Origin of the sequence: Alkalimarinus coralli (assembly GCF_023650515.1) — a bacterium.
In the GTDB taxonomy this organism is placed as follows: Bacteria; Pseudomonadota; Gammaproteobacteria; order Pseudomonadales; family Oleiphilaceae; genus Alkalimarinus; species Alkalimarinus coralli.
In genome coordinates this window covers 857,400-972,742 of sequence record NZ_CP096016.1, presented here as the reverse complement: position 1 = coordinate 972,742, position 115,343 = coordinate 857,400, and the positions used below count along the sequence as shown (strand labels likewise).

The window sequence follows — 115,343 nt, the reverse complement described above, 5'->3', positions numbered from 1 at the left end:
CTTGCTGCGACAAAGCGGATGTCTAGTCCTAATCGAAGGGATTGAAACAGAGAAGCAGGCAGAAATTGCATTAGATGCGGAAGCAGATATGTTTCAAGGTTTTTATTTTGCCAAGCCATCCACAACTTTGGCAAGTAATACACATATGAAGCCGCTCATTGAAGAAATATTGCGGCGTTACCGTCAATCTCAATGCTTAAAAGAGGAACAGAGTCATCAATTGCTAAAAGCGCTGCGCCTCGAAATTTTGACCGCATGCGATGGTCTCGCAAGAGGTTTGTCTCTGGATGAGGCTTGCACAGCACTACTTGATCTTGCGCCGGTAAAACGCTGCTTTATTTTGGACAAAACCGGAACACAAAAAGGAAAAACAGCCGATATTCAAGCTGTTATCGATGACCAAACTTTACGAAATTGCGACTTTAACCCTCTAATAGATGCTGAAGGAGCCAACTGGGCTCATCGGGAATATTTTCAATGCGCCTTAAACGATCCTAACCATATAAGCATCTCCAAGCCTTATATCGCTCTTCCTGACGCGGCGAGCACTATTACGTTTTCAATCCATACCTATACACAACATGGTCATGTTGTATTTTGTATCGATACATCCCCTGAGGAGCTAAACCAAGATCTTACAAACCTGCCTCAGGCCATTGGGTTAAGCTAATCCACATAGTCTGGGTGCTGAGCATCTTTAGCTTTAGTGCACGCTAATTCGGAAGATCCCGGAAGCGCACAGAGGATATCCAGATCGATATCAGCTAGCTGCGCCGCAACAACCTGGGAGTCATCCAGAGCAAACACACGAGACTCAACGTTCAGTCGGTCAGCGACGGCCTTTACTCGAAGCTCATTTCTACCAGCCAGAACAGGCGTTAAGCCCTTACGCTTCTTCTGAAATCAACTGGGCGCTGTAACCATAGGCCCCGTAAATCAACCATGTCTGGCTCATTGTCCCTCCTTCTTATTTTTGTAACTTCGAACGATCCAACATACCAATAGAATTTATCACCTTGCCTGCTAGCCAAGCAGATAACCGCCATCCACATTCAAACAAGAACCCGTTGTATAGCTTGCCGCATCAGACACCAGATACAAAACGGCACCTGCCATTTCTTCCGGGTTAGCGACACGGTTCATCGGTACATGTTCCATTGCTTTTTTAAGTATTTCCGGATTGTTCACAATAGTAGAGGCAAATTTTGTATCTGTTGCACCTGGCAGCAACGCATTAACTCTAATATTTAACCCCGCACACTCTTTAGCAAAGGTTTTGGTCATTGATATGACGGCGGCTTTAGTAATTGAGTAGATCCCCTGAAACACACCAGGAATAACGCCGTTTACTGAAGCGACATTGACAATCGCTCCGCCGCCATTTTTCTTCATTAGCTTGGCGCCATAAGTCGACATAAAAAAGTAACCGCGAATATTAACATCCACCGTTTTTTGGAATGCACTGAGGTCGGTATCCAGAACATGACCAAAATAGGGGTTTGCCGCTGCATTGTTCACCAGTATATCGAGCTTTCCGTGGCGCTCTTCAATCTGCTTAAAAATCGCTTCGACCTGCTCCATATCGCCAATATGACATGCAATCGCTTCAGCACTGCCCCCCGCCGAGACAATCTCATCAGCCACTGTTTGGCAACCTTCGATCTTACGGCTCGAGATAATCACGTGAGCACCATTAGCCGCTAATAACTTGGCGATTTCCTCACCAATACCCCGGCTTGCCCCCGTTACCAACGCAATTTTTCCTGACAGATCAAATGTATTACTCATGCCTATTTTCCTTTTTATCATTTTAAATTTGTTGCTACCGCATGACGATCAGCGATAGGTCACCCAGTCGTGCCCTGCTAATTCAAGGTGGCTATAGTTATTTAGATACCCAATGCTTAGCCTGTCCCCCGAGTACAACAGCTTAGAGACACTGGTGTTCGCCAGCACCTCATTAACCGCCAATGCTTCGCGGTCACCCAAATTGAGTATCTGCTGGGCAATCACAGAGATTGGGCCGCCAGACGTGAAAATCACTATATTCTTTGCGTCAGCTGATTGAGCAATAACGGCTCGCAAAGCGCTAATGCAACGCGACTGAAACTGAGGCCATGTTTCTTGATACTCACTATCATGATTGCCCGATATCCAGCGTATGACTGCATCAGAAAACGCCCGTTGAAAGGCTTTTCTTGGCACAGCTTCTTTCGCTATATCGGCCGCCATCACGCTGTAGTCCTTCCACTCTGGTCGATACCTGACAAGGATTTCTACATGATTAAACTCGTTAAATCCTGAGTGGGTAACGGTTGCCAAATCACTTCCACCAAAGCCCGACACAAAGTGACTTGCAGTCTGTTCATGACGAAGAAGACTGCCTGAATAAAACTGACTTGGAACCACTAGCTGTTTGAAATATTTGCCCAGTATTTCAGACTGCCGGCACCCTTTTGCAGACAGCTTGTCGTAATCGGCCTTGCCGAATGACGCCTGCCCGTGTCTTACCAAATAGATAGCACCCATACACGCCTCTAACCTATCCCCTTACCGCTGTTATTTTTAACGTTATCTCTCGATTACCCCAAACAGCAGCTCGCAAACAAACGCGCCGCTATAGCGTGCTTTTCTCAATCAACTTTAAGCAGCGCTGCTCCAGATAACGCCCCGCATGAACAAACCCTGCAAATCGCTTATCTTTTGTTTGGCCGTTAAAGTAGCGGTAATATAGTTGTTGAATGATCGCCGCCAAGCGGAATAGCCCGTAAATTTCATAAAAGTCGAACGAGGTTTGAGGCAGCCCTGACTTTCCCAGGTAATAATCAATCACTGCCTCTCTAGTAAGCATACCCTTCAAGTGGGTGGGTTGGCGCCTCATAAACTGAAACTGCGGATCATCGTCTGCCTGCACCCAGTATGCCAAGCTGTTGCCCAAATCCATTAACGGGTCGCCCAGTGTGGCCATCTCCCAGTCCAGCACGCCAATAATATCGAACGGATTTTCGGGGTTTAATACGACATTATCAAAGCGGTAATCATTGTGAATAATGCAAGTGCCGACATCATCGGGCATTTTGTCTTTTAGCCAGGCCATAACCGTTTCAAAGGAGATCGCATCATCTGTCATCGCCTTAACGTAACGGTCACTCCACCCTTCAATTTGCCGCTTGACATAACCTTCGCCTTTCCCGATTCCTTCCAGCCCGGCTTTCTTATAATCAACCTGATGCAGTTCAAGAAGCTTATCAATGACGTTGAGACATAACTGCCGGGTTTCAGCCTCACTTAGTGTTACTTCTTTCGGCATCTCCTGGCGGGGAATAATGCCAACCAAACGCTCCATAACGTAAAAATCACAGCCCATCACATCATGGTCTTCACACTGGGCCAACACTGTGGGTACAAAGGGATAAACCGGGCGCAATGCCTGCATGATGTTTGATTCGCGAATCATATCGTGGGCTGACTTTGCAACTCGGCCAAACGGAGGTCGGCGTAATATCAAGTCACGATTCAAGTATTGCAACAGGTAAGTCAGGTTGGATGCGCCTCCAGGAAACTGCTTTACAGTCAAAGGCCCTTCCAAATCGGGCAAAACCTGTTTCAGATATTGATCGACTTTATTCAAATCCAGTGATTCGCCTTCCCTTACCTCGACGGCTTCATCCAATACTGACATTACTCCCCCTATACCGTTTGATGGCTTATTAATTGTTAGATTACGAAAACAGCTTCTTGGCCTGTCGCTGCATCAGCACGCTGAAAGCTTTTGGTGTAAATCGCTTTACATACCACATCCGGCGCTCAAACGGGTGTGTCACAACCCAGAACTCTTTCTTCACAAAGGCCTGATAAATACGATCGGCTACGTCATCAGCGGTAATCTTGGAGCGACTCATCAGTTTATTGACTTTCGAGTGCAAGCCCCCTATGTGTGACCGCATATTTTCCGTCAGATTGGTTTGGAAAAACGCCGGGCAAACCACACTCGTTGAAATGTTATGAGTACATAGTTCTGCCAATAACGTTTCCGACAGGGATACGACACCTGCCTTGGTTACGTTGTAGTTGCTCATCATAGGAGCACTCATCAAACCTGCCGCAGACGCGATATTGACAAAATGCCCGCTCCCCTGCTGTTTGAACAACGGCGTAAATGTTTTACAGCCCCTGACAACTCCCATCAGATTTACATCCAGAACCCATTGCCAGTCTGCCAGACTCACATCTTCAATTGGGCCGGCCGTTCCTCCCACCCCAGCATTGTTAACCACCACATCAACACCGCCCCAGCGCGCCTCTAATTCAGCGCGGGCACTCTCAAGGTGTTTCACTTTGGTCACATCACAAAACAGGTAGAATGTATCTGGAGCCAAGGCCTTCAACTCGGCCTCTGCCTCCATGCCCCGCTCATCATTAACATCACCAATGCAGACGTTATAACCTTCTCGGGCAAAGCGCATTGCAATGGCTTTTCCAAGCCCACTGGCTCCGCCTGTAATAAATATTCGTTTGTTATTCATTATCTATTTGCTCTTCAGCTGCGTTTTCATGAAATGCTTAGGCTTTTTTCATCAAGTGCTTATGCTTTGCCAACTCAAATTTTGAAATCAATAAGCGGTGGACTTCATCCGGGCCATCTGCCAAACGCAAACAGCGGGCATAGGCATACATCTGAGTCAGCGGAAAGTCTTCACTCATGCCTGCGCCACCATGAATCTGCATTGCCTGATCAACAATCGTCTGCAATACATTCGGGGCGACGACTTTGATCTGGGAAACATCACTCATTGCCCCCATGATTCCTTTTGTGTCCAGTGTCCACGCCGCTTTCATTGTCAGTAATCTAGCCTGTTCAATTGACATTCTGGCGTTGGCGATAATATCTCGATTGCCACCCAACTTGGCTAAGGGTTGCCCAAAGGCTTCGCGGCTCACCGCTCGCTTGATCAGTAGTTCCAATGCACGCTCAGATGCACCAATAGCACGCATACAGTGATGGATCCTGCCTGGCCCCAACCGACCCTGAGCAATTTCAAATCCGCGCCCAGGCCCTGCAATAATCGCACTCTTAGGTAACCTGACATCAGTAAAGCTCACTTCGCCATGACCATATGGTTCATCCAAATCACCAAAAACCGGAAGCATACGCTCCACTTTAACCCCTGGCGTATTTTTAGGCACCAGCACCATCGAGTGCCGCTGGTGGCGATGAGCATCAGGGTTGGTTAACCCCATAAAAACCAGTATTTCGCAGTCTGGGTGACCTATCCCTGTGCTCCACCATTTACGGCCATTTAGAACGACTTCGTCACCTTCAACAATCGCGGTTGCTTCCATATTCGTTGCATCGGAAGACGCAACGCCTGGCTCCGTCATACAGAATGCAGAGCGAATCTTTCCTTCCAGCAGCGGTGTTAGCCATTGCTCTTTTTGCTGCTCAGACCCGTAGTGAACCAATACTTCCATGTTGCCGGTATCAGGCGCATTACAGTTAAATATTTCAGGGGCGATAAAGCTTCGCCCGGTTTGCTCAGCAATGGGGGCATATTCGGCATTGCTGAGCGCAGGGCCATAGCCTTCCACAGGTAAGAACAGGTTCCAAAGGCCTTGCGCTTTAGCTTTCTCTTTCAACGTTTTAATAACTGGAAGAACGACCCATGGGTTATCCAGCGACTTCAGCTCCTTAAAATAGGCATCTTCGACCGGGAGAATGTCTTCCTCCATAAACGACTTAACACGACCTAAATAATCTTGTGCACGTTCTGATAAATTAAAATCCATGACGGCCTCCAAAGCCTATACCCAGAGTTCATTATTCTTTCGACTTAAGCCAATGCTATTCCCACCAATAAAATTAGACAAATGAATAGTTGTAATACATATCTATAAATTATAATAATAGATACTACACTTAACCTTATCCCTCCCCTTTATCAGGCAACCCTATGAGAATAGACTTAAATCTCTTTATTGTTTTTGATGCGATTTTTACCGAGGGGAATCTGACTCGCGCAGCAAATGTACTAAACCTCACCCAGCCTGCTGTGAGCCACTCTCTCGCGAGGCTGAGGGATCACTTCGACGACCCTCTGTTTGTGCGGCAAGGGAATAAAATGCTGCCAACCTCGGTGGCGAAAAATGTAATTACAGACGTTCGGGAAGCGCTACATCAACTTCAGGTTGTGCTTCATCAATCCCGACAGTTTGATCCATCGTCCGCCCAAAAGCGTTACTCAATCAGCCTTCATGACTCGCTGGAAGCCTCATATCTGCCCTATCTGATGAAGCATTTGAACTCTGAAGCCCCTATGGTCGACCTCACCAGCACACGCGTTAGGCGAAGCGAGCTTGAGAACAAGCTGTCATCGGGGGATATCGATTTTGCCATCGATATTCTCTTACCAGTAGGTGAGAACATCTGCCACACACAATTAGAGAATGATCAGTTGGTTGTCGTTGCAGCAAGCAAGCATCCTGATATCGATAAAGAATTAGGGCTCGCAAGCTACCTTGAACAAAAACATGTGTTGGTTTCATCCCGTGTTTCCGGGCCAGGGCTTGAAGACTTTGAACTGGGCCGACTGGGGTTGCAGCGCCGAGTTGGTTTGCGCTGCCAACACTTTTTTTCTGCCTGTCGAGTGGTTGAAAGCAGCGATATGCTATTAACGATGCCTGAAACTGCGGCAAATATGTTTAGCCAGGTACTCGATATAACCACCTATCCTCTACCGGTAGAGCTACCGGGCATTGATGTTCATTTGTACTGGCATATCAATGTTGATAAAGACCCTGGAAACCGATGGCTGCGAAATAAGATCTTGATGGCTTCTTCTGACCAATAACCCGTTTGTATATGAAACCGAAGCAGAAACTGTAAAACAATGTGAAACATCCCGTTACATTTCTAAAAATTTGACCTCCTTCGTTTTTTGATCAAACGAAGGTGTTAATATCCTTCCAATACTAAAAACAACAATAATAAGAACACAACAATAAGAACACCGTAATAGAAACACAGTTTGCTCATTCCACACATGGCATTAAGGAACACAATGCCCATCAAAGTATAACGGAAAGATAATAAATGATGCTGCTCCACAACCGATGAGAAAGCGGCACATACAATGGCGTGAGCAAGGTCATGAAGACATATATCGATGCAAGGTTTCTCCCTAAAGCAACGAAACAACTCTATCAGGATTTAGCATCCCGTTCGTTTCCAGGCGTAGTATTCTATGTCGCGGTTTGGGCTGCGTTAATACTTCCCAAATACGACTATTTTTTTGACTCGTCCAGGATCCAATACACATTGATGCTAACAGCGATTATCGCATTCGCATCAGTCTCCCGACTCTTGTGCATCATCGTTTATAAAGTACGGTGCAGTAAAAATCAGAGCTGCCATGGCGGTATTTTGCTGCTGGGAGTCACTCTGTCGAGCACAGCATGGGGAATGTGTTCGGGTTATATGGTGATGAGCCCCTTATTTCAGGAGTCCATTGCCCCGAATATGATTGCCGGTGCCGGCCTGTGTGCAGGAGGGCTTGCATCGTTGGCCCCCTCGAGACGCTTTCTTACCTTTTTTCTTGTGCCAATGCTGGTTCCTTCAAGTATTGCACTAATAATGATTGGCCACCCTTTTTCTGCGTCACAAGTTGCACTAAGCGCGTTGCTTTTTGTCGGTCTGTATGGCATCTCAGGCATTCAGCGCAAGGAATACTTTAACGCGCTTAACAGCCAGTATCAGCTGGAGGAGAAATCAAACCAACTTGCCGAACTGAATACGCTTGACCCGATGACAGGACTCAAAAACAAACGCTATTTTGATGAAAAAATGAACGATGAGTTTCATAGAGCAATACGTGACAAAATGCCTATTTCGCTGATCTTAATCGATCTCGACCACTTCAAACAGGTCAACGACATCTACGGGCATTTGATTGGTGACGAGTGCTTAAAAGAGATGTCTAGAACGCTTAAGAGTAAGTTCAACAGAACCATGGACACCCTCGCCAGAGTCGGAGGGGAAGAGTTTGCAGCACTATTACCAACATTGCCCCATGACCAGGCGATGGTGCTGGCTGATAAACTGAGACGGCAAATTGAGCAGATATCCATTCGATATGGCGACAGCTCAATCTCTATCACGGCCAGTCTTGGCGTATCAACCCTCTATCCATCGGCAGATAGCTGTGCTCATGACCTGTTCCACCGGGCAGATGTTGCCTTATATGAAGCAAAACGGTTGGGCAGAAACAGAGTCGCCTGTTCTCCCGTGCTTGATATTGCAGTTCAACGGGCAGAAAAAAAAAGCGCCTAGCCTGAGCACGAGTGCATCAGACTAGGCCCTCATTCCGGTACCGCAGGCCGTTCAACTTCCAGCTGCTGGACAGCAATAACTGCCTGAGTGCGGTTGCGCACGCCCAGTTTTCTAAATACTGCGGTGATATGCGCTTTAATCGTTGCCTCTGAAACATCAAGCTCGTAAGCGATCTGTTTGTTCAGCAATCCTTCCATCAACATACCCAGTACTCTGAACTGCTGGGGTGTCAGGGTTGCCAGCTTTTCAGAAAAATCACAGGTTTCAGCCTCAAGGCGATCTATGCGGCCCTGCACATCGGCAGGTAACCACACATCGCCATTCAACACGGCCCTAATGGCCTCGGCTATCAGCTGCAGCGATGTCGACTTGGGAATAAAGCCCGATGCGCCATAGTCAATCGCCTTTCGAATGACCTGAATATCTTCAGTGCCCGATATCATCACAACAGGCAGCCCCGGATATTGGCCTCGCATAAACACGAGCCCCGAAAAGCCGTGAGCGCCTGGCATATTGAGGTCCAGCAACACCAGATCTGCTTCTGCGTTCTCCTCGACCGATCGCTGTAATTCAGCGATCGTGTCAGCCTCAATAACCTCTACATCATCCACGGCCTGCCCAACAGCCTGCTTTAACGCGGCACGAAACAGTGGATGATCGTCTGCAATGATAATCTTATAGGTCATATCAAGCGTTTTCCCTGTATTCAATCAAGTCGTCTACGACCGATGGGTCTGCCAAGGTCGACGTGTCTCCCAGACTTTCATGCTCATTGGCTGCAATTTTACGTAAAATTCTTCGCATAATTTTACCAGAACGTGTCTTGGGCAAGCCTGGAGCCCACTGAATCAGGTCAGGAGAAGCCACCGGACCAATCTCTTTACGTACCCACTGAATCAGTTCTTTTTTCAACTCATCAGAAGGGTCAGTATCATGGTTCAGGGTCACATAAACATAAATGCCCTGCCCTTTTATATCATGAGGATAGCCTACAACGGCCGCTTCTGCGACATGGGGGTGAGCAACCAGCGCACTTTCAATTTCTGCGGTCCCCATGCGGTGACCTGAAACGTTAAGCACATCATCAACACGACCTGTTATCCAGTAATAACCGTCTTCATCTCTACGAGCACCGTCACCTGTAAAATACGTACCAGGGTAAGTACTGAAGTACGTCAGGATAAACCGCTCATGATCGCCATAGACCGTTCTCATTTGGCCAGGCCAGCTATCGGTAATAACCAGATTACCTTCCGTTGCACCCTCAAGCACGTTTCCATCACCATCAACCAGTGCAGGCTGTACACCGAAGAACGGTAAGGTTGCAGAGCCTGGCTTCAGATCGATTGCGCCAGGAAGAGGTGAAATCAGAATACCTCCGGTTTCAGTCTGCCACCAGGTATCTACGATGGGGCAACGCTCATCACCCACAACATCGTAATACCACTCCCAAGCCTCTGGATTTATCGGCTCTCCCACCGTACCAAGCAAACGCAAGCTCTCTCGTGAGCTCTGCTTCATATATTGATCACCTTCCGCCATAAGCGCACGAATGGCCGTCGGTGCAGTGTAGAGTACGTTAACATTGTGTTTGTCGACGACTTTACCAATACGGGAGCTATCGGGGTAGTTAGGAACACCTTCAAACAGTACGGTAACTGCACCATTGGCAAGCGGCCCATAAAGAATGTAGGAGTGGCCGGTAATCCAGCCAAAATCAGCAGTACACCAATAGATATCGCCTTGCTGGTAGTCAAACACGTACTCATGAGTCATTGAGGCATAGACCATATACCCCCCTGTGGTGTGCAGCACACCTTTAGGCGTTCCTGTTGAACCAGAGGTATAAAGCATAAACAACGGATCTTCAGCGTTCATCTCGGTGGGAGGGCAGTCACCATCTGCCTCGGCCATTAACTCATGGAACCAGACGTCTCGACCTTCCTGCCAATCAATATCGCCACCTGTGCGTTTAACAACAAACACTTTCTCTACAGTCGTTACATCCGGGTTATTTAGCGCTGCGTCTACATTTCGTTTAAGCGGAACCGGACGGCCACCACGTATACCCTGATCTGCCGTAACAACCCATTTTGCGCCGCCATCCTTAACTCGTGCAGCCAGAGCCTCTGGGGAAAAGCCACCAAATACCACAGAGTGCATCGCGCCAATTCGAGCGCATGCCAGCATGGCAACCGCCGTTTCTACAATCATTGGCATATAAATCGTGACGACATCACCTTTTTGCACACCTTGCGACTTAAGCACATTGGCAAATTTACAGGTCTCTTCATACAGCTCACGATATGTCACGTGGCGGGAATCTGAAGGGTCATCCCCCTCAAAAATAATCGCTGTTTGATCGCCTCGCTCGGCAAGGTGCCGGTCCAGGCAGTTAGCGCTCGCATTTAGCGTTCCATCTTCAAACCATTTAATAGATAAATTGTTACGATCATAAGAGGTATTTTTTACGGTTTTATAGGGCTTTATCCAGTCCAGTCTTTTACCGTGCTCTCCCCAAAAAGCATCAGGATTCTCAATGGAGTCCTTATACATTGCCATGTATTGCTCTTTATCTACCAGTGCCCGGCTTTTTGCAGATTCTTTAACTGGATACACCTTACCTTCACTCATCTTCTTATCCTCTTCGTTGATCCATTAACTATGACTATCAACAGTTGATTTATTGTTTGTATAAAAATGATCGTTCTATTTCTACTCTTCAACCTGTTGGTTTTAAATTAGACCAAGGTATAGAGCCACCTCGCACACTGCGGTACAAACAAACGCTTATCAATGTTGGGATGTTATTGTTTGAGTAGTCATTTTTCCCGAACTACTATCCTGTAACTACTATCCTGTAACTACTATCCTGTAACTACTATCCTGTAACTACTATCCTGTAACTACGACCATGTAACTACGACCCTGTAACTGCAAGCTATCCTCATGAAGTATAATCATATTTCATAAAATAGACATGCTTGAAAAGTGAATTGCGCTACGTCTAAAATGTTGAAGAGAAAAAGGCCACATTCAAATATAAAAAAAAGCCCCGAAAAACGGGGCAGTCTGACCTGATACTAAGCAATATCTTTGCAAGCTTGATGCAGTGAAGCGGAAAGCAATTTCATAATCTGACCTCGTCTTTACTTTATTTCCATCGTTCCTCCCTATTTCAGGGTCACAAAGGTCGGTTTTCCACTCAAGCAGCTTTGCTTTTTTGCGCCTTATCAACCCTCTTTCGCTGAAGAGCCGTTCGTTCTTTCAACGCGTAGCGATTTAAGCCAGGGATATGGATCGTCCGTATATATTCACCCCAGTCGATGAGTCGTGCATCAACGGGGAATAATGGCCGCTCTGCCTCCCGCACTCTATGACTTAAAGCCACGAGTTTATCATTATAAAATCGATACTTTGGCTCAGAGTAAAAAGAGAAAATCGTCGCAAGATTCATCGCTGTGTCAATATGTCCTAATGACTTGGCTTGCGCATCATGACCCAGTCGTTTACTCAGCTTATTAATGGCTATTAAGGGTAACCTCATCGCATTCATCATCGCTGAGAACACCCGTTTGCTGACCATCACGAATGGGCGTTTCGGTTGTCGATAGAATAGCTTTGGGTGTTGCTGGTAGTTGTCATCAGCCTCTTGTTGCACAAGTTGTATCATTTCGCGAATGCTTAAAGGGTTTACTCCACCACTACAACACTGATAAACCCGATGACTGCGGCTATGAGCCTGCTCTGAGGCCCCCCTGGTGGCATCATGAACCAACTCCGCAACACCAAGAATAATGCTGTTTGCGACTAAGTCAGCAGGAATAATGTCAATAATGCCATTCGGGTCTCCAGGGAAAAAGGTTACCTTTTCGCGGGCATATGCCATTAAAATCGCATCGGCCACTTTCACCCCCTCTATCCAGCCAGGCACTGGGCTAGCCAAGGTACTTTCTACAATAGCAGGGCGCAGAATAGTTAACGGCGAACCAACTAGGGCCTTTCGTAATAACTGCTCCCCCAACCATTTAGTGAACGTATAGGTATCGTTCCAACCATAGCGATTGGACTCTGCAATCCCCAAATCAATCAACTTTTTCTTAAGCACATCTGGGTTTGGGTTATCCTCAGCTGCGTCACTGCCACCTATACCTGTTCGGTTTTCTCCAGAGGCTAAATGGCAAGCCTTTATGTCTGCAATTTTTCTTTGCAACACCTCAATCAATGGTTCTACATCGTAATAGCCATTCTGATTAAGCGAAATAAAACCGCTGGCGGGGGCTACATTCTCTTCAGCTAGCGCTCCCTGATTAAAGCCATTGACATAACAGGTAGAGACCTGAAGTACCGGAATCCCCCCGGCCAGTTTGGCAAACTCGGCTATGTTATAAAGTGACAGCGTATTGATTGAAAGGGCCTGGTCGAGTTCCTCCCTAAAATTAACGCTGGCAGCAGAGTTAATAACCACATCCACCTGCTTAACAAGGCGGTTGTACTCCGATGTGTTAAGACCAAAATTTGTCTCTGTCACCTCCCCCGTAATGCAATGTATTTTTTCTTCACAAAAAGCGTCAAAGCGCTGGGGGTCGTCCTTCTGCATCTGTTCAAAGATCGATGAATTCGCTATCTGGTTGATAAACCGTGAGTGAGCATCAGGGTACTGCTTATTACCCCGAATCAATAAGTAGATTTGCCCGATTTCCGAAACATCTCTCAGTAGTTTCTCAAGAACGACTTTACCGACAAAACCGGTTGTTCCGGTTATCAAGACCTTTTTGCCCGACAGCACATCGAGAACAGAGAACTGTTCAAGCGTCGAGTGCTCAGTTGCACCGAAAGCGCTTTGGTTATCTGAAACGCCGTGTAAGTCAGAGGTACTAGATATCTCAGAAATACTAGGTGCCTCAGAAATACGAGATGCCTCAGAAATACTAGGATTCTCATTAGCGTCACATGTAGCAGGTGTTAATTTTTGTTCGCCCATAACTCACCTATGCCTGATTTATTGTAAGCATTTCCTTATGCACCCCATGTTTAAGTAAGTGATTTCAAAACACTTAAACAACATAAATGCCCATTGCCTGAACACCCATCACACCGTCTGACGCTTTATTATGTTTATGTAGTTTGTATCAAATAAGCCCTTTGCTTGCTTTCATTAAAAGCAATAGTCTGTTCCTATTTTTTGCAAACTGCCAGCGCCTTCTAAGATGCGATTGTTATATACAGACTTACAGATCGTTACAGTTGGAATAGTGAACCAAATCTCATTTTTCATGACTCTGAAAACGGCAGCCTGACACCGTGACTACGCGCACAACCGGCTTAGGACGGGGTTATCAGAACAATTATAGATTGTAGAACAACCGAATTATGTATTCTCGGATTGTTTTCTCATCTAACCCGACTGTACTCACACAATACCCTCGTGCCCAAAAATGCCGCCCAGTAAAATTTCTCTTCACCTGCATGTAATCTCTAAAGATCCATATCGCTGGCTTCCCTTTCAGAAACCCTACCGTATTCGCTACACTATATTTTGGCGGAATCATTGGCAACATATGGATATAATCCTTCATCGCATACCCTTCAACCAGCTCTACGTCCTGCTGACGACACAGTTCACGTAAAATCCCACCAATGTCTCTTCGTAGCGTCCCATAAATAGCTTTCTTTCGATATTTCGGCACAAATACAACGTGATATTTGGAATAATGTTTAACATGAGCTTGGCTTTGCCAGTCTCTCATAGTGGCCTCCTTAAAGAGCTTGCCGGTTCAAAGGAGGCCATTTTCCACTCTGCACGCCGTAATGAGTGCCTATTCCTGTCTCACCGTCAGAAGCGGTGGTTTACCAAGTTTTAATTAATCAGAGTTTCCCTAAGTAATGTGTAGCCTTTGAAGCGGATTGATATCGTTACGTGACTTTCCTCGTGCTGTATTTTCTCGTGATAACAGCCCGAATAGGAGGGGCTATACGCTTTGTTCAATAAGCCTATACGTACAAGTAATAAGAAGGGAAATACAATTTATTGCAAATGATTATGATATCTGTTCTCATTGGCGCCAATATTGTTTGTACCATCTATTTGGAGCTTTTTCATGAAACCCAGTTACCCACTTAAGCCGTTAACGGCGGGAGTGTTAGTCGCGCTATCTGCGATGGCCGCTCAGGCGCAGGACGCTGTTGTAGAAGACAGTATAACCATCGAAGGTAATGCTTTTACCGGCTATGCAGCACATTTGCCAACTTCGGGGACAAAGACTGATTTGCCCTGGCTTGATGTTCCGCAATCAGTGTCTGTGGTGACGAGTACTGAAATGCACGACCGCGGGGCTGTGCGCGTCGTGGAAGCGCTGCAAGGTGTTGCTGGTGTGAATAACACCCTGGGTGAAGGTAGTCGTGACCAGTTTGTTATCCGTGGTTTTGATAGTCTGAATGATCTTTACCGTGATGGTTTACGAGATGACGGCACTCTGCAGTCTTATCGTAGCCTGGCGAATATTGAGCGGGTTGAAGTAGTTAAAGGAGCTGCGGGAGCACTGTACGGACGAGGCTCCGCCGGTGGTCTGATTAACCTGGTCACCAAGCGGGCGAACGGGGATGATTTTTCTCGTGTCACAACCCAGTTGGGTAGTGACGGCCTGTTGGTTGGACGCCTGGATTCTTCCGACTCCGTGAACGATCAGGTAAATGCGCGTATGAATCTGGAATTCCGTCAGAGTGACTCTTTTGTTGACCATGTGGACTCGGAAGATTTCTTCATCGCACCAACGATCCGTATCAAGCTGGACGAGCAGCAGACACTGGATCTGGATCTGGAGTATGCGCATCAGGAATTGGTGCCTTACCGTGGTGTACCTTCGAAGGATGGCAAGCCGGTAGATGTTCCCGTTAATACCTTCTTCGGTGGTATTAACGATTATCAGGAATCCGACAGCCTGCGTCTGGCGCTGAGCCATGAGATGCAGATCAATCCGCAACTAAATTGGGTGAACCGCGCATCCTGGAATCAGGTCGAGCTGGAACAAAAAGGCACTCGTCAGGGCAGTGTAACTGGAAATAACGTGGCACAAACCGTCAATAACTTTGCCTACGATCCGCGCACCTCCATAACCTTACAGTCTGAACTGACCTGGGAAGCCGAAGATAACCAGTTATTACTTGGCGTGGATTACAACAATATCGATATCGAACTGTTATATGCCAAAGATACTTCCCTGAGTCCGCAGCCTATTTTCGATCCGGTCGCCCGGGTCACGCCTAATCCGGGTTTTGCTCCCTGGCGCGATAACACCACTGAAACAATCGGTGTTTACGCACAAAATGTACACAGCTTTGGTGATCTTTCACTCATTGCCAATCTGCGATACGACCAGATGGAGCTGGAACAACAGAAGGTGGGGCTGGGCAAAGAGTATCTTGATGACAACAAGCTAAGTTACCGTGGCGGAGTAGTTTATCGTCTCGATGAAGATGTGTCAGTGTATGCAACTGGTGCGCGTTCCTGGCAGTTGCCGTATGCCGGCATTTATATTAACCCAACGCTGGCTGAGTTCTTCCATGCTGACCTCTACGAAGTGGGTGTTAAAGGCTACCTGATGAACGATGCCCTGATGGTCAATGCGGCACTGTTCCGTATCGATCAGGAGCAACCGAAAACCAATACTGATGGGGATGTGGTTGACAAACAAGAGGTGCGTCATCAGGGGGGTGAACTGGAGATTCGTGGTGAGCTGAATGAGCGCTGGAATGTAGCGGCGGGCTACAGTTACCTGCAAGCTGAAGATAAGGAAACCGACCTGAAACCCAACGACGTTTCTGATCACCTGTTTTCGCTCTGGTCTACTTATCAGCTTGACCAGCAGTGGAAATTGGGTGGTGGTGTGAAGTACGTGGGTGCGCGCTTTGCGGGTAACAATGAGCGTGTTGAGCTGGACTCATATACGCTTGTGGATCTGATGGCCCAGTACAACTGGCGCCAGCATTCGGTACAGGTAAATGCCAAAAATCTATTGGATGAAACCTACTTTCTGGGTGCAACTGGTGGTGGTTCCGGTCTGAACCAGATTGGTTACGGTGCGCCGGCGCAGTTCCAGGTGAGTTACAGCTATCAGTTCTAAGTGTTTCTGATGAGGCCTGGGAATTGCAGCAACTGCCGGTGCGGAGCCTGAAAGCTCCGTGTTGGCGGTTTTTGATCTGAAATGTTGCGTATGCGGCCAACAAAACGATGTTCAGGATTGTTGGTCCTGATAACCTTCGCGCCAGCGATTCAGGTGCAAGTGAATGAGCGATTGTAAGCGCACCACATTACGCTCGAGCAGCGCGCTGACCATGTCAAAGTGATCCTGACAGCTGACTTCAATTGTCGAACGTTTGGCCCAGCCCTGACTGGCACTGCCAACGCCACGTTCACGCATCTCGTCAATCATGCTGGAGAGGTAATGGTTATTGCAGTAGTTGTAAAAGGTGCGATGAAAAGCAAAGTTATGCTTCATCATCTGCCCCCGATCTTCTTCTTCCATTGCCGTGCGAAACCCTTCGGCAAGCGCTTGCAACTGCTGCATACCGGTATCGTCAATATTGGCCATGACCTTAAGCGCCACCGCACTTTCCAGCAATTCACGTGCCTCCGTAATCGCGATACGTTCCTGCACGGAATGCTCGATAACACGGTAGCCTTTATAAGGAACGTGCTGCAGAAAGCCGCTGCTGCTCAGTTCCGTAAAAGCGGAGCGCACTGTAAAGCGGTTGACGTTAAATGTTGTTTCAATGTCAATCTGTTTCAGCCATTCGCCAGGACGGTATGCGCCGGTTCCAATTTTCTGCTTAAGCTGATTAATCAACTCTTGGGTGGCTTGGTCAGTAAGCAGTTTGCTTTTTGTGCTCATCTTTCGTCCTTGCTAACTCGAATGCGGGCTCTACAACAAGTGATGCTGGCCATGTTACACGTTTAAGCCGTTGAAATCGAAAAAATGGTTTTTTATTGGCGCCAATTATGCGATGATGCGCCGCATTAAAGCGAAATGATTATGATTATTAATAACACTTGGATAAGACCTATGCGCAGGGCGGGTTTGTTAACTATTGGGCTTTTGAGTTGCTGGTTAATGGCGGCCGTTCAGGCTGCCACTATCACTGATGATCGTGGAGTTGTGGTGACGCTGCCAGAGGGCGCAAACCGGGTAGTGGCGATTTCCACTTTTGGCTCTGATCTGATGTTAGCGCTGGGCTTAAAGCCATCGGCAGTCACCAGCTTTGGCCCTTTTAGCCGACCGGACTTTCTCGGACCGGAACTGACGGAAGTACCAGTGATTGGTTCCCGTGCCCAGGTCAATATGGAACTCTTATCTGAAATTGCGCCGGATCTGATTCTGGCGATTCGTCGCTACACTGAAAAAAATGCCAGCCAGTTTGAGAGTATTGCCCCATACATGGCGCTTGATCTGGTGACATTGTCGGATAGCTTGCGTGGTGTGCAACTCAGCGGTGATATTCTAGGTAAGTCAGCAGAAGCGAAAGAACTGAACAAGCAGTTTGAGCAGCAGCTGACCGAGTTTAAGCAACGGGCTCCGGGTGGCGTATCAGCTGCATTGTTGGTGACCAGCTCAGAAACGCCTTTTATTTATCACGATCATTTTATCAGTGCAGATCTGCTGGGTTATCTCAACGCTGAGAATGTAGGTGGTGCTTCGGCCACCCCTGAACAGGCTATGCCACTAGGTTATCGCATGGGTCTGGAAGAACTGCTTGAGCAAGACCCGGACGTAATTTTTCTGTTTGCGTCTAATAAAGAACGTGCTTTTACACTCAATCCAATCTGGCCTTATCTGAGTGCGGTGCGAAATGGGCGGGTTTATGAGGTTGGTCATCACTGGAAAGAGGCGGCGGGTCCGCAGGCACGTTCTCTGATCCTGCAAGAGATGGCACACCGCCTTTACCCCGACCATTTTACTCTACCGGCTTTGCCGGCACATATTCAAAGCCGCCCTTATCACTGAGCATACATTGATGCTGTTATCGTTACGTTATTGTCTGTTGATGGTTGTGCTGCTATTGCTGCTGTTTGTGGTCGCATTACTGGTTGGGCATCAAACGCTGACAGTGCCTGATTTATGGCTTCTGGTGCAGGGGCAGGCAACACCGTTGCAGAAAATTGTGGTCTGGGAACTTCGTATTCCGCGTAACGTGTTGGCGTTGCTGGTTGGGGCCGCACTGGCTACGGCAGGTGCGATCATGCAGGGTGTGACCCGCAATCCACTTGCTTCGCCTGGCCTGACCGGGGTTGTTGCCGGAGCTTCGTTTGTGATTGTGCTGCTGGTAAGCGTCGGATCTGTTGATGCGCACTGGTTGCCTGTTGCTGGCTTTGTCGGGGGTATTGGTGCCGGGTGCCTAACCTTTTACTTGGCGTGGCAGGGGCGTCTGTTACCCCTGAGAATCGTTCTGGCTGGCGTTGCTGTCACCGCTTTATGTGCAGCGATAAGCACCGCTCTGTTACTGTTTTCCGGAGCGGAAGCGGGTGATCTTTTCTACTGGCTGGCAGGAGGCTTAAGTGGACGTGGCTGGTTGCAGGTCGGGCAAAGCTGGTACTGGATAGTGTTTCCAATGTTACTCAGTTTTGTTCTGGTACAACGTTTTAATCTGTTACTGCTGGACGATGACATTGCCCGTAGCCTTGGCATGGCGGTCGGGCGTTGGCGCTTGCTGTTTTTACTGCTGGCGGTCCTGATGACTGCTGCTGTTGTTAGTGTAGCGGGGCCTGTGGGCTTTGTCGGTTTGGTGATTCCTCACATCAGTAAACGTTTGCTCGGCCAGCAACATCCCTTCTGGTTACCCTTTACCGCATTGCTGGGGGCGTTGATATTACTCTGCGCGGATCTGCTGGCCCGCTTATCAGCCTTTCCCCAGGAAATTCCATTGGGCGTGATTACCGCACTACTCGGTGGCCCCTGGCTATTACTTCTGATACGACGGGGGTTAGCCTGATGCCCGGATCTGGAAGAGCACTTAATGATGCTTCTTGGTATCAGTCTTTAAGCTGCCTGATAGGACCAGTTTTACTGTTTCTGCTATTATTGCTGGGCTGTTTACTGCTGAGTATAACCCTGGGAGCATCTGAACTGAGCTGGCAGCAGATTATGAACCTTTTCACTACACAGGAAAGTGATCATGTGGAACGGGTTGTCTGGCAGTTGCGCCTGCCGCGTGCGTTATTGGCGGCAATGATCGGAATACACTTTGCCTTGTCCGGTTTTATCCTGCAAACCTTAACCCGCAATCCCCTGGCTGATGCAGGTATTCTCGGTATTTCGGCGGGGGCCAGTTTCAGTGCCGTGCTGGCTATTTTAGGTGCCAGTTTGTTTGTTCGCGGATTGGAGCCTCATCGCCAGAGTCAGATGATTCTGGGCTATCTGCCGCTATTAGCTACGGCCGGTGGTGTAGCCGCAGCAGGGCTGATTTACAGGCTCAGTGGTGCCGCACGCTTAACACCGTTACGTCTGATCCTAACCGGTGTCGTGCTCGCGACGATACTCAATGCGCTTGTCACGGGGGCGTTGGCACTGTGGGGCCATTCCCAGACTGAAATGATCGTGGAATGGTTAGCGGGCAGTTTGCATGGGCGTGACTGGCAGCATCTTGCTGTACTGTGGCCCTGGACGCTGATCGGACTTACAGCCTGTATTTTATTGCTGCGGCCCTTAAACCTGTTGCGTCTTGAAGATGAGCAAGTCCTGAGCATTGGTTTGAATCTGCGCGTATGGCGTCTGATTGCTTTGATTACCGCAACCTTACTCGCCGCTAGTGCGGTGGGTGTTGCTGGTCCGATCGGTTTTATGGGGTTGGTAGTACCGTATATATGTCGGCGTTTAAGTCCACATGATGTGCAGCAGCAAATGCTGTTATGTGTGGCCGTTGGCGCTTTACTAATGATGTTAGCTGATCTGCTGGGACGCATAATAATCGTGCCTTACGAATTACCGGTAGGCGTAGTGTGCGCGCTGATCGGGGTGCCTTTTTTCCTGTACCTGTTACGGCGTCAGCCTTAGCCCAAAAATCATCCAAAAGAGTTTAGGTATGAGCTTAATAACGCAACATATTCAGCTGGGATACGCAGGTAATATCGTCATCGATGATCTCAGCGTGCAAATCCCGCAACAGCAGATTACAGCGCTGATTGGTCCCAATGGTTGCGGTAAAAGTACATTACTACGTGGCCTGGCCGGCTTGCTCGAACCACAGAAGGGGCAGGTTGCCCTTCAGGATAAAGCAATGTCCGACTGGTCGCGCCAGGCACTGGCGTTGCAGATTGCGATGCTTCCCCAGAAGCCGGTAGCACCTGATGGTGTTCTGGTTCGGCAATTAGTCAGTTATGGGCGTTTTCCCTACCAGGGGCTGTTACGCAGTGCCAGCCGTGAAGATCAGGAGGTAGTGGAATGGGCCATGGACAAAACCGGTATCTCCCATTATGCCGATAAACCGGTGCAAGCCTTATCCGGGGGGGAGCAACAGCGCGTCTGGATTGCAATGGCGATCGCACAGCAGGCAACGATTCTTTTATTGGACGAGCCCACGACCTATCTGGATTGGGGCCATCAACTGGAAATTCTTGAGCTACTGTGCCAGCTCAATCGGGAACAGGGCCTGACCGTCGTTATGTCCCTGCATGATCTGAATCAGGCTGCGCAGTACTCCGATAATGTGATTGCCATGGAACAGGGTCAGTTGATTGCACAAGGCACGCCCGTTCAGGTCATTACACCACGATTGCTGAATCGGGTATTTAAGGTGCGCGCGCAGGTTGTTCCGCAGGACAATGGCAAACCCTATTGCATCGCGCAGGGTACAGTATCTACAGCAGATCTGGCCGTTGCCAGCTAAAAGGAAGTCGTGTGAGAGAGATTCAGTTACGTTATCAACTTGGACGTAAACCGTTCACCGCTTGTCAGGCCGATCAGAGGTTTTCTTATTGTCTCTATGTGCCGCAGATTCAACGCTTACAACCTGAAAAAGAATTGCCTCTGGTGGCAGTGATCCATGGCTCAAGTCGTACGGCGGAAAGTTATCGTGACCGCTTTGTCGAGTTTGCTGAACAGAACGGCTGTATTGTATTGGTACCCTTGTTTCCGGTTGGAATTCCTACCGCAGGTGATGCCGACAGTTACAAAATGCAGCGTCTCTGTAGTGTTCGCTATGACCTGTTATTGCTTGCCATGATCGATGAAGTCTGTGCCAGTTATGCCGTATTACCGAAATTGTTTCTACACGGGTTTTCGGGCGGGGCACAGTTTGCACACCGTTTCTTTTATTTGCATCCTCAGCGCTTACGTGCGCTGTCACTTGCTGCACCGGGCCAAGTGACTTTACTCGATGATCAGTCTATTTGGGGGCGGGGTATCGCAGATATAGAACAGATTTTTGGTTGCGTCCTCTGTTATAGCAGCATGCGTAAGGTGTCGGTTCAGATGGTGGTTGGGGGCGATGACGATGAGTTAATCCTGGATGATTATGTTTCGCCTGATCGTCAACAACGCAGTCGCCAGCAACGTCTGCATGCTCTTCACCAGAGCTTTAGCAATCAGGGAATAGCGGCTCAGTTCGTCACAGTGCCAGGTGCAGGGCATGATGGTTATGCATTGTTAGGAGAGAGTCAGCGCTTGCTGGCTGAATCGATAGTCCAATACCGGCGAGAGAGTACGTGTTGCTAAGCAGGTAATTATTGTGGGGTTGCTCAGGTCATGTCTGATAGTTAGCCCCTACTCATGGGCGGATCATTAATACTGATAGTGGTATATCAAAACCAACGTGATTGTCCAGTTAACCATTACGGAGGGGAGTAAATGGAAGCATTTCTGGCGGTGTCTTTTGTGGCTGTAATGACTTGTTTTAAGTGTGTTTCACTCACTTATCTGAAAAACAGAACTAAAAATTAATAGGATAGATAATCTGCAAACAGGAATGGCTATCCGGTCGACTCGTTTAATGGTATAGATAATGACACTCTCGATGGCTCCCGGCGGAGGGTACGCACTATAACCGGACTTTAAATAGGGGTCATCAAAAAACGCTTTACTAACGTCAGTAATTGCATGACACAGGTGCTCTGACTGCCATTTCATATAATGGCTGCTTGATATTACTCCCAGTCACCCGCTGCTTAACATCACCCACACCGGATAGCGCCTTAAAAAACTACGTCCAGTGGATTGATAACATTCCTGACTGTCGCATCTAACGTCACCAGCGCCTTAATTCGAAATTTTTGGGCGGCTGCTTCAAGCACCGCTGTACCTCCAGACGAAAAACCAAACGCGTCAATACGACTACTGTTGATATCATCATGAGAGCATAAGGCCTCGATAGCCGCCTTAATATCAGGCACCCACTCAGCCATTTTAACATGGTACTTTTCTCCCCCGCTTTCACCATGGCCATGCATATCAATCGCCAATGCCGCATACACGCTTTTCGCCAGAAATCTGGCAAAGTCAAAAAAGTACTCTTTATAGTCTATCGCAGCATGGCAAAGAATCACTGCGGGAAACCCCGTCGAGCTTACGCTAGAAGAAGATGAAACTGACGATGCAGCTGCATTATCTGCGGACTGATCCGAACGCACTGTATCGGGTAAAAAATAAAACACCCTTGATGATATCGCCTAACGACTCGAATTGGAGTTTCTCCGTTCTCATTGCTTCCCTCTTCAATACGTGCAACCAGTATTTTCATCAAGTGTGGTTGATAGGGTTTATGAGTCAACTAATGAAGCATACTTAATTGACTCAAGTAAGTTATCCAATGATACCTTACCTGAAGAGGCTTTGATCTTCTCAACTAACTTATCCTGGCAACCAAACCCCTTTTCATCATATCGGTGTTTTGGCTGAGCTATATTAACAGACTGATCGGGGTCTCTCGGGTTTGGAGCTTGATGAGGGTTATTTGACTGACCGAACTGGATCGAGGCTCCCCGCTGAACATGCTGCTGCTCGTTGTTATCACCTTCTACCCCCCTTAATCGTTCAAGGTTTTGCACGATTAAACTTCGTTGCTCTTCAGAAAGTGCTTTAGGATCGATTACTTGCAATAAACCATGCAGCAGGTCATTGGCAGCCTCTCCGAGTTGGTCACCGTAGGTAAAAATACAACTCGACAGCAGTGTTATGACCTGCTCGGGTGTCGTGTCATCGTTTTTCAAAAACCGGTTTAATCTGACCCTCAGATCAATCCACTGGTCTTCTGATGACGAGCCTATTGGCTCTAAATGCTTATCCTCAGTTTGATGCCCGCTTTCCTGCAAACCTACTTCTTTCAGGCAGGTACTATTATCTGCTGTCTTACCAACTGGCGCAGTTATTTCTGCCGTAGAATGTGTCCGTCGCTTTCTCGATCTCTCTACAACTTTTTTCCAATAGGTAGTAAACGATAAATTTGGAACACGGCCCCGGCTATATGCGCTGTCCAAACTATCTGCCAAGCGGTAGAAGCTCTTACAAGATGGGTCGGTCTCAGGTAGTAGCGAAACTGGCCGTTGCAGGGTCACCGAAGCACGAATGCTTTCATCCATCCATACCGACCCCAGGTATTCGGTTTCAAGGCCGATATATTTCTTAACCGCCGCTTCAAAACGGCGATATATTTTCTCAGCCTTCGATGCACTTTGAGCCATATTGACCACAACCTGAGGTGCCCGCTTATAGCCTCGTCTACGTAACACTTTCAATAATGAGAAGGCATCGGTCAAAGAAGTGGGCTCTGGCGTAATCACGATAGCAGCCATTTGTGCAGCAGCAACAAAGTGCAGGACGGTGGAAGAAATGCCTGCTGATGTATCTATTACCAGATAATCATATCTGGACTCAAGATATTCAATTGCCTCAACGAGCCTTTGCTGTTGCTCTGAGTCCAGATCAACACACTTCGCAAACCCAGAGGCACCGGGCACAATGTCGAGACCGCCCGGCCCGGTTAATAACAGATCCTGAATTGATTTTTCGTCAGTAAAGAGGTGTTCAAGCGTCCAGGCTGGCGTAATACCCAACATAATATTAACGTTGGCCATCCCCATATCTGCATCAAACAGGCATACCTTAGAATCAGAGCGGGCTAACGCAATAGCCAGGTTCACAGAAAGGCTGGTTTTACCCACACCACCTTTCCCGCTGGTAAATGCTATAACACGAGTTCTCTGAACCTCCATTCCCGTATTTATTGTTGCAGAAAACGTTATTTGAGCGTTGTTGTCATTTGTAGCCATCAATCGGTACTGTCGGGATTTTCTTGTCATTATTCTTTATCGCCGCGATGTAGAGAGGCAACATAACCACTCCCCCCCCTTATCCTTAGGCTATAAACTGAACACATTCTATAACGGTTTTTAATGATAAAAAATAACAATTAATGACTCCTACCTCATTTTTATTCTGATTTTGCATAGTAGTTCCTATAATCGGCCTAAATAAACCGTAACAAACCTTTAATTTGCAAAGAATATTCATTACTATCTGCTATCGGAGTTGCTTAATATATGATCGAATTTTGAGAAAAATAAAGCCGTAACCAACGTAAATGTTTGTTATCTAAAGCTAGAAACGTGACTCAGCGCCTATTTGTTTTTCTCATTACATGGTCAAAACATCACTGCAGCCACACAGTAACGGGCATTCAGGTTAGCACTTGTTGCACGCTTACAGCTTTGTAGCACAAATATAATAAAGACCCATCTCCCTCGGACTGATGGAACTAAATAATAGAGACCTTTGCACGACGCTACGAGCGCAGCACAGGCAAGGCAAAAAATGACGAGAAAGCGCAGTTTATACGTAATAAGTCCCGGTCGACCCAGGAGAGCGCACCATTTTGAGACATTTTTTAACGCCGTATTTGCAAGCGCAGTAGTCGTGAAAAGGTCTCTAATAGATATTAAAGAAGCAACAGCTAATGACAAATAAACCGGACACCATTGTAGAGGAGCTAAAGATTAATAAGCTTCCTTCGCTTCCCCATATTCTGGTGGAAATGCTGCTGGCTTGCCAAAGCAGTACCGCCAACTTTCAGCAGGTGTCCGATATTATTAGCCGGGATGCCGCCATAACGGCTCGAGTCATATCCCTTGCAAATTCGTCTTTTTATTCCCGTGGCAACAAAATCAACTCACTTGAACAAGCCCTTTTAGTTCTGGGTACCGAAACAATAAAAACAATCGTAATTACAGCGTCCGTTCAGCAGTTTTTTTCAGGCTTTAACAATACCCACACTCAATACCTTAAACAATTCTGGAAACGTTCACTTTCATGCGCCCTGCTGGCAAAATCACTCGCAACACTCACAAGCTACCGGCAACCTGAGCAGGCTTATCTGACAGGCCTGCTTCACAATATCGGGGAATTGGTTCTGGAAACCAACCACCCTGATGAATATAGCCAGCTACTTGAAAGCAAGGTTGATGAATACAGTAAGCTAGAGCTTGAGAACAAATTGTTTAATACCAATCACACTGATATCGGGGCGCAACTCGTTGGCGGATGGAATCTGGGTGACTTTACCTCAGAGGCCGTACGCTTTCATCACGCCCCGCTCAATGCAGTACTGGACGCCCACCATCTCGTCAAGCTGGTATTTTTATCAAGCCAGCTCAGTAAAGACGATGCGCTAGACGAAGCCGCCAGCTTTGAGTTCGCTGAAGGGATGTTTGGCCTTTCAGCAGCACTAACCCGAGAGATTGTCGTTCAGATACAGAATGAAGTTGTCGATATTGCCCAGTCACTGAACATTGATATCGACAGTGCGGGAAATGATGACTATAACCATACAACCGATATCGACAAACAGAAGCAAATTGAACTCGCTGAGCAGATAAGAAATACAGGACTGCTTCAATCAGCTAACACGCATTTGTCTCAATCCACTTCTCTTGCGCACCTGTTTCAGGGTATTCAAGAAGCGATAGAACTGCTCTTTGGCTACAAAAATACCAAAGTTCTCTTAATAGACCCTACAGACGGCAACCTAAAATACCGCCGTTTTTCAGAGGATAATGAAAATACATCTGACATTGAACTTTCAATCCCCTTGCAGTCAGAGCGAAGTGTTATAGCCAGCTCGATCATCAATAAGCGAATCATATCCACGACCAATCAGTCGCTATTCCCCGAGACACTTCCGGTTGTTGATCAACACTTTGCAAAACTGACGAATAGTCCCCAAGTGATATGTGTACCAATGCTAGTGAACGACATCGTTAATGGCGCGCTGGTAATGGGTACCTCATCAGCGAGTACCATTACCCCTAACAGCCTCCACCTGCTTGATTACTTCTCATCGGAGGCGGCTAACGCAATTGAGCGTCTGAAAGCATCAAATACAAGTACACCTACCAGCGCAGAAGAGCAAGAGCTGCACCTTAAAATAAATGAGGTGGTGCACGAAGCTAACAACCCTTTAAGCATTGTTAGAAATTACCTAGAGGCACTTGCCACCAAGCTGGGCAATGAACATGAGGCTCAGTCTGAAATAAAGATATTAAAAGAAGAAATTGACCGCACAGGGCAAATTATTCTTCGGCTGCGTGACCTCCAACAAGACAAGGAAGACCAAACGCCAGGTGTTGATATTAATCGGGAAATTCTTGATCTTAAAAAACTATTTGAAGGCTCCCTATTTTTGAGTCATGCTGTGACCTGCAAACTGTCTTTGGATACCAAACTGCTTCGTCAGGAAGGCAACCGCAACCATATCAGACAGGTTTTAACCAATTTAATAAAAAATGCGACTGAAGCGATGGAGTCGGGCGGTGAAATTCACATAAAAACCTCCCGGAATATCAATGTAAATGGGCGGGACTTTGTGGAAATTATCGTTTGTGACAGAGGGCCGGGCATACCAGAAGCGGTATTAAGCAAGCTGTTCCAGCCAGTAGAGTCCACCAAGGGGCAAGGCCATTCGGGGCTGGGGCTCAGCATCACCAAAAATCTGGTAACCGAAATGGGCGGTAACATCAGTTGCAGGAGCAGTGAAAAAGGAACCGAGATACAAGTGCTGATTCCCGTGCGGGCTTTGGCTTTAGACGCTTAAGTCAGCACTTAAAACAATGAGAGAAAAACAAATAGGCGGTCTCTCACATAATAATGGCGGTTAGATTTACTCAACAGCAAATTAAGTCTAATCAGGCAAAATAGCCACAGGAAGTTATTCGTGTTAAGGAGGACAACTCATGAAAATAATGAAACTTGAATAGTTCATAAGAGCAGTATGAAAGCTGATAATAAAAACATCGACCTGTCTATAAACCTAAACAGAGCACGCCTTCTTATCGTAGATGATGAAGAGCGACTTTTAACCAGTTTAAAAGAACTATTGATTGCCAACCACTACCAGGTTGATACTGCTCTGGGTGGTAAAAACTCTTGCATTCAGCTGATGAAGCAACAGTATGATCTGGTTCTTCTGGATTTGCGCATGGGCGATTTCAGCGGTCACCAAGTGATGGACTTCATGTCAGAACATCAGATTAACGCAGCAACCATTGTAGTCAGCGGTGAGTCCACATTCTCCGCCGTAAGCAAGGCGCTACGTCGCGGTGCTTACGATTATCTCAAAAAACCCTACGTCCCCGAGGAGCTGCTTGCTACCGTTGAAAATGCGCTGCAAAAGAAGCTGCTCGAGAAAGCCCACAATGCGATGCAAATTCGACTTAAAAAGTCTGAAGAGCTGCATAGATATATCGTCAATAGCTCCCCTGACATCGTTTTTATGCTCGACAAAGAGGGTCGCTTTACCTTCATCAATAATAAAGTTGAGTCGGTTCTTGGTTACCATAAAAGAGAGCTTCTAGGTCAACATTACGAAGTAATTATTAACGATAAAGATGCTGAGAGGGCCGGTTATATCTTCAAAGACAGTGAACAAAGCGGCCGTACTACTCGAACCCTGGAGCTACATCTTAAATCTCGGGGAGACAGCCGGGCACAGCGCTATTTTGAAGTAACCGTGTTCCCTATTGAAAGTAGTTCCGTTACAGGAAAGCAGTCAGCCAACAATCGCAGTTTAAGACAACTTATAGGCACATACGGTACCGCGCGGGATATCACGGAAAGAAAGGAAGCCGAAGATTTTATTAATTTTCAAGCGTACCATGACCTGTTGACCCGACTGCCAAACCGTGCGCTATTCAAAGACCGCCTTAGCCTCGCGATTACTCACGCCAAAAGAAACACCCATGGTTTGGCCGTGATGTTTCTCGATCTTGACCGTTTCAAGATCGTCAACGACACCTTGGGGCACGCAATGGGAGACCGTCTGCTTCAGTCAGTATCGATGCGCCTGGAGAACTGTCTTCGTGAAGGGGATACCCTTTCTCGCTTTGGCGGCGATGAGTTTACACTGCTGCTTCCCGATATATCCTCAAAAGAATGTGCTCGAAAAATTGCTCGTAAAGTGATCAATGTCCTTAAAGAACCTTTTATGCTCGGTGAACATGAAGTCTTCGTCGGGGTAAGCGTTGGCATAGCCATGTACGAGGAAGCTGGCAAAAGCGTAGAACAGCTTATCCAAAATGCCGATATAGCCATGTATCATGTTAAACGTCGCGGTAAAGATGGGTATCAGTTCTACTCTGACACCATGAATGTCACCTGCTCCAACCGTCTTAAAATTGAACGGGACATGCGCAACGCGCTAGATAATAAAGAGTTCAGGGTCTATTATCAGCCACAGATCAATGCAGCAACGGACGGAATTATCGGGGTAGAAGCACTTATCAGATGGCACCACCCGGAACGAGGCATAATCTATCCTTCTGAATTCATACCGCTCGCCGAAGAAACCAAGCTGATTGTGGACATCAGCGAATGGGTATTGAAAACAGCCTGCGCAGAAGTAAAAAGCTGGATAACCGCTGGCCACGAAAATATTCGACTCGCCGTTAACTTCTCTCCATCTCAGGTTGAGCATCCAAGATTCGTCAGCATGTTATTCAAGCAGCTAGAAGAGTATGACTTTCCTCCCGAAAATCTGGAGATTGAGCTTACCGAAAACGTAATTATGAATGATTTGGAGCACATGATTCAAAAGCTCAGCAAATTGGCTGACCATGGAATCACCATCGCCATTGATGATTTTGGAACCGGCTATTCATCATTAAACTATCTGCATAAGCTCCCAATTCATACACTCAAGGTCGATCAGTCATTTGTACATGATATTCAAAGCTCAGAAAATGAAGCCTGTATTGTAAATGCTATTGTGGCAATGGCTCACGGTTTAAAGCTCAATATAGTGGCAGAAGGAGTCGAAACAGCCAGCCAGTTAGAGTATTTAAAAAGCCTTGGGTGTCACGAGATTCAAGGGTTCTTCTTTGGTAAAGCTCGACCCGCAGACGAGACAATTCAGCTTATAAACCGGAACGTCCAATCGAAAGCGAGCTAGCTTTGCTGCTAAACCTCCACGTCTACCAACGCGATCATAAAACCCTCGTGTATTTTTGGCGTCGTTTTATCGGGATGGCTACAGGTAAACGAGCCTAAACACACCTTTCCCGAGTACTTTTTAGCACTCAAACACCCCTTAAAACTGAGCTCAGGCATTCATTAGCAGCTCACATAAATACCCTGATATTCAGATAAAAATCTCTTTAACTAATTGGTTCTAAAGATTTTTTAGATTGTCCTACAATCCAAAAAATCTTGTCTGACACTCCTATAAATCGACTCGATATTTTTGCAAAATTTTACGTTTTGTTATTTTTTGCAAACAAAAATGAGTGTTACCTCACAGCTTTTGCGCAGGTGCTTCATTACCATGAATTCATCTGAAGCGATTCCCCCTTTGGTATTGAATCCGAAAATAATGACACCGAATCCTAAACAATGGACTTGCAGTAAAACAAAAAGAGATCAGCATGAAAGACAGATATAAGTTTATAGGCCCTGCATATGACTTCCTCAGCAGTATTTACGGAGGAGAGTCCATTCATAATTGTAAAAGGGCGATGCTTGATACAGAACATGTAAAGCCCGGCGATAAAATTTTGATTGCAGGTGTCGGCCACGGAAAAGATGCCATTAAGGCTGCCGAGCTAGGTGCAGACGTAACCGTTGTAGATTTGTCAGAAACCATGCTACGTAAATTTAAAGAAGCAGTAGATAAGCACCCACAAGATCTCGATATTAGACAGATTCACAGTGATATTTTGAAGTTTGAAGAGTTTGAGCAGTACGACATGGTTATTGCCAACTTCTTTTTGAACGTATTCAGTGAAGACCTTATGCTCGAGATTCTCCGCCATCTGATGAAGTGTGCAAAACCTAAAGCAAAAGTGGTCATTGGTGATTTCGAATACCCTTCAGGCAACATTATCAACCGGGTGTTGCAAAAAGCATACTGGTATGGCGCTGTGTCTATCTTTTGGGTTGTTGCCAACAACGCAATGCACAACATCTACAACTACCCGAAAATAATGGAAGAGCTTGGCCTCACTATAAAAGATAAAAAACAGTTCAGATTTTTAGGATTAAACTGCTATTGGTCCATCATGGGACAAAAGCAAGCCTGATTGGAAACCAGGAAAAGCAAGACGAACAACAAAAAAATAAAAAATCCCGTTAGGAGACACTGGAATGAATAATCAAGCATTAGTCCATCATGGACTCAATATTGCCAGCGACAGTACCTTTTCGTTCTCAGAAAGAGTTGAGTATCTTAAAAAGTACGGCACTCATTCCCAGTCGTTCTCCACGCTTCAACCTGGCATGCAGTACTTTGATATCCCGAATGTGGGTTATATCGGCTATATGAAACAGTGGGGGGCCACCTTCGTACTGTCTGACCCTGTTGCCGACAAAAAGGACTTTGAGCTAATCGTCACAGCATTTCATAACAAGTTCCCCAACGCCAGCTACGTGCAGATCACAAAGCCTGTCGTGGATATTCTACATGAGAAGTTCGGACTGTACGGAACGCAGTTCGGCTCAGAATCAACCATTGATCTCAAAAACTGGTCACTCAAAGGTAAAAAGAAACAAATATTGCGTACAGCCATAAATCAGGCAAAAAAGAATGGCATCACAGTCAAAGAGCGTTTTAGTGACGATCATACTCGCGAAATATCAGAAGCCTGGATAAAAACGCGAAAGTGCAAAAGCAACGAAATAAGCTTTTTGATTCGCCCCATGAAGATGGACTATAAGGAGAATGAGCGCCATTTCTATGCGTATGAAGGTGATAAGGCTGTAGGCTTTGTCTACTTTGACCCAATCTACCATAACAATAAAATAATCAGCTATGTACCCAATATATCGCGCGCTAATGCAGACTTTAAGCAAGGTATTTTTTACACCTTAATGACGCACGCAATGGAAGTATTCAAAGAGGAAGGGGTTCCTTATCTGGATTTAGGGTTAATACCACTGATGCTGGCAGACGAAGTAGAGCCTCAGGAATCAAAAATGTTGCGTAGAGTTAGCAGCCTAATCTATGAAAAAGGCAACTCACTATATAATTTTAAAGGGCTGGTTTTTACTAAAAGCCGCTTTCGAGGAGAGATTGCCAAAACATACTGTGCTCACAAAGGCGTACTCCCTATCAGGGCATTGGTATCCATTTTTAAACTGACAAAAGTTATTTAAACCGCACTAAAGCATGCTTTTATTGGGCATGAACGGCAAAACCTAAATAAACTCACCTTAACAAACTAAATACGGCGGCTGACTACCGCCGATTTTCTTTCTGGATCATGTATTTTTTTACTCAGCAGATAAGACAACCGAAACGGGTATCCACTTGCTGACTGTTTGCTTCAAAAAACCATTTTCACTCCACTCTCCCAACGCCTCATTTAGTTCTTGCTGAAGAGCTGCATTCTCTTTGTTAACTGCCCAAGCCAAGTGCTCTTCGGTTAGCGGAGCATAGAGGCCAAACAACCTTTCATCAGTTGGGTAGGAGCTCGTTAGTTGCCACACAGTCGGCGCATCGTGGATAAAATAATCGACTTTGTTATTTAGCAACGCATCGATACCATCTTGTTGAGTAGCAAAGCCAATCTGCGGTGCGCTTTTCAACTGCTCGGTCACAAACTTTTGCCCCGTAGTGTTGAGAGAGTACCCAACCCGATAGTTTCCTGACATTAGCTGCGCTTTTGCAGCCAAGCGCCCAGCATCGGCTGATCTAATGATGGCCATCTGACCAACGTCCATATAAGGGTTGCTAAACAGCACCTTTTCCTTGCGTGCATCGGTAACCGACACGCCAGACATAACGACATCAATTTCGCCTGTATCAAGCGCTTCAAACAGTGCTTGCCATGAGTATGTTTTTATATTGATAGTCGCATTAAGGGATTCTCCCAAAGCATGGGCGAAATCAACTTCCATCCCTTTTAGTTCACCCTCTTTTTGAAATGCCAAGGGTGGATAGTTCGTCGCCATCCCCACATTGACAACCCGACTAGGCCCCGTCAAGCCCGCACACCCTGCAGCAATAAGTGTCGCAAGACTTAAAATTACTATCAACAGCCATTTATTCATTCTTATTCCCATGACATTTCCTTAATTATTGTTGTAAACCATAACCAGCTAACGTAAGTGTTACTGGTAATCATCCGAAGCGCTATAGGCGATTTCCCTTAAAGCACACAAAATGGCCAAACTCACACGTCCACTACAGAAAAACTAAATAATAACCCCTTCAATCTTAACGTTATCAAAACCCAGCAGAGCAAGCTGGCAATGGAATTGTTTATTTGCAATCGCTTCGCCGGTAAACCTGATCCGGTGCAGTACTTTGTGTGAGGCATCCAAGCTTAAGCCTGCCTCCTTAAACAACGAACACACCCGGTTTGCGATAGCATTTCCGGAGTCAACCCATTCAACATGGCGCGGAGCACAAGACTCAAGCTGTTGTTTTAAAAGTGGAAAGTGGGTACAGCCAAGTACTATTTTATCAACCTTGCGCGCTAACCCTTCACGAAAGAAATCGGCCAGAATGGCTTTCAGCTCACCCTCATTCACAGGATGACCTCGCAGATAGTGTTCGGCAATTTCGACCAAACGGCTACTACCAACCCTAATAACATCGCAGTGACCTGCAAAATCTGCGACGAGTTGGTCTGTATAATCTCGTTGTACCGTCGCAGAGGTTGCCAATAAGCCTATCGCCCCTGTTTGAGTCGTTTCTGCCGCAGGTTTAATCGCTGGCACCACGCCAACAACAGGAAGACACAGCAGCTGCCTTAAATCTGCCAGAACTAACGTACTTGCTGTATTGCACGCAATAACAAGCATATCTGGCTGGTGCTGTTCACATAGACCTGATAAAACGTTGACAATACGGGAACGAAGGTAACTCTCTGACCGGGTACCATAGGGGAACGATGCATTATCCGCGACATAGATAATACGCACCCCAGGACACATCGAAAGGATTGACTGACAGACACTTAAACCGCCAACACCAGAGTCAAAAACCAATACGGTTGGAGGGCTCTGAGGCCCTCCATTTATCGCACCGGACATACGACTAAGCGACACGCCGTCTAATAAACTTCATTAGAACCAGCAGCAATGTCAGTAGTAGAGGAACGAGAAAGATATTAATCATTTTCAACTCAGTACCCAGGGACTCAATATCCCTGTCCAACTGGTGCTGAACATCTCTTAACTCTTTTCTGATTTTGATTTTTTCATCTTGAAAACGAGTCAGTTCCAACTCCTGCTCTTCAGACAGTATTGCACTGTCTGCATCACCGCGCATCTGCTCCAATTCAAGAAGCTTGGCTTCCGTTTCTTCCAGCTGCTCCTGTAAAACTTGTTGCTGAGCCAAAAACTGCTCTTCCGCACTTCTACGTAACGCTTCTACCTTAGTAAATGGTCTGGAAAAACGACCACGACTACGAATATTAATCAAGTCAGCATTGCCAGCGAGGTTGTCCAGTGCATTCACCAAAAATCCAGCATTATCAGCCCAGGGGGAAACCACCCTCTGGCCAAAAAACTGCTGAACTTGAACCCACAAACGATCCGTTAAGATATCAGTATCGGCTACAACAATAACGTTAATATTGCTGCTTTCAACCACCTCGGGAACCAGCAAACGTTTAACCGTCACTGGCTCAGCGCTTTCTGCTTCAGGCTCCTCCGCCACCTCTTGTGTCTCTTCAATTTCCACCCCTTCCGGGAAGGCTGAACTGGCTTTACCCATGATTCGAGCAGCCAATACATACTCTTCTCCTGTCGGCGCAAACGACTCCATTAATGCCTCTGGATTTTGAAGGGAGTTTAAACGTTCAGCCACTATCGGCTGCGCCTCGGCACTCGACCGTATAAGCGGAGTAACTTTAGTGGTTGCGCCATCTACGGTCTCTAGTATGCCCACTGAAGACAGATTAATACTTTCAAGCCCTGCCATTACCACATCATCGACGTTGAACCCAGATGCATCGAGCCCCAATAAACCAATGTGCCGAACAGGGTTTCGCCCTCCTCCCATATTGACCACCAGAGAGTTCTCAAAGTCGCCTACGATATGCTCTTCCTGAAGTTTAACACCCCATTTATTCAGCAATAAGGATAAATCCGAACGACGATTTGAGGCCGAAGCCATTGGCGAAGGAGGTTGATCGGCTTCCGCGAATGGGTCAACAAACACCAGAGTTCGCCCCCCCTTCAACACAAACTGGTCAATAGCAAAAAGAGTCTGCTGAGAAAATTCTTTAGGATGAACCAGCAACAGAATATCAACTTCAGGGTCTATTTCGTCTACATCCTCAGCCAGAGGTCTAACATCAAACAGGTCTTCCATCTGTTGCATCACCACCCAGGCTGGCTGACGCTGCTGAGTCATATAATTAAAGCCACCATTAATATTGATACCACTAAGAATCCCTACAACCGGCAGCTCCGGGTTGGACAGGTTATAGATCAGCTTGGTCAGTTCATATTCCACAAACTGCTCTTTGTCAGGCTGAAAAAAGCTAATGACCTCCTCACTATCAGTGTCGTTTGTACCGACCAGTCCAAAGTATATTTCGTCCCCTCGAATACCAACAGGAACGCCCTGGAGACCGGCAGCCGAGGCTTCATCTTCTTCCTCTGAGAATGGAATAGGGTCAACATAGGAAATATTTAGCTTATCACCCGCCAGTGACTGATATTCTTCAAGCAGCTCCTTGATTCTATGAGCATAGGTTCGTAACCCCGGCAACTCTGCGGTTGCCTTCTCGGAGAAGTACAGCTTTAGCGTGAGCGGTGTTTCAAGCTCTTGTAATATTTTTTGTGTCTCATCTGTTAACGTATAAAGCTTCCCTTCGGTCAGGTCAAAGCGAACACCGTTAAATAGACGGGCATTTAACAACGAAAAAACAATAAAGATAGCAAAAATAACTACCAGGCCTGTTTTCGAATACATTATATTTTTCATCAGTCTGCTACCCTGCCCTAATCCGCTTTTTTAATGTTGATAACTACAGTGGTTGCGACCAACCAGCAAACCGTCATTATTAGAAAATAAAGCAGATCACGAAGATCAATAACACCTCTGGCCACCGCATCAAAGTGGGTTAGAAAGCTCAGTGAGGATATACCATCAATGACCCACAGAGGCGCCCACTCGGTAAATGCATCCTGAACCATTGGAAACCCTGCCGCGACAAATATAAAACAGATAACCAACGTCATAATAAAAGCAACAACCTGGCTTTTCGTCGCCGCTGACACACAAGAACCAACAGCTAAAAAGCCACCAGCCATTAACCAGCTTCCCAGATAACTGGCCAGTATTACCCCGTTGTCTGGCTCACCCAGGTAGTTAACGGTAACCCAAACCGGAAATGTCAAAAGCAACGCAACACCAATAAACAACCAAGCGGCCAGAAATTTGCCCAGCACTGCCTGAACAACAGTGACCGGGAGTGTCATGAGTAACTCAATCGTGCCACTCTTGCGCTCCTCAGACCACAGCCTCATCGCAATAGCGGGGACCAGTATCAAATAAAGCCAGGGTATAAAGTTGAAAAATGAAATTAAGTCTGCCTGACCACGCTCAAAAAAACGCCCTAAGTAAAAGGTAAAAACGCCAGACATCATCAAAAATATAACGATAAAAATATACGCCAAGGGTGTCGTAAAATAGCTGGCTAACTCCCTTCGCATAATAATGCTTGTTCCCATTACGCAACCTCCCCTACCGTCACCTGACGGAATACATCGTCAAGCCTGCCTTTTTCAACATGAAACTCCTCTACCTCCCAATCCTGTGAATGAATAAGTTCATTCACCTGTTTCAGAACAGACTTACCCGTTTCAGGGAAGATCGTAATCAAGCCCGTTTCATCATCGCAATCAATCCGATAGACGTTTACCAGTGACTCAAGCTTTTGCTTAACGTCATAAGGGTGCGTGAACTTTACCGACACCGCGTTATGGTACTTTGACTTTGCAGCCAGTTCATCTGGCGTTCCATCAAACACAATTGAGCCCGATGAAAGAATAAGTGCACGACTACACACTGCACTCACTTCTTCGAGAATGTGGGTTGAAATAATAACAATCTTATCTTTAGACAGGTTTCTGATCAGCTCTCTGACCTGGTGCTTCTGGTTAGGATCCAGCCCATCGGTAGGCTCATCGAGAATCAGCACTTGCGGGTCATGCACGATCGCCTGCGCAATTCCAACTCTGCGCTTAAAGCCCTTAGACAAAGTCTCAATACGTTGGTTAAGCACATCGGTTAGCGCTACCTGATCAACAACCCTGTTAATTCTTTGCTCAAGTTCATCACCACTATACCCGCGGACTTTGCCGATAAACCTCAGAAAATTCTGAACGGTCATATCTCCATAGGAAGGCGCCCCTTCAGGCAGATATCCCATCTGTTGTTGGGCCTTCATCGGATTTGTAGCAACATCCTGCCCCATTACCATGACACGACCAGAAGTGGGTGCCAAAAAGCCTGTAATCATCTTCATTGTTGTCGACTTACCCGCACCGTTTGGGCCCAGAAAGCCCAGAACCTCGCCGGGTTTTACTTCAAAACTGACCCCGTTCACGGCAGTAAACGGGCCAAATTTTCGAGTTAACTCTGAAATTTGGATCATGACGAGTGAACAACTCCCTCTTTGCTATTTTTATACGTGAATGATTTACGTGACTATATGTCCGACCAGTGGTCAAGATATATGAGCAGTTTATATGCTTTTCAAGCGCTTAAACAGCTTGATTCACAAGCAAAAACAAAAATCTCTTATACTTTTTGGTAATGAAATTGAAAGGTTTCGACTTTGCTACCTTTAACGTTAGACGATAAACTTACCTCCATTGTTCAGTTACGTAAAGATGAGACTATGAGCCACTTTTTAGGATTAAGCTCCTTTTTCTTCACTATTTTGAGAAGAATGCTATTTTTCTGGGTTAAAACCGAAGTTGTCGGTAACGAAAAGGAGTTTTTACAACTCGATCCAGACAAACCAGTTTGCTATGTTTTGCAATACAGTTCGTTCTCCAGCCGACTGGTACTTGAACAAGAGTGTCTCGCAGCAGGGCTGCCATCATCTCAGGCTCCACTCCCTGTAGGAAATAAGGGCATCAGGCGTTCATTTTTCTTTCTTTATTCTCGTCAGGGGCAGTGGTTCAGAAAGCGTCAATCCCCCACTGTGACTCAACGCCTCAAACAGATGGTTCATCAAGCGGCCGAAAACCCTGAGCTCGATGTCCAGGTGGTGCCTGTATCCCTGCTATGGGGGCGTGAGCCTGAAAAGCAGAAGTCTATATTTAAAATGCTATGGTCTGATAACTGGTCTGTTGCAGGCCGATTACAGAAGTTCCTGATTATTCTCCTCCATGGCCGACGAACGTTCGTACAATTCAGCAAGCCGATATCCCTGCAATCAATTATCAATGAAACTAAAGATGCTACATCAGGCGATGAGGAGAACAATAAAGAAATAGCGACACGAAAACTCGCCAGGATATTACGTGTGCATTTCCGTCGCACACGGCAAGCTATTTTGGGGCCAGACCTTTCCCACCGCCGTACACTGGTTCAGTCGCTTATTCATAGCACGGTTGTTAAAGATGTTATTCGCGAAACTGCCAAAGAGGAAGGCATCGCGCCTGAAAAAGTTAAAGCACGAGCAATTAAGTATGGCGATGAAATAGCCTCTAACCTATCGATGACCGTTATTAGGTTTTTGTCAAGAACGCTTTCCTGGGTGTGGAACAAGATTTACAACGGCATCAATGTTCGAAATGTAGAAACGGTTCAGAAAATCGCACAGGAAAACGCCGTGGTTTACGTTCCCTGCCACCGTAGCCACATCGACTACCTGTTGCTCTCGTATGTGTTATACAAGCATGGCGTCATGGTGCCTCACATAGCCGCAGGTATTAATCTCAACATGCCAGTCGTCGGCCCACTGTTGCGCCGCGGTGGCGCGTTCTTCATGCGCCGCAGCTTCAAAGACAACAAACTCTATGCGGCAATCTTTAACGAATACCTTTACCAGATGTTTTCAAAGGGCTATTCGGTTGAATACTTTGTAGAAGGCGGCAGAAGTCGAACCGGACGAATGTTGCAACCTCGCCCTGGCATGATTGCAATGACCGTGCGAAGCTACTTGCGAAACAGCAGCAAACCAATTGCATTTGTGCCGGTTTATGTGGGCTATGAGAAAGTCCTCGAAGGGCGCACCTATCTGGGTGAACTTAGAGGCAAGAAGAAAGAGAAAGAGTCTGTTTTTGGCCTGTTTAAATCACTATCCAATCTGAGAAAGTCGTTCGGCAAGGTTAACGTTAATTTCGGTGACCCAATCTACCTGAGCAATTTTCTTGACCAGAAGCAGCCGCACTGGAAAGATCAGGCGTACGACTCGGAGTACCGCCCTAAATGGTTAAACGGCGTCGTTGACGACCTTGCCAATGAAATTACCACCCGAATTAATGACGCATCATCAATCAACCCAATCAACATGACCGGTTTGATACTGTTATCAACCGCCAAGCAGTCGATGGACGAGAAGATTCTGGCAAGCCAGATGGACACCTTCTGCAACCTGCTAAAGCAGATGCCATATAGCCCCTACATGTCTTACCCAGATGGCTGCGGCAAAGACTGGTTACAGTATGCAGAAGACATGGGGTTGGTTTCACGGCAAAAGCAAAGCCTGGGCGACATTATTACACTCGAAGGTAATAACGCCACATTAATGACGTATTACCGAAACAATATTCTTCACCTTTATGCCATACCGGCCCTTATCGCCAGCCTTTTCCAGAACAATCCAATGATGAAGAGAGAACGAGTCGTCTTTCTTATTGACTCTATTTATCCTTACATCAAGGCTGAACTGTTTATTCATTGGAGCAGAGAAGAGATCCCAGCAGTCATTGAACAGTGGATAGATATATTAACGAGCAACGATTTACTGCACGTTGAAGGCGACAGTCTCTGCCGACCAAGCACCGGTTCCGCTAATTTTGTCCTGCTTAGCGTATTAGCCCGATTTATAATCCAGACCATTGAACGCTACTACATCAGTATTGCTGTATTACGTAATCATGGTTCAGGTGTTATGAATGCGGCAGAACTCGAAGAGCAAAGCACACAGATGGCGCAGCGAATGTCAATTCTGTACGGGCTTAACGCGCCTGAGTTTTTTGACAAAACGCTATTCCGTAACTTCATCACAAACCTAAAAGAAAACGATATCATTACAGAAGATGAAGAAGGGAAACTGGTGTACACCGAGAAACTGGGCGGCGTTGTGGAAGACGCCAAGCTTGTGCTCAACGCAGAAATGAGACAGGGTGTATTACAGGTCACGACACTCAGCTAACAATAGCAAAGACTGTGGGCTGGGCTGGGTAAATGTTATTCAGCCCAAATCGTTATTACTGCCCGCCCCTTTTAGACCCTCCATCGATTTCAATGTATAAATATCGTATCGGCTACTTTTACCTTCTAACCGAAACGTCGGGTTAACGCCTTCTATTTCAGGCGCCTTTCTGGGTCGCTTCACCACCACACGATAACGTGCTTTATCCAAGGCCGCCTTTAATAACGCAGGGGCGTCCAGGTCACCACCTACCAGCGGTTTAAACAAACGCATTTCTTTTTTCACCAGTGAAGACTTATCCCGCTGGGGAAACATAGGGTCAAGATAAACCACATCAGCCACAACGTCATTCTGGGACGAAAGCCACTCAATACTGTCGCTGTTGGTTAAGGTCATTCTAGATACGACTGGCGCAACATCATCAAACAAACAGGCCCGCTCAAGCCCCGATGCTAATAGCTCAGCCACCACAGGTGAGCGCTCAAGCAGCGTGACCCTGCACCCAAGGCTTGCTAAAACAAACGCATCTCGCCCCAACCCTGCCGTGGCATCGACAACCTCGGGCGTTATACCCGACTTAAGACCCACCGCTTTAGCGATAAGTTGACCTTTGCCGCCACCAAACTTTCTCCGATGATCGACTTTACCTGACACAAAGTCTGCGGTTACCGGACCCGGCGCGACTTTACCAGTTTCAACCAGTGAAGGCCCGTGCCTGTCATACATCATTAGAAGGGGGTAGCGACGCTCTTTGGACGGAATGACATCATTGAGCAAAACTAACCCTAAACGTTGGGCGAAGTTGGAGGCCGCAACAGGGTCTCCCTCTGGACTAACAGATACAGCCAGCAACTCTTTCAGGTCAACTTGATTCATTTAAAACATTCATTTTGAAAAGCAATAGAAAGGGAAGAAAAGCACCTATTAAGCAAACAAGTCAATACCCACTAAAACACCTCCCTCAAACTCCTGAGCAGCAACTTCCGTTTGCTGATAGGTATTAATCGCTTGCTGGCTATTTAATGAAACGGTTTCTGATGGCTGAAAACGGCTTACATCAATCGCTTGTGACGCTTGCTTCTGTTCAACCCTGCGTTGTAATTCCACTGGGTCAACCGTCTCACGATCAATACGGTCAGCCCCCCGTGATCTGGAAGCATCGGCCGGAGAGTCACCGGTTTGCGGCGCTCGGGAGTTTCCCCCCTCAATTAGAGGGCGGATTAAGTTAACAGGGACGATTGCGTTATTTATTTCCACCCAAGCCTACCCGCATTACTACTATCTAATACACCAAAGCACAATCCACCAGAGTACAACCCACCAAAGAAAAATACACGCGCTTCAATGCAGACCAATCTAATACGCACCATACTGATTAATTTTTAATCACAAAATTAAATATAACCCTAAAACAGCCCCAAGTAAAAGGCGGTAAATGACAAAAGGTGTAAAACCAATTCGTTCAAGAAAGCTTAAGAATAGATGAATACACGCATAAGCACTAAAAAATGCAGCAATCGTCCCTACAGCGACCATCGTCCATTGGGCATCAGTACCTGTTTGAACTAGCTCCAGTCCCTTTAACATACCCGCAGCGGCAATAAGAGGAATCGATAATAAAAACGAATACCGGGCTGCCGCATCACGACTAAAACCAATCAGTAGCGCCGCCGTCATGGTAATTCCTGAGCGTGAGGTTCCGGGTATTAGAGCCAAAGCCTGAGAAAAGCCAATAATTAACGCATCTTTCCAACTAATCGCGTTTAGCGTGCGTTCGCGGCTACCATTAAAGTCAGACCACCAAAGCAACAGTCCAAACAGCACTGTGGTTGTAGCGATAACAGCCGCAGAGCGCAAGTTTTCTTCAATAAAGTCATCTAGCAATAGTCCGGCAACTCCTGCCGGAATCGTCGCAAGGATAATTAACCAGGCCAAACGGCTCTCATCACTGTGTTTTTTCCTTAAAACACTATCCCCCCACGACACCGTAAGGCCAATAACATCTTTTCGAAAGTATAAGACCACCGCAAGCAGCGTGCCCACGTGTACCGCCACATCAAATGCCAGCCCCTGGTCAGCCCAACCTAAAACCTGCGACGGCAATATTAAGTGGGCAGAACTTGAAACCGGTAAAAACTCAGTTAATCCTTGAATTAATGCCAGCGCTAAGGTTTGAAACCAATCCATTTTTGTTCCTTAATAACTGCGTTACATTTAAATAGTTACGTTGAGACTTTTGCACGACTACTGCGCTTACAAATACAGCGTTAAAAAATGACTCAAAATTGTGCGCTCTCCTGGGTCGACCGGGACTTATAGACCATAAACTGCGCTTTTTCGTCATGTTTTGCCTTGTCTTTGATTCGCTCATAACGTCGTGCAAAGGTCTCACGTTATATATGACTGCAATTAAGGCCATTTAGGCCTCTATCACTCCCTTCCGGGAAGCTTTTTCCAGGTAACCGTATCACGCAAATACACAGGTATCGCTTGTTCAGGCGGCACAATTTTACTTGAGCATCCATTTGAAACGGTGAATATCTTGTCAGCAATTCTGGCAATATACTCTGCTTTGGCTATTGCCCCTTCATTCTGCACAGAAACTCTATTCTGAACCTGTTCCGGCATTTGCTCACCAAATGCCCAACCACTACCAATACCCGAATATAACTCTTCGCTACTTTGATCATCGGGCAACATTACCTGCTCTGGCGCACATACGCATTCAGGCTGAAGAGCAATGGCATTATTATCGGTAATTTCGAACGCCCCCCAGTACACCTCATCCATACGCGCATCAACTGCAACGGCCACCTTCTGACTACCATCAGTCATGTATGCTTCCAGCGCCATCGCTTCAAGCGTCGATACCGGAATTACCTTGATGCCGAGCCCGTACGCCAAGCCCTGAGTAACACCCGCGGCAATACGCAGCCCGGTAAACGAACCAGGTCCGCGGCCAAAGGCAATCGCATCAAGCTGATCTGCCTGAGTATCGCTCTCCTTAAGCACCTGTTGAATCATTGGGATGATTTTGCGCGTATGGTCTCGTGGCACAACCTCATAGATACTGGTTACATCACCCTCTTTTATAAGTGCTGCTGAGCAGCCTTCTGATGAAGTATCAAGCGCGAGTATACAAGCCATCGTAAATGTCTCTCTGATTCAAATAGCAGCCAGTGCTAAACACATTGCTTATTTCTAACTGGAAGTTCAAAAAAAAAGCTGTACCGAAGTTCGGATACAGCCTTTTAAGAGGTCATCTAAGCCTCTATTTCAATAATCAATGGTTGGCTTAGCCTTCCAACCCTGCGAATACCTTATCACGGATATCTTCTACCGTACCGACACCTTGAACCGCAACATAAACAGGTGCATTTTCAGGGTCTTCCTTAGCCCAGCCTTGATAGTACTCAACCAACGGCGCTGTTTGGGCATGATATACATCCAAACGCTTACGGACTGTTGCTTCGGTGTCGTCTTCACGCTGGATCAATGGTTCGCCGGTTTCATCATCTTTGCCCTCTACCTTAGGGGCATTGTATTTAATATGATAAACTCGACCGCTCGCCTCATGTACACGACGACCACTTAGACGACCAATAATTTCTTCGTCATCAACATTAATTTCAACAACTGAATCAATTGTTATCCCATTGCTTTTAAGCGCTTCAGCTTGCGGGATTGTTCTTGGGAATCCATCAAACAGGAAACCGTTTGCACAATCCTGATCTTGAATTCGCTCCTGAATCAGCGCAATGATCGTTTCATCAGAAACCAGGCCGCCCGATGACATCACTTCTTTAACTTTAAGCCCCAGTGGCGTACCCGCTTTAACGGCGGCACGCAACATGTCTCCGGTTGAGATTTGAGGAATACCATACTTTTCAGAGATGAACTGAGCCTGTGTGCCCTTACCTGCGCCAGGTGCGCCTAATAAAATAACTCGCATTGCTGGATTGCTCCCATAGATTTTAAAGTAGTTTTAAAAGAATAATCAAAATACATTTCCGGTCTTGCAGTCTTTTGCCGATTTGATAACGGACCTTATGTTTACCAATGCCTCATTTTGATAAATCAATTAAACCCTCTCAATACGACCTTGTATTGAAAGATTATTACGGTTTAACCAACAAAGTATTAACCAAGACCTAACACAAGATTAACCTGTGCCCAGTATCAAACAACTGCTGCAAGCCTGCCACCCCATTGCCCGCCAAAGCCAAACCAATGAGTTATCAAATACTTACACCTAAAACGCTCGTTTTCTTTTGCACGCTCATTATAGCAAGCCGGACATTATACGAAGTTGCAGCAATAAAAGGCAACAGCCAGAAAGAGAGGAGAGATTCGCAGCGAGCACTGGCCCGATATTTTAGAATCTCTGTGTTTCGGAGTCTCAGGATTGAGAACGCTTACTTAGCGCGTTTATTTAGCACATTCAGGCCGCCATCTCTGCGGCCATTGCATCCAGATCACCACAGCGAGCCAGTGCAGCATCAGATATTTCCTGTGTGCGTTCAGCGGTTAAACCAAGTGCCTCAATTAACGGCGCAGGATCTTGTTCATTTAACTCATCACCAATGCCATGAGGCTTTAGTAAACAATTGGCCAGCTGAACTAACTGAACATAGCTTTGGCAATCACCCTCATAGCCAATAACCTGATGCATTGCGGCCGATTTAACTACTTCTTCAGGCAAGTTCCACATTCTCAACAAAATTCCACCGATGGTGCCATGCCCGAGAGCAATTAGATCCTGCGCACCACCCATGCCAAAAACCTGTTTCTCAATCGTTGCCATCGATTGCTCAGGGTTAGCATCTCTCAATTTGTTCAGCATACAGAATTCCGGTGGAAACAAGTGTCCCACCAGCAGTAAACCAAAGTTGTGCAAAAGACCAACCAAATATGCAAGACCAGGATCAACCCCCACCTCAGCAGGAAGTTTTTGAGCGATATGCTGGCATAGTGTTGCGCTATATAGTGTGTGCTTCCAGAAAGCATCGAGGCCCAGCGGGCCTTCATTAGGTATATTAAATGCCTTTGACGCAGCAACCCCCATGGCGATGTGAGCAACGCGCTCAAACCCAAGTACTATATTAACCGCGTCTTGTACGCTTCGAATATCGCCCTGATAGTTAAACAGCGCTGAACGTGAATAGCGCATAATTTGCGCCGCCAGACTTGGGTCACACTCAATCACCTCTGCCAGCTCCCCGACTGACGAATCAGGGTCGGTCACCAAATGCAGTATTTTTACCGCAATAGCAGGCATTGGCGGAAGGCGATAGAGTTTCTCTAACTTCTTGGCGACATCATCAATAGACAGGTCACCATTATTAATAAATGCCCCCCCATCAGCCCCTTGTTTCCATGTAGCGATCTTTCCTTTGCTCGCACCAGCAATAGAGAGCCTAAACGCTCGACCATCCATTTGCAGCATTGTGGTATTACAACCGCTCTGGAGATAAAACAAATCCTGTTCGAGTAGCGAATCATCAATAATCGTGGAGATGCCATATGCCGCGCCAATCGGCGGGTGTGCGCCAGCCTCACAGTCTGTAAACAGCTTATCGGACTGCTCCTGTGTAAGAGGTTGCAGGTTGCGCCCCAGCAGCTGGTTGATCGCGTCAACATTGAGTTCCGCTGGGTACGGATACACTGCCATCAAGACCCCTTTCACATCGATCAACAGCGCTGATTTCAAGGTGGCTTCTGGCGTCAGGTTAGCCTTGCTGATTGCACAGTTCAACGACCCTGCTCGCTCATGGTGAATCTCATGAACAAACACATTCTGACGACTCAGATACTGATTTAACTTAACTGCAATTGGCACAAATACACCACCTTAACGATAAGAATGCCGCTAGTTTAGCGCGTCAAACCCTGGCTACATGACGATCCGTTCACAATTACCTGTAGCCAAAGTTTACGTTTTGTAACGAAATGAAAGGGCACAGATAATCACCCTGTATTTCGCATTCCTGCGGCTATCCCGGCCATTGTCACTTTTAACGCTCTTTCAACGGTCGCCAAACTTACATCATCTCCTGCCCTGTCCCGTTTAAGCAACTCTGCCTGAAGATAATGAAGCGGATCGGTATAGGGGTTTCGAACGATCATTGAATGCTTGAAAGCGGGGTTATCGCGTAACAGCGACTCCTGTTGCTTAAGCTCGTTCACCCATTTAACTGTATCTTTGAGTCTCTGCCTTAGCAGTTTGCCCAATGGTTTAAGGTTTTCCGCAACCAAACGGTTATCGTAATAGCGGGCAATGCGGGTATCCGCTTTTGCAACCACCATTTCCAGCATATCAATATGGGTTTTAAAGAATGGCCACTCTTTAATCATGGTTTGCAGCATCGCCGTTTTACCTTCTTCCAGCGCGGCCTTAATTGCTTCGTCCCCACCTAACCACGCGGGTAACATCAACCTGTTTTGCGTCCAGGCAAAAATCCACGGGATAGCCCTGAGACTCTCAACGCCGCCGGTCGCTTTACGCTTAGCCGGGCGACTGCCCAGCGCCAGCTTACCCAGCTCCTGCTCTGGCGTACCGTCGCGGAAATAACTGACGAAGTCTGGGTGTTCTCGCACAATATTGCGATAAGACTTCAATGAACGCTCGGTCAACCAGTCCATCGTTTCACGCCACTCCCCTTTTGGCTGTGGCGGCGGCAGTAATGAGGCTTCAATAACTGCCGAGGTATATACCGCTAAGCTTTGCTCGGCTACTTTTGGCAGACCAAACTTAAAACGGATCATCTCACCCTGTTCGGTAATTCTAAACGTGCCATTCACAGAACCGGGTGGCTGTGACCGAATAGCGCGATTTGCCGGGCCGCCACCTCGTCCGACCGTACCGCCTCGACCATGGAACAGTGTCAGGCGAACACCATGCTGCCCAGCCGTTGTGACCAGTTTTTCCTGTGCCTGGTATTGCGCCCAGGCCGCCATCATCTGACCTGCATCTTTGGCAGAGTCAGAATAGCCAATCATCACTTCCTGATGCCCTTGGGTATATGCTTTGTACCAGTTGTTTGATAACAAACGATCAATACATTCAGGGGCATAGCGTAAATCATCAAGTGTTTCGAAAAGCGGAACTATACGCATTGGATGCGCCATTCCGCTCTCTCTGAGTAGCAAAATCACCGTCAATACGTCAGACGGCAGACCCGCCATTGATATCACGTAAGACCCTAATGCTTCAGGCGGCTGCTGTGCGATAACCCGGCATGTAGACAAGACCTCAGCCACTTCATCTGAGGCGGGCCACTTTTGTGGAATTAATGGACGATTGCTTTGCAGCTCTTTTACCAAAAACGCCACTTTTTCGTCTTCACTCCAGGCCGAGAATGCCCCCATGCCCAGGTACTGCGTAACTTCATTCAGCACATTTCGGTGGCGCTCCGAGTCTTGGCGGATATCGAGCTTTACCAGCTCAAGGCCAAAACAGTGTACCCGCCTTATGGTATCCAGTAGCTGGCCATTGGCAATGGTATGGAGACCTTTTTCAGTTAAAGAGCGATAACACGTCAGTAGCGGTTCAACCAAACGGCTATTTTCAAGCAACACGTTCGGCTCGGGAGTCAATAAATCTGTCTGCCCCTTTTTGAGACAATCAATCGTCTTTTCAGCCCAATGTCTGGTGGCTATTAACTGCCTGCGTAAACGACCTAACAGCTCACGGTATGGCTCCCGGCTACTACCCGCTTGTTTCTGCAACTCATCACTGGCATCCCACATTGACAGCTGGTTTCTCAACGCGTTGATATCACGTAGATATAAGTCGGCCGCCATCCAGCGGCTAAGCAACATCACTTCCTGTGTTACCGGTGCTGTCACGTTGGGGTTACCATCTCTGTCTCCCCCCATCCACGAAGCAATCCGTATTGGGCATGAGTTCGTCGACAACCCTTCACCACACTGCTCATGCAACGCTTTATCCATGCCTCTAAGAAATTTCGGCACGGCGTACCAAAGGCTGTTTTCAATAACCGCAAAGCCCCATTTGGCTTCATCCACCGAGGTCGGCCGGTCGTGCCTGATCTCATCAGTATGCCACGCCTCAGCAACCAGTATTTTTAGCTCATCGATAATCGCCTGCTTTTCGTCTGTCGACAGATCATTCTGATCCAGTGCGGCCAAACAACCCGCTATCGACTCATATTTCATAATCAGTGTACGACGAGTGACCTCTGTAGGGTGGGCAGTCAAAACAAATTCAACATTGAGTTCACTCACTAGCTGACGAATTTTATCTGTGCTGATACCAGACGCTTTCAAGCGGGCAAACAGTTCTGATAGTGACTCCAGATCATCAACCGAGTCATCTTCTTTATGGCGACGAATCCCATGATACTGCTCAGCAATATTAGCCAGATTCAAAAACTGATTAAACGCACGAGTCACCGGCACCAGCTCGGTATCTTTCATTTCAGAGAGAATTTTTAACAATGCGGGGCTGGATTCGCCTTTACGCCCTCGGTCGTCTTTCGCGGCGGCACGTATCGCCTCGATTTTGTTTAGAAAATCCGGGCCTAAATGCTCCTCAATGCTTGATCCAAGAAGCTCCCCAAGCGTCCGTACATTGTCTCTTAACGATGGATGTAGCTCAGACATATCTTTCTCCATAAACGAAAATGCATAAGCAGCCCTAAAATTTAGAGTGAATTCTAAAAATTCACTTGGACTTTATAGTGATAGGTCTACACTTAAATAAAGAAAAAAACAATTTTTTATCGCGATATATTACGTGTTTCTTATCGCTAACATAATGATTTCTAACATTAGAATAGCAGGTGTGACGATGAAAATATCAACTCTTGCCAAACATTGGGAAAACTCAGCAAAAGCACGACTCACCAGCAAAGAGTACGCTTTACGCCTCCCTATTGAAGATGCCGCTCGTATTGCTGCGCTTTCTGAAATGTACCCTAAACGAACGGAAGAAGAGCTACTTAGTGAGCTACTTTCAGCTGCACTTGATGAACTTGAAACCAGCTTTCCCTATAAAACAGGGAGCAAAGTGATCGCAGAAGATGAACAGGGAGACCCTCTCTACGAAGATATTGGCCCAACACCGCGATTTCTTGACCTGAGCAAAAAGTTTATGGCCTTACTAAAACAGGACAACAAAGCGGCGAATAGTTAGCACAACATCTATGCCCAGGCCCTCATGCCAGCGGCTTATTCTAAGGCATAAACGCAACAAGGTCGGTAACACCCACGTCTGCGCCACACTGTGTCAACAGCGTCGTAATCTGTCCCCGATGGTGGGTTTGATGGTTGTAAAAGTGATGAACCAGGAAACCAAATTTTTTAGTAAAAGAGAGGCCTTTGGTATTGCTATATGATAGATCACGCTCGTAGTCGCTCTCTGATGCCTCTACAGACCAGCTAACAATTGTCTTATCCAGTTCTGAACGGGCATTTCTCAGGTCGGTAAAATTATTGTAGAGAATCTGGTTTAACGCCGCTGGAACAGGAAACGACCTAACGGCCTCCAACGAGGAGTATTGCGCCGGGTGCAAAGCAAACCGTTTCAACCAGATAGTGTCGCCAACCAAAATGTGATTAAGTGACCCCAGTATAGAACCAAAAAACGCGCCCTTATCTTCAGCAAGTTGAATCTGGTCGAAGCTTGCCGCAGCAGTGTATACTTTCTCGTTCATCCACTGATTGTAACCAGCCATTAATTCAAAATTCTGTTTAAGTGCCATCGTTGATTCCCTTATTCAAATATTCCTTTATTCAAATACTCCCTTATTCAAAACAGGCTAGCTTTGCGGGGGTAAAAAGTAACTCTTCATCCAGTCATACAGGGTCGCTGACGTTAACTCTGCAAACTTGATACGTTCAAAGGTATCAGCCGGGTCTTGATCTTTGTATGAGAATTGATAACTGATGACATCAGGCGTCTGGTCATGCAGAACAAGAATGATTCGTTTGCCACTTTTTAGACAGTCTATCGTCATTAGGTCAGCGGGTACACCGCTCTTACGCATACTTTGATTGACACCCACGATGGGGTCGATATGTGCGAATGTTTGTTGAATTCGCGTATGTGCTTCAGTAGCGATATCAGATAATTTAGCAAGCGATTGACTAATCAAGATGAGCCCCCCCTTTGAGTCTTTATGAAAAACTAACATACGCCCGCTGACAAACCAACCTCATGAACAAGGCTATCTAACTCAATGATGTATCCGGTCAAGCCATTGTTACCTAATGACAAGACTCAAATTTCATTTGAAATTAAAATAACCCTCAGTTCAACTCATTAACCATAGGGCAGCCTCAAACATCGCCAGCGTAAGACACCATGAAAGACATTAGCGCAAACATCATTCTGGTAATACGATCCATCATTTTTCATGCCGGGTGCAGTATAACGTTACTATTGCACTGCTGCTCAACGCTACTCATTGCCCCGCTATTAAATATAGAGCAGCGACAATACGTGTTCACGCGATACAACATATTTGTTTTGTGGTGGAGCAAAGTTATTTGTGGAGTGCATTACGAGATCGAAGGACAAGAAAATATTCCAGACGGCCCTTGCATTATTCTCAGCAACCACCAGAGTAGCTGGGAGACATTTCTGCTACAAACACTCTTCTCCCCACTCAGCACCGTGCTCAAAAAAGAGCTGTTAAAGATCCCCCTGTTTGGCTGGGGAATGCGTTTCCTGGAGCCCATTGCCATTGATAGAGGCCACCCGATACAGGCCTTCAAGCAATTAATCGCACAGGGTCATGAACGGGTTTTGGATAAGCGTTCGGTACTGATATTCCCTGAAGGGACTCGTGTCAAAAAAGGCCAGACCGTAAAGTTTAATCGTGGTGGTGCAGCGCTGGCTCACCATAGCAAACTGCCCATTGTGCCGGTTGCTCACAACGCAGGGCTTTGCGTACCGTCAAACAGCTTAATATTAACCCCCGGTAAAATTACGGTGAAAATTGGAGCGCCCATCCGCCCTGATGGAAAAAGCAAAAAAGAGCTGTATGACGCATCAACCCAGTGGATTGAGCTCAACCGTGATGAACTCATGGCCTGACAAAGAAAAACAGCCTCGGTTGTGAACGAGAGCTGGCTGGCGCTTATGGTTAATGAGTGATAACGTAAGGTTTCTCTCGGCCATCAAGATTTTTTAATACGGTCACGATTAGCATACAGTCATTATTAACAATACCACGGAATGCCTCATGTCAGAGAAATTCGAGCGACTTAACGACAAGCATATTGCGTTTATACAAAACCAACACCTCTATTTTGTTGGCACGGCGGGCTCTGAAGGACGTGTTAACGTATCGCCAAAAGGAATGGATAGCTTTAGGGTAATCAGCCCCTCCGAAGTTGCCTGGTTAAACCTGACAGGCAGCGGCAATGAGACAGCCGCCCATGTTTCAGAAAACCCGCGCATGACCGTGATGTTTTGCTCTTTTGACAAACAACCCCTGATTTTAAGGCTTTATGGAGAGGCTACCGCCCATCACACTAAAGATGAGCGCTGGAACGAGTTATATTCGTTGTTTCCCGAATCACCCGGTGCCCGTCAGATATTTGAACTTGAAATAGACCTGGTTCAAACCTCTTGTGGTTATGCCGTGCCTTTATATGACTTGAAAAGTGAGCGCCCCACCCTGGCCAAGTGGGCCGAGAAAAAAGGTAGCGAGGGTGTAAAAGAGTACTGGAAAGAGAAAAACACGGTAAGTTTGGATGGCAAAGAAACCGCCATTTTAGACAACATTTAAAATGCTGGACGGACTTGGTGCTGGCAGAAGTCGCTACCTAATGCGAGCTCCGCCCCCACGGTTATTCTATCGACATATCACTTTCTAGCTGAGCGAATCAATAATTTTATACATGCCCAGTTGGCGGTTTACTTTATCTTGTTGCAATGCTTCAAGGTCTGTACTCGCCAGCAAGGTAGCCTGCTGCTCTTTGCTCATAAGGTCTTTTTCCAGCCGCCCTTCCCGGTACTCTTTTTCCGTTTCTACTTTGTCATACGTATGCGCCACACTGCCAGAGTCCAGTCTGCCCTCTTTATCAATATCAAGCGATCTGACCAGCGTTTCCTGCTGTTTCAGTGTTTCGTACTGATAATTTTTATTTTCAAAATCGACCTGTTCAAGGCCCGGCAGCGGCTTATGTTGGCGTATATCTGCCTCATAATGTGAATATTGCTCTACTTTGACGGGGCCACCATAGGGGGCATGGCTACCTCGGATTTTTGTCTCTTGTTCCATTTCGAGAGACATAAAAGAACGTTCCGATGGTTTTTCCGGGTTTGGGCTGATGCCATCACGACCTACAGCAAAAAAGTCTGCCTGAAAGTCTGCCAGCCCACTTAAAGCGGACTGGGCTAAAGCCGCTTGTTGTGGACTAACGTTGCCCTCCAAAGGGCTTGGTTCGCCTGCTTCCTGAGACGAATCAGGATAAAGCTGAAACGCGGTAGAGAAACCATCTTTGAAAAAAGTCGCAATATCCCGAGGTGATACGCCCGCCGCTTTATAGGCCCGAGACGCAGAGTCGATGGTCTTAAGGTAAGCCAAAAACTGCTCATTGCTATCCAGATCCTGATGTACGTTTTCACTCACCAGCCGGTTATTCAGTTCTAACGTGATGTTATATTTAAGCCCCATTTGTGAGGCTTCCAGCGTTTGCTCCCCACTTTGCTCGTCAATATCAAAGTGAAACGTCGCCCCTTTTGACGGCAGTTCGCCATTCAGAGCCAAGTCAAACCCGGCCAACTCTTCTCGATCAAAACTCTGCAACCCATTCAGCTGAACCATGCCCCGGCCATTATAAAATGCGCCAGAGGCATTACTGAGCTCAACAGCCAGCGCCTGAATGGCTTCCAGTTCGTCTTCATCCAACTCACCATCAATATCTAAACTAAAAGACGTCCCATTAAAGCGTAAGAAATTACCGAACCCCTCTTCTGTCTCAATTTCAATGGAGACTTTATCCCCATCGCGGGTTTCAATATCCAAACTAAACGTCGCCGTAGTATTCGCATCACTAAACGAGTTAAAGCCTGGCTTGATAGGCTGCCCTGCTTCGTCAACACGTACCGAACCAACGTAAGAACGCGACGCATCATAATAGGAACCACTGGAAACATTCAGCGCCGTCAGGTTCGAAAGAATTGAACCTGGAGAAAATGTTCTGTTGCTATTTTGATAGTCGAGTCCATGCGCTAATGCATCGAGTCTCCACTCACTGCCTTTCCCCTCACGCTCCAGTTGCCCACCTGGCGTATATCGCACCACGCCCTGGTGCTGAACATAGGAGGGTTTGGATTCGGGAATGGATAACTCAACGGTGAAAGGGGTGATATCTGCTGGAACATCACTGAGTGCAGATTGATCATCAACGACTGTTTTTCGAATCTCTTCCATTTTGTCTGCGGAGATCTTTTGACCTTCAGAAACGCTTACCGAGGTGGAATTTGATGGTATATATAAAGGGTTTATCGCGGGTAGTTTCATCACTGGGTCCATCCATACAGGCTGATTACTCTGTATCGACAGGTTCGATTGTTACTTTAGGGATAGATTAGTTTTTACTTTTAAAGTGAGCAGGACGGTAAACAACAACCACCCTGCTCAGATAAATATCCAGCTGGTTACTTATCTCGATCAGCAGAGTGATTTATGCCGTCAGTGGTGGGTATATCGCCTAATTCGAATGGGTTAATACCATCCAGACATGCCACATTCAGAGCATAATGATTAGGGTTTGAACGCCTCTTGTGATGAGTATAGATACCACATCTCGAACAGAAATAATGCTTGGCCGTTTTGGTATTGAATTCGTATAACGTTAAAAGCTCACTGCCGTTTGTAATTCTAAATAACTCAATTGGGACAGAGGTTACCACCGCGCCTCTGCGGCTGCACATAGAGCAATCGCATCGGCTTAGCTCTTCGAACCCGTTAGGCAGCTTCACCTCAAATTCGACGCCGCCACAGTGGCAGCGTCCCTCCATTATTGGTTTAATTTCCATTGTCGTTCCCTGTTATACACTAGCGACTATCAGGTTGGCGGCATCAAGCCTTTATAAACTGCTTAAACTCCTCGGTTGGCTCCCGCTCTGAGTAGATATAAACCGAATTCCCTATTGGGTCTATGACAGAAAACCCTCTGTCCCCCCAAGGATGGTCTTCCAGCGGCATATCCTCGGACAAGCCGGCGTTCATTAAACGCTGATGTTCTGCGTCAACATCATCAACAATCAAATTTAGCGTTACGCCTGTGCCACTAAAAACAGCCATATCACCTTGTGGTTCCATAAACTGAATATTTGCCCCGTTTGTGCCTATATCCATACTTAAATACCAACCACAGTCGAATGTAATTTTTGCATCAAAATACTGCTTATAAAAATCTTTGCACTTAGACACTTCGTTTGTGCAAAAGCATGTAGATAGTTGATTTACTTTCATCTCTTTCTCCTTGATTCGCTCACTGAAATATCGACTCTGTATCAATTTCCTTAACGGCTATCCTAACAACACCTACCCTAACAACACCTACCCTAATAACTGCTATCCTAACTACTGCCTTAACTGCTATCTAAACTATTGCGACCTTAGCTGAGACGACCTTAATGACTGTTGCATGCCGCTTTGCTTTGGCTCTTTGATCAATGAAATTGAAGATATCACTTGCTACGACCGGGCTCACCATCGTGCCAGAAACACGGCTTGTTTTATGAATATCCGCATCGGTTTTCTCCCTATTTATGCTCGCCAGACGTGGTAATATCATCACACCTATTTGGCAGATTTGCTGGCTGACTGTTTAGATAGTCCATGATGCTTCCAGCCGTTAATTTGAACGTAGTAGAAATTTCAAACCCTGCACTTTGCAGACCTTTCGCTGTCCATTGGTTACAGGTATTCATTAAATAATAATCACCAATACCGGCGTAAAACTGGCTGTCTCCATAAAGGCCTGCCTCCTGTGGCACCACTTCTCCAGCTTCGTTGCGCAGAAAACTATTTGAAATAAACGCCAATAACGAAGCAAAATCACCATTATTTAAACAAAAACACTCAATGTTGCTATTTGAGAAATAATCTTGAACGTCTCCCGGTACCGATACCACATGGATGACCGACTCAGAAGACCAAAACAATGCCTGAACCGCTAACCCAAAGGTAATTTCTTTTGCCTGGTAAAAGCCTTTATCTCCCCAACCAAACTCTACATATTCAGCGTCGGCAAACCTGTTCTTTAACTGCGGGACGCTATTTTTAATAGCCTCTCCGGGAACAACAAAACCGGTATGCCAGCCATGGTTAACGATACAGACACGATGAGAACCACCTAGCATAGATTGCTCAGAGTGTTCGATTGCATAGGGCTTGGCTGCACACCCCGATACAAGATAAAACGCTGTAAACAACCATTTACTAACCTGTCCGTTACGCATTGTCTGCCTCTAGCCCGATTATTCTAAACGAGATATAAACAGAGTATATCAACCGTCCAAATTATGCCGTTTTATCTCAGGCATTATTCGAGAAAGTCCGGTTTGGGGCAAACAATACCCAGTGACGCTGCACGGCTTAAACGCTCTATGGACAGTCTGGTTGCAACGTATCACTCGTTTTAAACAATCTTCGGTAGATCAGATAAAGAACAATGGGTACGACAAACTCAAGAACCATGGCCGGAATCAAGATATCAGCAGGCGCGCCAACTAATAGCGTCGAAAGCAAGCGGCCAACACCTCCCAGAAAAAACACCAATGCAATAAATGGGATAAAGATGTACTGCGTTCTAATATTTCTCGCAATCCAAGCACCAAACGCGCCATAGGCAATCCAAAATACAGCAAAGAATCTGAGTTCATTGTCGACGGTTGCTTCAACTTCACCACTTGCGCCAGGTATTGCTGACGCTCCGCCAATCATAACGTTCAGCCCTGTTCCCAGTGCAACCAAAGATATTGCATACAACATATATTTGAGTGTTGATTCCATTCGTTCTTCCTTATTATTAACGCCGTTGAAACAAATAAAGGCTGCACTGGATAATGCAGCCTTCTGTTAGGTTAAGTTTGCCTATTTGTTTGCGACCTTTTGAAGGTTCTCATGGATTTTAAATAGCACTATCAACAGCTCACACCAAATTCTGGAACCAATTGCACCGCCAATAATCATCCCTAAACCACCTAAAAAGTTAGTATTGTACCCAACAAACATCGTGACCAGGCCTGAAGTAAGCGCACCAAGCAACATCAGCCAATAAACAAAGGTGATGATTTTAGGGGTTAACATTGAATCAAAGAAAAATACGTCTTTCATACATAAGTCCATTTAGTTTATTCGCTCCTTATTAGTACGAACCAGGCTCCAGGAGCGGTTGAAAGCCTGGTTCGTCATTCCGTGGAGTTGCGGAGTTTCTCCGCCGGGTGTTACCTTAAAATTTCCTTTCTAATCTGTTGTTTTGGTTTTTCTGCCTGCTCTTGCTCAGTGGTTTTAAGCGTGCTGTTAAATATATCCTTAATGGCCTGATTAACATCCAACGGTTGAACTTTTGATGTCTGAAGCGGTTCGTTCGAACCGTATAGCAGAGGCAGTTCTGCCATTAGAACAGGTATTATCTGGTTCATGGTTTTAATCTGGAACTCGACCATCTGTTCACCGCTAATAGCCCCATTCATATACATCTGGCAGGTATAGTAAGAGTTGGCCAAGAACATCTGCACTGCTTGCGAACGCTTGTTTAGCACCGAGTTACCGCTACTGGAGCCAATAAGCAGGCCCAACGCTATATTCCCTTGAGCCGATGCATCGGCAGAGCCAGTCGCGTTAATGATATTTGATAAGTCCAGTCCGGTTTCAGAAGGTGCTTCTGCACAAAACCGCTGGTTAAAGAAGTTAACCAACACCACCCTTCGCTCAGGTGTTAGCGATAGGGTGCCGATGTTTTCTCTTTTCGTCCAGAAACTCGGCCCTAGTTTGTCTTCTATGACAGGGTCATTTATTTGAGGGGTAAAAAAAGAACAACCTGACGCCGCTACAATTGATAAGAGTATGATAAGTTTTTTCATTTAACTGTCCTTAGTTATGAGGCCTGCAACCTCTGTGTGAAGGTTGCAGCGAACATTGCAGCGTCAAACCTATGATGCTGCGTTAGGGGTTTCTCCTTCGGGTTCCACTACAGGCGCGGCATCGTCCAGCTCAGATTCCTTAAACCCAAGCATCGGATCCATTTTTAATACTTTTACACGGGCCAGATGCTCGATTTTAAAAACCAGCTCACCGGTATACTCATTGTCACGGTACTCGTGCACCAGATCATCTTCCCCCCAGTACCGAACATCTTCAAGCTTTACGAAGCCACTGCTTTTTGCATTACTGCTAATCTTCTCATATAGAGACCCTGATATTTTGCCGAAGTAGTAATAAGACTCAATCTTTTCCCCCTCCTCTGGCACATTAAATTGCATAAATACCCAAAGTTGCTTCTTATCGGCAACGGCATCCGATGCACATAGCTCATCAGCGATATTACAACCGCTTAAAAACGCAGCCAAAACAAAAATAATGACTCTTAAATTCATAACAGGCTTCCTGATTGTTAGCACTCTCAAAGCGTGCTCATATTGACCCTATGGAATATTACAGGCCCACGCTGATGAAGGCTATAAAGCAGTGTAGCGAAATCAAGGAGCCCGTCACACTGAAATCTCGAATAACCCAACCCTGATTACAGTCGTACCTCCTTTCATCAAGGCTACAACGCATATGCGCTTGCGCACCAAATGATGTTAGAAATCACCTCCCGTTACGCTTAAGTACGTGCCATTCGGGTCGACTACCGTTAATGTCAGAGCTTAGACGCTTTTCCATCGAGAAATTGACTAACAATACCCCGTTTCGTTGCACTTCATTCTTCTTGACCACTGAAAAGCCGCGATGCTCGAAGAACGGCTTAGCAACAAGTGACGCCTCAACATATAAACGGTCGATATTTTTATTCTTTGCGCCCCTCAGTAAATACCCATACAAAGTAGATGCAACGCCCTTTCCCTGAAAGTCAGGATGAGTATAAGCAACGTCAATGTGACCACTGTCATCCATCTCCATAAACCCGGCTACGCGGTTTTCACTGATGGCTATAAGTGGCATTTTCTCACTCAATCGACGGGACCAAAACCCATAATCGATAGGTGCGGGTGCCCACGCTGTTTTTTGCTCCAAGGTATAAACAGAGGAATCAATAGCATGAACTGATTGATAAAACAGGTCAGCGATTTCCTCAGCCCATTCTTCAGAATATATTTGTATGTCCATAGTGCCTAACGTCTCTGTCAACCTACGCTGTAATGACCGGCTGGACTGAATGGTTAAGCACTATTTCCATCGGTTGATAAACCAAACCAGCAGACTCAGCGATATCGCCCTTACATTCAAAACCATATTTTTTATAAGCAGGAATTGAAGGTAACGAAGCACTGACAGTGACCGTGTCTACTCTCGCATAACGTAGAGCTGATAAAAGCAGCTTCTTTCCAATACCCTTCATTTGTTTTTCCGGCTCAACAAACAGCATTGCAACATGACGCCCCTCTCTAAGCTCAATGACTCCTTCAATCTCGCCGCCGCACTCTGCGACAAGCATTAAATTATCTTCTTTCATTCTTTTCAGAAAGGCGCTACTTGCAGCGATTTCAGAAAAGGTTGAAACGCCTTTATCTGACAAAGTATCTGCAATTGAGTTTGTAAATGAAGCCAAACAAACAGTACTCACGGCTTCAATATCCCTCTCTTCCATTTTCCTTATATTCATCTATCACTCCAAAAATCTACTTGAACACCTTACCTGCTGGTTTTCTAAGCTGCCTGTGCGGCAGTGAACATAGTTTAGCGCGAAAGAAATAAGCTACAACAAAGGAGTAACCTATGTAGATTTCATCAAGATATCAACCGCTAATGCGGTGCGGTATGCCAAACGAACGATTCGCGTGAGCTTTACTCGGGATGAAGGTCACTATTTTTGTCTGTCTCAATTTGTCCATTAGTCTCTCTCCTTTGATGCGAAGCCGTCTTATTTTGTCCAAAAAAGCACCACATACATTCGCAGGCCTACCACGATAATAAACCATCACTAAACAACAGTGCTGCCATTACATTTACTCAACAAGGGGATTATCACAATGAACGTACAAGTCAGGGAAAGCGCTGCCTCATTTTTTAACCTACCCACATTCGGTTCAGCGCTATTTTAGTTTGTGGATACGCGTGAAAAAGGGCGGAGGAAAGCGATAACGATTGCCGTTGTCACCGCCCTGAATAACACCGACTAAAGACATAGAGCTATTTTGACTGAGTGATTCATATGGCCAGGTTGGATGTAATCTGTTCTAGTAGTGGTATCTGCAAGAAATAACTGTTAGTGATGTATTATCTACTGCATATACCAACCTATTTGTATCATCAATTCTGCGAGACCAAAAACCAGACAGGTACTCTTTTAACGGTTCTGGTTTACCTATCCCCTCGAACGGTGCTCTCTTGGAGTCACTGATAAGCTTGTTAATACGCTTTAGCGTCTTTTTATCCTGACCTTGCCAATACAAATAGTCACTCCACGCTTCATCAGTCCATACAAGTAACCGGCTACTCATCTATTAGATCTCTGGGAGTGGCAGACCCTTTTCTAAATTGATCAATAGACTTGGCTAAATGCTCAGCATTAGCCGGGGATCTTAATAAGTGAACAGTTTCCATTAAACTGTTGTAGTAATTTAATGACATTACAACAGCATCTTCAGAGTCACGGCGAGTAATAATCGCTGAATCTGCATCGTTTACAACGGAATCCAAAACAGCCTTTAAACCATTGCGAGCTTCAGTAAAAGATACAATTTTCATAAGCGCCTCGACATGTACATTGAATAGTACAAGTATATCTAACCACTACAACATGTACAATATACTGAACATATCAATATCACTACCGCTAATGGTAAAAAGTAGCCTTATATAAATATACCCTCAGTCTAGATATTGACATTCAAACCTTGTAATTAGAGTCGATGTCTCCCGCAGACTGTAGCCTTGTATGCAGTGAGGAACGAACGGAATCAAGGTTTTCTTCTCCGTACACGAAATATCACTAAGGATAATCAATGCTCTTTGAATTACCTTAATTCCAGTCGTACCTCCTTTCATGCAAGGCTACATATGGCGCACTTTAAATGCGTCATAAGAAATCAGGGATCGTTTTATTTAAAAAAACCTCTCACCAACACAAATAGGATTAACGATATGCCTCACCCACACAGCACCTATTGTTAAAATCACCAATAATTGCTCCATCACTACAGCAGCCCTGTTTACAATTATTATTCTCACTCACTCTTGGCCTCTCAAAACAACCAACACTCAGAGCAGATTAAGCGGTCACCGATTCAGTCAACCTCTATTACTTAACCATTATTACCCAGCGACTCGTCAATCTCTTTGGCTCTTATATAAGCGGGACGGGTAACCAGCTTTTCGGCGTAGGCTTCAAACTCGCTACGTTTTGGTAACGAACCAAACTGCATCCCCCATATCACATGAGCACCAACATATACGTCTGCCGCTGAAAACTTATCACCGGCAATATACTCCGACGTGCTAACAGCCGACGCTAAAACGTCTATTGTGCGCTCAAATGTGCCGTAACCAACCATGCGCTGCTGTTCTTGCTCAATAGTTACCTTAAGAGCACGATCAATCACAGCAGCTTCAAGCGGCCCGGCAGCAAAAAACAACCAACGGTAGTAGTCAGCCCGGTTTGCAAGCTCGGGCGCGAGGTTAGCATCGGGGAATGCGTCGGCCAGATAGCCGCAAATGGCTGCGCATTCGGTAATGACATCCCCTTTATGGGTTATTGCCGGCACTTTGCCCATGGGGTTGATTTTAAGATAGTCAGGCGACTTCATCGCTGGGCCGTACTCTATTAGCTCCTGACGATAGGGAGCCCCCACTTCTTCGAGCATCCAGCGGACGATTTGGCCACGAGACATCGGGTTGGTATAAAAAACAAGATCACAGTTTGCAGATTCAGTAATACTCATAGTCGCTCCTTTTTAGTATCTCAACCGTTGGCTCTCGCAGGTATTTGCCTGTTCTTACCATTGCAGGTTTTAACATAACACCGTTAGGTTAGCCCAATGTCTCTTTAAGTGCGCGGATTAAACAACTCGTTGCACCAAGAGAAACACCGGACAGCGGGATGGTCTAAGCTAAAGAGTAGGTTTGTGGGCTCTAAGTATAGCAACCTGGCCATCCCTATTTGGGACGGTTTAGTCATAGGAGGGTGCAATGAAACCATCGACGGTTGCCTTAAGCGCCGGGGTATTGCCAATTGTTTGTGTTCACCTGTGTTATATAGTGGCTGCCAGTTATGGTCATGTGCCATGGTGCATCCCCTATTGGGAAAGCTGTACGTCAATTAGTGCGACAGGACGACACCCACCGGAGTTTTTCATTTTTAAACTGCTGATGATACCGACCGCCCTATTGATGATGCACTATTGGGCGTTAACAAAACAATGGCTATTTGAGCTGAACAGTACGCAGGCATCGCACTTGACAGTCATTCATGTACTGGGCGTTCTCGCAGGGCTGGCATTAATTCTATACACCGCAGCGTTAGGCATCGTGGGAGATGCTTTTCAGACTGTACGTAGAATCGGCATTACCCTATTTTTCGGTTTCACCGCTTTTTCACACATTTTGGTGGTCAAGCAACTTTCAAGCTACTGCGCCCCCCACTCAGCGTCACCCATTAAGGCGGTTTATTACTGGCAACTTGGCCTGAGCACACTGCTTGTTTTGGGGGGCACTGCGAATGGCATTTTAAACTTGCTTTATGAACGCTTTAACGAAATCAATGACGCAATTGAGTGGAGCTTTGCAATAGTGATGATATTGCAGTTTATTGTGAGTTATTTTGCATGGAAACACACAGGCTTTCAGCATAAATAGGCACAAGCACTCAAAAGCAACAGTGCAGAGTCACACTGCCAACGCACCTTATACAGAGGTAACAGGTTGCGCCTGTTTATTTCGATGGCGGCTCAACAGTTTAACCATAAACAAGACGGTCAAAAACTCTATCAATAGAAATGAATTTTGTACCGGGGTTGATTCAACGTCTAAGAGATAGCCTATTACTCGCCCGACAAATAACGTGCCGACGATGCAAAGTATGGCTATTAGACCCAGTCGAACATTTTCCTTCGCGCAAACCATAAGAAACACCCCCAACCCTAGAATAAGGCCACCGTACGCTGCGACAAACTCCATCTTTGCAGCAGGCAAATCAATATTGTATTTCAGTATCTGTGCGAATAGCTCAGGCATTAAAAAGGCGGGCAGTGCAAACAGCACCGAGATAACAGCGTAGCATTTAACAACCAGTGTTTCAGTTTTCATAACAGTCTCCTTACATTGAAAAAACCTGTGTTTTGAGCAGGTAAAGAATAGCCTATTCAATGTGGAGAGCCATAACCATTACCTGACAGGTAATGGTTATGGCTGTTTATTTCTCAATAAGCCGTATAGTTGAGAAAGGCTACCCCTCCGTTTCACCTTGAAGAGTTTGATTAACGAGCCTCTGAAGTTGTTCTTTCGCTTCGACTCCCTGCTGGGTGCTCATATCGACATTTAAGTAATCTTCAATACGCCGCTTCAAAAACAGAAACAGCCCGTTTTCTCCCAGTGCCGCCAGTGACTCAACCTGCTGTTTGTTCTCAGCGTTTAATGCAGCTAACTCCAGTGAGTACATCATTAGCGCTTCGCCCTTTTGGCTGGCATCCAGCATTGCTTTTTGTCGCTCATCATCCTGAGCTTCAAAGTCGGCCAGTTCCTGCTTCATGGTTTGGAAAACTTCATGAACAGACCATAGATAAAGCCCGTCTTCGACTTTGTCTTCTTCCATAGATTTAAACAACGGCCAAAGGATTGAGATAGCAGGTGTAGGAGACTTGACGACAAGCCCACACTTATAGGCCGCATCTAAAAACAGTGAAGGGTCAGGCTCGTTAACCATTGCCTGCAATTCACTAAAGACAGTGTTGTACTTTGCTTCGCTGAACTGTGCCGGGTCAAAGTACTCTTTATAAGTGCACCCACAGATTAAAGATCGCAATACTTCAAACTCGACATCACTCAGTGGCGATAGCCGGTTTGCAACATATTTTTGAAAGCCAATATCATCGTCGGTGTTATTCGTTGTTGCGTTCATTCTTGAGTTTGCCTTTAGTATGGGTTAAATCTTGTGGGTCTTAACAAACGCACACCCTACTAAACCCGCTACTAAAGGTCTAGCGCTTCAAGCAGCCGTTACAACGGGAACCGCTTATTCGGCCAACTCATTACTCTGAGGTGACTCAAACCTGCTTCTAAATGCTGCTAATCCCTCTTGCACCAAGTCATAGGTTTTATCAACATTGTCGGCAATCTCGCCTTCTAATACACCTAAGCCGTCCAGAATTTCTCGTGCCTCGGCAAAGCCTTGATCAATGCCTCCGCCTATGACCTCAAGAAACCGATCGACCTGCTGGGACTCATTTAATTCGGGGTGCTGCTGTTGAAAGAGCGGAAAAAGACCGGTAGAAAAGCTAACGATTCGTTCAGCAGTGGCTTCGGATGAGACATCCAGCCCGCTCTCATACCCTTGCTGTATTGCATTTTCACCGAGTTCCCCTTCCAGTTCTTTGTTGATCGCCTCAAGCGCCGTTTTGTAGACGAGTGCTAACGGCTCATCTTTGACGCTAAGGCTGACTTCATGATGAGACTGTAGAATGGCGACATTTAGCTTTCGCTGGCTTACCTGTTGTATCGAGACATTATCAGCCTGTTGCCCCTCGGCCGCTTTACCTTTTTCAGCCTGACTATCAGCTGATGGCGCTGTTTGTCTGCCTTGAACGGATAGCTTCTGCGATTGTGAATCAATGGATTGAGTCGCCATGAGTGCCTCCAAGTAAACCTGTTCTCTACTCATAGTATCGCCCAATAACCCGCCATCAGCCAATAATCTCTCGTTAATAGGTCACCTTCTTGCCTACCGATTATCCAATCAGCCGACCCGCCATCTTTAGCTATTGAGAGATTATAATATGACGTATTCGTCACAATTTTATCACTGCCCGCTACCAGTAGCAGAAAATTAATAGATGACACATTGTCATGTTTTGAATTATGGACTATCTATATAGGTGACACATTGTCACGTTATATTTCATTTGAGATGAACTGACGGTCGATGCGTCTCTTAACCTAACCATTTCAGATAACAGAAGTACGCCCTCTGATTGCTGTATGGAGCCGTTGTTGTAGTACTGAGTGCGTTTATTGAGCCCGCTGAGTCTCTTTACGCAGTAGCAACAGCATAGAAAATGCTGGTGCAAAAGAGATTCCTTGTAGTCTATTCAAGGAATTTACTATGTTTTTTAGAATAAAAATAAGATTAAAAAAGACACTTAAACAAACCCTCTACCCGCTGTTGCCAAAGGCACTGCTGCTTCTGAGTATGTCCTCCCCAGCCCTTAACGCTTGGAGTGTTGAGAACAATTATCTGGTTGGTCGAGGCATACACGATATTACTGGCCCTGCTGCTGAAGTCGGCCTGATGGGTTACGCTAACCCTGATCAAAAAAGTGCCGGCATTCACTTTAGACACTGGTCTCGCGCCTATGTGATTGCTGACCCTAATACCGATAAGCGCGTGGTATTTGTCAGTGCTGATGCAGGTGCGCTGTTTCAGTCGGTGTTTCAAGGTGTCATTAACAAGCTCGGGGAAAAGTACGGTGACACCTATACAGAGAGAAATGTCATTTTAAGTGCGACTCATACCCACGCAGCGGCCGGTGGGCAATCCCACTATGCACTTTATGACATTACTATTCTGGGGTTTATACAGCAGGCCTATGACGCTCAAGTCAACGGCATCGTTGCCTCAATCGAAAAGGCTCATAACGACCTGAAACCAGGGCGAATTCTGGTTAACCGAGGAGACCTGGACAATGCCAGCTACAATCGCTCGATTGAGGCTTACAATAACAACCCCAGCGCAGAGAAAAACCAATATAACTCTGCTATTGAAAAACCAATGACCGTATTAAAACTACTTCAAGGCAACAACAATGAAGTTGGTATGATCAGCTGGTTTGCAACTCACCCCAATGCCATGGGTAAAGACATTAAGCTATTAAGTGGAGATAACAAAGGCCATGCTTCATACCTGTTTGAGAAAGAGCTAAAGAACTCTACCTATCAGGGGAATAACAATTTCGTTGCCGCATTCGCAATCAGTAATGCAGGCGATATGTCCCCCAATGTTAACCCCGACTCAGAGGGGCGTGGCCCCACCTCCAACCGTTTCGAGAATGTCAGAATTATTGGCGAAAGGCAGTACGAAAAAGCCGTTGAGCTTTACAATACAGCGAGCGAACAGCTAACCGGTAGCATCGAGTTTTCCCACCGCTATGTTGATATGTCTTCCACTGTGGTATCCGGTGACTTTACTGACGGTAGCCAAAAGACGACCTGTGTTGCAGCATTGGGCGAGTCATTTGCAGCAGGCACTGAAGACGGACGAGGCCCGGATCTGTTCAGTGAAGGCACAACGCAGGCAAACCCGTTCTTCCAGTTTATTGGAAGTATGATTGTTGCCCCGAGTCAGGCTGATTTGGCATGCCATGCCCCCAAAGCGGTATTGCTAGCCCAGGGAAAAACATCCCCTTATCCTTGGTCGCCAGAGGTACTGCCTCTTTCCCTGCATAAAATTGGTCAATTAGGCATACTGGCGGTGCCCGCCGAGTTCACCATTATGTCAGGCAGACGACTCATGGGTACCGTAGAGAGTGTACTAGGGCAGCAACTGGATTACACCGTGGTTGCAGGGCTTTCAAATGCATATAGCGGTTATGTCACCACCAAAGAAGAGTATGACATGCAGCACTATGAAGGGGGCTCAACCCATTTTGGCCCTTGGACCCTGGCAGCCTACCAGCAGTCATTTTACCAGCTCGCCGCTGCAATGTTGCCCGCAGGTCAAACGCCTGCGCCAGGCTTAAACCCGGTGCCTTTTCCCGCTGTTGAGCCCATTCCCAGAGATTTAACAGGCGAAACCATTAATTTCCAAACCGGCGTTGTACATGATCAGGCCCCTATCTTTAAACAAATTGGTGATGTTGTGCAGAATGCAAACGCCAGTTATCAAAAGGGTCAGTCTGTAGTGGTTAAGTTCTGGTCAGGCCATCCCAAGAACAACTTGCGCACGCAGGGTACGTTTATGGAAGTACAACGTTGGAATGGTGCTAGCTGGGAGGTTGTAGCCACCGATAACGACTGGCAAACGATATACCAGTGGAAGCGTATTGACGGCTTCTGGGGAACCTCTCACGCTATATTAACCTGGAATATTCCCGCCAATGCGGCCGTTGGAACTTACCGTATCAGACACTACGGCGACAGAAAGAAACCGTGGTCAGGCAACATTGTGGGTTATACAGGCACCAGCCGAAACTTTACGGTGTATTAAAAAGGTATTAAGCATGTATTAACCATTTATAATCAACCGATTGGCTGCTTTACCGCCAATTTAACCAATGCTGATAAGACACTTGATTATCGTTATCAAGTGTCTCTTCCAATGTTTGCGGCGCGGTTAGCTGACATTGCATCGGCAGCAGGTCGGGTTCTGCCCAGCCCGTCATCCCTCCCATGTATTCGCGGCGGTAACCCCAATCAACACATGACAGTACATTATCGAAACCGACCTCTCGCTCACATACCACACAAGTGTGAAATTTCACCGCAATATCTTCCCCTTCAACACCAAAACCATCAGATACATAAGGCGTGTCATAGAGAGCCACGGTAGAAGAGCGGCTTACACGCCCCTGCCAGGGTTTGTCTCTATCATCATGAGGGGTTAAGTGGGTTCCTCGCCCGTGTTCCAGGGGGCTATTATCGCTAAACGGTTCATCAAATACCGAAGGAATATCGAGCTGCGATGTTTTTTCTCCTGGCACCAGCCGCGCCGTGGAATCTCGGGTTTGCAGCAAACGAAACCGGTCACACTCAGCTATATTTTGATGACGGGTATCACCCGCAACATTCGAGAAAAAGTGAATTTCAACGCCAATACCCGTCGCGTTATCCATGGCAGTATAGGCCGCATCCAGTCGGCTACTATGATACCAGGGCCTGGATACCACCAAGTTGCCTACCTCATGGCCTTGGTATGCGACCGGGCACACCTTACCAACCTCTAGCTCGCTGGCCAGAGCCCTGCCCGTTAATGCATGCATTGTAATGATGCCGAACAGAGCAAAGTAAATCAGACGTGCCAACGATCTTGAGTTGAAGCCACAAGCAGAGTTCGCCATAACCACACCTCCCTCCCTCTATTATAGACAAGGGAACTCAACCAATTGGCCAGCGACGATATTTTCTTAGCTTATTTAGCTATCCTCTCCCCTTCCCCGAATAAAGCTGTCTATACTGAAATTGACGACTAACCCTGTGGTTGCCTCTAAAAGTAAACCCGTCAGTAACGGTAATGAATAACTCCATGCTTCAAGAATCAAAACCACTTCGCCTGATTCAGTATTTCTTAATCTACTTCTTACTGTTTTCGGGCGTGACAGCATATGTCATGTGGAACTCAAACAAAGTTCGTTTTCATCACGAACTCGAATTGATTAAAACGGCTGAGCAGGTTCAGGCAAAGAGTTCAATTGAGTCAATTAAAAATGCACTAAGTCCGGTACTGCCAGATATCGACGCGGTATTAAGCAAGCCTGTAGTAAATCGCTATATAGAGACCCATAGTGAGTCAGACAGAGCGTTATTTGAAGAGCGGTTAATCGATTTTATTCAGGACACACGACGCTACGACCAAATCCGCTTTTTAGACCCGCATGGCATGGAGAAAATCCGCATTGAATATCGGCAAGGTCGGGGCGTCGTAATCGCCAACAATAATCTGCAAAACAAGTCTGAACGCTATTATTTTAAAGAGGCCTTAGCGATAGAGCCCGACGCTGTCTACGTCTCGCCGCTGGATCTGAACGTGGAGCTTGGAAAGCTGGAAACGCCCCATAAACCGATCATTCGGTTTGTAAAACCCGTTTTCTCAGAGGGCCAATTTATCGGTGCGCTTGCCTTCAATTATCTGGCTGCTGACATGATAGAGCGCCTCCGAGAGAACAAAGCGCATACATTAGGGAATATCAGCATGGTCAATCAGCAGGGCTTTTACCTGCTGTCAGATAAGCGAGAATCTGAATGGGGCTTTATGCTTGGGCACCAAACGGTTTATGCAGACCATCATGCAGGCGAGTGGCAGGCGATATCGAGCAAGGATAGCGGACAAATACTAACAGAAAGCGGCCTGTATACCTTTGCCACATTCTGTATCAACGAGCTGTTTAACCCGGCACTGGCAGCTGATGAGCCAGCCCCCTGCGAGCAAAGCTGGAAGGTCATTACTGAACTCAGCACTCCGCAACTGAGTGCCATCAAGCGTAGTCTCAACCAAGGCTATGCCCAGGATTTTATCTATCTCATTATTCTGTTCGCAATAGTCTCTGCATACCTTGCCAAGCTGACAGCCGATCGTTTTTCCCTTTTCAGCCGCTTTAGAATGCACTCGTCAGCACTCAAAAACTCTCAGGATGGAGTCATCATTACCGACCCGAAGCTCAGAGTGGTGTATGCCAATCCGGCATTCGAGAGAATATCAGGTTATAGCCTTGCTGAATTGCTCGGAAAAACACCCTCCACCTGGGCATCAGGCCAGCACGGAGAAGGGTTTTATCAAGCAATATGGGAGAGCATCCGCAAAGAAGGGTTCTGGAGAGGAGAAGCCGTCAATAAAACCAAAAACGGAGCGCTTTACAATGCATACTTTTCAATTAGTGCAGTAAAGAACAGCACAAATGAGTTAGCCGGGTATGTCTCGTTACAAACCGATATCACCCAACAGAAATTGATGGAAAAAGCCCTCAATAGAGAACGCAGCTATATGAAAGCGATTCTCGACAGCTCCAGTGAAGGCATCGTTACACTAAACAGCGCGGGTGAAATAGAATCAGCCAATGTTGGCTTGACGGACATACTCTCGTGTACACAGTCTGAGCTGATGGGCCACTCAATCAATGACTACCTGTCTATGCAAGGCAACCATTTTGGTGTGGTGCGCCCGGTCAGCGAGTTGCTGGATGAAGATTTTCTGCAAGAAGAAAACTGCCTGCTGAATGCGCATCGTTCAGATGGCCAGCAAATCCCCGTCGAAACCAGTGCCAGCCGCTTTACCATTGACGGCGAACAACACACAACGCTGATGATGAGGGATGTCAGCGAGCGACTGCGTGTTCAAAAAGCATTAGAGAACAAAGAGTTAATGCTGGGCAACGTACTCGACAATGCAACAGATGCCATTATCACTTGCGATAGTGCAGGCTTTATTGAACTCTTTAGCCGCAGTGCAGAAAAGATGTTTGGTTATAGCTCTGCTGAAATGCTGATCGAAAATATCAACATCCTGTTTTCGAGTGAAGAAAAAGCGCATTTTAACGCGCTGTTTATTGATGCGAAGCAACAGGCCACACCTCAGCCTTTAACAAAAGAAATGACTGTCATAAAGCAGGATGGCCGTAAGCTGCCCGTTTTGCTGACCGTCATGCCAGCAGGTTTAGCCGGGCGAGAGCTATACATCGTTAACATTAGAGATATCTCCCAGGTGAAATCCCTCCTAAGCTCTGCTCACGATGCGTTTTTAAGACTCGACTCGAATGGAGCGGTGATTGAGTGGAATACCGCGGCAGAGCATCTTTTTGGCTGGTCACGGGCAGAGATTCTCAACCAGTTCTTTGCGCCATTAGGCATTCTGGAGCATTATCAGGAGACATGGAGAACCGCCGTTAAACAATTGACTAACACAGGCACAACTAAAGGTTTTAGTGATGTTCGCGAATGGGTAATGCGAAAACATAACGGAGACGAGTTCCCGGTTAACATTACTGTCTGGGCCGAACCCTGCAACGAGGGTTTCCACTTTAATGCATTTATTCAGGATATCACCGAGAAAAAACTCGCGGAAGAGAAGCTCAGGCAAACAGCGTACTTTGACAGCTTAACCAAGCTGGCAAACAGAGCCATGTTTCAGAAGAGCCTGAAAAAGACCCTGGCACGTTGCCAACGGCAGAACAAAAAGTTGGGTCTGCTATTTCTCGACCTCGATAAGTTTAAACAGATTAACGATACCCTGGGACACGACGCGGGAGACCTGTTACTGCAAACCGTTGCGGAACGAATAACCAACTGCACCCGGCAGGAAGACTTAGTTGCACGACTGGGCGGAGACGAGTTTACAGTATTGATAGAAGGGGTTAATAAACCAAGCGACGCCGCGACCGTAGCAAAGAAAATTATCGACTCGATGCAGGCTGCAATTGATCTCAATGGCAATAAGGTAATTGTGACCACCAGTGTCGGTATCGCCACCTACCCCGAGTGCGGTGAGGACTGCGAAGCACTGATGAAATCAGCAGATATCGCCATGTATCGGGCAAAAGAGGATGGACGAAATAAATATCACTTTTATTCAGAAGCCCTTCACTCAGAGGTCACTCGTCGTGTCAGTATTGAAAATGCGCTACGTTATGCCGTTGATAACAATGAACTGGAAATATTCTTCCAGCCTCAGGTCGATATTGCATCCAGCGGCGTGATTGGGTTTGAGGCTTTGTTGCGCTGGCACAACCCGGAATTAGGCCATGTTAGCCCAGCTGAGTTTATTCCCATTGCAGAAGAAGTTGGGCTTATCGTCCCCATTGGAGAGTGGGTTCTCAATACTGCCTGCCGACAGCTGTCTGAGTGGAATAAGCTGCCGGTTTTTTCTGACGTAAGAATAGAAGTAGCGGTCAACTTGTCGGCGTACCAGTTCAAACACGATCTGGTTGGCGTCATTGAGCGAGCAATTAAACAGTCAAATCTCGACCCGAGCTACCTTGAGCTGGAAATTACAGAAAGTGCATTGATGGAGAACGTACAGGAGTGCACCTCAATTCTTGAGAAGATCAACGCGATGGGTATTCAAATCAGTATTGATGATTTCGGTACAGGATATTCATCCTTACAATATTTAAAGGCGCTGCCGATACAGACGCTAAAAATTGATCGGGGTTTTATTCAGGATATTTGCGAAGAAAAAGACAGTATGACAATCGTCAAGGCGATTATTGCCCTCGCAAAAAGCATGGGGTTACAAGTGATTGCCGAGGGGGTCGAAACGCAAGAACAGCTCACACTACTGAGCGAACTGAACTGCGACATGATTCAGGGGTATTATTTCTCGAAACCCCTCCCGATTGACCACGTCATTCCCTATCTCGAAGGCCAGCAGAAAGAGAGCCCCAAATTGGAAAAACAACAACAGAAAGAACGTTAAGCAGATGAGCTATATAGGACAAGGCCGTAATCCACCTTAAAAGCACCTGCTTGCTTTCAGACCGCGACAGGTCACTCAGTGACTAAGCGCCTCGAACAGCGGCTCTTGCCATTATTTCCAAATAAAATGACTCCAGATTTAACTTTTCAGCTTCATCAATACATTTACCGATATCAGCCATGTGAATCACTTTGGCTTCTGCCTCTGTGTGGCCAAATTTACAGTCGAAATCCCAAAAGTCGGCCCCTTGAGGCAGCTTTTTGTTCCGCTCCCGTTTAATGTATTTCTTAGCATCATGTTTTGCCGCTTCAAATAACCGGGCAGTCTTGATTTTGGGGTGACTCATTGAGAATGTTTTTTTCATATTGTTCCTGAAAACTGGAATTTCAAATAGCGCGTCGGTGACCGCGCCTTCTGCTGGTAAAAATGACTTACCTAAAGGGAGGCGAACTATAAAGAGTTGAAAACACAAAGTCGAGCAAAGTGGATAAAATAGACAACCTGTTGACGCAGCCACCAGTAAACTGAAACACTCAGCTAGTCCAGATAGCCATCATAGATTTTTTGAATTGTTCCTTCCCTCTTCATTCGGGCAAGAACTTCATCGTAATGTTGCATAATAAATTCCTTTTTGGGGTGCGTTGATGATTTGGAAAACACATTGAAGTAAGGCGTGCTTTTCAGTGGCTTTGGGAGGTAAGCAATCGTTAAGCCTTAATGAATAAAAGGGCTTGCTACTGAACATATGAGTGGCACACAATATAGTCTGTGGCGTTCGATACAGCAGATAGCTATGCCACCAAAGGGAAAACAAGCTCATATAACATTGCATTGTTCCCCCATAAACGTTTCATAGAGACCTTTTCACCACGCTTCGAACATAGCAGCACAAAGGCCTCTCATTAAAAGAGTCTGCCTGTGATTATTATCTTTGCTTTAATTCTGCTCTGCACATTAATTTACGGCCCCCAGATATGGGTTCGTTATGTGATGAAAAAACACTCTGCTGAACTTAGCAATATACCTGGCACCGGTGGGGAGTTAGCACAACATCTGATCAAACAGTTTCAGCTAAAAGGAGTAGACGCTGAGCAAACTGCGCCGAACAGCGATCATTATGATGATAATGACAAAAAAGTACGGCTATCACCCTCGATATATAACGGCAAGTCGCTCACTGCGATTGCAGTTGCAGCCCATGAGGTAGGCCATGCCATTCAGTTTTATCGACAAGAGCAGATCACCCATTTAAGAAAAAAATTTACGCCCTTAGCCAAGACTATCGAAAAAATATCCATTGGCATTCTGTTTTCCATTCCGCTGGTAACAGTCATATTTAAAGTACCCCACGTAGCACTGCTAACCGCCCTCGTCGGCGCATCGGGAATGTTAGCTGCGGTACTCGTTCAATTAATTGTTTTGCCACTGGAGTGGGACGCCAGCTTCAACAAAGCGCTCCCCATTCTGGTTGAAGGCAACTACATTCACCGAGAACAAGAAACCGCTGTAAAAAGTGTACTGCGTGCAGCCGCGCTGACTTACGTAGCTGCCGCGCTGGCGGATATGCTGAGGCTATGGAGATGGCTGGCTATTTTGCGCGGGGCTATTCGCTAGAGACTCGGCAAGGAAACCGCACTAGCTCTAGATCCATTTTTTAGGAAGCTATTACTATAGAATCGGGCGCGGGGCACCCTCATACAAAGAGCTTGGCAAAATGTGTGGCTACAAAGAAGTTGGAGGGTGCCCCGCGCCCGATAAAATGAGCTTTCAGCAGCAGGTGGGTAATATGAGGCTCGCAGTGAAATAGTGCTTACTTAAGAGGCAATTTATAGAGTTAAATAAGGTGCTATACAATGAGTGTCTTGTTAATTCTCTAAAAACTCAACATTCATCATTTATATTTTGATAATACGCGTTCCAAAGATACAGTTTTAATTTTACCCTCCTCGTATCCATCAATTCTACTTTCAGCTTCCGCAGCCCATAATTTATCAATTTTCTTGTCTGGGTTATCCAAGCTAGACAGGAGCAACTCAACCAGTTCGACTCTTTGGGTTACTGGCAATGAAAGAGCATCTCCAACAATAGTTTTATCGATATGAGTCATGACAGATATACCTCGCTGTAATATAAAAAACAGGATACCATTTTGATCTATAGAGGTGAATTATGAGTATGGCATCTGCGAAGATAGCAAGCGCTGGATATAAACTCCTCCCAAAAATACAGTTCTCACCTACGTGGCTACCTCACAGTAAGGTATGCAAAGGCTAATTTATGGAGATGGTTGGCTATTTTGCGCGGGGCTATTCGCTAAAGACTCGGCAAGGAAGCCATACTAGCTCTAGATCCATTTTCTCGAAAATAATCACTATAGAATCGAGCATGGGGTGCCCTCTTACAAAGACCTCGGCAAAATGTGTGGCTACAAAGAAGTTGGAGGGTGCCCCGCGCCCGATAAAATGAGCTTTCATCAGCAGATGGGTAATATGAGGTTCGCAGTGAAATAGCGCTTACTTAAGAGGCAATTTATAGAGTTAAATAAGGTGCTATACAATGAGTGTCTTGTTAATTCAACGTCTTGTTAATTCAACGTTGAATAACATAACAGGGCACACCCGCCATATACATTCTTGGCTTTCTGGCATTGTTCTTTCCTTGCATCATCCTTGATTACAATTCTGAAGCATCAAACTGAGCAATTGACAGAATAGACCGGTCTGTATATTATCCGAATTAGCAACGACAATCAGCAGGAAAGCAAGGCGTGACTCGGAATACAAATGCAAAAGGCGAAGCAACAAAGCAACGCATAGTGGCGGCAGCAGCAGACTTGATACATCGTCATGGCTTCAATGCCACTGGAATGAATCAAATCATTAAAAACTCTGGCGCACCTAAAGGGTCACTTTATTTCCACTTTCCTGAAGGAAAAGAACAGATCATCGAAGCCGCCTTACGTGCTTCTGGTGAGCAGGTATCTTTGTTATTACAACAGGCTTTCGGTCAAGGTGAGGATCTACAACAAGCATTAGACCAGTGCATTTCATATTTTAAGAGTGAACTCATAGCGACCGGGTTCAGTAAAGGGTGCCCTGTCGCAACGGTTGCACTGGAAACGGCCGGCGATATTGACCGGATGCAGGCTGTATGTGAAGAAATCTATGGCAGTTGGTTGTCGATCCTCAAACAAGGCTTGGGGGACGCTAAAGCTGAGCAGGCTGAAATCATATTAATGTTGATAGAAGGAGCTCTGGTTTTATCGAAAGCGAACAAATCGGTAGAACCTTTGGAAAAGTGCAGTGCTCATTTGGCTGCTATTTTGGTAGAGAATGGATAAAATTTAAACCTTTAATATATAGACTGGTCTAGTTATTTAACGGAGATAAATATGCACGAAGCAACGACTCTAGTGACGGGCGCAACAGGTTTTATCGGGAAGTGGCTGGTATTGGATTTAATTTCACAAGGCCATACCATCACCGCGCTAATGAGAAACCCGGATACGCAACTTCCAAGGCTTAAAGAATGGATCAGTCAACGTGGTGGTGATGATCAAAAGCTAACAGCCATTCAGGGTGACTTATCACAGGAAAACCTGGGCCTTAGTGCAAACGACTTCCGCAAACTCACTCACCTTGAGTACATCTTTCATCTTGGTGCTGTAATGAAGTGGAATTTGCCAATCGCCGAAGCACGAGAAGTTAACGTTCGTCCTGTGACGTTATTGACTAAGCTCGCAGAACGCTCACCCAACTTCAAGCGGTTCGTTCAAATGACGGGGTTCATGATAGAGAACGAAAAGCGCAAAACCGAATTAGGTTTATCGCAGGCAGAATCAGTCTCAGATAAGCACTGGCTGTCTCTTTACAAACGTTTAGGGAGCTATGAAGCGTCAAAATATGAATCCCATTTCAAACTGGTTTCCTTACTAAAACAGAAATCCATTCCCTATACGGTTATCAACCCGGGCGCAGTAATCGGTCACAGCGCTACAGGGGAGATCACACAGTATGACAGCATAGTAGCCATGATACATGAATTATACAAAGGCACCCTACCCGCCATACCTGGAACTCCCAAAGACTGGCTACCGGTAATACCAGTGGACTTTGTTGCAAGATTTACCGCCAGAGTCATTAACGCACCGCAAAGCGAAAACCAGCACTACACCTTAATAGACGACAGAACGCCAGATTTGGCAACTATGCTGGGATTTCTATCTCATTCGTTTTTCATCCCTGTCGTTAAAAGGCGAGTCCCCATATTGCTCTTAAAAACAATCGCAAAACTCGGCCTTGAAAGCGTATTGCCCCTTCCGAGCGAGCCGCTGAGTTTCATCTCATCAGACCGTTACAACATTGACAATACAAAATCGATGGCCTCTCAACTGGGGCTGGATCTCCCCCCTTTTGAGGAGTATTTCCAGAACTTCGCTGATTACCTGTTGATGACACGGTTTCTACAAAGTGATGCAACGCCTGCTGCACGGCTTTTACACACTGGTACTGGAAAGGTGTACGTTGTGGGCAACGTAGAAGACCCCCAATATGTTCTGTTACACGGCCTGCCATTAAACAGTGACTCCTGGAAAGCGATCGAGAATCACTATCCAGATAAGACATTACGCATTGATCTGCCGGGACTGGGGCGATCTACCTACAATCAGGCAGATTTTGTTAGTTGGCTTGCAGACCTTATTTCAACCATGAAGGCGCCCCCCATACTGATGGGGCACTCACTTGGCACCGGGCTCGCTGTTGAATTGGCCCATCGTTTTCCTGAAAAAATAGCTGGCTTAGTATTGATATCACCATACTTCCTGGGGAAGAAGCCTGCCAAATGGATGACGAATCAAGTCGCCTTTAGAACGATAACTAAGGTTATTCCGAAATTAAGATTACGTAAGTTTATAGACGGTATTGGACCCGGCGTTAAAAACGCGAAAGCACAATTATTATTGGATACTGATTCCAGGTATTTTCTGCCAGCCATTGCTTACTGGCTCAATAATGCCTGGAAGAATGCGTTTCTGTTAAGATCATGTTATAGCGAGACAAATGTTCCTTCATTACTGATAGCAGGCGAGCATGACCAACCCGTATTTTCTGAGGATTATCCCGTCATTGTGATAAAGGGAGCAGGCCATAATCCTCAACTTACTCATCCGAGAAAGGTTGTCCATGAGCTAGAAAACCATGAGATGACCCATTGTAAGAGATGTATGGACTCCTCCTCCCCGTAAAGGGGCATTTACAGTTAACATCGATTCCCAAGCATCAATGTGAAGGAGTTAACAAAAGAAAATAACACCATAGTCTCATAATTGTTTTTTACTATAATACGCGAGATATTGTCACTTTAGTGCAATAACTCAATAATAAAATAAATCACTCAATAGCTTGGAAAATAAAAATGAAAAAAAGGCATCACTCAAATCTTCTTCGATCTCTGGGCCTGGCTTCAGCCATGGCAGCATTAAGCTGGTTACCCGCTACGGCAACTGCCGCAGACAATATCTGCACAGACTACGACGCCGTTAACTACGCACCAGCGTTGGACTACCCTTCTCGCACAGGGTTTCGGTTGTTTTGGAACAAGTGGTTGGCGAAAGATACGCCATACCACATGGGCCACGACCAAATAGTGCAAGAAGGCCAAGGCACAACGGTTGTTGGCAAATTTGACTACGGCGCGGTGTTTCATAAAGACCTTGAGTTCGAATACGTAAACGCCTACTTATACGGCACAGGCATGAATGACTGGCAGAGCCTGGGTCGCTATAAGACTAACAGCGATGGCAAGATATACGTTTCTGTGCCACCTCTTTCTGAGGGTCAATATCAGGTTAAAATGGTTGTTCGCGGCGACCGTTCAGAAACAACGGCTTATGTGACCTCTATAAAACAAGGTGCTAAGGCGGTTTTATTTGATATTGACGAAACACTGACGGCATCTGACCTTGAGCAAATCCTCGATTACACCGGTATTGAAGCAGCAGATGCCCGCGGCGGAGCAGGAGAGCTAGTGCGTCACTACGTCGAGCGAGGCTACCACCCCATCTTCGTAACTGGCCGTTCATACTGGTATGCCAAAGGCTCCAGAAACTGGTTGGCCAATTACTTAAACGTACCTGACTTTACGTTAAGAACAACCATGAGTAATGAAACCGGCTTGTTCAATGTCGCAGAGTACAAAGCCAATGCACTCAACGAATTTCAAGCCCAAGGCATCGAAATATTGCGCGCATATGGTAACGCCACAACCGATATTGAAGCCTATGAAGCGGCGGGTATTCCAAAAGCGGAAACTTATATTATCGGTAAAAATGCGGGTGCAAATGGCACTCAAGCTGTTGCCAATGGCAGCTACTGGGAGCACCTGAACGAGGTTGCATACCCCAATACCCCACACAGCGGATGTTTATAAAATAGCAGCAAAAAAGGAGCTCCAGCAGGAGTTCCTTTTTTGCCTGTGTCCTATTTAATAATTTGCGCCCTACTTAAAAAGCCGTGCCCTACTTAAAGAAAAAGTGATAGATCAAATAAGCCGCCACAGCTAAGAAAACCACCATAACAACGCCATTATTGGAACTAACCTTCTGAACCGACACATTATCCAGGTTATGCGCTATTGCATATGCTTCTACCTGCTCTTTCGCTTCTTTAAGGCCAATTCCTCTGGCTTCTCGTAACGCCTTTATCGCCTCTATTTTTTTACCACGACTTAAAGCCGCTATGACCTCGGGCTCTAATTCACTATTTGTGTTCATCTATAGTCCTTGTATGTGTCCTATCTTTAAGTAAAGAATAGACACAGTAGAGCCACTTTCCAGTTATAAATAGCATAACGGTTCCTCTACACCGCATTCATATTCAAAAATTGATAGCACAGTGAATAACTCAACGTTTGTTAGCGCCAGACTATCGCTCGGCCAGCAAAGCTTAGCTGAGCTAAGTCAGCCAAACGCTTGGATGATAGGCTAAACTCTCCAAACACCCCATCTAGCCCTTGAATTCCGGCCATCTTGATGACTTGTGAATTGCCAAAAGGCGACTAAGCTTATTTCACATTAGGATATTGATTAATGGTACGCATTTACCGGAGATTCTTAGTGATGTTTTCGTTATGATCAACAGAAATATTACTACCTTAACCTGTCTAATCGGCTTGTCCGTCGCACTTGCACACGCAGATGAGATGGATACAGAAGACCTTTGGTCAATGGATATCGAAGAGCTTCTCAAGGTTCAGATCACATCGGCGTCGCGATTCTCGGAGTCTACTCTGACAACCCCCAGCAGCGTGAGTGTTATTAAACGCGATGACTGGGAAAAACGCGGAGCACGCCGCACATCCGATGCCTTCCAGCACCTTCCCGGAGTAATGGTGTTGCCCGTTCCCACTGGCGGTGACTCTATCCAGGTTCGCGGCTATGGCACAGGGTCGGTAAAAGGTAAGGCGACACTGTTGGACGACGTACCCATTAATAGCTTTATCTTTGGCACCGATGTGTTTTCGGTGGACAATATTGAGCTATCAACACTGGAACGTATTGAGCTGGTAAGAGGCCCAAGCTCTACTCTTTATGGCAGTGACGCATTCCACTCGGCAGTGTCCTATAAAACCTGGAAACCGAACAGCGAAACGAAGCAGTCACAGTTATCAGCCGGGCAAAACGACTACTACCACGGGAGCCTGCAATCCAGCCACCTTCTTGGCAATGACTGGCTGTTTGGCCTGTCACTTTCGGCTTCTCAGGAAGGTGATCAAGACAGCGCTTTTGACTACGTATCGCCGCTTGATAACCAAACACACTCAGCAGAGCGGGAGTTAAATTGGGATTCTCAAACGGCAGTCATGCACCTGATGCAAAATTCAGAAGACAATAAAGGGTTTAGCGCCAGCCTATACTATTCAGGTAACGACTTCGATGACTTTCAGGGCGGTGGCAACGCTTCTTTTCCTTCCTTTGATCGTGACCGGGGAGGTCATGACGGGCGTCTGAGCATGGCCCGCATCGGCTATAAACAGCCGTTGGCATACGATATCGGTTTTGAAGCCAAGCTCTATTACTGGCAAATGGAGCACAGTCAGGAGGTACTAATCCCGTTCTTCACCGATACCCTGCTAGAAGCAACAGAGTATGATGAAACCCGAGGCGGCGTATCTGCAATACTGCGCCAGGAAGTTGAAGCAATCAAAACACGCTGGTCGCTAGAAACTAGCTACGAAGAAGCCGGGATAGACAGCAATAGGCAAAAACGAACCAGCCTCAACACGGGAGCAGTTGTACCCTCAAATTCGGTTGACTACAGTGGCACCGACCAGTCAATTATTGGGCTTTCGGTAGATGCAAATACACAAGTAGCAACACAATGGAGCGCAATTTGGGGTGGTAGGTATGACCACTACGATACCTTTGGCAACGAGTTCAGCCCCCGCGTTGGTGTGATCTACCAACCTGACGATGAGATTGCACTTAAACTGGTCTATAGCGAGGCATTTAGAGCGCCCTCAGCAGTTGAACTTAAAGGCTCGTCTTTTGCGCAAGGCTCCACAAGCCTTCAACCCGAAGTAATGCAAAACATCGAGCTTGGGTTAGTAAAAACAGCAGAGCTATGGGAATTGGAGTGGACACTATTTCAGAACCAGTGGGATGACCGAATTGTTCTGGTTCCATTTAATCAGGGTGGATTCACATCACGCTATGTTAATTCGGGCGAGAGTGAGTCAAGCGGTACCGAAGTCAGCCTAAAGGGGCAACTAGACCGTTGGCTGCTTGAAACCAGCGCCTCCTATATTTTTAGTGAAAACACTGAAACAAATCAATGGAACAGCGTGTTTCCTAAACTCATTTTCAATATAGGCGTCGGATATAGCTGGCCTGCACAACAGATAGAGTTGTTTGTCACAAATCGCTTTCACAATATGGCATATACCGGTGATCAGGCCCTTCCCCCTTTCGCGCAAGATGAAGCTCCAGCCTACTTTCGAACAGACCTCACTATTAACAAATCGTTTAAGGAGCGCTGGGAAGTCGGGCTAGCCATTAGGAACATATTCGATAGAGATAACGTACTTCCATCCCTTGCAAACAGTTATAACGGGGTTCCAGACATTGAATTTGATGCTGCGATGACCCTGCGATATAAACACTGAAGACAAGAGGAAAAGCAGACTCAAAAACAGTCTAAGGTAACAATCTAAAATAGCTAAGATAACAATCTAAAATAACGATGCAAGCGTAGACCCGAACGAGCATGGAGACAATCCCATGGATTCACCGATCCAGATTGAAGAATCAAATAACGTTCTGATACAAGGGTTTAAGCAGTACTTTGATATTCAGCGTGCAGAAAGTCCAGACGTCCTAAAGGAGGTCTACCGAATTCGCTATGGCGTATATTGTAAGGAGTTCGGTTTTAAACTGCCCAGCCACCGAGGTTTGGAGCGAGATGAGTTTGACCGCTATTCCAGCCATTGCCTGCTGACACATAAAACATCCGGTAAGAAAGTGGGGTGTATTCGGGTTATTTCTCTCCCCGAAACAAAAAAAAAGCTGGTTCTCCCCTTCATCACCCACTGTGCTGATTCCCTATATCGCGATCAGGTAGACCCCAACACCATAAACCCCGGCGAAGTATGCGAAATATCAAGAGTTGCCGTCGTGTCTGAATTCAGGCGCCGGGCTGGCGAGAAGTCATCAAAAGATGGCTTGGCCAACAGTATAAAAGTAAGCGACGAAGACATTGAGCAAACACGCCGCTTTCCTTACATAGCCCCAAGCCTTTATCTAGCTGCCGGCGCCCTATTCCTAGCCAGTCAAAAAAAGCAAATCTTTGTAGCCACCGAGCCCCGGCTGGTAAGAAGCCTATCAATGCTGGGGGTTAGGTTTCACCAAGTGAGTGAGTTGGCCGACTATCATGGCCAGAGGGCCGTTTACTACTTTAGCCGAGAATCAATTCAAGAGGATATTCAAGCAATGCCATCACTACTGAACGGTTTTTTTCACTACATTGAAAGCCAAGTGACTTGAATGGGTCATGCGCTTCCACCCGAGACAAATGCCCAGGTTGGGAGCGTTAAGATGGCTGGACCCATAAAATGAAAGCGCTTACGTTAAATGCAAAACCAAGAGCAGTGTCGCACTCACTTCTTGCAGCACTGGTCATAGGTTGCATCTATGCGTTCTGTACGGAAAGCGCCTATGCCAATAACAGCACGTATGTGAAAAACCGGACTTTTGCAAAAAGCAACGTAACCCCGATTAATGTTCAAGCGGCGCTGATAAAGAACTTTACCCACTTGATTAAGTGGCCTGAAAGCCACCGAAGAGATAACAGTACGACATTCAATATCTGTATCTACAACTCAAGCTCGCTGGCCAAGCAGTTCAGGGACATCTTTACCGGAAAGGTGATAAAGGGCAAAAAGGCGAACATCATCAATATTAACTCAGAGGATTTAAGCCAATGTGACCTAGCCTATGTCGTTCCCTCTTCTGGCGAGTCATTTGAACCCATTTTGAAAAGTGCTGGCGAATCAGGCGTGCTAACCGTCAGCTCGGAAAAGGGCTACGGGAAAATGGGCGTACATATTAATTTTTTTGAAAGCGGAGATAACGTTGCCTTTGAGCTCAACAAAAATACGCTCGATAGCGCAGGGTTTCAAGTGAGCACCCAGCTCTTTCGATACGCAAAAATAGTACAGTGATCTCGCTATGTTTAGAACACTATCGATAAAGAACAAATTAACACTCATCATTACGCTAGTAACGACGGTTACGCTTATGTTCGGCTTTGCCGGTATAACACTCTCATACTATAACGAAAACAAGAGCAGCTTAATTGATGGAATGGCGCAGGAAGCCAAATTGGTGGCCAGCTATAGTCAGGTTCCCGTCGCACTTAACTTCCACGATGACCTTGAGCGCATACTCGGTGACGTATTGATTTCAAGCGACCACACCAGCGCAGTCTGTGACTTTGACCCCGCAAAAATAATCCAGGTGAATGCAGGGGGAGGAAAAATTGATGATGCAACCGTCTGCCAGGCATCAGGCAGCATATGGGAAAACCAGTGGCTCTGGGTGACTCAGCCCATGCTCGACGTTTCAGGTGAAAAGCTCGGCATGGTCGTTTTTAAAATATCCACGTTGCCATTTTATCAAAGCGTTCGAATTTTTGTATATTGGGCGCTGGTCTTTACCCTGCTCTCTATCGCCTTTAGTTACTTCCTTGCCAAACGCCTACAGTCATATATCTCGCAGCCAATTCTGGATCTTGAAGCCGCGACCAAGCAGGTCTGCAGTGAAGAGAATTATGATTTCCGCGTTCAAGTTAAGAGCCAGGATGAGATAGGAAGCTTAAGCCTTTCATTCAACAAAATGCTCGAAGCAATGGAACAACGACTGACTGAGCGGAATAATGCAATCAAGGAAATGCACACCCTGGCAAACTACGACTCGCTAACAAGGCTACCAAATAGAGCACTTTGCCTTGACCGCCTGACGCAAGCCATCGCCAAGGAAGGTCGGCATGAAAACAAAGTTGCTCTGATGTTTATCGATCTCGATAACTTCAAGGATGTGAACGATTTTCTAGGTCACAACGCCGGCGATATTCTATTAATAGAAGTGAGTCGAAACCTTGGTAATGCGCTTAGGCAGGGAGATACCCTGGCCCGACTGGGCGGAGATGAATTTGTCGTTATTCTGACAGACTTCAGCTCAAAAACTGACTTGGCCAATGTCGCCGAAAAGTGTATTTCAGCCGTCGCTCAGGATTTCAACATCATGGATAACGTGATCACTGCATCTGCCAGCATTGGCATCGCGGTATACCCTGACGATGCCAGCACATCTGTCGAGCTGATGAAAGCTGCGGACAGCGCAATGTACCAGGCTAAAGAGCGAGGTAAAAATGCTTACTATTTTTATGAGGAAAGAATCAACGCGGTTGTTGCCCGTAAGCATACACTGGCCAATGCATTAAGGTTAGCGCTGAAAAAGAACCAGCTGCACGTTGAGTATCAGCCTGTTGTTGACTTGAACAGCGATAAAATAGTCGGAGCAGAAGCATTGATAAGATGGAGCCATCCGGAGCTTGGAAAAATCTCTCCCGCCGAGTTTATCCCTATCGCCGAAAGCACAGGGCTTATTTTCCCGTTAAGTCTGTTTGTCATCGAATCGGTATGCCAGTTTATCGCTAAATCTCGCCATCAGTTTGATGACGACTTCTCCGTCGCGGTAAATCTATCACCGGCAATACTAAGACAAAATTATCTATTGGAAAAAATTAAAGCGTATTTAAATCAATACCAAGTGCCCGCAAAATCCATTTGTTTTGAAGTAACAGAAAATACATTAATGAATGAGATGGAGCGCTGCATTCAAACACTCAATGCGCTGAAGCAGCTTGGCTCAAGGGTTTCGATTGATGATTTTGGCACGGGCTACTCGTCACTTTCGTATCTGAGCAAGCTTCCGGTTGATAATCTTAAAATTGACCGCTCGTTCATTGATGACATGTTGCACGACACCAACGATACTGCCATTACCCTCGCGATAATATCGTTAGCGCAAAGCCTTAAACTCAAAGTGATTGCCGAAGGCGTCGAAAATCAGGATCAACGATTGTTTTTGCAGCAATGCAGCTGTGAATATATTCAAGGCTTCCTGGTGAGCCCTTCAAGGCCCGATGCAGCGTTTATGGCGTTTCTCAGTCAGTATAACTATCATTGACGATAAGCGTTTACTGCAATTTTTTGAGACCTTTGTGAGCCCAGTAGTCGTCGTGCAAAAGGTATCTATTTAAGTAACTTAATGCGTGTAAGCCGGTACAGGGAAAACTACACCCGTCCAGCCAAGAGCGATTGCGGAATCACTTTTAAGAGTTGCCCCACAACATTCCACGGATATACAGGAACCGTAGACTTCTTAACTTTCTTTTCGATGAGATCAACCAGAATTCGAGAGCCTTTTTCTACATCAATCAAAAATGGGCGGCTCTTCATCTTGTTGTTGATCGGCGTATCAATATAGCCCGGGTATAAACAGGTTACATCAATCGGGGATTTATGCAGTTCTAACTGCAACGCATCCATGTACGTTGCGATAGCGGCTTTTGATGCGCAATAGACACTTGCGCCCGGCAAGCCCCTAAAACCGGCTACCGAGGCGATACCAACAATTTGCCCGCTGCCTTGCTGCTTGAAGAGTTTGACTGCGGAATCGATCGTGGCCATGGCCCCTAAAATATTCGTTTGAACAATCGCTGCATCTTCATCAAACTTGTCGCTTCCAATCGCGCCGCCGCCAGCAACGCCTGCATTGGCAACAACGATATCCAGTTTTCCGACGGTTTTGGCCAGTTCAGGGATCGACTTCTGCACCGCTGCAACGTCAGTGACATCCAACTTAATGGTATCGATGCGTAGCGCGGGAGATTTTTTTGCCAACTCTGCCGCCAATTGATCAAGAGACTCTTTTCGACGAGCCGCCAATATTAGGTTATAACCTCGTTTTGCAAACTCTCTTGCCATGCCTTCACCCAGGCCTGAGCTTGCTCCGGTGATAAATACTGTCTTTGCCATGTCTAGTGTTCTCCTTAGCACTAATTCAGGTCAATAATGACCTGATCGGGGATATCCAATGTATTACTGTTTCCCGATGTTAACGGGGCTACTTTTTTCGGCTGATTAGGTGACTCTGTAGCCTCTTGCGGCTGTTCTTTTTTTATCGGTTTTGTTGTCAATGAAGACCCTGACACAGGGGGAGTAACCGTTTTCGAAACCTTATTTGTAGCAGGGCTAGTCACTGGCGCAATAGGCTGAACTGCGCTGCGAAGGCTTGCTTTCAGTGATTCATACTCTTTTTTCAGGCGATTAATTTCACTCTGTTGTTTAACCGACTGGGTCTGCAAACGTTTTAACTCTTTATTTTTAGAAACCAACTGTTGGTTGGATTGGTCGAGCGTCTGCTCCAAAGAGAAAATATCACCTTTAATATTTTGATAACGCTTTGACAGCGCTTCAAAGGCATTCTTGCGGTTTTCAACCTCTTGTTTTAGCGCGACATTTTGCTGCTGGTTGAATTTAAGTTGTTCCATCTGTTTTTTCATCAACCGCTCTTTCTCGTCAATTAATGAAAGCGTTTTCTCCTTACCGGCGGCGGTGGTATCAAGAGCAGAACGAATAATTGTATTCTCATGTTCAAGCTGCTTATTTTGAGCCTTGACCAAATCCAGATTTGTTTTCAGCGCCTCGACCATCTGCTGGGCGGTAATCAGCTTTGATGAAGATGCATCAAGTTGCTTTTCTCGATTATCGTTAACCTCTTTGAGTTCACTGTGCTTCGACTGCAAGTCATCAAACTTTTGTTGGAGAGTCTGAATGGTTTGCTTACGCTCCCCTTCTTCATCTTGCAGGCTACTAATATTCTGAATGGCAGACTGTTTATCAAGATAAAATTTAAATGCGCCAAATGCCGCTGCTATCGTAACCAAAACCAGTAGCGCTAGCATTACGCCCATAAAACGATTCCGTTTCTGCAAAACATCAATCAGTTGTTGGACATAGAATTGACTATCTCGAGAGGCAGCGTATTGATTATCTCGAGTAAATTCGGAAGAAGACTGAGTTGACTGTTGGTTGGATTCTAAGGAGTCTGAAATATCTGGCTGCATAATATTCTTAGCTTGCGTTTAAATGTCAGTAAGTTACGAGTATTTCTTACACTGAACTATAGCAAAGATGCAGCACAATAAGCGGAATTAATAAACAATAGTGAGATCTAGGGAGGAATTAAGTGAACATGGTCTCATTGAGCCCGGTTCACTTAATCGGCGTAGGCATAGGAGTATCGGTTAACTCAACGTCATCAGCGCATCTTTGGTATATGGTTTAATCTCATCGAGTGCGTTGTTCTGCACTTTTTGCAACCATTCCGGGTCAACCAGCAGTGCACGCCCTACCGCAACTAGGTCAAACTCGCCGTTATTGATTCGCTCTATCAGCTTCTCTACGCCCGTAGGGTTGGCAGAACTACGCATGTCAAAGTTTCCATCACCCACAAAGTCACCATCCAAACCGACACTCCCCACCGTAATAGTCGGCTTACCGGTGATTTTTTTAGTCCAGCCTGCCAGGTTTAAGTCCGATCCTTCAAATTCTGGCTCCCAGAATCGGCGGGTACTGGCGTGAAATATATCCACCCCTGCTTCACTTAGTGGCGTCAAGAACCTTTCCAGCTCTTCAGGTGTCTGTGCCAGGCGAGCATCATAGTCTTGCTGTTTCCACTGTGAAAAGCGGAATACGATTGAGAAATCATCACCTACGGCTTCACGAACCGCTTTAACAATCTCAACACCAAAACGGACTCGGTTTTCCAATGATCCACCGTATTGGTCGTCTCGCTGATTCGTGCCTTCCCAAAAAAACTGGTCAATCAAATAACCGTGAGCGCCATGAATTTCGACGCCATCAAAACCGGCCTCTTTAGCATTAAGAGCAGCCTGTGCAAACGCCTCAACAACATCGTTGATGTCGTCTTGGGTCATTGCAATGCCACTCTCTTTACCAGGCTTGAAAAGTCCCGAAGGGCTGTAGCCAGGTACATCCTTATCAGGGCCAACGCCTGCTTTTCGCACCGCGCCGACGTGCCAGATTTGAGGGATAATCTGACCTCCGGCGGCGTGAACTTCATCTACCACATGCTTCCAGCCTGCTAGCGCCTCTTCGCCATGCATAGCCGGTACACGCTCATAGCCATTAGCGGCCTTATGGGGAACAGTTGTCCCCTCAGTGATAATAAGCCCCACTCCCGCTTCCGCACGACGACGATAGTAAGCCGCCACATGAGGGCCAGGCACATAACCCGGTGAAAACGTACGGGTCATCGGCGCCATGGCTACACGGTTGTTAAGATTAAGAGACTTGTTTGAAAAAGAAGAAAATAGCACGCCTAGTGGATTACTCATTCATCACCCCAACATTAAAACGTTGTATAGAGACCATTGCACGACGTTATGAGCGAATCAAAGACAAGGCAAAAAATGACGAAGAAGCGCAGTTTATGGTCTATAAATGAGCATTTTGGGTCATTTTTTAACGCTGTATTTGTAAGCGCAGTAGTCGTGCAAAAGTCTCGTATAAGATTAAAAAGCCAACTTGCTTATCTATTGATAAAGAGTTTACGGAGTGGCAACCAATAAATCGAATTGATTATATTTATATAGGACTATAAATATAATCTATAGACTTAGAAGAAAAGATATTTAGTTTAGTGCGCAAGCCCTATAATTTGAGGAGCCTCTATAATTTCAGAAGCCCCTCTATATAGGGTGTGCTTGCGCACCGTAATGTGCCTTACGATAAAACGGCTGCAAGAATATTATCGCTCAACAATCGCGGTGATACCCTGCCCGCCTGCTGCGCAGATTGAGATCAAACCTCGGCCAGAACCTTTCTCTTCGAGCAATTTAGCCAGTGTTGAAATAATTCGACCACCGGTTGCTGCAAAAGGGTGACCTGTTGCCAAACTACTGCCTTTAACATTCAACTTGGTGCGGTCAATCGCGCCTAGCGCTTTCTTAAGGCCCAGTTTTTCTGTACAGAACTGCTCATCTTCCCACGCTTTCAGTGTCGAAAGAACCTGAGCCGCAAACGCCTCGTGAATTTCGTAGAAATCGAAATCCTGAAGTGTCAGCCCTGCTTTTTCCAGCATTCTTGGCACCGCATAGGCAGGAGCCATCAGCAATCCTTCTTTTTTATCCACAAAATCGACCGCAGCCACTTCAGAGAAGGTTAGATAAGCGCGAACTGGCAACCCTCGCTCTTTTGCCCACTCCTCACTTGCCAATAGGACACAGGATGCACCGTCAGTAAGGTTGGTACTGTTCCCTGCTGTCATGGTTCCTCGGTCTTTGTCGAAGCATGGTTTTAGCGAGCCGAGTTTCTCCAGTGTGGTATCAGGGCGCAGCACATTATCTTTTTCCAGCCCTGCGAGTGGCGTCATCAAATCTTCAAAGAAGCCTTCCATATACGCTTTATTCAGGTTTTGGTGGCTATTCCATGCTAGCTCATCCTGCTCTTCGCGAGGTATATTCCACTCATGAGCAGTAATTTGGCAATGATCCCCCATTGACAGACCGGTACGAGGTTCACCATTTTCTGGTACCAATGGCGCCAAAAAGCCTGGGCGGAAACGAGAAATAATCTTCAATCGCTCGCTATTGCTCTTGGCACGGTTGAGATCCAGCAAGATTTCACGCAGACCATCACTCAGAACAATCGGCGCATCAGATGTGGTATCAGAACCACCTGCAATACCACATTCAATCTGGCCAAGCGCAATTTTGTTAGCAACGAGCACAGCTGCTTCCAAACCGGTACCACACGCCTGTTGAACATCATAAGCAGGCGTTTCAGGGGCAAGGCCTGAGCTTAGCGTACATTCTCGCGCCAGGTTAAAGTCTCTTGAGTGCTTGATAACCGCACCTGCTGCCACTTCACCTAGCGTTTCTCCTTGCAGGTTATAACGGTCAACCAAACCTCTCAGTGCAGCGGTTAATAGCTCCTGGTTACCTAGTTTGGAATAAACGGTGTTAGAGCGGGCAAAAGGAATTCGGTTTCCGCCAATAATGGCGACTTTACGTACGGTTTGCGCAGTCATTACATGTGTCCTTATTCTAATGGTATGGGCAGAGAGATATAGCATTTGTCGCTCTCTGCATCCGCAATAATGTATCGTCAGATACTGTACATCTGTTCAAATCTATGGCATTGGCGCAACTGACAATAAGCAGTTTGCACTCGGTCAATCAAACAACTGTTTTATTTTGATTAGATAGACGCCACAATGGAAGCCTAAATTCAGTTTTTTCTACCCTGAGTCCATATTTAGATCGACGTCAGGGGGCCATTCAATTAAAGGGATACAGTATGTCCGACTTGTACCATAAAGTTTCAAACTCTCCTGTAGGTCGCTCTGTCGTTAGCGCACTTAATTTACCCGCCCCTGTTGTTCTGGAAAGGCACAACCGTCCAAATGCCCCTTTTCTTGAGGGTGAAGTGCTCGTCAGCGCCGCGCCGGGTGGAAAAGCAATTGAAACAATCTGTTCCGTTTTGGGCGCCAGCACTGCCAGCCTGTTCGCGCTTGATCAAAAGACATTAGTGCCTGCCGGTGAGATGAAATCCAAGACCAAAATATCGCCACTGAAAGCAGATGCTATCGATGCCAAAAGACGCTTTAAAGCGCTGGTATTTGATGCCACCGGTATTACAACAACAGAAGATCTTAAAGCGGTTTATGAGTTCTTTCACCCAGTCATTCGTAACGTAGGCAAATGTGGCCGTGTTGTTATCATCGGCACCGAGCCTTCTGCGTGCGCGACGCCTGCGATGGCCGCTTCGCAAAAAGCATTGGAAGGCTTTATCCGCAGTGTTGCAAAAGAGACCGGTAAAAAAGGCGTTACTGCCCAGGTGATTTACGCAACACCGGGTTCAGAAAATCAAATTGAGTCACCTCTTCGCTTCTTCCTGTCACCTCGTTCTGCCTATGTATCAGGCCAGGCAATATCGGTTTCAAAGGCAGCAAAGCCCAAATCTGCGCTGGACTGGAACGCGCCGCTTAATGGCAAAGTAGCATTGGTTACTGGCGCATCACGCGGTATTGGTGAAGCCATCGCCAAAACACTCGCCCGAGACGGTGCGCACGTGGTCTGCCTGGACGTCCCTCAAGCCAAAGAAGCGCTGGAATCTGTCGCAACCAGCATTGGTGGCAATACGTTGGCGCTTGATATTACTGAGCCCAACGCGCCAGAGGTTATTTCATCATACTTTAAAGAGAAGTTTGGTGGGCTGGATATCGTCGTTCACAACGCCGGTATCACACGGGATAAGACCCTCGGCAGAATGCCTGATCACTTCTGGGATCTACTGATCGATATAAACTTATCATCAGAAGAACGTATTAACGACGCACTCTTTGCCAACGAAGTATTTAACAAAAACGCGCGTATTGTCTGCGTCTCATCAATCAGCGGTATCGCCGGTAATGTTGGGCAAAGCAACTATGCGGCTTCAAAATCCGGTGTCATTGGTTATGTTGAATCCTTAAGCAAGCAACTCAAGGGCGGTATAACGATTAATGCCGTAGCTCCAGGGTTTATTGAAACGCAAATGACCGCAGCGATTCCATTTATGATTAGAGAGGCTGGCAGACGCATGAACTCGCTTAATCAAGGCGGCCAACCAGAAGATGTCGCAGAAGCCATCGCCTTCTTCTCAAGCCCGGCTTCTCAAGGCGTGAATGGTAATGTTTTAAGAGTGTGCGGACAGAGCTTGATTGGTAAGTAACACTTGCCAAGAAGCGCCTGATAACAACACATCAAGTTCGAAACCTGCACCTTTAAGTTGGAAACTTTAACGATTAATGTGCTTACCCAAAACAAGGCCCTTTGAGGGCCTTGTTTCTTCTACAGACTTAGACGTTCAAGCCCACGAGAAAACTAGCGGGCTTTAGTTATGGGCTAGCTAGTTTGATCTTCTCCTACCCAGTACAAGGGCGGCAAGCCCAAACAGCATTAACGAGCTCGGCTCCGGTACTGATGAAGATGGTCCACCTGGATCACAAATAGGGTCGCTGGGGTTGGTCAGACAACGATCCGTCGATAAGTCTGCGGTAAAACCAATATTCTGGAAATCCACCTGGCCATTGGTTCCCGACAAAAACGCCGTCACATACTGCACGTTTAGCGGAGCAGCCAGTGCTATATCTTGCGCGTATATACTAGGTGAAGAGCCAAGATCTGGCATTAACGAAAGGGCACCTACTTGCGTGCTTGTGGAATCAAAAAACGTAAAATCAATTTTATCGACGTCGTATGACTCTCCATGGTAGTTCCAAAAATGTAACGTAGACAAATCATATTGAGTGCCGAAGTCAAAAAGCAACTCTAAGCCGCCGCCCGAATACCAGATATGCGAGGCTTGACTGTGGATCTCTGCCGCGCCTGCACTTGGGGCGTCAATAACTTTATCTATGGTGTTGCCTCCGAAAAACGTATTGTTCGAAGTTGTAGCAGTGGTGCCAGCACCTACTTGCACAGATATATTATCTTGGTTCAAATAAACAGGTATGGCGCTAGCTTGAATAGCGCCAAAACTTGCGAATAGCCCTACTAATAGTTGTAACGATTTCTTCATTATAACTCTCCATCCATTGGTTTAGATTAATGGCTAAGATAACCGCGATTCAACATACAATAACTATACCAATATTTTTTTGTCGTACTTACAAAGTGTTAGAAAAAGGAATATTTATCTGCGTAAAAAACATCGACATTTTTGCAACGCGCAATGCATTAAACGACGATTACTGAATACCGCTTAAACACCAGGCAGCATCAACTAAATATTCTCTTAAAATTGAAATTGCTTATTGGGAACTCTTTTCTTACGAGGCATAATACCCGCACAGATATTTACCGGAGAGCCCCGTGACACAATTTCGCCCCTGTATCGACTTGCACCAAGGCAAAGTTAAACAAATCGTTGGTGGCAGCTTAAGCGCCAGTGGCGCGCAAACAAACTATGTCAGTGAATACGATGCCGCGTATTACGCAAAACTATACCGCGACCATAACTTAACCGGTGGCCATGTCATTGCTTTAGGCGAAGGCAATCAGGCGCAAGTGAAATTGGCATTGAATACCTGGCCAGGCGGACTGCAAGTTGGCGGTGGTATTAATGCGGAAAATGCAGTCTCATACCTTGATGCTGGTGCGAGTCATATCATTGTGACCTCTTATTTATTTGAGAATAATCAGTTCTCATGGCAGCGCTTAGAGCGCATTAAAGCCGAAGTTGGAAAACAACACTTGGTGCTCGATTTAAGTTGCCGTAAAAAAGACGATAGCTGGTTTATCGCCACCAACCGCTGGCAAACCGTTACTAATACTGAAGTTAACGAAGAAACCTTATTAAAACTTGCCTCCCACTGCGATGAATTTTTGATTCACGCCGCTGATGTTGAAGGCTTGCAAGGTGGAATCGATAGCGAACTTGTTACGTTGTTAGGACGCACAGTGACAATCCCTACCGTTTATGCTGGCGGAGCGCGCAACATTGCAGACCTTGAAAAGGTTCAGCAGCTATCTGACGGTAACGTAGATTTAACCATCGGCAGTGCTTTAGATATTTTTGGTGGCAGCGGCATAACACTTGAAGAATGCATTAAATGGAATAACGAAAATAACGGCCGCGGATAGAACCATAAATGCAACGAACCCTGTTAAGCCGACTAAGTAGCTAATCAGACCAACACGCTACTCGCTTAACTTATTCACCGGTATGGAACCTGGATAGTGCCCTTGAAGGACCTTATCCAGATTCCAAAAGAGGCCGTCAAGCCATTAGAACCGTTGTTATAGAGCCCCCTTTTTTTGTATACGCTGTAGCTACCCCACGATATCAGACTGATAAGTCGCACCAGTCTGGCAGACAAGATACACCCTGAACATACCGCACACGTTGGACTGTGAAACGTTTTGGTATCTTATAACCCATCCCTCGCTTCCACTTAGCAAATATGGATAACTCTCACAGAGCACCAGCCCTTTTTTATAGCTATCATCGTCATTTGCGACAATTATCTGAGCCCCACCACCAATAGGCACTTCTCCAGGGTTTCGACAATTTGCCCGGTAGTCGAATGTTTCACCTGGGCCTACATCAAAATCAATATCTTCATATATGTAATATCTAACGTCCATTTAACACCTCCTTTTTCACCGTTTAATGACACATAATAGAAGATAGTCGCAATAACCACTTACGTCCAAGCCTACCGGGTCACCGCCCAGCTCAGCGGTGCTCGACTTGTGACGCTGACCTTAAGCAAACGACTAGTGAAGCACAAAGGGATGCCCTATACTTTTACTACATTCTGAGTATTTACCACTGAACCAAGCCTCTTTAGAGAGTATCAATATGACAAAGTATGCGGGCTATTGTTTATTGTGTTTGTTGCTTATTTGCTCACTCAATACGTTTAACAAAGCACTCGCGGCAAACAATGCTAGCGAGGAGCGTTATCGAGTAGAGGCTGTCGCTAAAGGGTTATCTATTCCATGGGGTATGGTGTTTATTGATCATCAACACATGCTCATTACTGAACGCAACGGCAGGCTAAAAAGGCTAAATACCGTTTCAGGAGAACTTCAAAATATCGCCGGTATTCCAGCCGTATTTGCAGAAGGCCAAGGCGGGTTGCTGGATATCGCGCTTCCCCCTGGTTACAGCAGCGGAGACTGGATCTACTTCACGTATAGTAAACCTGTCAACAAACAAGGCATGACAACCCTCGCCCGGGCCAAATATAACAAGGGTTCGTTAGTAGCGTGGAAGGACTTGCTGATAACAAAGTCCGCCACCGACACGACCCGTCACTTTGGCAGTCGTATTGCGTTCGATCACCAAGGTCATCTTTTTTTTACCGTGGGTGATCGAGGTGAACGCCCTAATGGACAAAACTTATTGACTCATTCTGGTAGTGTTCTAAGGCTGAATGAAGATGGCAGCGTGCCTAACGACAACCCCTTTGTTGGACGCAATGATGCCCTGCCCGAGATATGGAGCTATGGTCACAGAAACCCACAGGGGCTCGTTTATGACGCTGAAAAAAAACGCCTTTGGTTAATTGAGCACGGGCCGAGAGGCGGAGACGAAATTAATCTGATTCAGGCAGGAAAAAACTATGGCTGGCCGGTTATCTCTTATGGCAAGGAGTACTGGGGGCCATTCGATGTTGGCGAAGCGACCTCAAAAGAGGGGATGGAGCAACCCGTCAAATATTACATCCCCTCAATTGCGCCTGGCAGTTTACTCTTATATACCGGTACCGCCTTTCCCGGCTGGCGGGGTGACTTGTTCTCAGGCGCACTGAAGCTGCAACACTTGAATAGGGTCAAACTAAACCGTGCAGGTCAGGCGGTCGCTGAAGAACGGCTGCTGAGTGATTTAAACGAACGTATCAGAGCACTAGCCCAAAGCCCCGAAGGTTGGATTTACTTCTCAACCGATAGCGGTAAGATCATGCGTTTGGTGCCCCAATAACGGGCACCGCTCCCCTTACTTTCTTAGCCATTCAATTTTGTATAGGTCCCGCCGACGATCCAGAAAGTTCCTTACAGAGCCCTCATTTTGCAGCTTATTCAACTTCTCAAGATCTAAATCTACAATCAGCGTCATTTCTGTATTAGGCGTTGTCTCTGCCATGATGGCATCGTGCGGAAACGAAAAGTCCGAAGGAGAAAATACCGCAGATTGAGCGTACTGGATATCTGCCCCATCCACTTTGGGTAGGTTGCCTACGCTTCCGGCGATAGCAACATAGCACTCATTCTCGATGGCCCGCGCCTGAGCACAACAACGGACTCGAAGGTAACCGTTTTTGGTATCCGTCCAGAACGGCACAAAGAGTATCTGCATTCCCTGCTCAGATTGAAGACGCGCCAACTCAGGAAACTCAACATCGTAGCAGATCAAAATCCCGATTTTACCGAAGTCGGTATCGAACACCTTGAGGTCGTTGCCGCCTTGCATAATCCAGGCGCGCTTTTCATGAGGTGTCGGGTGAATCTTATATTGAGAATCTACCGTTCCGTCACGGCGGCATAAGTAGGCAATGTTTAACAGTTCGCCATCTTCGATAATAGGAATGGAGCCCGCAATGACGTTAATATTGTATGAGACTGCTAATCTTGAAATGGCCTCTACAATTTCAACACTATACTCCGCCAAAGCTTTAATAGAATCTATTGAGCTTTGGTGGTTTTCTATTCCCATTAATGGCGCGTTAAAAAACTCTGGAAATAGCGCCATATCGCACTGATAATCAGACAATGCATCGATAAAAAACTCGACCTGCTGAATAAGATCTTCAACAGAGCTAAATGGCCGCATCTGCCACTGGATGCAACCAATACGCGCAGTGGTTGGTGTGGCACCAATCAGCGCTGATTTTTCAGGGTCGTAATAGAGGTTGGTCCATTCCAATAATGTTGCATAGCCATGTGATTCTTTATCTTCAGGCAAGTAGTTCTTAAGTACTCGTTTTACGTCAAAATCGTTTGATAGCTGAAAGGTAAGAATCGGATCGTATATATCTTTTCGTTTAACCTGCTCAATATACGCTTGAGGGGTTAAGGTGTTTGCATAGTCTTTGTAATTGGGGATTCGACCACCCGCGATAATCGCTTTCAGGTTTAAGTTCTGACACAGCTCTTTACGTGCTTCATAGAGCCTTCGCCCCAGACGCATTCCGCGATAGTCAGGTGATACAAAAATATCGACACCATATAACACGTCACCTTTTGGGTCGTGAGTCGTTAGGTAAGCGTTACCGGTTATTTCATCATAGGTGTGCTGGTCACCGAACTTGTCATAATCAACAATCACGGTAAAAGCAGCCGCCACCACCACACCATGATCTTCGATACATATCTGCCCATCAGGAAATACGTTTAACTGCGAGCGAACAATCTTCTCTGGCCAGCAGCCACCCAACCCCGGATAAACTCTATCCATTAATTTTTTTAAGTCTGGAAAATCATCGATTTTCAGATGTCGAAGATTGAGCTTGTGTTCAGGATCATCAATCAATATATCGTCGGTCATTGAGCGGTTCCTTAGTAAAAGACGCGAGACGTGGCACACTGATAAGACGTTTTATATACCCTAAAAAAGCCATGCGCAATATTTATATGAGGTGAGGCTGATAAACACGATGCAGGAACGCAGCCCTGTTCACACTCGTGTCATCAGCCATTAAATTGCAAAAATAGACAGCGAGATAGAATTTTTTAATTCATTGGATGACAAAATCAATAGTCAACTGGCTGGCGCAACACGACGACTTGAAACTGTACAAATAGAGAGTGATCCAGATATTCAAAAATAACTAGCGCATCTGAAGAACAAAGCGCGGTCACAGAAGAGGTGAACCAGAATGGCACCAGAATCAGTGAAATGACAGGCAATAATGTAGGCGCGGCAAATGAGTCCTCTTCTAGTAGCGAGCAGTTAGCCAGCATCGCTCAGAAGTTACATCAAACCATTGGCTATTTTAAAATAGCCTGAGCTGGACAACTGAGCCCAAAGAACTAAGCCTGAACGCAACCTAACATATACCCCAAGCATCTCAAACGGCTTGTCACAGCCAATTTGGGATGCTTGGAGGCCATAATTTTTAATTAAAACGAATCGCCCGGCACACGCACCCAGCCTTCCATCAATACTCGGGCACTTCTGCTCATAACGGCTTTGGTCACACTCCACTCGCCGTTTTGCTCAACCGCTTCAGCGCCCACACGCAAGGTGCCGGATGGGTGGCCAAAACGCACGGCAGTGCGTCCACCACCGCCCGCAGCGAGATTAACCAAAGTGCCGGGTATAGCCGCAGCAGTGCCGATAGCCACGGCAGCGGTTCCCATCATGGCATGATGAAGCTTGCCCATCGAGAGCGCCCGTACCAGCAGGTCAACATCTTTAACACTGACTTGCTTGCCACTGGATGACACATATTCTGCCGGTGGCGAAACAAACGCCACTTTAGGCGTATGCTGACGTGTTGCAGCATCATCGATATGATCAATCAACCCCATACGAACAGCCCCATGAGCGCGAATAGTTTCAAACTTGGCCAGTGCCTGCTCGTCGCCGTTAATCGCATCCTGCAGCTCTGTGCCGGTATAACCAATATCCTCGGCATTCACGAATATCGTGGGGATTCCTGCATTAATCATCGTCGCCTTTAGAGTTCCCACTCCCGGGACTTCGAGATCATCAACAAGGTTACCTGTTGGAAACATTGCCCCCTCCCCGTCTGCCGGGTCAAGAAACTCAACCTGAACTTCTGCGGCGGGGAATGTCACACCATCAAGCTCAAAATCGCCGGTTTCCTGAACCTCTCCGTCGGTCATCGGCACATGAGCAATGATGGTTTTACCAATGTTGGCTTGCCATATTCGGACTATGGCAACGCCGTTCCGGGGGATTCGGCTTTCATCAACCAAACCACCACTTACTGCAAACGAGCCAACGGCCGCTGACAAATTTCCGCAGTTACCACTCCAGTCAACAAACGGTTTATCAATCGATACCTGGCCGAATAAATAGTCAACATCATGATCAGGTTGACTGCTTTTCGCCAGAATAACCGTTTTGCTCGTACTTGAAGTTGCGCCCCCCATCCCATCGGTCTGCTTACCATAAGGGTCTGGGCTGCCAATCACTCTCAACAACAATGCATCTCTCGACGGACCAGGAACCTGAGCCGACGCAGGCAGGTCTTGTTGCCTGAAAAATACACCTTTACTCGTGCCACCCCGGATATAGGTGGCGGGAATTTTAACCTGAGGAACATTGGACATAGTGTTACCCTATGAAGAAGAGAGGAGTGAAAAATAATGGATTCCCGCCTGCGCGGGAATGACGAGGAAAGTAAAACGGAAAATTTGTCATCCTCGCAAATGCGGGGATCCACTTGTCGGTATTGATGACAAGCAGCCCCCTCTTAGTACGTGTTAGTTTGCCTCTGACGACTCTAAAAAGTCCTGCGCAAATCGCTGTAGCACACCACCCGCCTGATAAACCGATACCTCTTCGGCAGTATCAAGACGGCATGTTACAGGCACTTCTACACGTTCACCATTTTTACGATTGATCACTAATGTCAGCGTGGCACGAGGCGTTGGCTCACCCAATACATCAAATGTTTCCGTACCATCTATGCCATAGGTGTTGCGGTTATCTCCTGCTTTAAACTCAAGCGGCATAACCCCCATACCTACAAGGTTGGTTCGGTGAATACGCTCAAAGCCTTCCGCGACAATCGCTTCGACACCGGCTAAACGAACCCCTTTAGCAGCCCAATCACGAGACGAACCCTGGCCATAATCGGCACCCGCTACAATAATGAGCGGCTGCTTACGATCCATATAGGTTTCAATCGCCTCCCACATGCGGCTTTCTTGTCCTTCCGGCTCAATACGTGCCAAGGAGCCTTGCTTAATCTCGCCATTTTCATCACGACACATTTCGTTCAACAGTTTGGGGTTAGCAAACGTTGCGCGCTGTGCCGTCAGGTGATCACCCCGGTGTGTCGCGTAAGAGTTAAAGTCTTCTTCGGGCAGCCCCATTTTATGCAAGTAAGCACCCGCAGCACTCTCAAGCATAATCGCGTTAGAGGGTGAAAGGTGATCGGTGGTGATATTGTCACCCAATACCGCCAATGGTCGCATACCTTTCATGGTGCGTTCGCCAGCCAGCGCCCCTTCCCAGTAAGGAGGTCGGCGGATATAGGTACTCTGAGGTCGCCAATCATAGAGAGGGCTTTCAGCCTTATCGACCTTATCCATATCAAACATCGGAATGTAGACTTGGTTGAACTGCTCAGGTTTTACAAACTTGGCGACAATTGCATCAATCTCATCATCACTGGGCCAGATATCTTTTAACGTAATCGGGTTGCCGTCTTTATCGGTTCCCAACGCATCTTTTTCAATATCAAAGCGGATGGTGCCCGCAATCGCATACGCAACCACAAGCGGTGGCGATGCCAAAAATGCCTGCTTCGCATAGGGGTGGATGCGGCCATCAAAGTTACGGTTGCCTGAAAGTACCGCCGTGGCATAGAGATCACGGTCAATAATTTCTTGCTGTATTTTAGGGTCTAACGCGCCACTCATGCCGTTACAGGTCGTGCAGGCATACGCCACAATACCAAAACCCAGTTTTTCCATTTCAGGCAGCAGCCCGGCCTCTTCCAGATAGAGCTTGGCCACTTTTGAACCCGGTGCAAAAGAAGATTTCACCCAAGGCTTTCGAATCAACCCAAGCTCATTGGCTTTACGCGCCACCAAGCCAGCAGCAACCACATTGCGAGGGTTACTGGTGTTGGTGCAGCTGGTAATCGCAGCGATAATCACCGCGCCATCGGGCATTTCACCTGCTTTCTCTTGCCACTCTCCAGCTATCCCTCTTGCTTCAAGGTCGGTAGTTGGTAAACGGCGATGAGGGTTCGAAGGGCCGGCCATATTGCGGCACACTGTTGAGAGGTCAAATGTAAGCACTCGCTCATATTCCGCTTCTTTAAGGTCATCCGCCCAAAGACCTGTTTCTTTAGCGTAAGTTTCTACCAGTTTAACTTGCTCCGGGTCGCGACCGGTCAGCTTCAGGTAATCAATCGTCTGTTCATCGATATAGAACATACCGGCCGATGCACCAAATTCTGGCGTCATATTGGAAATGGTCGCACGATCACCCAATGTGAGATCTGCCGCGCCTTCGCCAAAAAACTCCAGATAAGACGATACAACTTTCTCGTTACGCAAGAACTCGGTGATGGCTAAAACAATATCAGTAGCCGTGATGCCCGGTTGACGCTTACCGGTCAGTTTTACCCCGATGATATCGGGTAGGCGCATCATGGATGGACGGCCTAACATCACCGTTTCGGCCTCCAGACCACCGACCCCAATCGCAATCACCCCCAGTGCATCAACATGCGGGGTATGACTATCGGTTCCAACGCAGGTATCAGGGAATGCAACGCCATCACGCGCCTGAATCACCGGGGACATCTTCTCAAGGTTGATCTGGTGCATAATGCCGTTACCGGCAGGAATCACATCAACATTCTCAAATGCTGTTTTCGTCCACTCAATAAAATGAAAGCGATCTTCATTGCGGCGATCTTCAATGGCCCGGTTCTTTTCAAAGGCGTCAGCCTCAAAGCCTCCATGTTCGACGGCCAAAGAGTGGTCAACAATCAACTGGGTTGGCACTACCGGGTTTACTTTTGATGGATCTCCTCCCTGCTCGGCAATCGCATCACGTAAGCCTGCCAAATCAACCAGTGCAGTCTGCCCCAAAATATCGTGGCACACGACCCGTGCCGGATACCAGGGAAAGTCCAGATCACGTTTACGCTCAATTATTTGAGTTAAAGAGTCGGTTAGCGCTTCTGGCTCGCATCGACGAACCAGTTGTTCTGCCAATACACGTGATGTATAAGGCAACGTTGCATATGACCCAGGCTTGATCGCTTCAACCGCTTCGCGGGTATCAAAAAAATCTAAATCGCTACCGGGCAACGGTTTGCGGTATGTTGTATTCATAACTAAATCCAAAACTCTCGATTAGAGAGCTTTGCACGATGTTATGAGCGAATCAAAGACAAGGCAAAAAAAGACGAAAAAGCGCAGTTTATATGTAATAAATGAGCATTTTGAGCCATTTTTTAACGATGTATTTGTAAGCGCAGTAGTCGTGCAAAACTCTCGATTAATGCTTATCGTTCGCTAATAGGCTTCACTTTTCTAGGCTCTGACCCGATATAGTCGGCACTTGGGCGAATAATCCGGTTATTCGAGCGCTGTTCCATAACATGGGCAGACCACCCCGTTACACGCGAGCATACGAAGATAGGCGTAAACAACTTAGTGGGGATTCCCATAAAGTGATAAGCCGATGCATGGAAAAAGTCAGCGTTACAAAATAGCTTCTTGGTCTCCCACATAAACTCTTCGCAGGCAACCGAAATATCGTAAAGCGAGCTATCACCAAACTCTTGCGCCAGTTTTTCTGACCAGGCTTTGATAATCACGTTACGTGGGTCTGACTCGCTATAAATAGCGTGGCCGAATCCCATGATTTTTTCCTTGCGCGCTAACATGCCAGCCATTTGCTCTTTGGCGTCAGCGGGCGACTTGAACTTCTGAATCATATCCATTGCTGCTTCGTTCGCACCGCCATGTAAAGGGCCACGAAGCGTACCTATAGCGCCAGTCACGCATGAGAACATGTCTGACAGTGTTGAGGCGCAGACACGAGCGGTAAAAGTAGAAGCATTAAACTCGTGTTCTGCATAAAGAATCAGCGATACGTCCATGACACGGCGATGCTGCTCAGATGGCGCCTTACCATGAAGCAACCTTAAGAAGTGACCGCCCAATGAATCTTCGTCGCTGTTACAGTCAATCTCAACACCGTCGTGGCTGTATCGATACCAGTAACACATGATCGCCGGGAACGCCGCTAAAAGACGGTTAGCCGCTCTGTTTTGCTCCGAAAAATCAACTTCGGGTTCAAGGTTACCTAGAAACGAACAACCTGTACGCATGACATCCATTGGGTGAGTTTCAGCCGGGATGTGCTGTAGAACCTCTTTCAATGATTGCGGTAAATCGCGCATTGTCTTCAGTTCAGTTTTGTAAGCGGCCAACTGATCAACGGTCGGCAGCTCACCATTGAATAGCAGGTATGCCACCTCTTCGAAGGTCGCGTGTTCTGTTAAGTCAGCGATGTCGTAACCACAGTACGTTAAACCAGAACCTGATTTACCCACTGTGCACAGTTTGGTTTCGCCTGCACTCTGGCCTCTTAGACCAGCGCCTGTCAGTTTTTTACCTGTCATGATCGTCCCCTTATTTTAATTTTATATCTGCAATTCGTTAAACCTCAGGCTTAACTCGCTGCCTGAGTTGCCTACTTGTTCTTGCCTTCACTAAACAACTTATCGAGCTTCTGTTCATAATCGTGATAACCCAAATAATCATATAAGTCCATTCGGGTTTGCATGGTATCGACAACGGCCTTCTGATCACCCTTTTCAAGAATAGATTGATACACCCTCTCCGCCGCTTTATTCATCGCTCGAAAAGCACTGAGAGGATAAAGCACCATGCTGGCGCCCCACTCGCCTAACTGCTCTTTATTCCATAATTCGGTTTGGCCAAATTCAGTAATATTAGCCAATATTGGCACATCCAACGCGTCAGAAAACGCTCGATAGTGCTCTTCAGTTTTTACTGCTTCCGCAAAAATACCGTCAGCGCCAGCAGCGACATAAGCCTTAGCACGCGCTATGGCGGCATCCAAACCTTCCTGTGCAAACGCGTCAGTTCGCGCCATGATAAAAAAGTCAGGGTCGGTTCGTGCGTCAACGGCTGCTTTGATGCGGTCGACCATCTCTTCCACCGAAACAATTTCTTTATTTGGACGATGACCACAACGCTTTTGCGCGACCTGATCTTCAATATGCACAGCAGCGGCACCCGCCTTTTCCATATCACGGATCGTTTTTGCGATATTAAACGCGCCTCCCCACCCGGTATCGATATCTACCAACAATGGCAGATCACAAGCGGCGGTGATGCGCTGAACATCAACAATCACATCGTTTAACGAGGTCATCCCCAAGTCAGGAAGGCCATAGGACGCATTTGCCACACCGCCCCCAGACAAGTAGATCGCTTTGTGGCCGATCTGCTTGGCCATCATCGCCGAGTACGCGTTAATCGTCCCCACAATTTGAAGCGGTTTATTATCAGCTAATGCCTGACGAAATTTTTTGCCTGCGCTCATGATCATTCTCTCCTATGGCCTTTGACCTACAAATGCTTAACAAGTTTTTGTTCAATGCTATTTCGCGAGTACTGAATATGCCGACGCATCAGTATTTCTGCCAGCTCTTCGTCCCGGTTCGATATCGCTTGCACGATATGTTTGTGCTCATCAAACGCATCAGAGACTCTGGGGCCCGCCATGCCGAGTTGAACGCGATACATGCGAACCAGGTGATAAAGTCCGTCGAATAACATTGAGATAAGGTGGTTGTTCTTGCTGCCTAAAATAATGCGGTAGTGAAAATCAACATCGCCCGCTTCCTGATAATAGGATTCGCCGTTTTTGACGTCTTGAAAATGGGAGTTCAATAGAGTGTTCAGATCCGCTATTTCGTGATCAGTCATATTCTTTGCCGCAAGACGCGCGGCCATCCCCTCTAGAGACTCCCTGATCTGATAGAGATCGACAATACCTTCTGCGGTCAACGACACTACGCGCGCCCCGACATTGGCTTTACGCTCAACAATATGACATGAGACCAAACGATTAATTGCTTCGCGGATAACAGAGCGGCTGACAGCATACTTTGTCGACAATTCGGTTTCGCTGAGCTTTGAACCCGCCTGAATATCGCCTTCGACAATATCTTTTCGCAGCTGAAAAAAGGTTTTATCTGCTGATGTAACAGGTTGTTCCGTGAAAAAACTCATAGACAGCTACACCATTAAGTTGCTTAAAGTGTCGACAATATAGTGAAGATTATGCATTTCGTCAAACTAAAAACCTATATATTGTCGACAAAACACCCTTTATTAGACTAATTACCTATGATCAGGTACGAACCTAACCCCTGATTCTGCTTCGCTGCATCAGGCTACAAGGGCGGTCATTCGTTGAGGGTCTTCGTGGCCGTGGTTATAGGCTCTTATGTGAATGGCACTTACTTGAGAAATTAAATGAATGACGTTATACGATGGCTGTCCTGCTAATATCTTCTGGTTTTCTGCCGAACTTAAAATCGGGCGCGGGGCTCCCTCGTACAAGACTTGGCAAAACCTGTGGCCACTAAGAAGTAAGAGGGCGCCCCGGAGGTAGTAAGATGGCAGTCCTATTAGTATCTTCTGGTTTTCTGCCGAACATAGAATCGGGCGCGGGGCTCCCTCGTACAAGACTTGGCAAAATGTGTGGCCACCCTAAAAAGCTTAAGTAAATGACATTCCGCTGTTATGCTTTGCGGACTTCACGCCGACTATAGTTTACTCTTTCTGTACTCTATAGGTGTCATGCCAGACCAGCGTTTAAAAGCGCGATAAAACGTACTGGGCTCCGAGAACCCGGTGAGATAGACAATTTCATCTATAGTCTCACTGGTTTTGGCTAATAAATGTCTCGCCAGTTTATAGCGGTAGTCAGCCAATATCTGGTTGAAGTTGGTATCAATATCAGAGAGTTTAGTGCGCAAGCTGCGAGGTTTTATTTCCATCCGCTCCGCTACTGACTCCAGCGTCACTTCCCCTGAATCAAGCAGTTCGGCAATAATTTTATTAACCTGGACAACCACATCTTCTTTTTCAATTCGGGCAACCTGCTCACTGGCAAACTGTTCGTGCAGTTCAAGCAGTTCGGGCTCCGCGTGGGGTGACCGCCTATCAAGCATGCTGGTATTAAAGTAGAGCCGGTTCTCAGTGCAGCCAAATTTAACATCGCAGCCAAATACACGCCTAACCTCATCAACATTGAGCGGTTCTTCATGCTCGAATTCAATGCACTCGGGTTCAAACGCATCGTCGGTAATTGATTTAAAAAATGCGATCATCCCTTGGGCAAAGCACTCATTAAAGTGACGTATCTTTCTGGTGCCACCGGTGGCGGTTACGACTTGTATAAAGCAGGTATCGCCTTCAACGATCAAATTTGAATCGGCAGCATCACTAATTAATCGCTGATAGTTAAGGGCACGCCGTAGTCCATCGCCAAAGGTCGGGCTACTCAAAAAAAGATACTCAATGACCTGGCCTTTGAATACCGGTAGATGTTGTCCGAGGTGTAACCCGATGTCCGGATCCCCTGTCTGCTCTTCCAGAAGCCCCCAGAACAGGGGCTGGGCCTCATGAGGGGTTCGCAAATGGGCCGTTTGAAGATACGACTCATCAATTCCCAGCTTACTAAACAGTAACGGTAAATCGATTCCCGCTTTTACCATTGCCTGAACAGCCAGCCTGATTAATACCCCTGCATCTCTCATCTCACTCATACACGCTCAACTCACTTGAATACTGGTCAATCCCTTAAAACAAATCGATAAAGCAATAAACCTGTTTTTCGTTTTCTTACTTCAAGACCGATAGACTATGGCTCAAAATACCACCGAACCAAGAGTCGATAGCATACCTGCCCACACCCAAATTCTCCACTTTCTTGTAGTTTTCACCTGAGCAGTCAACAGCAAAATTGGCCGCTGCGCCAAAACCGGTTTGTGTGCACTGCCAATTATCACCCTAAATGATTGCACTACACTTAATGAGTGTTTGTACACATCACTCAATAAGGTTTATACACTCAGCGGCAAAATACCAGGTCAGATTATGAGCCATACCAGCACTATTCACCTATCGGAAAGCCCTAATATTTTTGGCCTATTATCTCGTGCAGCGTGGCCCAAAAAAGCATCGGGCGAAATCAAAATTCCAGAGTTGTCAGTGGACTTGAAGGGCATTAAGCCTGAAACTGCCTTATTGAGACGATATAGCCGGGTATGCGGATTTGAGTCTAAGGCTCATCTTCCAGCGGCCTTCCCTCACATTATGGCGTTCCCGCTGCACATGAAGTTGCTAACAGATAAACGCTTCCCGCTGCCATTACTTGGGCTTGTTCACTATAAAAACAGCATCACACAACACCGACCACTCAATATAAATGAGCTATTTGATATTGAGTGTACGCTTTCAAATAGCCATCACACAGAGCTGGGTATTAAGTTTGATATTGTCAGCAAGGTATCAGCCGCCGGGAAAGTCGCCTGGGAGGAAACATCAACATTCCTTAGCCGGGTTGAGAAAAAACCGGCCAAACAGAAAAAGAACCGCACGGCACTCCCCAGTTATCAGAATAACGAAACCTGGAAGTTATCAGCCAAGCTTGGGCGTCAGTATGCAAAAGTATCAAACGATTTTAACCTGATTCACCTCTACTCATGGTCGGCTAAACTGTTTGGTTTTAATCACGCCATCATACATGGCATGTGGTCAAAAAACCGCTGTATTGCAGCCCTTTCGGACACCTTGGGAGAACGCCCTTTCAAGGTGGATGTAGACTTTAAACTCCCGGTATATCTGCCGGGAACGGTAAAATTTAACTGGCAGCAAAACAATGACGTGATCGACTTCCAGTTGTTGGACAAAGGGCTAACGAAGCCTCACTTAAAAGGCAAAGTTACACTGCTTTAGCACAACCCGAATGCCCACTAAATATGGTCACTACCAATATCTGTTTCAGGCCTTTCAAGCCCTTACTGCAGACCTTCAGGGTCTGCTTTTTTATTTCCGCCGCCTGAACGCGAAAGCGAAAAACCCACCACACCCAATAGACCCAAACCAAACAGCGCTATAGAGCTGGGTTCGGGCACTATGCGGGTAATCACGCGTGCTTCGTCTATCCAGTACTTGCCAACCCTCAAGCGATTCAGTACCAGTGTTGTTGAGTCTTTCAACGTAAACATGTCATGGGACTCAAGTCTTCTGGATTTATCAGTTTGATAACGCGTTGTGGGGTCACCAAACAGTCCATCTGACAGGTTTAGATAACGGTCCCCAAGAATAATAGCAACAATATCTTCGCTGAATGAGATGCTTAACCCTTTGATTTTGCCCTTGGCGATGCCTACCGGGTCAAAGTGCAATAGATGAGAGTTGTAGCGCCCTTCTGACAAAGTTAGCCCGCTTTGCGAGTGGGTGGCTTTTATACGAGGCACACCATAAAACAAGTTGTCCCCCAACAGGTAGTCAACCAACACTTCACCATCGTTAACATAAACGCCTTGCGCTTCGTCGTAGGTTTGCAGAGTTTCCGACTCTGACATCCCCCAGCGTAAATCCAGCCCACTAATAGACCCAGTCGGTGAAATAAGTGCTGCATTCGCAACGCTTACAGACATCAACCCGAATAAAGCAGCTATCGAAATATTCTTAAACATACATCCCCCGCATACTACTCAAATAAAGGAAAATAGAATAAATATCGATCAACAAAAGCGGTTCCTGCTTCCGTGTACGAATAACGCCATCAACCATGCCAGCACAGGGCTATGAGCCCGCTTGTGCTTATCGAAGACGCATATATTTGATTCCGCTTGCCGCTCCCTCTTTGTGGGGAATTAAGCAGTGCGTTTAACCGAGGATCATTGAATAATGATAATTTCAGTATAGTCGCCCCAGAGCTGTCCGCTAGTGCTACTCCTGAAATGAGGCGCGATTATTAGAATAGATTGTTATTAAGATGTGACATTTTTATGAATGGGATTTTGAATTGAGCCCTTTGCACAACATTGCAGACGCTGCCAGACTTTTCTCTGCCAAGCTTATTAAGGATGTATGTCGATTGGCGTGCCGTTATCTATCGCCGCCCATATCTCATCCATCTCTTCGTTCTTTACCGCAATACAGCCGTCAGTCCAGTCCATTTTATCCAAAACCCATGCGCTAACCGGGTCACGGCTCTTATTCGGCCTGCCATGAATCATGATCATGCCGCCCGGATCACGCCCTTGCGCTAACGCAAACTGCTGATCTTGTTCATTAGGATATGAGATATGAATTGATCGATAGAATTTACTATTCTGATTACGCCAATCGAGAATATAGCTGCCCTCGGGCGTCTTTTCATCACCCTCAAACTGCTTATGCCCGAGTGGATTCTCACCCAACGCAATATCATAGTGCCGAAAGGCTTCGCCATCTTTAAGCAGCATCAGCTTGCGCTCAGACTTTTTAACCAACACACGATCAGCCTTGGGCAGATCGAGGCTTTTTACACTAAACGACATACAACAGAGCAGTAAAATGGAGGCAAATTTAATCATTAATTCTTACACTATTATTCAAAGCAGCTTAATCGTTCAAAGCGACTTAATCATTCAAAACGACTTAGTTATTCAAAATGGCTAATAAAAACTATTATTATTTTGGATACTTTCATTCAACGTTAACAGCACTAAGCCTGTACAACTCAAAAAATTCACTTCATATAGCGCTCTGTTTAGTTTATAACATATTTTTCAAAACGCTTTTATAATCCAATCGTTCTGCTCACTGCACGTTACAATGGCAGAACATGATCACCTGCTAAACACGGCCACCCAAAGAAATAACCCCCAAATGAATAAACATAACGCAGTAACGATTTTGCGAGAGCTAGTTAGTGAAATCATTGAGGTTTCAACGACGCTTTTCAAGATCATGATTCCCACCCTCATAGCCATCAAATTGCTGGAAGAGCTTGGGGGCATCACGCTATTGGGCCAGCTGCTAGCCCCTGTAATGAGCTGTGTTGGCCTGCCCGAATCAGCGGGCATCGTTTGGGCGACCACACTACTAACAAACATCTATACCGGAATGCTGGTATTTATCACTCAAGGTATGGAGCAGCAGTTAACAGTGGCTCAGGTGACCGTGCTCAGCGGGATGATGCTGATGGCACATGGCCTCCCTGTTGAAGCTCGAATTGCACAAAAAGCAGGCATTCGACTGTCCATCACGTTAATACTTAGAATCGGCGGGGCACTGCTCTACGGCTACTTACTTCATGTACTTTATACAGCAGGTGACTGGTTGCAGCAGCCCAACAACCTTATCTGGCAGCCGGATAGTTTAGGTGCCGCGAGCCCTGAGCCAACGTCCGTAATGCAATGGGCACTGGAACAAGTTCAAGGGCTTATCGCAGTATTCGCGATCATTTGCGTGCTATTAACGACACTAAAGATACTACGAATCATCGGTTTCGAACGGTTAATTAACTGGCTATTATCGCCGCTGTTATCACTACTCAAAATTGGCAAAGAAGCCACAACCATTACGATGGTAGGCATTACACTTGGCCTATCGTTTGGCGGAGGGCTACTGATAAAAGAAGCTAAAGCCGGCCACATCGCTAAACAGGATGTGTTTTCCTCTATGGCGTTGCTGGCACTTTGTCACAGCATTATTGAAGACACATTACTGGTGATGCTACTGGGCGCCCATATATCCGGTGCTTTGTGGCTACGTATCGCTTTTTCGCTGATTGTTATATCGATTCTCTCCAGATGGCTACTGAGTCGATCAAATGAATTTAAGGAGCGCTACCTGTATACCGCTCAGGTAACCAAACATGAACAGTGAGCTTCAATCACGCCAAGGCGTTTTCTATGCTCTCGGGGCATTTGGTCTTTGGGGGCTCGCCCCTATCTACTTCAAAGCGGTTTCGACAGTCACGCCAACTGAAGTGCTGGCTCACAGGGTCATTTGGTCGGTTATTTTTCTTCTATTGCTGGTGACGTATAACAAACAGTGGGACTCTTTGAAAGCGGTTGTTAGAAACCGGCAAACCATTTTGCGCCTGTTTTTCTCGGCTTCATTAATTTCAATAAACTGGTTGGTGTTTATCTGGGCTGTCAGTGTAGGTCGAATCGTCGAAACCAGTCTCGGTTATTACATTAACCCGTTAATCAGTGTGCTATTAGCCATGATATTTCTGGGAGAGCGGCTGCGCCCTATTCAGTGGATTGCCATTAGTGTGGCCTGCTTGGGTGTCATTAACCAGATCGCCTTGGTCGGTTCTCTGCCCATTGTGGCACTAACACTCGCGTTTAGTTTTGGCTTTTACGGCCTGCTTCGAAAGAAAGTCAGTGTCAACCCGGTAATTGGGCTCACCATCGAGACACTGCTATTATTGCCTTTTGCAATGGCCTATCTGCTATGGCTTTCAGCAAAGGATCAGCTGGCCTTTCTGCACCTAAGTGGCACCATCGACCTGCTGTTAATCGCCGCCGGGTTAGTCACCTCTTTACCACTCATCTTTTTTGCAGCAGCCACAAACCGCCTGAGCCTGACCACCTTAGGGCTAGTGCAATATGTCGCCCCCAGCCTCACGTTCTTGCTAGCAGTATTAATTTACAACGAACCTTTTGGCCCGCCTCAGCTCATCACCTTTGGGTGCATTTGGGGCGCGCTTGTCATTTTTACAACAGAAGGTATGGCCTACCAAAAGCGGAAGCGTATTATCTAGTCACCTTCGTAGGGTTGATGTAAAAACTGCACACCACTTTTAGGTCCAGGTTTTATATCGTCAAGGGCTTTCGTATTTAGTTTTGTTCCATCAGTTACCCAAAGCTCCCATCCAGTCTCTTCTGTTGGAAGCACAAAGAATTTTAAATTCAGTATACTGGCATCTTGGTCTTGCTGAAGCCAAAACATTGAATCTAATGGGTAAGGAACAAACAGCGTATAATTAGCAGGTTTACCCTCAGCGATTACACTAAGCTGCCCAGAGTCATAGCTATAAAAGTAAATGGTATGCTGTAATTTGGCAGAGAAAGGGGCATTACCAGTTTCAACCTTAGCGCCAATACTAATTAAAAAGCCATCATCATAATAACTCATTTCATAGATACTTCCCTCAATAAGACTGGAAGGTACTATGTTGGTATATTCAAGTGTATCAGCATTAAATATACCAATATCGGAAACTCCATTGCCCTTACGAACAGCAATAGCTCCCTTCGGAGAAACCTTTTTTATCTGGTAACTGAAACCATCCGCACTATTGCACTCATCTCGAACCAGCTGCCATTCTTCTTGCTCAGTCAATCTACCTATTTTTAAACAGTCCGTTCCATCAAACTCTTCGGTAAAAGAAACTAATACAGAGTCGCCCGTTCCAGTCGCAAAAGCTATATCTTTTACATCACCCATTGCAATCGGCCACTGTACGTTATTATTAGGGATAGACTGATCTTTGCTCACAACGGTAAGATTTGAATACCCTCCATCACTGGCATAATAAGCTAAGTACTTGGTCGCCAACTTCACTATGTTATTAGAGTCTGTAATCTCAGGGAATTTATAGCGCTCGTTGATTGTTAAAAAATCATTTTGAAAGGAATGGCTAGTCAATGACTCATTAATATTGGCAGAGAAATATGAAGTATCAAAACCCTCTGAAAATGCAATTTTGCGTATAGATTCAGTGCCAACATCGAATACGTAAATATGCTCATCTTCATTATCATCTTCTGCCTTCAAGAACAGTAGCTCTTTTGAGAGCCCATCTATTTGCCCCAACCACGAAATAAAATTGATGTTTGGAAAGGTTAGCTTTTGCCCTCCCTCTTGAGAACCGTCTGTTTTGAGTAATCCGCTGGGATACAAAGGGAAATATGCGAAACCATTTATTTGATGGTAATTTTTGCGAGAAATATTAATGTCACCAGAATAGCCATTTATTTGTTTCAGCTCGGTTCCATCAGAAACCCATAATGACGTACGGTATCCAGTCTCACTTACTTTCTGAATAACTCTAAAGAATAGGTGGTTTTCACATGAAAGCTCTATTGTCGATGCAGCATCAACGATGATTGAAGAATACTTCCCTGAGAATAAGCAATTCTGTAAGTCTGGTGCATGTGTGACTTGAAACTCATCCCCTTGCATAACCCCAGTCGGCACCATGACAGTACCGTTTTCATTAAACGTCCAAGATTCCTGTCTGGTGATGTTTTTAACAGAGACTTCACCTTCTAACCCTTTAAGTTTAATGCTCACATTAACAAGACTTTTGGATGCGGCTGATGACCCGCCATTAGATCCTCCAGAACCGCAGGAAATCAAAGATAAGCATATTAGGAGATAAAGAAGTGTACGAAGCATCAAATTAAAATCCGTTTTAGATAGGGGTGGTAAACGCGCATTATAATTAATTCCGCATAAACATTCACTCTGCGAGGCTGTAGTCACCAATCAACACGCAAGCGTCGCAACCCAGCTATTAACAGGAACTTTATTCCTGATAATAGCTACTCAGTTTCAATGAACGATAGGAAGCGAGAAATAAAACGTAGTGCCGCGGTCTGGGTTTCGCCTAAACCCGATCTTGCCCCCTTGAGCCTGAATAAGAGACTGACACAAGCTGAGCCCAATGCCCATCCCCTCTCCTTTGGTGGTATAGAAAGGGTGGAATAGCTTTTGCTCTGCATCATCGGCCAGGCCACAGCCATGATCTTTCACTTCAACCCAAACGTTTCGAGTGTCTGCATAAGCGCTGACCTCTACCACCGCAGGTTCATCAAAGGCGTTGTTCGCCTGCTGCCATATAAAGCTTGCTTCTAGCGCATTTCGAATGAGATTGAGCGTCACTTGCTGAACCTGGATTTCATCGGCTTCAACATTTGGCAAGGCATCAGGCAATTCCAAAGTAACACGCCCTTGGTTATTTCTGACATCTACCTCTGCAAATTGCACTACATCGGTCAGCAAGGACGTTACATTCAACTCCTGCTTGCCTGATTTTGGTTTCTTTACAAAGCCGCGGATGCGCTGAATCACTTCACTGGCACGGTGCGACTGGGCCTCAAGTTTATTCAGCGTCGTGGCGAGCATCGCTTTATTGGTGACCTGATTATCTTCCGGGTTATCACCCAATAACCGATGCGCTACTCGGGAGTAGTTGGTAATGGCTGTTAAGGGTTGATTGACTTCATGGGCGAACCCTGCGGCCATTTCGCCCATGGTGCTCAAACGAGAGAAGTGGGCAAGCTGCTCGCGCTGTGCCTCAAGTTTTTTCTTCATCTCGACATTATCGGCACTGAGTTCGCGGTTTTTCTCTTTAAGCGCCTGCTCAAGTCGGCGTAGCCTTATTTGTGTTGCGACCCGTGATATGACCTCTCTGGGCTGAAAGGGCTTGGCAATATAGTCAACGCCGCCCTTTTCAAACCCTTTCACCTTAGACTCCACATCATCCAGCGCCGAGAGAAAAACCACTGGAATATCCTTCAAGGATGGGTTTGATTTAAGGGTTTCACAGACTTCGTAGCCATCCATACCCGGCATCATAATATCCAATAGAATAAGATCCGGCTTCGATTTTTCGGCAATCGACAGCGCTTTATCACCACTATTTGCCAGTAATAGGCGATAGTGCTGATCATCCAGCGTGTCGTACAGAATCTTCAAATTCTGCGGATTGTCGTCTACCAGTAAAACCTGTTCGCGCACTTCAGAAAAAACCATTTATACAGCCTTAATAAATATCCTGCAAAAGGGGCAAACCTCTAACCTCTAACCTCTAACCTCTAACCTCTAACCTCTAACCTCTAACCTCTATTCTTTGACCATTAAAACCATTCTTACCAAGTGGGCCAGTGAGTGCGTCCCCATTTTGTGCATCACTCGTGAGCGGTGAATTTCTACTGTTCGCTGGCTGATATCAAGATCAATCGCAATCACCTTGTTGGCGTGCCCTTCAATCATCATATCCATAATTTCTTTTTCACGAGGTGTCAGCTCTTCTAACCGGCGGATAATCTCTTTCTTTTCTTTTAGCGAGTCGCGCTGCTCTGCATCGAGTTCTAGTGCTGCTTTTATTTTTTCCAGCAGTTCCTGCTCACGATACGGCTTTTGTATAAAGTCAATCGCCCCTAACTGCATGGCCTCAACAGCCATCGGCACATCTCCGTGGCCTGTCACGAATATAATCGGCAGGATAGAGTTACGGCTATTAAGTTCTTTCTGCAACTCCATTCCATCCATGCCAGGCATTCGAATATCCAGCACGATACAACCTGCCATTGACTCGCTGTAACTGTCCAAAAAAGCATTGGCCGTTGGAAACGTCTCTACCTTGTGCTCCATTGAAACCAGCATCATCTCTAATGAGTCTCTCACCGCCTCATCATCTTCTACAATATATACTACCTGCTGACTATCCGTCATTACCTATGACTCCATCGTGATTGGGTAAACCTGATTAATATTGTTTTTGTGCCTTAAACTACCTGTAAACGATCTTGGCTGACGCCCTTCAACTGCCGGTAAACACGCTTAACCGCTCAAATAACCTCAACTACTGAAAAACGACCTCATCAGGCATTGCTTTCATCACCAGCTGAGGGTCTATTCTGAGCTTATACCAGTTAATGCGCCAGTCCAGGTGAGCACCTGTAGCTCGGCCGCTTTTACCAACTTCTGCTATAACCTCTCCCTGTTTAATCTCCTGCCCCTCTTTTACCAAAATTTTACTTAAGTGGATGAAGGTGGAGGACACACCAAAACCATGATCGACAATTAACGTGCCACCTGAATAAAACATATCATCATGGGCGAGTGTCACGACGCCAGAGGCGGGTGCGATAACAGGCGTGCCTACCGGGGCCGCATAATCAACCCCAAAATGAGGGCGTTTGGGTACCCCGTTATAGACACGCTGACTGCCATATACGCCGGTTACTGGCCCTTTTACCGGTTGTATAAAACCCGTCAGGAAGTCTTGTCGCGTCGAGTCAGTTTCTCTGGCTTTTCTAACCAAGGCCGCTTCAGCACGTGAGCGTTGCTGATTTTTCTTACTGGGGTTCATGATCTTTTTTGAGATGCCGTTAATGCGCTGAACTTTATAGTCCCGCTTTTCTAACGTAACAGGCTCAATGTGTTTTTCACCGTTTTTTGAAACAACCGTAAGCTTGTGATTTAGCTCAGCGTCACGCCCAAAACCAAACACAATCACGCCATTGTCAGCTACTTTAAGCGGCTTATCGTTCAGGAATACGTCAGCATCAGGGTCAACCTGACCAACCAGCAAACTCCCCTGGGCTTTTATTCCTTTTAGCACAATCGGCTTATTGCTGGCAGACTCGCTGCTGCTATTGGTAACAACATCAGCAACAGCGGATGTCACCGAAAAATAAAATACAAGTGAAAAAAACGTGACTAATAGACGCATATCCGACTGATACTCCTGAAATAATATAGCCTTAGCATAAACGCTCAGCGCCAAGTGTAAAAGCCCGTAATACCCGCAATTCTTGAATTATTTACAAAACGACCCAAAACTATAAATGAGGAGCTACTGACAGGGAGTGCTTTGTGCAATAACAGGATGCAGGGTTATGAACTCAAAGATGCAACCTCCAGCCAACTTTCCAACTCAGTACTGGCACACGCTGGATGATGGACGAACCCAGTGCGACGTATGCCCCAGGGCATGCAAACTGCACGAGGGCCAGCAGGGCCTGTGTTTTGTGCGCAGTTGCGTCAATCACGAAATCGTACTCAATAC

103 protein-coding genes (2 of these 103 cut by a window edge) are annotated in these 115,343 nt (G+C 46.3%); 35 read left to right on the top strand and 68 right to left on the bottom strand.

Annotation, left to right across the window (positions count from 1 at the left end):
* Positions 1 to 670: the 3' portion of a sensor domain-containing phosphodiesterase gene (locus MY523_RS04300; protein WP_250657579.1), read on the top strand. Its footprint begins 665 nt before the window's first position; the window shows 670 of its 1,335 coding nt (coding positions 666–1,335); its start codon lies off the left edge, out of view; its stop codon occupies positions 668 to 670.
* Here MY523_RS04300 and MY523_RS04295 read toward each other — a convergent pair.
* From MY523_RS04295 to MY523_RS04270, 6 genes are all read right to left on the bottom strand, one after another.
* On the bottom strand, positions 667 to 807 hold the full coding sequence (locus MY523_RS04295) for a hypothetical protein (RefSeq protein ID WP_250657578.1): 141 nt from the start codon (positions 805 to 807) through the stop codon (positions 667 to 669). The two genes, MY523_RS04300 and MY523_RS04295, sit on opposite strands and share 4 nt — an antisense overlap.
* Before the next feature lie 216 nt (positions 808 to 1,023).
* Positions 1,024 to 1,788 (bottom strand): SDR family oxidoreductase, encoded by a 765-nt coding sequence (locus tag MY523_RS04290; protein ID WP_250657577.1) that lies wholly within the window; start codon positions 1,786 to 1,788, stop codon positions 1,024 to 1,026.
* 48 nt (positions 1,789 to 1,836) lie between these two features.
* Entirely contained in the window at positions 1,837 to 2,529 is a 693-nt protein-coding gene (locus MY523_RS04285) for a histidine phosphatase family protein (RefSeq protein WP_250657576.1), read from the bottom strand.
* A gap of 88 nt (positions 2,530 to 2,617) precedes the next feature.
* Complete coding sequence (locus MY523_RS04280) at positions 2,618 to 3,682, bottom strand: phosphotransferase family protein (protein WP_250657575.1); 1,065 nt, start codon at positions 3,680 to 3,682, stop codon at positions 2,618 to 2,620.
* A 40-nt stretch (positions 3,683 to 3,722) separates the two neighbouring features.
* Positions 3,723 to 4,526, bottom strand: a complete 804-nt coding sequence (locus tag MY523_RS04275) for an SDR family oxidoreductase (RefSeq protein WP_250657574.1) — start codon at positions 4,524 to 4,526, stop codon at positions 3,723 to 3,725.
* A 37-nt stretch (positions 4,527 to 4,563) separates the two neighbouring features.
* Complete coding sequence (locus tag MY523_RS04270) at positions 4,564 to 5,787, bottom strand: acyl-CoA dehydrogenase family protein (protein WP_250657573.1); 1,224 nt, start codon at positions 5,785 to 5,787, stop codon at positions 4,564 to 4,566.
* Positions 5,788 to 5,951: 164 nt separating this feature from the next.
* On the opposite strand from MY523_RS04270, the gene MY523_RS04265 reads away from it, so the two are divergent.
* Both MY523_RS04265 and MY523_RS04260 read left to right on the top strand, forming a co-directional pair.
* Positions 5,952 to 6,848, top strand: a complete 897-nt coding sequence (locus MY523_RS04265; RefSeq protein WP_250657572.1) for a LysR family transcriptional regulator — start codon at positions 5,952 to 5,954, stop codon at positions 6,846 to 6,848.
* Positions 6,849 to 7,147: 299 nt separating this feature from the next.
* Positions 7,148 to 8,326: a GGDEF domain-containing protein gene (locus MY523_RS04260; protein WP_250657571.1), complete on the top strand. Its 1,179-nt coding sequence runs from the start codon at positions 7,148 to 7,150 to the stop codon at positions 8,324 to 8,326.
* 29 nt (positions 8,327 to 8,355) lie between these two features.
* Here the strand turns inward: MY523_RS04260 and MY523_RS04255 are convergent, their stop codons facing one another.
* The 4 genes from MY523_RS04255 to tnpA form a co-directional block, all read right to left on the bottom strand.
* Complete coding sequence (locus MY523_RS04255; RefSeq protein WP_250657570.1) at positions 8,356 to 9,012, bottom strand: response regulator transcription factor; 657 nt, start codon at positions 9,010 to 9,012, stop codon at positions 8,356 to 8,358.
* A gap of 1 nt (position 9,013) precedes the next feature.
* Positions 9,014 to 10,960: an acetate--CoA ligase gene (acs, locus tag MY523_RS04250; protein ID WP_250657569.1), complete on the bottom strand. Its 1,947-nt coding sequence runs from the start codon at positions 10,958 to 10,960 to the stop codon at positions 9,014 to 9,016.
* 571 nt (positions 10,961 to 11,531) lie between these two features.
* A complete protein-coding gene (locus MY523_RS04245; protein ID WP_250657568.1) occupies positions 11,532 to 13,310 on the bottom strand; it encodes a fatty acyl-CoA reductase in 1,779 nt (592 codons plus the stop codon).
* 364 nt (positions 13,311 to 13,674) lie between these two features.
* Complete coding sequence (tnpA, locus tag MY523_RS04240) at positions 13,675 to 14,076, bottom strand: IS200/IS605 family transposase (RefSeq protein WP_250657567.1); 402 nt, start codon at positions 14,074 to 14,076, stop codon at positions 13,675 to 13,677.
* Between the two features lie 351 nt (positions 14,077 to 14,427).
* On the opposite strand from tnpA, the gene MY523_RS04235 reads away from it, so the two are divergent.
* Positions 14,428 to 16,449: a TonB-dependent receptor gene (locus MY523_RS04235; RefSeq protein ID WP_250657566.1), complete on the top strand. Its 2,022-nt coding sequence runs from the start codon at positions 14,428 to 14,430 to the stop codon at positions 16,447 to 16,449.
* A 111-nt stretch (positions 16,450 to 16,560) separates the two neighbouring features.
* On the opposite strand, the gene MY523_RS04230 is transcribed toward MY523_RS04235, so the two are convergent.
* Entirely contained in the window at positions 16,561 to 17,217 is a 657-nt protein-coding gene (locus tag MY523_RS04230; protein WP_250657565.1) for a GntR family transcriptional regulator, read from the bottom strand.
* Positions 17,218 to 17,358: 141 nt separating this feature from the next.
* Here MY523_RS04230 and MY523_RS04225 point away from each other — a divergent pair, with 141 nt between their 5' ends.
* From MY523_RS04225 to MY523_RS04205, 5 genes are read left to right on the top strand one after another with little or no spacing between them, the layout of a single operon-like run.
* Positions 17,359 to 18,327, top strand: coding sequence for an ABC transporter substrate-binding protein (locus MY523_RS04225; RefSeq protein WP_250657564.1), 969 nt, complete (start codon positions 17,359 to 17,361; stop codon positions 18,325 to 18,327).
* A 10-nt stretch (positions 18,328 to 18,337) separates the two neighbouring features.
* Complete coding sequence (locus tag MY523_RS04220) at positions 18,338 to 19,312, top strand: FecCD family ABC transporter permease (protein ID WP_250657563.1); 975 nt, start codon at positions 18,338 to 18,340, stop codon at positions 19,310 to 19,312.
* Positions 19,312 to 20,373 carry a FecCD family ABC transporter permease gene (locus MY523_RS04215; protein WP_250657562.1) on the top strand — a complete coding sequence of 354 codons (1,062 nt, stop codon included), beginning with the start codon at positions 19,312 to 19,314 and terminating at the stop codon, positions 20,371 to 20,373. The genes MY523_RS04220 and MY523_RS04215 overlap by 1 nt, the downstream gene beginning before the upstream one ends.
* A 28-nt stretch (positions 20,374 to 20,401) precedes the next feature.
* Positions 20,402 to 21,205, top strand: a complete 804-nt coding sequence (locus tag MY523_RS04210) for an ABC transporter ATP-binding protein (protein WP_250657561.1) — start codon at positions 20,402 to 20,404, stop codon at positions 21,203 to 21,205.
* Positions 21,206 to 21,216: 11 nt separating this feature from the next.
* Complete coding sequence (locus tag MY523_RS04205) at positions 21,217 to 22,032, top strand: alpha/beta hydrolase (RefSeq protein ID WP_250657560.1); 816 nt, start codon at positions 21,217 to 21,219, stop codon at positions 22,030 to 22,032.
* 189 nt (positions 22,033 to 22,221) lie between these two features.
* Here MY523_RS04205 and MY523_RS04200 read toward each other — a convergent pair whose 3' ends face one another.
* From MY523_RS04200 to MY523_RS04190, 3 genes are all read right to left on the bottom strand, one after another.
* The gene (locus MY523_RS04200; protein ID WP_250657559.1) at positions 22,222 to 22,443 is read right to left on the bottom strand and encodes a hypothetical protein; all 222 of its coding nucleotides are present in this window, start codon (positions 22,441 to 22,443) and stop codon (positions 22,222 to 22,224) included.
* 65 nt (positions 22,444 to 22,508) lie between these two features.
* Complete coding sequence (locus MY523_RS04195) at positions 22,509 to 22,967, bottom strand: dienelactone hydrolase family protein (RefSeq protein WP_250657558.1); 459 nt, start codon at positions 22,965 to 22,967, stop codon at positions 22,509 to 22,511.
* 105 nt (positions 22,968 to 23,072) lie between these two features.
* Positions 23,073 to 24,611 carry a MinD/ParA family protein gene (locus MY523_RS04190; RefSeq protein ID WP_250657557.1) on the bottom strand — a complete coding sequence of 513 codons (1,539 nt, stop codon included), beginning with the start codon at positions 24,609 to 24,611 and terminating at the stop codon, positions 23,073 to 23,075.
* Positions 24,612 to 25,264: 653 nt separating this feature from the next.
* Between MY523_RS04190 and MY523_RS04185 the strand changes: the two genes are divergently transcribed.
* The 4 genes from MY523_RS04185 (at position 25,265) to MY523_RS04170 (ending at position 31,947) form a co-directional block, all read left to right on the top strand.
* Entirely contained in the window at positions 25,265 to 27,397 is a 2,133-nt protein-coding gene (locus MY523_RS04185; RefSeq protein ID WP_250657556.1) for an HDOD domain-containing protein, read from the top strand.
* 177 nt (positions 27,398 to 27,574) lie between these two features.
* Entirely contained in the window at positions 27,575 to 29,749 is a 2,175-nt protein-coding gene (locus MY523_RS04180) for an EAL domain-containing protein (protein ID WP_250657555.1), read from the top strand.
* A gap of 430 nt (positions 29,750 to 30,179) precedes the next feature.
* Positions 30,180 to 30,875, top strand: coding sequence for a class I SAM-dependent methyltransferase (locus MY523_RS04175; protein WP_338021784.1), 696 nt, complete (start codon positions 30,180 to 30,182; stop codon positions 30,873 to 30,875).
* Positions 30,876 to 30,939: 64 nt separating this feature from the next.
* Positions 30,940 to 31,947 (top strand): DUF2156 domain-containing protein, encoded by a 1,008-nt coding sequence (locus MY523_RS04170; RefSeq protein WP_250657553.1) that lies wholly within the window; start codon positions 30,940 to 30,942, stop codon positions 31,945 to 31,947.
* A gap of 117 nt (positions 31,948 to 32,064) precedes the next feature.
* Here the strand turns inward: MY523_RS04170 and MY523_RS04165 are convergent, their stop codons facing one another.
* From MY523_RS04165 to MY523_RS04145, 5 genes are all read right to left on the bottom strand, one after another.
* Positions 32,065 to 32,856, bottom strand: a complete 792-nt coding sequence (locus MY523_RS04165; RefSeq protein ID WP_250657552.1) for a substrate-binding periplasmic protein — start codon at positions 32,854 to 32,856, stop codon at positions 32,065 to 32,067.
* Between the two features lie 132 nt (positions 32,857 to 32,988).
* Positions 32,989 to 33,846, bottom strand: coding sequence for a glutamate racemase (gene murI, locus MY523_RS04160; RefSeq protein WP_250657551.1), 858 nt, complete (start codon positions 33,844 to 33,846; stop codon positions 32,989 to 32,991).
* A complete protein-coding gene (locus MY523_RS04155) occupies positions 33,836 to 35,734 on the bottom strand; it encodes a GldG family protein (protein WP_250657550.1) in 1,899 nt (632 codons plus the stop codon). Before MY523_RS04155 ends, murI begins: the two co-directional genes overlap by 11 nt.
* A gap of 17 nt (positions 35,735 to 35,751) precedes the next feature.
* Complete coding sequence (locus MY523_RS04150; protein WP_250657549.1) at positions 35,752 to 36,483, bottom strand: ABC transporter permease; 732 nt, start codon at positions 36,481 to 36,483, stop codon at positions 35,752 to 35,754.
* Complete coding sequence (locus tag MY523_RS04145) at positions 36,483 to 37,409, bottom strand: ABC transporter ATP-binding protein (RefSeq protein ID WP_250657548.1); 927 nt, start codon at positions 37,407 to 37,409, stop codon at positions 36,483 to 36,485. Before MY523_RS04145 ends, MY523_RS04150 begins: the two co-directional genes overlap by 1 nt.
* A 246-nt stretch (positions 37,410 to 37,655) precedes the next feature.
* Here MY523_RS04145 and plsB point away from each other — a divergent pair, with 246 nt between their 5' ends.
* Complete coding sequence (gene plsB, locus MY523_RS04140; protein ID WP_250657547.1) at positions 37,656 to 40,145, top strand: glycerol-3-phosphate 1-O-acyltransferase PlsB; 2,490 nt, start codon at positions 37,656 to 37,658, stop codon at positions 40,143 to 40,145.
* 39 nt (positions 40,146 to 40,184) lie between these two features.
* Here plsB and MY523_RS04135 read toward each other — a convergent pair whose 3' ends face one another.
* The 7 genes from MY523_RS04135 to ppc form a co-directional block, all read right to left on the bottom strand.
* Entirely contained in the window at positions 40,185 to 41,021 is an 837-nt protein-coding gene (locus MY523_RS04135; RefSeq protein WP_250657546.1) for a class I SAM-dependent methyltransferase, read from the bottom strand.
* Positions 41,022 to 41,069: 48 nt separating this feature from the next.
* Positions 41,070 to 41,402, bottom strand: a complete 333-nt coding sequence (locus MY523_RS04130; protein ID WP_250657545.1) for a hypothetical protein — start codon at positions 41,400 to 41,402, stop codon at positions 41,070 to 41,072.
* Positions 41,403 to 41,531: 129 nt separating this feature from the next.
* Complete coding sequence (locus tag MY523_RS04125) at positions 41,532 to 42,332, bottom strand: undecaprenyl-diphosphate phosphatase (protein ID WP_250657544.1); 801 nt, start codon at positions 42,330 to 42,332, stop codon at positions 41,532 to 41,534.
* A gap of 243 nt (positions 42,333 to 42,575) precedes the next feature.
* Positions 42,576 to 43,292, bottom strand: a complete 717-nt coding sequence (gene tsaB, locus MY523_RS04120; RefSeq protein ID WP_250657543.1) for a tRNA (adenosine(37)-N6)-threonylcarbamoyltransferase complex dimerization subunit type 1 TsaB — start codon at positions 43,290 to 43,292, stop codon at positions 42,576 to 42,578.
* A 148-nt stretch (positions 43,293 to 43,440) separates the two neighbouring features.
* A complete protein-coding gene (adk, locus tag MY523_RS04115) occupies positions 43,441 to 44,097 on the bottom strand; it encodes an adenylate kinase (RefSeq protein ID WP_250657542.1) in 657 nt (218 codons plus the stop codon).
* A gap of 489 nt (positions 44,098 to 44,586) precedes the next feature.
* On the bottom strand, positions 44,587 to 45,984 hold the full coding sequence (locus MY523_RS04110; protein WP_250657541.1) for an HDOD domain-containing protein: 1,398 nt from the start codon (positions 45,982 to 45,984) through the stop codon (positions 44,587 to 44,589).
* A 128-nt stretch (positions 45,985 to 46,112) separates the two neighbouring features.
* Positions 46,113 to 48,770 (bottom strand): phosphoenolpyruvate carboxylase, encoded by a 2,658-nt coding sequence (ppc, locus tag MY523_RS04105; protein ID WP_250657540.1) that lies wholly within the window; start codon positions 48,768 to 48,770, stop codon positions 46,113 to 46,115.
* A 187-nt stretch (positions 48,771 to 48,957) separates the two neighbouring features.
* Between ppc and MY523_RS04100 the strand changes: the two genes are divergently transcribed.
* On the top strand, positions 48,958 to 49,302 hold the full coding sequence (locus MY523_RS04100; protein ID WP_250657539.1) for a pilin assembly protein: 345 nt from the start codon (positions 48,958 to 48,960) through the stop codon (positions 49,300 to 49,302).
* A gap of 40 nt (positions 49,303 to 49,342) precedes the next feature.
* Here MY523_RS04100 and MY523_RS04095 read toward each other — a convergent pair whose 3' ends face one another.
* Together MY523_RS04095 and MY523_RS04090 are read right to left on the bottom strand one after the other, a co-directional pair.
* Positions 49,343 to 49,870, bottom strand: coding sequence for a DinB family protein (locus MY523_RS04095; RefSeq protein WP_250657538.1), 528 nt, complete (start codon positions 49,868 to 49,870; stop codon positions 49,343 to 49,345).
* Positions 49,871 to 49,927: 57 nt separating this feature from the next.
* Positions 49,928 to 50,263, bottom strand: coding sequence for a hypothetical protein (locus MY523_RS04090; protein WP_250657537.1), 336 nt, complete (start codon positions 50,261 to 50,263; stop codon positions 49,928 to 49,930).
* A gap of 209 nt (positions 50,264 to 50,472) precedes the next feature.
* Between MY523_RS04090 and MY523_RS04085 the strand changes: the two genes are divergently transcribed.
* Entirely contained in the window at positions 50,473 to 51,207 is a 735-nt protein-coding gene (locus MY523_RS04085; RefSeq protein ID WP_250657536.1) for a lysophospholipid acyltransferase family protein, read from the top strand.
* Between the two features lie 148 nt (positions 51,208 to 51,355).
* A complete protein-coding gene (locus MY523_RS04080; protein WP_250657535.1) occupies positions 51,356 to 51,904 on the top strand; it encodes a pyridoxamine 5'-phosphate oxidase family protein in 549 nt (182 codons plus the stop codon).
* A gap of 84 nt (positions 51,905 to 51,988) precedes the next feature.
* Here the strand turns inward: MY523_RS04080 and MY523_RS04075 are convergent, their stop codons facing one another.
* The 13 genes from MY523_RS04075 to MY523_RS04015 form a co-directional block, all read right to left on the bottom strand.
* Positions 51,989 to 53,647, bottom strand: a complete 1,659-nt coding sequence (locus MY523_RS04075; protein WP_250657534.1) for a hypothetical protein — start codon at positions 53,645 to 53,647, stop codon at positions 51,989 to 51,991.
* A 134-nt stretch (positions 53,648 to 53,781) separates the two neighbouring features.
* Positions 53,782 to 54,162, bottom strand: a complete 381-nt coding sequence (locus MY523_RS04070) for a GFA family protein (protein WP_250657533.1) — start codon at positions 54,160 to 54,162, stop codon at positions 53,782 to 53,784.
* Positions 54,163 to 54,205: 43 nt separating this feature from the next.
* Entirely contained in the window at positions 54,206 to 54,601 is a 396-nt protein-coding gene (locus MY523_RS04065; protein ID WP_250657532.1) for a VOC family protein, read from the bottom strand.
* A gap of 293 nt (positions 54,602 to 54,894) precedes the next feature.
* Positions 54,895 to 55,593 carry a TIGR02117 family protein gene (locus tag MY523_RS04060; protein ID WP_250657531.1) on the bottom strand — a complete coding sequence of 233 codons (699 nt, stop codon included), beginning with the start codon at positions 55,591 to 55,593 and terminating at the stop codon, positions 54,895 to 54,897.
* Between the two features lie 145 nt (positions 55,594 to 55,738).
* Positions 55,739 to 56,146: a DUF4345 domain-containing protein gene (locus MY523_RS04055; RefSeq protein WP_250657530.1), complete on the bottom strand. Its 408-nt coding sequence runs from the start codon at positions 56,144 to 56,146 to the stop codon at positions 55,739 to 55,741.
* 81 nt (positions 56,147 to 56,227) lie between these two features.
* Positions 56,228 to 56,470 carry a DUF4282 domain-containing protein gene (locus MY523_RS04050; protein ID WP_250657529.1) on the bottom strand — a complete coding sequence of 81 codons (243 nt, stop codon included), beginning with the start codon at positions 56,468 to 56,470 and terminating at the stop codon, positions 56,228 to 56,230.
* Positions 56,471 to 56,580: 110 nt separating this feature from the next.
* Entirely contained in the window at positions 56,581 to 57,219 is a 639-nt protein-coding gene (locus MY523_RS04045) for a hypothetical protein (RefSeq protein ID WP_250657528.1), read from the bottom strand.
* Between the two features lie 69 nt (positions 57,220 to 57,288).
* Positions 57,289 to 57,732: a hypothetical protein gene (locus MY523_RS04040; RefSeq protein WP_250657527.1), complete on the bottom strand. Its 444-nt coding sequence runs from the start codon at positions 57,730 to 57,732 to the stop codon at positions 57,289 to 57,291.
* A gap of 214 nt (positions 57,733 to 57,946) precedes the next feature.
* Positions 57,947 to 58,465, bottom strand: coding sequence for a GNAT family N-acetyltransferase (locus tag MY523_RS04035; RefSeq protein ID WP_250657526.1), 519 nt, complete (start codon positions 58,463 to 58,465; stop codon positions 57,947 to 57,949).
* A gap of 22 nt (positions 58,466 to 58,487) precedes the next feature.
* Positions 58,488 to 58,961: a GNAT family N-acetyltransferase gene (locus tag MY523_RS04030; protein ID WP_250657525.1), complete on the bottom strand. Its 474-nt coding sequence runs from the start codon at positions 58,959 to 58,961 to the stop codon at positions 58,488 to 58,490.
* A gap of 574 nt (positions 58,962 to 59,535) precedes the next feature.
* Positions 59,536 to 59,799 (bottom strand): Txe/YoeB family addiction module toxin, encoded by a 264-nt coding sequence (locus tag MY523_RS04025; RefSeq protein ID WP_250657524.1) that lies wholly within the window; start codon positions 59,797 to 59,799, stop codon positions 59,536 to 59,538.
* Complete coding sequence (locus tag MY523_RS04020) at positions 59,792 to 60,046, bottom strand: type II toxin-antitoxin system Phd/YefM family antitoxin (RefSeq protein WP_250657523.1); 255 nt, start codon at positions 60,044 to 60,046, stop codon at positions 59,792 to 59,794. The genes MY523_RS04025 and MY523_RS04020 overlap by 8 nt, the downstream gene beginning before the upstream one ends.
* A 557-nt stretch (positions 60,047 to 60,603) precedes the next feature.
* Positions 60,604 to 61,239: a glutathione S-transferase family protein gene (locus MY523_RS04015; RefSeq protein ID WP_250657522.1), complete on the bottom strand. Its 636-nt coding sequence runs from the start codon at positions 61,237 to 61,239 to the stop codon at positions 60,604 to 60,606.
* A 247-nt stretch (positions 61,240 to 61,486) separates the two neighbouring features.
* Here MY523_RS04015 and MY523_RS04010 point away from each other — a divergent pair, with 247 nt between their 5' ends.
* The gene (locus tag MY523_RS04010; RefSeq protein WP_250657521.1) at positions 61,487 to 62,152 is read left to right on the top strand and encodes a Frag1/DRAM/Sfk1 family protein; all 666 of its coding nucleotides are present in this window, start codon (positions 61,487 to 61,489) and stop codon (positions 62,150 to 62,152) included.
* Between the two features lie 48 nt (positions 62,153 to 62,200).
* On the opposite strand, the gene MY523_RS04005 is transcribed toward MY523_RS04010, so the two are convergent.
* From MY523_RS04005 to MY523_RS03995, 3 genes are all read right to left on the bottom strand, one after another.
* Positions 62,201 to 62,602, bottom strand: coding sequence for a DUF4345 family protein (locus MY523_RS04005; protein ID WP_250657520.1), 402 nt, complete (start codon positions 62,600 to 62,602; stop codon positions 62,201 to 62,203).
* 139 nt (positions 62,603 to 62,741) lie between these two features.
* Positions 62,742 to 63,413 carry a hypothetical protein gene (locus MY523_RS04000; RefSeq protein ID WP_250657519.1) on the bottom strand — a complete coding sequence of 224 codons (672 nt, stop codon included), beginning with the start codon at positions 63,411 to 63,413 and terminating at the stop codon, positions 62,742 to 62,744.
* Between the two features lie 114 nt (positions 63,414 to 63,527).
* On the bottom strand, positions 63,528 to 64,172 hold the full coding sequence (locus MY523_RS03995; protein WP_250657518.1) for a DUF5610 domain-containing protein: 645 nt from the start codon (positions 64,170 to 64,172) through the stop codon (positions 63,528 to 63,530).
* A 441-nt stretch (positions 64,173 to 64,613) separates the two neighbouring features.
* On the opposite strand from MY523_RS03995, the gene MY523_RS03990 reads away from it, so the two are divergent.
* Positions 64,614 to 66,713: a neutral/alkaline ceramidase gene (locus MY523_RS03990; RefSeq protein WP_250657517.1), complete on the top strand. Its 2,100-nt coding sequence runs from the start codon at positions 64,614 to 64,616 to the stop codon at positions 66,711 to 66,713.
* A 49-nt stretch (positions 66,714 to 66,762) separates the two neighbouring features.
* On the opposite strand, the gene MY523_RS03985 is transcribed toward MY523_RS03990, so the two are convergent.
* The gene (locus MY523_RS03985; protein ID WP_250657516.1) at positions 66,763 to 67,563 is read right to left on the bottom strand and encodes a hypothetical protein; all 801 of its coding nucleotides are present in this window, start codon (positions 67,561 to 67,563) and stop codon (positions 66,763 to 66,765) included.
* 185 nt (positions 67,564 to 67,748) lie between these two features.
* Between MY523_RS03985 and MY523_RS03980 the strand changes: the two genes are divergently transcribed.
* Positions 67,749 to 71,630, top strand: coding sequence for an EAL domain-containing protein (locus MY523_RS03980; RefSeq protein WP_250657515.1), 3,882 nt, complete (start codon positions 67,749 to 67,751; stop codon positions 71,628 to 71,630).
* Positions 71,631 to 71,712: 82 nt separating this feature from the next.
* Here MY523_RS03980 and MY523_RS03975 read toward each other — a convergent pair whose 3' ends face one another.
* The gene (locus MY523_RS03975) at positions 71,713 to 71,994 is read right to left on the bottom strand and encodes a DUF6172 family protein (RefSeq protein ID WP_250657514.1); all 282 of its coding nucleotides are present in this window, start codon (positions 71,992 to 71,994) and stop codon (positions 71,713 to 71,715) included.
* 554 nt (positions 71,995 to 72,548) lie between these two features.
* Here MY523_RS03975 and MY523_RS03970 point away from each other — a divergent pair.
* On the top strand, positions 72,549 to 73,244 hold the full coding sequence (locus MY523_RS03970; RefSeq protein ID WP_250657513.1) for a zinc metallopeptidase: 696 nt from the start codon (positions 72,549 to 72,551) through the stop codon (positions 73,242 to 73,244).
* A 277-nt stretch (positions 73,245 to 73,521) separates the two neighbouring features.
* On the opposite strand, the gene MY523_RS03965 is transcribed toward MY523_RS03970, so the two are convergent.
* Positions 73,522 to 73,737 (bottom strand): addiction module protein, encoded by a 216-nt coding sequence (locus tag MY523_RS03965; protein WP_250657512.1) that lies wholly within the window; start codon positions 73,735 to 73,737, stop codon positions 73,522 to 73,524.
* A gap of 660 nt (positions 73,738 to 74,397) precedes the next feature.
* Between MY523_RS03965 and MY523_RS03960 the strand changes: the two genes are divergently transcribed.
* From MY523_RS03960 to MY523_RS03950, 3 genes are all read left to right on the top strand, one after another.
* Positions 74,398 to 74,970, top strand: coding sequence for a TetR/AcrR family transcriptional regulator (locus tag MY523_RS03960; protein ID WP_250657511.1), 573 nt, complete (start codon positions 74,398 to 74,400; stop codon positions 74,968 to 74,970).
* Between the two features lie 51 nt (positions 74,971 to 75,021).
* The gene (locus MY523_RS03955) at positions 75,022 to 76,875 is read left to right on the top strand and encodes an alpha/beta fold hydrolase (RefSeq protein ID WP_250657510.1); all 1,854 of its coding nucleotides are present in this window, start codon (positions 75,022 to 75,024) and stop codon (positions 76,873 to 76,875) included.
* A 170-nt stretch (positions 76,876 to 77,045) separates the two neighbouring features.
* Positions 77,046 to 78,059, top strand: coding sequence for a lipin/Ned1/Smp2 family protein (locus tag MY523_RS03950; protein ID WP_250657509.1), 1,014 nt, complete (start codon positions 77,046 to 77,048; stop codon positions 78,057 to 78,059).
* 88 nt (positions 78,060 to 78,147) lie between these two features.
* Here MY523_RS03950 and MY523_RS03945 read toward each other — a convergent pair whose 3' ends face one another.
* Positions 78,148 to 78,402 carry a ribosomal protein L7/L12 gene (locus MY523_RS03945; RefSeq protein ID WP_250657508.1) on the bottom strand — a complete coding sequence of 85 codons (255 nt, stop codon included), beginning with the start codon at positions 78,400 to 78,402 and terminating at the stop codon, positions 78,148 to 78,150.
* 356 nt (positions 78,403 to 78,758) lie between these two features.
* Here MY523_RS03945 and MY523_RS03940 point away from each other — a divergent pair, with 356 nt between their 5' ends.
* The 4 genes from MY523_RS03940 (at position 78,759) to MY523_RS03925 (ending at position 84,375) form a co-directional block, all read left to right on the top strand.
* Positions 78,759 to 80,792: a TonB-dependent receptor plug domain-containing protein gene (locus tag MY523_RS03940; RefSeq protein ID WP_250657507.1), complete on the top strand. Its 2,034-nt coding sequence runs from the start codon at positions 78,759 to 78,761 to the stop codon at positions 80,790 to 80,792.
* 115 nt (positions 80,793 to 80,907) lie between these two features.
* Positions 80,908 to 81,669, top strand: a complete 762-nt coding sequence (locus MY523_RS03935; protein ID WP_250657506.1) for a PEP-CTERM/exosortase system-associated acyltransferase — start codon at positions 80,908 to 80,910, stop codon at positions 81,667 to 81,669.
* A 68-nt stretch (positions 81,670 to 81,737) separates the two neighbouring features.
* Positions 81,738 to 82,346: a YfiR family protein gene (locus MY523_RS03930; RefSeq protein ID WP_250657505.1), complete on the top strand. Its 609-nt coding sequence runs from the start codon at positions 81,738 to 81,740 to the stop codon at positions 82,344 to 82,346.
* A gap of 7 nt (positions 82,347 to 82,353) precedes the next feature.
* A complete protein-coding gene (locus tag MY523_RS03925) occupies positions 82,354 to 84,375 on the top strand; it encodes a putative bifunctional diguanylate cyclase/phosphodiesterase (RefSeq protein ID WP_250657504.1) in 2,022 nt (673 codons plus the stop codon).
* A 107-nt stretch (positions 84,376 to 84,482) separates the two neighbouring features.
* Here MY523_RS03925 and MY523_RS03920 read toward each other — a convergent pair whose 3' ends face one another.
* The 4 genes from MY523_RS03920 to MY523_RS03905 all read right to left on the bottom strand — a co-directional run bounded on the left by MY523_RS03920 (position 84,483) and on the right by MY523_RS03905 (position 89,304).
* The gene (locus MY523_RS03920; RefSeq protein ID WP_250657503.1) at positions 84,483 to 85,226 is read right to left on the bottom strand and encodes an SDR family oxidoreductase; all 744 of its coding nucleotides are present in this window, start codon (positions 85,224 to 85,226) and stop codon (positions 84,483 to 84,485) included.
* A gap of 20 nt (positions 85,227 to 85,246) precedes the next feature.
* Positions 85,247 to 86,317 (bottom strand): hypothetical protein, encoded by a 1,071-nt coding sequence (locus tag MY523_RS03915; protein WP_250657502.1) that lies wholly within the window; start codon positions 86,315 to 86,317, stop codon positions 85,247 to 85,249.
* A gap of 180 nt (positions 86,318 to 86,497) precedes the next feature.
* Complete coding sequence (locus MY523_RS03910) at positions 86,498 to 87,610, bottom strand: NADH:flavin oxidoreductase (RefSeq protein WP_250657501.1); 1,113 nt, start codon at positions 87,608 to 87,610, stop codon at positions 86,498 to 86,500.
* A 413-nt stretch (positions 87,611 to 88,023) separates the two neighbouring features.
* A complete protein-coding gene (locus MY523_RS03905) occupies positions 88,024 to 89,304 on the bottom strand; it encodes an acetyl-CoA C-acetyltransferase (RefSeq protein ID WP_250657500.1) in 1,281 nt (426 codons plus the stop codon).
* A 269-nt stretch (positions 89,305 to 89,573) separates the two neighbouring features.
* Here MY523_RS03905 and MY523_RS03900 point away from each other — a divergent pair, with 269 nt between their 5' ends.
* A complete protein-coding gene (locus MY523_RS03900; protein WP_250657499.1) occupies positions 89,574 to 90,989 on the top strand; it encodes a 3-oxoacyl-ACP reductase in 1,416 nt (471 codons plus the stop codon).
* Between the two features lie 177 nt (positions 90,990 to 91,166).
* Here MY523_RS03900 and MY523_RS03895 read toward each other — a convergent pair whose 3' ends face one another.
* Positions 91,167 to 91,838 (bottom strand): PEP-CTERM sorting domain-containing protein, encoded by a 672-nt coding sequence (locus tag MY523_RS03895; protein ID WP_250657498.1) that lies wholly within the window; start codon positions 91,836 to 91,838, stop codon positions 91,167 to 91,169.
* Between the two features lie 293 nt (positions 91,839 to 92,131).
* Here MY523_RS03895 and hisA point away from each other — a divergent pair, with 293 nt between their 5' ends.
* On the top strand, positions 92,132 to 92,902 hold the full coding sequence (gene hisA / locus MY523_RS03890; protein ID WP_250657497.1) for a phosphoribosylformimino-5-aminoimidazole carboxamide ribotide isomerase: 771 nt from the start codon (positions 92,132 to 92,134) through the stop codon (positions 92,900 to 92,902).
* Between the two features lie 189 nt (positions 92,903 to 93,091).
* On the opposite strand, the gene MY523_RS03885 is transcribed toward hisA, so the two are convergent.
* Complete coding sequence (locus MY523_RS03885) at positions 93,092 to 93,406, bottom strand: hypothetical protein (RefSeq protein WP_250657496.1); 315 nt, start codon at positions 93,404 to 93,406, stop codon at positions 93,092 to 93,094.
* A gap of 217 nt (positions 93,407 to 93,623) precedes the next feature.
* On the opposite strand from MY523_RS03885, the gene MY523_RS03880 reads away from it, so the two are divergent.
* A complete protein-coding gene (locus MY523_RS03880) occupies positions 93,624 to 94,748 on the top strand; it encodes a PQQ-dependent sugar dehydrogenase (protein ID WP_250657495.1) in 1,125 nt (374 codons plus the stop codon).
* 15 nt (positions 94,749 to 94,763) lie between these two features.
* Here MY523_RS03880 and MY523_RS03875 read toward each other — a convergent pair whose 3' ends face one another.
* The 8 genes from MY523_RS03875 to MY523_RS03840 form a co-directional block, all read right to left on the bottom strand.
* On the bottom strand, positions 94,764 to 96,311 hold the full coding sequence (locus MY523_RS03875) for a bifunctional GNAT family N-acetyltransferase/carbon-nitrogen hydrolase family protein (RefSeq protein ID WP_250657494.1): 1,548 nt from the start codon (positions 96,309 to 96,311) through the stop codon (positions 94,764 to 94,766).
* Positions 96,312 to 96,517: 206 nt separating this feature from the next.
* Positions 96,518 to 96,727: a hypothetical protein gene (locus MY523_RS03870; protein WP_250657493.1), complete on the bottom strand. Its 210-nt coding sequence runs from the start codon at positions 96,725 to 96,727 to the stop codon at positions 96,518 to 96,520.
* Positions 96,728 to 96,886: 159 nt separating this feature from the next.
* Complete coding sequence (gene prpF / locus MY523_RS03865) at positions 96,887 to 98,065, bottom strand: 2-methylaconitate cis-trans isomerase PrpF (protein WP_250657492.1); 1,179 nt, start codon at positions 98,063 to 98,065, stop codon at positions 96,887 to 96,889.
* Positions 98,066 to 98,218: 153 nt separating this feature from the next.
* Complete coding sequence (gene acnD / locus MY523_RS03860) at positions 98,219 to 100,813, bottom strand: Fe/S-dependent 2-methylisocitrate dehydratase AcnD (protein WP_250657491.1); 2,595 nt, start codon at positions 100,811 to 100,813, stop codon at positions 98,219 to 98,221.
* Positions 100,814 to 100,986: 173 nt separating this feature from the next.
* Positions 100,987 to 102,111 carry a bifunctional 2-methylcitrate synthase/citrate synthase gene (prpC, locus tag MY523_RS03855; RefSeq protein WP_250657490.1) on the bottom strand — a complete coding sequence of 375 codons (1,125 nt, stop codon included), beginning with the start codon at positions 102,109 to 102,111 and terminating at the stop codon, positions 100,987 to 100,989.
* 71 nt (positions 102,112 to 102,182) lie between these two features.
* The gene (gene prpB / locus MY523_RS03850; protein ID WP_250657489.1) at positions 102,183 to 103,061 is read right to left on the bottom strand and encodes a methylisocitrate lyase; all 879 of its coding nucleotides are present in this window, start codon (positions 103,059 to 103,061) and stop codon (positions 102,183 to 102,185) included.
* Positions 103,062 to 103,087: 26 nt separating this feature from the next.
* Positions 103,088 to 103,753: a GntR family transcriptional regulator gene (locus MY523_RS03845; protein WP_250657488.1), complete on the bottom strand. Its 666-nt coding sequence runs from the start codon at positions 103,751 to 103,753 to the stop codon at positions 103,088 to 103,090.
* Between the two features lie 539 nt (positions 103,754 to 104,292).
* Complete coding sequence (locus MY523_RS03840; protein ID WP_250657487.1) at positions 104,293 to 105,297, bottom strand: AraC family transcriptional regulator; 1,005 nt, start codon at positions 105,295 to 105,297, stop codon at positions 104,293 to 104,295.
* 331 nt (positions 105,298 to 105,628) lie between these two features.
* Here MY523_RS03840 and MY523_RS03835 point away from each other — a divergent pair, with 331 nt between their 5' ends.
* The gene (locus tag MY523_RS03835) at positions 105,629 to 106,489 is read left to right on the top strand and encodes a MaoC/PaaZ C-terminal domain-containing protein (RefSeq protein WP_250657486.1); all 861 of its coding nucleotides are present in this window, start codon (positions 105,629 to 105,631) and stop codon (positions 106,487 to 106,489) included.
* A gap of 62 nt (positions 106,490 to 106,551) precedes the next feature.
* On the opposite strand, the gene MY523_RS03830 is transcribed toward MY523_RS03835, so the two are convergent.
* Positions 106,552 to 107,235 carry a PEP-CTERM sorting domain-containing protein gene (locus tag MY523_RS03830; RefSeq protein ID WP_250657485.1) on the bottom strand — a complete coding sequence of 228 codons (684 nt, stop codon included), beginning with the start codon at positions 107,233 to 107,235 and terminating at the stop codon, positions 106,552 to 106,554.
* Positions 107,236 to 107,622: 387 nt separating this feature from the next.
* Complete coding sequence (locus MY523_RS03825) at positions 107,623 to 108,120, bottom strand: L,D-transpeptidase family protein (protein WP_250657484.1); 498 nt, start codon at positions 108,118 to 108,120, stop codon at positions 107,623 to 107,625.
* A gap of 295 nt (positions 108,121 to 108,415) precedes the next feature.
* Between MY523_RS03825 and MY523_RS03820 the strand changes: the two genes are divergently transcribed.
* Complete coding sequence (locus MY523_RS03820; protein ID WP_250657483.1) at positions 108,416 to 109,417, top strand: hypothetical protein; 1,002 nt, start codon at positions 108,416 to 108,418, stop codon at positions 109,415 to 109,417.
* On the top strand, positions 109,407 to 110,303 hold the full coding sequence (gene rarD / locus MY523_RS03815) for an EamA family transporter RarD (protein ID WP_250657482.1): 897 nt from the start codon (positions 109,407 to 109,409) through the stop codon (positions 110,301 to 110,303). Before MY523_RS03820 ends, rarD begins: the two co-directional genes overlap by 11 nt.
* Here the strand turns inward: rarD and MY523_RS03810 are convergent.
* From MY523_RS03810 to MY523_RS03795, 4 genes are all read right to left on the bottom strand, one after another.
* Positions 110,300 to 111,838: a hypothetical protein gene (locus MY523_RS03810; RefSeq protein ID WP_250657481.1), complete on the bottom strand. Its 1,539-nt coding sequence runs from the start codon at positions 111,836 to 111,838 to the stop codon at positions 110,300 to 110,302. The genes rarD and MY523_RS03810 overlap by 4 nt on opposite strands.
* A gap of 261 nt (positions 111,839 to 112,099) precedes the next feature.
* Positions 112,100 to 113,302, bottom strand: a complete 1,203-nt coding sequence (locus MY523_RS03805; RefSeq protein ID WP_250657480.1) for a hybrid sensor histidine kinase/response regulator — start codon at positions 113,300 to 113,302, stop codon at positions 112,100 to 112,102.
* A gap of 90 nt (positions 113,303 to 113,392) precedes the next feature.
* Complete coding sequence (locus MY523_RS03800) at positions 113,393 to 114,004, bottom strand: response regulator transcription factor (protein ID WP_250657479.1); 612 nt, start codon at positions 114,002 to 114,004, stop codon at positions 113,393 to 113,395.
* Positions 114,005 to 114,134: 130 nt separating this feature from the next.
* Complete coding sequence (locus tag MY523_RS03795) at positions 114,135 to 115,007, bottom strand: M23 family metallopeptidase (protein WP_250657478.1); 873 nt, start codon at positions 115,005 to 115,007, stop codon at positions 114,135 to 114,137.
* A 166-nt stretch (positions 115,008 to 115,173) separates the two neighbouring features.
* Between MY523_RS03795 and amrS the strand changes: the two genes are divergently transcribed.
* A protein-coding gene (amrS, locus tag MY523_RS03790; RefSeq protein ID WP_250657477.1) for an AmmeMemoRadiSam system radical SAM enzyme crosses the window boundary here: on the top strand, positions 115,174 to 115,343 show its start. 922 nt of this gene lie beyond the right edge of the window; only the first 170 of its 1,092 coding nucleotides appear in the window; the start codon lies at positions 115,174 to 115,176; its stop codon lies beyond the right edge, outside the window.

What these genes read in the sequence shown, in the direction of transcription:
- MY523_RS04155 (WP_250657550.1), bottom strand. Translation starts at nt 35,734, where the DNA reads ATGAAAAATATAATGTATTCGAAAACAGGCCTGGTAGTTATTTTTGCT.
- MY523_RS03805 (WP_250657480.1), bottom strand. Translation starts at nt 113,302, where the DNA reads ATGGTTTTTTCTGAAGTGCGCGAACAGGTTTTACTGGTAGACGACAAT.
- MY523_RS04280 (WP_250657575.1), bottom strand. Translation starts at nt 3,682, where the DNA reads ATGTCAGTATTGGATGAAGCCGTCGAGGTAAGGGAAGGCGAATCACTG.
- MY523_RS03925 (WP_250657504.1), top strand. Translation starts at nt 82,354, where the DNA reads ATGTTTAGAACACTATCGATAAAGAACAAATTAACACTCATCATTACG.
- MY523_RS03820 (WP_250657483.1), top strand. Translation starts at nt 108,416, where the DNA reads ATGAATAAACATAACGCAGTAACGATTTTGCGAGAGCTAGTTAGTGAA.
- MY523_RS04165 (WP_250657552.1), bottom strand. Translation starts at nt 32,856, where the DNA reads ATGGGAATAAGAATGAATAAATGGCTGTTGATAGTAATTTTAAGTCTT.
- MY523_RS03930 (WP_250657505.1), top strand. Translation starts at nt 81,738, where the DNA reads ATGAAAGCGCTTACGTTAAATGCAAAACCAAGAGCAGTGTCGCACTCA.
- MY523_RS04025 (WP_250657524.1), bottom strand. Translation starts at nt 59,799, where the DNA reads ATGAGTAGCCGGTTACTTGTATGGACTGATGAAGCGTGGAGTGACTAT.
- MY523_RS03900 (WP_250657499.1), top strand. Translation starts at nt 89,574, where the DNA reads ATGTCCGACTTGTACCATAAAGTTTCAAACTCTCCTGTAGGTCGCTCT.
- MY523_RS04225 (WP_250657564.1), top strand. Translation starts at nt 17,359, where the DNA reads ATGATTATTAATAACACTTGGATAAGACCTATGCGCAGGGCGGGTTTG.
- MY523_RS04180 (WP_250657555.1), top strand. Translation starts at nt 27,575, where the DNA reads ATGAAAGCTGATAATAAAAACATCGACCTGTCTATAAACCTAAACAGA.
- MY523_RS03975 (WP_250657514.1), bottom strand. Translation starts at nt 71,994, where the DNA reads ATGAAAAAAACATTCTCAATGAGTCACCCCAAAATCAAGACTGCCCGG.
- MY523_RS03905 (WP_250657500.1), bottom strand. Translation starts at nt 89,304, where the DNA reads ATGACTGCGCAAACCGTACGTAAAGTCGCCATTATTGGCGGAAACCGA.
- MY523_RS04060 (WP_250657531.1), bottom strand. Translation starts at nt 55,593, where the DNA reads ATGCGTAACGGACAGGTTAGTAAATGGTTGTTTACAGCGTTTTATCTT.
- MY523_RS03795 (WP_250657478.1), bottom strand. Translation starts at nt 115,007, where the DNA reads ATGCGTCTATTAGTCACGTTTTTTTCACTTGTATTTTATTTTTCGGTG.
- MY523_RS03910 (WP_250657501.1), bottom strand. Translation starts at nt 87,610, where the DNA reads ATGAGTAATCCACTAGGCGTGCTATTTTCTTCTTTTTCAAACAAGTCT.
- MY523_RS03800 (WP_250657479.1), bottom strand. Translation starts at nt 114,004, where the DNA reads ATGACGGATAGTCAGCAGGTAGTATATATTGTAGAAGATGATGAGGCG.
- MY523_RS04215 (WP_250657562.1), top strand. Translation starts at nt 19,312, where the DNA reads ATGCCCGGATCTGGAAGAGCACTTAATGATGCTTCTTGGTATCAGTCT.
- MY523_RS04125 (WP_250657544.1), bottom strand. Translation starts at nt 42,332, where the DNA reads ATGGATTGGTTTCAAACCTTAGCGCTGGCATTAATTCAAGGATTAACT.
- MY523_RS03830 (WP_250657485.1), bottom strand. Translation starts at nt 107,235, where the DNA reads ATGTTTAAGAATATTTCGATAGCTGCTTTATTCGGGTTGATGTCTGTA.
- MY523_RS03835 (WP_250657486.1), top strand. Translation starts at nt 105,629, where the DNA reads ATGAGCCATACCAGCACTATTCACCTATCGGAAAGCCCTAATATTTTT.
- MY523_RS04010 (WP_250657521.1), top strand. Translation starts at nt 61,487, where the DNA reads ATGAAACCATCGACGGTTGCCTTAAGCGCCGGGGTATTGCCAATTGTT.
- MY523_RS03840 (WP_250657487.1), bottom strand. Translation starts at nt 105,297, where the DNA reads ATGAGTGAGATGAGAGATGCAGGGGTATTAATCAGGCTGGCTGTTCAG.
- MY523_RS04065 (WP_250657532.1), bottom strand. Translation starts at nt 54,601, where the DNA reads ATGAAAGTAAATCAACTATCTACATGCTTTTGCACAAACGAAGTGTCT.
- MY523_RS03895 (WP_250657498.1), bottom strand. Translation starts at nt 91,838, where the DNA reads ATGAAGAAATCGTTACAACTATTAGTAGGGCTATTCGCAAGTTTTGGC.
- MY523_RS03955 (WP_250657510.1), top strand. Translation starts at nt 75,022, where the DNA reads ATGCACGAAGCAACGACTCTAGTGACGGGCGCAACAGGTTTTATCGGG.
- ppc (WP_250657540.1), bottom strand. Translation starts at nt 48,770, where the DNA reads ATGTCTGAGCTACATCCATCGTTAAGAGACAATGTACGGACGCTTGGG.
- MY523_RS03985 (WP_250657516.1), bottom strand. Translation starts at nt 67,563, where the DNA reads ATGGCGAACTCTGCTTGTGGCTTCAACTCAAGATCGTTGGCACGTCTG.
- MY523_RS03935 (WP_250657506.1), top strand. Translation starts at nt 80,908, where the DNA reads ATGGATTCACCGATCCAGATTGAAGAATCAAATAACGTTCTGATACAA.
- MY523_RS04275 (WP_250657574.1), bottom strand. Translation starts at nt 4,526, where the DNA reads ATGAATAACAAACGAATATTTATTACAGGCGGAGCCAGTGGGCTTGGA.
- MY523_RS04245 (WP_250657568.1), bottom strand. Translation starts at nt 13,310, where the DNA reads ATGGGCGAACAAAAATTAACACCTGCTACATGTGACGCTAATGAGAAT.
- MY523_RS04270 (WP_250657573.1), bottom strand. Translation starts at nt 5,787, where the DNA reads ATGGATTTTAATTTATCAGAACGTGCACAAGATTATTTAGGTCGTGTT.
- plsB (WP_250657547.1), top strand. Translation starts at nt 37,656, where the DNA reads ATGAGCCACTTTTTAGGATTAAGCTCCTTTTTCTTCACTATTTTGAGA.
- MY523_RS03825 (WP_250657484.1), bottom strand. Translation starts at nt 108,120, where the DNA reads ATGATTAAATTTGCCTCCATTTTACTGCTCTGTTGTATGTCGTTTAGT.
- MY523_RS03950 (WP_250657509.1), top strand. Translation starts at nt 77,046, where the DNA reads ATGAAAAAAAGGCATCACTCAAATCTTCTTCGATCTCTGGGCCTGGCT.
- MY523_RS03990 (WP_250657517.1), top strand. Translation starts at nt 64,614, where the DNA reads ATGTTTTTTAGAATAAAAATAAGATTAAAAAAGACACTTAAACAAACC.
- MY523_RS03945 (WP_250657508.1), bottom strand. Translation starts at nt 78,402, where the DNA reads ATGAACACAAATAGTGAATTAGAGCCCGAGGTCATAGCGGCTTTAAGT.
- MY523_RS04260 (WP_250657571.1), top strand. Translation starts at nt 7,148, where the DNA reads ATGAAGACATATATCGATGCAAGGTTTCTCCCTAAAGCAACGAAACAA.
- MY523_RS04000 (WP_250657519.1), bottom strand. Translation starts at nt 63,413, where the DNA reads ATGAACGCAACAACGAATAACACCGACGATGATATTGGCTTTCAAAAA.
- adk (WP_250657542.1), bottom strand. Translation starts at nt 44,097, where the DNA reads ATGCGAGTTATTTTATTAGGCGCACCTGGCGCAGGTAAGGGCACACAG.
- MY523_RS04015 (WP_250657522.1), bottom strand. Translation starts at nt 61,239, where the DNA reads ATGAGTATTACTGAATCTGCAAACTGTGATCTTGTTTTTTATACCAAC.
- MY523_RS04135 (WP_250657546.1), bottom strand. Translation starts at nt 41,021, where the DNA reads ATGAATCAAGTTGACCTGAAAGAGTTGCTGGCTGTATCTGTTAGTCCA.
- MY523_RS03980 (WP_250657515.1), top strand. Translation starts at nt 67,749, where the DNA reads ATGCTTCAAGAATCAAAACCACTTCGCCTGATTCAGTATTTCTTAATC.
- MY523_RS03845 (WP_250657488.1), bottom strand. Translation starts at nt 103,753, where the DNA reads ATGAGTTTTTTCACGGAACAACCTGTTACATCAGCAGATAAAACCTTT.
- MY523_RS04100 (WP_250657539.1), top strand. Translation starts at nt 48,958, where the DNA reads ATGAAAATATCAACTCTTGCCAAACATTGGGAAAACTCAGCAAAAGCA.
- MY523_RS04085 (WP_250657536.1), top strand. Translation starts at nt 50,473, where the DNA reads ATGAAAGACATTAGCGCAAACATCATTCTGGTAATACGATCCATCATT.
- MY523_RS03885 (WP_250657496.1), bottom strand. Translation starts at nt 93,406, where the DNA reads ATGGACGTTAGATATTACATATATGAAGATATTGATTTTGATGTAGGC.
- MY523_RS03940 (WP_250657507.1), top strand. Translation starts at nt 78,759, where the DNA reads ATGATCAACAGAAATATTACTACCTTAACCTGTCTAATCGGCTTGTCC.
- MY523_RS04200 (WP_250657559.1), bottom strand. Translation starts at nt 22,443, where the DNA reads ATGAAATGGCAGTCAGAGCACCTGTGTCATGCAATTACTGACGTTAGT.
- MY523_RS04040 (WP_250657527.1), bottom strand. Translation starts at nt 57,732, where the DNA reads ATGAATTTAAGAGTCATTATTTTTGTTTTGGCTGCGTTTTTAAGCGGT.
- MY523_RS04185 (WP_250657556.1), top strand. Translation starts at nt 25,265, where the DNA reads ATGACAAATAAACCGGACACCATTGTAGAGGAGCTAAAGATTAATAAG.
- MY523_RS04055 (WP_250657530.1), bottom strand. Translation starts at nt 56,146, where the DNA reads ATGGAATCAACACTCAAATATATGTTGTATGCAATATCTTTGGTTGCA.
- MY523_RS04235 (WP_250657566.1), top strand. Translation starts at nt 14,428, where the DNA reads ATGAAACCCAGTTACCCACTTAAGCCGTTAACGGCGGGAGTGTTAGTC.
- MY523_RS04255 (WP_250657570.1), bottom strand. Translation starts at nt 9,012, where the DNA reads ATGACCTATAAGATTATCATTGCAGACGATCATCCACTGTTTCGTGCC.
- MY523_RS04290 (WP_250657577.1), bottom strand. Translation starts at nt 1,788, where the DNA reads ATGAGTAATACATTTGATCTGTCAGGAAAAATTGCGTTGGTAACGGGG.
- rarD (WP_250657482.1), top strand. Translation starts at nt 109,407, where the DNA reads ATGAACAGTGAGCTTCAATCACGCCAAGGCGTTTTCTATGCTCTCGGG.
- MY523_RS03875 (WP_250657494.1), bottom strand. Translation starts at nt 96,311, where the DNA reads ATGACCGACGATATATTGATTGATGATCCTGAACACAAGCTCAATCTT.
- MY523_RS04005 (WP_250657520.1), bottom strand. Translation starts at nt 62,602, where the DNA reads ATGAAAACTGAAACACTGGTTGTTAAATGCTACGCTGTTATCTCGGTG.
- prpC (WP_250657490.1), bottom strand. Translation starts at nt 102,111, where the DNA reads ATGACAGGTAAAAAACTGACAGGCGCTGGTCTAAGAGGCCAGAGTGCA.
- MY523_RS04045 (WP_250657528.1), bottom strand. Translation starts at nt 57,219, where the DNA reads ATGAAAAAACTTATCATACTCTTATCAATTGTAGCGGCGTCAGGTTGT.
- MY523_RS04145 (WP_250657548.1), bottom strand. Translation starts at nt 37,409, where the DNA reads ATGATCCAAATTTCAGAGTTAACTCGAAAATTTGGCCCGTTTACTGCC.
- MY523_RS04035 (WP_250657526.1), bottom strand. Translation starts at nt 58,465, where the DNA reads ATGGACATACAAATATATTCTGAAGAATGGGCTGAGGAAATCGCTGAC.
- MY523_RS03965 (WP_250657512.1), bottom strand. Translation starts at nt 73,737, where the DNA reads ATGACTCATATCGATAAAACTATTGTTGGAGATGCTCTTTCATTGCCA.
- MY523_RS03880 (WP_250657495.1), top strand. Translation starts at nt 93,624, where the DNA reads ATGACAAAGTATGCGGGCTATTGTTTATTGTGTTTGTTGCTTATTTGC.
- MY523_RS04080 (WP_250657535.1), top strand. Translation starts at nt 51,356, where the DNA reads ATGTCAGAGAAATTCGAGCGACTTAACGACAAGCATATTGCGTTTATA.
- MY523_RS04150 (WP_250657549.1), bottom strand. Translation starts at nt 36,483, where the DNA reads ATGGGAACAAGCATTATTATGCGAAGGGAGTTAGCCAGCTATTTTACG.
- MY523_RS03995 (WP_250657518.1), bottom strand. Translation starts at nt 64,172, where the DNA reads ATGAGTAGAGAACAGGTTTACTTGGAGGCACTCATGGCGACTCAATCC.
- MY523_RS04190 (WP_250657557.1), bottom strand. Translation starts at nt 24,611, where the DNA reads ATGACAAGAAAATCCCGACAGTACCGATTGATGGCTACAAATGACAAC.
- MY523_RS04095 (WP_250657538.1), bottom strand. Translation starts at nt 49,870, where the DNA reads ATGGCACTTAAACAGAATTTTGAATTAATGGCTGGTTACAATCAGTGG.
- MY523_RS03870 (WP_250657493.1), bottom strand. Translation starts at nt 96,727, where the DNA reads ATGCTGGCTAACTGCTCGCTACTAGAAGAGGACTCATTTGCCGCGCCT.
- MY523_RS04070 (WP_250657533.1), bottom strand. Translation starts at nt 54,162, where the DNA reads ATGGAAATTAAACCAATAATGGAGGGACGCTGCCACTGTGGCGGCGTC.
- prpB (WP_250657489.1), bottom strand. Translation starts at nt 103,061, where the DNA reads ATGAGCGCAGGCAAAAAATTTCGTCAGGCATTAGCTGATAATAAACCG.
- MY523_RS04220 (WP_250657563.1), top strand. Translation starts at nt 18,338, where the DNA reads ATGCTGTTATCGTTACGTTATTGTCTGTTGATGGTTGTGCTGCTATTG.
- MY523_RS03915 (WP_250657502.1), bottom strand. Translation starts at nt 86,317, where the DNA reads ATGCAGCCAGATATTTCAGACTCCTTAGAATCCAACCAACAGTCAACT.
- MY523_RS03920 (WP_250657503.1), bottom strand. Translation starts at nt 85,226, where the DNA reads ATGGCAAAGACAGTATTTATCACCGGAGCAAGCTCAGGCCTGGGTGAA.
- acnD (WP_250657491.1), bottom strand. Translation starts at nt 100,813, where the DNA reads ATGAATACAACATACCGCAAACCGTTGCCCGGTAGCGATTTAGATTTT.
- MY523_RS04285 (WP_250657576.1), bottom strand. Translation starts at nt 2,529, where the DNA reads ATGGGTGCTATCTATTTGGTAAGACACGGGCAGGCGTCATTCGGCAAG.
- MY523_RS04030 (WP_250657525.1), bottom strand. Translation starts at nt 58,961, where the DNA reads ATGAATATAAGGAAAATGGAAGAGAGGGATATTGAAGCCGTGAGTACT.
- tnpA (WP_250657567.1), bottom strand. Translation starts at nt 14,076, where the DNA reads ATGAGAGACTGGCAAAGCCAAGCTCATGTTAAACATTATTCCAAATAT.
- acs (WP_250657569.1), bottom strand. Translation starts at nt 10,960, where the DNA reads ATGAGTGAAGGTAAGGTGTATCCAGTTAAAGAATCTGCAAAAAGCCGG.
- MY523_RS04050 (WP_250657529.1), bottom strand. Translation starts at nt 56,470, where the DNA reads ATGAAAGACGTATTTTTCTTTGATTCAATGTTAACCCCTAAAATCATC.
- MY523_RS04210 (WP_250657561.1), top strand. Translation starts at nt 20,402, where the DNA reads ATGAGCTTAATAACGCAACATATTCAGCTGGGATACGCAGGTAATATC.
- MY523_RS04020 (WP_250657523.1), bottom strand. Translation starts at nt 60,046, where the DNA reads ATGAAAATTGTATCTTTTACTGAAGCTCGCAATGGTTTAAAGGCTGTT.
- tsaB (WP_250657543.1), bottom strand. Translation starts at nt 43,292, where the DNA reads ATGGCTTGTATACTCGCGCTTGATACTTCATCAGAAGGCTGCTCAGCA.
- MY523_RS04230 (WP_250657565.1), bottom strand. Translation starts at nt 17,217, where the DNA reads ATGAGCACAAAAAGCAAACTGCTTACTGACCAAGCCACCCAAGAGTTG.
- MY523_RS04170 (WP_250657553.1), top strand. Translation starts at nt 30,940, where the DNA reads ATGAATAATCAAGCATTAGTCCATCATGGACTCAATATTGCCAGCGAC.
- prpF (WP_250657492.1), bottom strand. Translation starts at nt 98,065, where the DNA reads ATGTCCAATGTTCCTCAGGTTAAAATTCCCGCCACCTATATCCGGGGT.
- MY523_RS04265 (WP_250657572.1), top strand. Translation starts at nt 5,952, where the DNA reads ATGAGAATAGACTTAAATCTCTTTATTGTTTTTGATGCGATTTTTACC.